This is a genomic window from Nitrospirota bacterium (genome assembly GCA_016214845.1).
Classification (GTDB): Bacteria; Nitrospirota; Thermodesulfovibrionia; order UBA6902; family UBA6902; genus SURF-23.
This window is the reverse complement of record JACRMS010000028.1, coordinates 57,672-144,230: the sequence shown is the minus strand read 5'-3', so window position 1 is coordinate 144,230 and position 86,559 is coordinate 57,672. Positions and strand designations below refer to the sequence as shown.

At 46.9% G+C, this 86,559-nt stretch carries 70 protein-coding genes (1 of these 70 cut by a window edge); 36 read left to right on the top strand and 34 right to left on the bottom strand.

Translation table 11 applies throughout. The features are described from left to right. Positions 1 to 285 precede the first annotated feature (285 nt). Complete coding sequence (locus HZB61_09865) at positions 286 to 867, bottom strand: hypothetical protein (protein ID MBI5056906.1); 582 nt, start codon at positions 865 to 867, stop codon at positions 286 to 288. 483 nt (positions 868 to 1,350) lie between these two features. Here HZB61_09865 and HZB61_09860 point away from each other — a divergent pair, with 483 nt between their 5' ends. Both HZB61_09860 and HZB61_09855 read left to right on the top strand, forming a co-directional pair. Next, positions 1,351 to 2,490, top strand: a complete 1,140-nt coding sequence (locus HZB61_09860) for a multicopper oxidase domain-containing protein (protein ID MBI5056905.1) — start codon at positions 1,351 to 1,353, stop codon at positions 2,488 to 2,490. Between the two features lie 15 nt (positions 2,491 to 2,505). Next, the gene (locus HZB61_09855; protein MBI5056904.1) at positions 2,506 to 3,606 is read left to right on the top strand and encodes a multicopper oxidase domain-containing protein; all 1,101 of its coding nucleotides are present in this window, start codon (positions 2,506 to 2,508) and stop codon (positions 3,604 to 3,606) included. A gap of 130 nt (positions 3,607 to 3,736) precedes the next feature. Here HZB61_09855 and HZB61_09850 read toward each other — a convergent pair whose 3' ends face one another. Then, positions 3,737 to 4,993: a glutamate-5-semialdehyde dehydrogenase gene (locus tag HZB61_09850; GenBank protein ID MBI5056903.1), complete on the bottom strand. Its 1,257-nt coding sequence runs from the start codon at positions 4,991 to 4,993 to the stop codon at positions 3,737 to 3,739. Positions 4,994 to 5,218: 225 nt separating this feature from the next. Here HZB61_09850 and HZB61_09845 point away from each other — a divergent pair, with 225 nt between their 5' ends. Beyond that, positions 5,219 to 6,097 (top strand): phosphoribosylaminoimidazolesuccinocarboxamide synthase, encoded by an 879-nt coding sequence (locus tag HZB61_09845; GenBank protein MBI5056902.1) that lies wholly within the window; start codon positions 5,219 to 5,221, stop codon positions 6,095 to 6,097. An 89-nt stretch (positions 6,098 to 6,186) separates the two neighbouring features. On the opposite strand, the gene glgP is transcribed toward HZB61_09845, so the two are convergent. The 3 genes from glgP to tilS form a co-directional block, all read right to left on the bottom strand. After that, the gene (gene glgP / locus HZB61_09840; GenBank protein MBI5056901.1) at positions 6,187 to 7,899 is read right to left on the bottom strand and encodes an alpha-glucan family phosphorylase; all 1,713 of its coding nucleotides are present in this window, start codon (positions 7,897 to 7,899) and stop codon (positions 6,187 to 6,189) included. A gap of 271 nt (positions 7,900 to 8,170) precedes the next feature. Next, positions 8,171 to 9,577 carry a glutamate--tRNA ligase gene (gene gltX / locus HZB61_09835; protein ID MBI5056900.1) on the bottom strand — a complete coding sequence of 469 codons (1,407 nt, stop codon included), beginning with the start codon at positions 9,575 to 9,577 and terminating at the stop codon, positions 8,171 to 8,173. Between the two features lie 112 nt (positions 9,578 to 9,689). Next, positions 9,690 to 11,138 carry a tRNA lysidine(34) synthetase TilS gene (gene tilS / locus HZB61_09830; protein ID MBI5056899.1) on the bottom strand — a complete coding sequence of 483 codons (1,449 nt, stop codon included), beginning with the start codon at positions 11,136 to 11,138 and terminating at the stop codon, positions 9,690 to 9,692. A 117-nt stretch (positions 11,139 to 11,255) separates the two neighbouring features. Between tilS and lysA the strand changes: the two genes are divergently transcribed. The 5 genes from lysA (at position 11,256) to HZB61_09805 (ending at position 15,087) form a co-directional block, all read left to right on the top strand. Continuing rightward, positions 11,256 to 12,515 (top strand): diaminopimelate decarboxylase, encoded by a 1,260-nt coding sequence (lysA, locus tag HZB61_09825; protein ID MBI5056898.1) that lies wholly within the window; start codon positions 11,256 to 11,258, stop codon positions 12,513 to 12,515. Between the two features lie 2 nt (positions 12,516 to 12,517). Continuing rightward, the gene (locus HZB61_09820; protein ID MBI5056897.1) at positions 12,518 to 13,444 is read left to right on the top strand and encodes a diaminopimelate epimerase; all 927 of its coding nucleotides are present in this window, start codon (positions 12,518 to 12,520) and stop codon (positions 13,442 to 13,444) included. A 117-nt stretch (positions 13,445 to 13,561) separates the two neighbouring features. Then, complete coding sequence (locus tag HZB61_09815) at positions 13,562 to 13,750, top strand: DNA gyrase inhibitor YacG (protein ID MBI5056896.1); 189 nt, start codon at positions 13,562 to 13,564, stop codon at positions 13,748 to 13,750. After that, complete coding sequence (gene dapB / locus HZB61_09810; GenBank protein ID MBI5056895.1) at positions 13,743 to 14,546, top strand: 4-hydroxy-tetrahydrodipicolinate reductase; 804 nt, start codon at positions 13,743 to 13,745, stop codon at positions 14,544 to 14,546. The genes HZB61_09815 and dapB overlap by 8 nt, the downstream gene beginning before the upstream one ends. Before the next feature lie 115 nt (positions 14,547 to 14,661). Further along, positions 14,662 to 15,087 (top strand): response regulator, encoded by a 426-nt coding sequence (locus HZB61_09805; protein MBI5056894.1) that lies wholly within the window; start codon positions 14,662 to 14,664, stop codon positions 15,085 to 15,087. A 27-nt stretch (positions 15,088 to 15,114) separates the two neighbouring features. Here HZB61_09805 and HZB61_09800 read toward each other — a convergent pair whose 3' ends face one another. The 10 genes from HZB61_09800 to fabG all read right to left on the bottom strand — a co-directional run bounded on the left by HZB61_09800 (position 15,115) and on the right by fabG (position 27,040). Then, positions 15,115 to 16,137 (bottom strand): response regulator, encoded by a 1,023-nt coding sequence (locus tag HZB61_09800; protein MBI5056893.1) that lies wholly within the window; start codon positions 16,135 to 16,137, stop codon positions 15,115 to 15,117. Further along, positions 16,127 to 18,169 carry a PAS domain-containing protein gene (locus HZB61_09795; GenBank protein MBI5056892.1) on the bottom strand — a complete coding sequence of 681 codons (2,043 nt, stop codon included), beginning with the start codon at positions 18,167 to 18,169 and terminating at the stop codon, positions 16,127 to 16,129. Before HZB61_09795 ends, HZB61_09800 begins: the two co-directional genes overlap by 11 nt. A gap of 90 nt (positions 18,170 to 18,259) precedes the next feature. Continuing rightward, complete coding sequence (locus HZB61_09790) at positions 18,260 to 20,380, bottom strand: hypothetical protein (GenBank protein MBI5056891.1); 2,121 nt, start codon at positions 20,378 to 20,380, stop codon at positions 18,260 to 18,262. Continuing rightward, positions 20,377 to 21,684 carry a hypothetical protein gene (locus tag HZB61_09785; protein MBI5056890.1) on the bottom strand — a complete coding sequence of 436 codons (1,308 nt, stop codon included), beginning with the start codon at positions 21,682 to 21,684 and terminating at the stop codon, positions 20,377 to 20,379. Before HZB61_09785 ends, HZB61_09790 begins: the two co-directional genes overlap by 4 nt. Continuing rightward, on the bottom strand, positions 21,685 to 23,163 hold the full coding sequence (locus tag HZB61_09780) for an NAD(P)/FAD-dependent oxidoreductase (GenBank protein ID MBI5056889.1): 1,479 nt from the start codon (positions 23,161 to 23,163) through the stop codon (positions 21,685 to 21,687). Then, positions 23,156 to 24,379, bottom strand: a complete 1,224-nt coding sequence (locus HZB61_09775) for a beta-ketoacyl-[acyl-carrier-protein] synthase family protein (protein MBI5056888.1) — start codon at positions 24,377 to 24,379, stop codon at positions 23,156 to 23,158. Before HZB61_09775 ends, HZB61_09780 begins: the two co-directional genes overlap by 8 nt. Continuing rightward, positions 24,376 to 24,813 carry a 3-hydroxyacyl-ACP dehydratase FabZ gene (gene fabZ, locus HZB61_09770; GenBank protein MBI5056887.1) on the bottom strand — a complete coding sequence of 146 codons (438 nt, stop codon included), beginning with the start codon at positions 24,811 to 24,813 and terminating at the stop codon, positions 24,376 to 24,378. The genes HZB61_09775 and fabZ overlap by 4 nt, the downstream gene beginning before the upstream one ends. Next, positions 24,810 to 25,049, bottom strand: a complete 240-nt coding sequence (locus HZB61_09765) for an acyl carrier protein (GenBank protein MBI5056886.1) — start codon at positions 25,047 to 25,049, stop codon at positions 24,810 to 24,812. Before HZB61_09765 ends, fabZ begins: the two co-directional genes overlap by 4 nt. A gap of 8 nt (positions 25,050 to 25,057) precedes the next feature. Further along, positions 25,058 to 26,290: a beta-ketoacyl-[acyl-carrier-protein] synthase family protein gene (locus tag HZB61_09760; protein ID MBI5056885.1), complete on the bottom strand. Its 1,233-nt coding sequence runs from the start codon at positions 26,288 to 26,290 to the stop codon at positions 25,058 to 25,060. Between the two features lie 3 nt (positions 26,291 to 26,293). Continuing rightward, the gene (gene fabG, locus HZB61_09755; protein MBI5056884.1) at positions 26,294 to 27,040 is read right to left on the bottom strand and encodes a 3-oxoacyl-[acyl-carrier-protein] reductase; all 747 of its coding nucleotides are present in this window, start codon (positions 27,038 to 27,040) and stop codon (positions 26,294 to 26,296) included. Positions 27,041 to 27,733: 693 nt separating this feature from the next. Between fabG and rplM the strand changes: the two genes are divergently transcribed. The 5 genes from rplM to HZB61_09730 all read left to right on the top strand — a co-directional run bounded on the left by rplM (position 27,734) and on the right by HZB61_09730 (position 31,972). Beyond that, positions 27,734 to 28,165: a 50S ribosomal protein L13 gene (rplM, locus tag HZB61_09750; GenBank protein MBI5056883.1), complete on the top strand. Its 432-nt coding sequence runs from the start codon at positions 27,734 to 27,736 to the stop codon at positions 28,163 to 28,165. 19 nt (positions 28,166 to 28,184) lie between these two features. Beyond that, positions 28,185 to 28,577: a 30S ribosomal protein S9 gene (gene rpsI, locus HZB61_09745; protein ID MBI5056882.1), complete on the top strand. Its 393-nt coding sequence runs from the start codon at positions 28,185 to 28,187 to the stop codon at positions 28,575 to 28,577. Positions 28,578 to 28,614: 37 nt separating this feature from the next. Continuing rightward, positions 28,615 to 29,652, top strand: coding sequence for an N-acetyl-gamma-glutamyl-phosphate reductase (locus HZB61_09740; GenBank protein ID MBI5056881.1), 1,038 nt, complete (start codon positions 28,615 to 28,617; stop codon positions 29,650 to 29,652). Next, positions 29,652 to 30,842: a bifunctional glutamate N-acetyltransferase/amino-acid acetyltransferase ArgJ gene (gene argJ, locus HZB61_09735; protein ID MBI5056880.1), complete on the top strand. Its 1,191-nt coding sequence runs from the start codon at positions 29,652 to 29,654 to the stop codon at positions 30,840 to 30,842. Before HZB61_09740 ends, argJ begins: the two co-directional genes overlap by 1 nt. 110 nt (positions 30,843 to 30,952) lie before the next feature. Then, positions 30,953 to 31,972, top strand: coding sequence for a LysM peptidoglycan-binding domain-containing protein (locus tag HZB61_09730; GenBank protein MBI5056879.1), 1,020 nt, complete (start codon positions 30,953 to 30,955; stop codon positions 31,970 to 31,972). A gap of 59 nt (positions 31,973 to 32,031) precedes the next feature. Here the strand turns inward: HZB61_09730 and xseB are convergent, their stop codons facing one another. Then, a complete protein-coding gene (xseB, locus tag HZB61_09725; GenBank protein ID MBI5056878.1) occupies positions 32,032 to 32,244 on the bottom strand; it encodes an exodeoxyribonuclease VII small subunit in 213 nt (70 codons plus the stop codon). 168 nt (positions 32,245 to 32,412) lie between these two features. Further along, positions 32,413 to 33,654 carry an exodeoxyribonuclease VII large subunit gene (gene xseA / locus HZB61_09720; GenBank protein ID MBI5056877.1) on the bottom strand — a complete coding sequence of 414 codons (1,242 nt, stop codon included), beginning with the start codon at positions 33,652 to 33,654 and terminating at the stop codon, positions 32,413 to 32,415. A 160-nt stretch (positions 33,655 to 33,814) separates the two neighbouring features. Here xseA and HZB61_09715 point away from each other — a divergent pair, with 160 nt between their 5' ends. The 6 genes from HZB61_09715 to HZB61_09690 all read left to right on the top strand — a co-directional run bounded on the left by HZB61_09715 (position 33,815) and on the right by HZB61_09690 (position 43,492). Continuing rightward, the gene (locus HZB61_09715; GenBank protein MBI5056876.1) at positions 33,815 to 34,810 is read left to right on the top strand and encodes a hypothetical protein; all 996 of its coding nucleotides are present in this window, start codon (positions 33,815 to 33,817) and stop codon (positions 34,808 to 34,810) included. A gap of 184 nt (positions 34,811 to 34,994) precedes the next feature. Beyond that, complete coding sequence (locus HZB61_09710; protein MBI5056875.1) at positions 34,995 to 36,527, top strand: YifB family Mg chelatase-like AAA ATPase; 1,533 nt, start codon at positions 34,995 to 34,997, stop codon at positions 36,525 to 36,527. 23 nt (positions 36,528 to 36,550) lie between these two features. Then, the gene (locus HZB61_09705) at positions 36,551 to 37,978 is read left to right on the top strand and encodes a diguanylate cyclase (protein MBI5056874.1); all 1,428 of its coding nucleotides are present in this window, start codon (positions 36,551 to 36,553) and stop codon (positions 37,976 to 37,978) included. 296 nt (positions 37,979 to 38,274) lie between these two features. Continuing rightward, positions 38,275 to 41,697 (top strand): TIR domain-containing protein, encoded by a 3,423-nt coding sequence (locus HZB61_09700; GenBank protein MBI5056873.1) that lies wholly within the window; start codon positions 38,275 to 38,277, stop codon positions 41,695 to 41,697. Between the two features lie 66 nt (positions 41,698 to 41,763). Then, positions 41,764 to 41,901, top strand: a complete 138-nt coding sequence (locus tag HZB61_09695; GenBank protein ID MBI5056872.1) for a hypothetical protein — start codon at positions 41,764 to 41,766, stop codon at positions 41,899 to 41,901. A gap of 106 nt (positions 41,902 to 42,007) precedes the next feature. Continuing rightward, positions 42,008 to 43,492, top strand: coding sequence for a hypothetical protein (locus HZB61_09690; GenBank protein ID MBI5056871.1), 1,485 nt, complete (start codon positions 42,008 to 42,010; stop codon positions 43,490 to 43,492). Between the two features lie 22 nt (positions 43,493 to 43,514). Here HZB61_09690 and HZB61_09685 read toward each other — a convergent pair whose 3' ends face one another. Beyond that, positions 43,515 to 44,735, bottom strand: a complete 1,221-nt coding sequence (locus HZB61_09685; GenBank protein MBI5056870.1) for an AmpG family muropeptide MFS transporter — start codon at positions 44,733 to 44,735, stop codon at positions 43,515 to 43,517. 22 nt (positions 44,736 to 44,757) lie between these two features. Next, the gene (locus HZB61_09680) at positions 44,758 to 45,486 is read right to left on the bottom strand and encodes a DUF1460 domain-containing protein (GenBank protein ID MBI5056869.1); all 729 of its coding nucleotides are present in this window, start codon (positions 45,484 to 45,486) and stop codon (positions 44,758 to 44,760) included. Between the two features lie 73 nt (positions 45,487 to 45,559). Between HZB61_09680 and HZB61_09675 the strand changes: the two genes are divergently transcribed. Beyond that, positions 45,560 to 46,468, top strand: coding sequence for a hypothetical protein (locus HZB61_09675; protein MBI5056868.1), 909 nt, complete (start codon positions 45,560 to 45,562; stop codon positions 46,466 to 46,468). Positions 46,469 to 46,740: 272 nt separating this feature from the next. Continuing rightward, complete coding sequence (locus HZB61_09670; GenBank protein ID MBI5056867.1) at positions 46,741 to 47,664, top strand: ankyrin repeat domain-containing protein; 924 nt, start codon at positions 46,741 to 46,743, stop codon at positions 47,662 to 47,664. Positions 47,665 to 47,667: 3 nt separating this feature from the next. On the opposite strand, the gene HZB61_09665 is transcribed toward HZB61_09670, so the two are convergent. Continuing rightward, positions 47,668 to 49,941, bottom strand: coding sequence for an ATP-binding protein (locus HZB61_09665; protein MBI5056866.1), 2,274 nt, complete (start codon positions 49,939 to 49,941; stop codon positions 47,668 to 47,670). Then, positions 49,934 to 51,121 carry a hypothetical protein gene (locus HZB61_09660; protein ID MBI5056865.1) on the bottom strand — a complete coding sequence of 396 codons (1,188 nt, stop codon included), beginning with the start codon at positions 51,119 to 51,121 and terminating at the stop codon, positions 49,934 to 49,936. Before HZB61_09660 ends, HZB61_09665 begins: the two co-directional genes overlap by 8 nt. Positions 51,122 to 51,441: 320 nt before the next feature. Here HZB61_09660 and HZB61_09655 point away from each other — a divergent pair, with 320 nt between their 5' ends. Further along, positions 51,442 to 52,020, top strand: coding sequence for a hypothetical protein (locus HZB61_09655; GenBank protein ID MBI5056864.1), 579 nt, complete (start codon positions 51,442 to 51,444; stop codon positions 52,018 to 52,020). Here HZB61_09655 and HZB61_09650 read toward each other — a convergent pair. Together HZB61_09650 and HZB61_09645 are read right to left on the bottom strand one after the other, a co-directional pair. Beyond that, entirely contained in the window at positions 52,017 to 53,645 is a 1,629-nt protein-coding gene (locus tag HZB61_09650; GenBank protein MBI5056863.1) for a phosphomannomutase, read from the bottom strand. The two genes, HZB61_09655 and HZB61_09650, sit on opposite strands and share 4 nt — an antisense overlap. Before the next feature lie 131 nt (positions 53,646 to 53,776). Next, entirely contained in the window at positions 53,777 to 55,252 is a 1,476-nt protein-coding gene (locus HZB61_09645; protein ID MBI5056862.1) for a radical SAM protein, read from the bottom strand. A gap of 226 nt (positions 55,253 to 55,478) precedes the next feature. Here HZB61_09645 and HZB61_09640 point away from each other — a divergent pair, with 226 nt between their 5' ends. Beyond that, complete coding sequence (locus HZB61_09640) at positions 55,479 to 56,210, top strand: RNA methyltransferase (GenBank protein ID MBI5056861.1); 732 nt, start codon at positions 55,479 to 55,481, stop codon at positions 56,208 to 56,210. On the opposite strand, the gene htpG is transcribed toward HZB61_09640, so the two are convergent. Continuing rightward, entirely contained in the window at positions 56,203 to 58,113 is a 1,911-nt protein-coding gene (gene htpG, locus HZB61_09635) for a molecular chaperone HtpG (protein MBI5056860.1), read from the bottom strand. The genes HZB61_09640 and htpG overlap by 8 nt on opposite strands. A 231-nt stretch (positions 58,114 to 58,344) precedes the next feature. Between htpG and HZB61_09630 the strand changes: the two genes are divergently transcribed. Further along, positions 58,345 to 58,482 carry a hypothetical protein gene (locus tag HZB61_09630; GenBank protein ID MBI5056859.1) on the top strand — a complete coding sequence of 46 codons (138 nt, stop codon included), beginning with the start codon at positions 58,345 to 58,347 and terminating at the stop codon, positions 58,480 to 58,482. 16 nt (positions 58,483 to 58,498) lie between these two features. On the opposite strand, the gene HZB61_09625 is transcribed toward HZB61_09630, so the two are convergent. The 5 genes from HZB61_09625 to HZB61_09605 all read right to left on the bottom strand — a co-directional run bounded on the left by HZB61_09625 (position 58,499) and on the right by HZB61_09605 (position 63,619). Next, positions 58,499 to 59,053 carry a tetratricopeptide repeat protein gene (locus HZB61_09625; protein MBI5056858.1) on the bottom strand — a complete coding sequence of 185 codons (555 nt, stop codon included), beginning with the start codon at positions 59,051 to 59,053 and terminating at the stop codon, positions 58,499 to 58,501. A gap of 67 nt (positions 59,054 to 59,120) precedes the next feature. Continuing rightward, complete coding sequence (locus tag HZB61_09620; GenBank protein ID MBI5056857.1) at positions 59,121 to 59,942, bottom strand: ChaN family lipoprotein; 822 nt, start codon at positions 59,940 to 59,942, stop codon at positions 59,121 to 59,123. Positions 59,943 to 59,946: 4 nt separating this feature from the next. Next, positions 59,947 to 61,968 (bottom strand): NAD-dependent DNA ligase LigA, encoded by a 2,022-nt coding sequence (gene ligA, locus HZB61_09615; GenBank protein MBI5056856.1) that lies wholly within the window; start codon positions 61,966 to 61,968, stop codon positions 59,947 to 59,949. 19 nt (positions 61,969 to 61,987) lie between these two features. After that, positions 61,988 to 62,473, bottom strand: coding sequence for a CinA family protein (locus HZB61_09610; GenBank protein MBI5056855.1), 486 nt, complete (start codon positions 62,471 to 62,473; stop codon positions 61,988 to 61,990). A gap of 78 nt (positions 62,474 to 62,551) precedes the next feature. Then, complete coding sequence (locus tag HZB61_09605) at positions 62,552 to 63,619, bottom strand: response regulator (protein ID MBI5056854.1); 1,068 nt, start codon at positions 63,617 to 63,619, stop codon at positions 62,552 to 62,554. Positions 63,620 to 63,822: 203 nt separating this feature from the next. Here HZB61_09605 and HZB61_09600 point away from each other — a divergent pair, with 203 nt between their 5' ends. From HZB61_09600 to HZB61_09565, 8 genes are all read left to right on the top strand, one after another. Then, entirely contained in the window at positions 63,823 to 64,815 is a 993-nt protein-coding gene (locus tag HZB61_09600) for an AAA family ATPase (GenBank protein ID MBI5056853.1), read from the top strand. An 88-nt stretch (positions 64,816 to 64,903) separates the two neighbouring features. Then, positions 64,904 to 65,779 carry a DUF58 domain-containing protein gene (locus HZB61_09595; GenBank protein ID MBI5056852.1) on the top strand — a complete coding sequence of 292 codons (876 nt, stop codon included), beginning with the start codon at positions 64,904 to 64,906 and terminating at the stop codon, positions 65,777 to 65,779. A 6-nt stretch (positions 65,780 to 65,785) separates the two neighbouring features. After that, a complete protein-coding gene (locus HZB61_09590; protein MBI5056851.1) occupies positions 65,786 to 66,334 on the top strand; it encodes a hypothetical protein in 549 nt (182 codons plus the stop codon). A 120-nt stretch (positions 66,335 to 66,454) separates the two neighbouring features. Beyond that, a complete protein-coding gene (locus tag HZB61_09585) occupies positions 66,455 to 67,450 on the top strand; it encodes a VWA domain-containing protein (GenBank protein ID MBI5056850.1) in 996 nt (331 codons plus the stop codon). A gap of 44 nt (positions 67,451 to 67,494) precedes the next feature. Beyond that, entirely contained in the window at positions 67,495 to 68,538 is a 1,044-nt protein-coding gene (locus HZB61_09580) for a VWA domain-containing protein (GenBank protein MBI5056849.1), read from the top strand. Beyond that, positions 68,535 to 69,377, top strand: coding sequence for a tetratricopeptide repeat protein (locus HZB61_09575; protein MBI5056848.1), 843 nt, complete (start codon positions 68,535 to 68,537; stop codon positions 69,375 to 69,377). The genes HZB61_09580 and HZB61_09575 overlap by 4 nt, the downstream gene beginning before the upstream one ends. A 99-nt stretch (positions 69,378 to 69,476) precedes the next feature. After that, a complete protein-coding gene (locus HZB61_09570; protein ID MBI5056847.1) occupies positions 69,477 to 71,339 on the top strand; it encodes a protein BatD in 1,863 nt (620 codons plus the stop codon). 5 nt (positions 71,340 to 71,344) lie between these two features. After that, positions 71,345 to 72,193, top strand: coding sequence for a tetratricopeptide repeat protein (locus HZB61_09565; GenBank protein MBI5056846.1), 849 nt, complete (start codon positions 71,345 to 71,347; stop codon positions 72,191 to 72,193). A 115-nt stretch (positions 72,194 to 72,308) separates the two neighbouring features. On the opposite strand, the gene HZB61_09560 is transcribed toward HZB61_09565, so the two are convergent. The 4 genes from HZB61_09560 to HZB61_09545 all read right to left on the bottom strand — a co-directional run bounded on the left by HZB61_09560 (position 72,309) and on the right by HZB61_09545 (position 74,790). Beyond that, the gene (locus HZB61_09560; GenBank protein MBI5056845.1) at positions 72,309 to 72,671 is read right to left on the bottom strand and encodes a hypothetical protein; all 363 of its coding nucleotides are present in this window, start codon (positions 72,669 to 72,671) and stop codon (positions 72,309 to 72,311) included. 26 nt (positions 72,672 to 72,697) lie between these two features. Next, complete coding sequence (locus HZB61_09555; protein MBI5056844.1) at positions 72,698 to 73,897, bottom strand: hypothetical protein; 1,200 nt, start codon at positions 73,895 to 73,897, stop codon at positions 72,698 to 72,700. A gap of 21 nt (positions 73,898 to 73,918) precedes the next feature. Beyond that, positions 73,919 to 74,203: a type II toxin-antitoxin system HigB family toxin gene (locus HZB61_09550; GenBank protein MBI5056843.1), complete on the bottom strand. Its 285-nt coding sequence runs from the start codon at positions 74,201 to 74,203 to the stop codon at positions 73,919 to 73,921. 254 nt (positions 74,204 to 74,457) lie between these two features. Further along, positions 74,458 to 74,790: a hypothetical protein gene (locus HZB61_09545; GenBank protein ID MBI5056842.1), complete on the bottom strand. Its 333-nt coding sequence runs from the start codon at positions 74,788 to 74,790 to the stop codon at positions 74,458 to 74,460. Positions 74,791 to 75,106: 316 nt separating this feature from the next. Here HZB61_09545 and HZB61_09540 point away from each other — a divergent pair, with 316 nt between their 5' ends. The 4 genes from HZB61_09540 to HZB61_09525 all read left to right on the top strand — a co-directional run bounded on the left by HZB61_09540 (position 75,107) and on the right by HZB61_09525 (position 85,891). Then, positions 75,107 to 83,803 (top strand): cyclic beta 1-2 glucan synthetase, encoded by an 8,697-nt coding sequence (locus HZB61_09540; GenBank protein MBI5056841.1) that lies wholly within the window; start codon positions 75,107 to 75,109, stop codon positions 83,801 to 83,803. A 125-nt stretch (positions 83,804 to 83,928) separates the two neighbouring features. Beyond that, on the top strand, positions 83,929 to 85,446 hold the full coding sequence (locus HZB61_09535) for a DUF4062 domain-containing protein (protein ID MBI5056840.1): 1,518 nt from the start codon (positions 83,929 to 83,931) through the stop codon (positions 85,444 to 85,446). Between the two features lie 82 nt (positions 85,447 to 85,528). After that, positions 85,529 to 85,675 carry a hypothetical protein gene (locus tag HZB61_09530; GenBank protein MBI5056839.1) on the top strand — a complete coding sequence of 49 codons (147 nt, stop codon included), beginning with the start codon at positions 85,529 to 85,531 and terminating at the stop codon, positions 85,673 to 85,675. An 18-nt stretch (positions 85,676 to 85,693) separates the two neighbouring features. Then, the gene (locus tag HZB61_09525; GenBank protein MBI5056838.1) at positions 85,694 to 85,891 is read left to right on the top strand and encodes a hypothetical protein; all 198 of its coding nucleotides are present in this window, start codon (positions 85,694 to 85,696) and stop codon (positions 85,889 to 85,891) included. Positions 85,892 to 86,032: 141 nt separating this feature from the next. On the opposite strand, the gene HZB61_09520 is transcribed toward HZB61_09525, so the two are convergent. Then, positions 86,033 to 86,559, bottom strand: partial view of a metallophosphoesterase gene (locus HZB61_09520; protein ID MBI5056837.1) — the 3' portion only. The gene runs 2,581 nt beyond the window's last position; only the last 527 of its 3,108 coding nucleotides appear in the window; its start codon lies off the right edge, out of view; the stop codon is at positions 86,033 to 86,035.

Here is an 86,559-nt window from a genome sequence, read left to right as displayed (position 1 = left end):
TAAGCCCTCATCCCTGAATCAACAGGATTCCTGCGTCTCAAAACAGGCAGAGTATGGCTTTAAAAATAATGTTTCTTACAAAGAACAATGAAAATATTTTTATGTTTTATAAAAAAATACTTGACAACGTGGGAAGTAGTAGAATTGAGCGACGAGTGCCACTGAATGATAACAACAAGCCTCCAAACCGATTTGCACTCCTCATAACAATGCTACCTCAAAAAATGTCCTGTGGCACTCGTTCGCTCCAATGACTTGTTATCAATTTTATTTTTTTATGGCTTCCTATATTGTCTTGTTTTTTGTTGATATCAGATAGGAAAGCAATTTTCCTTTTTCATTGCCAGTGCTCTCTGAAAATAACCTATCAAATGCCAATGCCCTTTCAAGAGTTTTCTTTAAATCTTGCACATCACCATGCATCGCTACAGATATACTTCCAAAGATCGAGCCAAAACAGGCGGTATGTACGATGTCACAAATTTCTTCTAAAATCTTAAGGAATATCTCATCTTCTCCTGCTGGGAATTCTCCTAAAATTGTATCATTTAGAAATATATCCTTATCATAGTGAGCAAGCAATTTATGCCTTGCCTTTATAATATGACTTCTAAAGGCCCTCGCTTTATCATTCAATGAGCTTAAGGTCTGCTGGACGCCTTGAGGCCAATCAATGCTTTCGATAAGATTCTCTATCGTGAAATTCTCTTGCCCCTTAGTTATAGCTGGATCGGTAATCTTTGCAAACTCCAGTAGAGTATAGTCAAGTAAAATCTTGTTAAGATCAATGAAAAAAGAGCTCGCTGTTCTTTCCATAAGAATATGAGCTTCTTTATCGTCAAAAAGTTCTTTATAAATATTATGAATAGCTGTTTGTGGTTATTTCTTACTTAAAGTTATTTGAAATAACCGCACACTTGGAATTTCATCTGTTTAATATAAAATGAAACTTGAAAAACGAATGTTCGTAATTTATAGTATTACACGGATTTTGCGAAGTTCGTAAAATCCGACTATTCTTACAAATTGAGGGGACAACATGAACAGTAACAAATTACCTGAGTTTAAGAGCTTTCTTCTTTCAAACAGCCTTGTCAGTGAAAAGTATATAACATTCTACGCTCATTGGGCAAGCAAATTCTTAACTTTCTACAAAAATGAAGTTGAACTGTGCTTACTTCTGAACTTCTGCACGGATTGCGCAGCAAATCTTGACAAGTAATGAATTTATGGTAACGTTAAAATAATAGTATGTAAAAGTAAGATGTAGGGGAAATTATTAAGAACGGCCATTAGAGGAAGTTCTGCGTAACCTGAGACCTAAACTTCTAAATGGCCGGGGAGGATTAGATGGACCGCCGTGATTTTCTCAAGTGCAGCGCCGTAGGGATTGCTGCTCTTTCAATGAAGTCCCTGATAGGGTGTTCATCGAGGTCATCGAGCTACAGGGGCTTAGATGCCACGCTGAATTTCAGTGAAGCGCTCGTCGGGATGGTCGATACCCAGCCTGTCTACATGTGGCTTTTTGAAGACCCGCTGACCGGGCCCCGGTTCCCAGGGCCGGTATTGGTAGCTGAAGAGGGAGAGACGGTATACCTCACCCTGACCAACTTGCTGAACGAGGACCACGCCTTTGCTATTCCGGGCGTGGTGGACAGCGGGGTGATCCGGCCCGGCAAGACAAAGGTCGTGAGCTTTGTCGCACCGGCAGCCGGGACTTACTTATACTTTGATCCGCTGAATGCGCCGGTGAACAGGGTATTGGGCCTGCACGGGGTGATGGAAGTGATTCCGGAGACGAGTACCGGGACACCTTACACTTCTCCGACTGCAAAGGTTGCAAGCCTCTTTGCAGACCTTGGAACTACCGATGAGTTTCCCGGTCAACCATGGGACCCCGCACGTATATTGATATGGGTCTTGCACAGCATCGACCCGAGCTGGAACGCTATGGCGGAGGAAGGCCGGGCTATAGACCCTGCAGCTTTCAGTAATAATTTTCTGCCCCGTTATTTTACCATCAATGGAAGGAGCGGCTTTTTTTCATCCCACGACAAAGATACCGCTCCGTCAGGACTTGTGGGACAGCCTGAGCTGATACGCATTGTGAATTCCGGCATGGCCACTCATTCGCCGCACCTGCACGCCAATCATTTCTATGTGCTTTCGGTGAACAATGTGGTGCAGGACAATGTATTATCACTGGATACGTTCACCGTGTCTCCGCTCGACCGGGTGGACCTGCTCATCCCGTTTCAGCGGCCGCCTGATATTCCCGCTGTGCATCCCGACAATCCCCGGCAGCTTTTGAGACTTGACGCCGCCGAAGAGTTGACGCTTTCCTTCGGTGACGTCCCGCAGTCGCCGCTCAATTACCCTATGCACTGCCATATGGAGATGTCTCAAACCGCTGCCGGAGGCAATTATCCGCTGGGGCTGGTGACGCATCTGACATTTACAGGAGACGTGGACGGAGAGCTATTTCAGTAGAGAGGAGAACATAAGATGGCTATCAAAATAATCAGTCGTGAGCATATAAATACCGATGATCCCATGGAAGCAGCGGAGTTCAATAAATTCATCTGCCCTCCCAAAGAAAACCCCGACACGCCTGACAGGCTGACGCCCGATGTAACATTTTACAGGAAGTTAATGGTGGGTCTTGACCTCAATCTTCCGGTACCCCTGCCTGACGGCACTGACAAAGTCCAGATGCAGGTGATCGCGGACAACGCGCCTTCGGACCGTCTGCCTGAGCAGTTTCCCGCGCCGCTTATCCGCGTGGTCCAGGGCCAGATCGTCCACACTGTTGTCGACGGAGGCCAGGCCGGACATACAATTCACCATCACGGGATCGAGCCGACGCCGATGAATGACGGAGTGGGAAAGGATTCCTTTGAACTTGGCGCCTATACTTATCAGTGGCAGCCGAGACATGCGGGGACTTACTTTTACCACTGCCACAAGAATACGACACTTCATGTCGAACTGGGAATGTACGGCCCGCTCATCGTAGACCCTCCGCAGGGCGCAGGTTTTGTCGCTGCCTTTAACCCTCCTGACCATGTGATGCAGTACGATGTGGAAGCGCTCTGGGCCGCGGACGAGATAGATCCCAGATGGCATGACCTGCAGCATAACGCATTCATGTCCCACTGCGGGGCTGACCCCAATAATGCAGACACCTTCACCAGTGACGGCATCCTGCACGATTTCAGGCCGACTGTATTCGTGATTACTGGCGCAGTGCGTAAAGATGATTCCACTCCCATAACCGACCCCCGTGTGGCGATCAACGCGCAAGTTGGTGAGACCATTCTTCTTCGTGTCGTCAACGCGGGATATACTGTTCAGCGCTTCACCCTTGGTATCGATGCGGACGTGATCGCCATGGACGGCCGCGCCCTTGGCGTGCCGCCTTCAGGAAAGTACTCATTCCCCTTCAGCATACCTTCAGGGACACCCTTCAGCCTCACCTCGGCGCGGCGCTGGGACCTTATCATAAGACCCGCGGCAGCAGGAGTTTACCCTGCCCAGGTGGAGTTCCTTGACTGGATCACAGGAGAGAGATATGCAATAGCCCGCACATTAATTACAGTCGTATGAAGCATGACGGATTTTTTTAAGATCCGTCATGCTGGTGATCTTTGCGCCTTGATATCCTAAGGCATTAAGTGTTGTGCTTGTTTTTTACTTTTGTACTTCCGCACTTCTGCTCTTTTGCACTTCTCAAGTATCACACCCTCAACTGTCCGCTGCCGAAGACAATGAATTTTGTGCAGGTAAGCTCCTCAAGTCCCATGGGGCCACGGGCGTGTATCTTGTCGGTTGAGATGCCCATCTCTGCCCCGAGACCGAACTGGAACCCGTCGCTCAATCTCGTTGACGCATTCACAAATACTGAGGCGGAATCCACCTCGCGGAGAAATCTCATGGCCTTGCCGTAATCTTTTGTGACGATTGAATCCGTATGCGCGGAGCTGTATTTTGCAATGTGCTCCATTGCGTCGTCCACGTCTTTGACTATTTTAATGTTTAAGATCTTGTCGAGATATTCAGCGTGGAAGTCTTCCTCTTTGGCCGCCTCAAGAGACTTATCAATTTTAAGTGTCGCAGGACAGCCTTTAAGCAAGACACCGGCGTCTTTGAATCTCTTGATCGCCGCCGGCAGAAATTTCCTTGCGATCTTTCCATCAACGAGCATGGTTTCCATGGCATTGCATGTCCCGGGACGCTGCACCTTTGCGTTAAAGCAAATGTCCTCAGCCATTTTAAAATCGGCATCACGGTCAACAAACACGTGGCATACGCCTTTATAATGCTTGAGCACGGGTATGCGCGAATTTTCCGTGACCGCCCTGATAAGCCCTTCACCGCCGCGAGGAATGACGAGGTCGATGGTCCCTTCGAGCTTCAGCATCTCCATCACCGCTTCCCTGTCGGGGATATTGATAAAGGTCACCACTCCTTCGTGAATGCCCCCGGATTTCAAAACGCCCCTTAAAATATTCACAATCGCCAGGTTGGAATTTATCGCCTCTGAACCTCCGCGAAGTATCACTGCGTTTCCCGCTTTTAAACACAATCCTGTTGCGTCTGCTGTCACGTTCGGCCTTGATTCATAGATTATTGCAATGGTCCCGATAGGCACGCGCATCCTGCCGACCTCCATGCCGTTAGGCCGCCTCCACATTTTGATTATCTCGCCGACAGGGTCGGGCAGGGCGGCGATCTCGATCAACCCCTTTGCCATATCGTCTATTCTCTGAGTGGTCAGGGTGAGCCTGTCGATCATTGCCTTTGACAGCCCTTTCTTCTGAGCGGCAACAAGGTCTTTTTTATTTTCCCTCTGAAGCTCCTTTGTCTTCTTTTTCAGGGCTTCAGCCATTTTTATCAGGGCAGCGTTCTTCCGCTCGGACGAGATCTTCGCGATCGCCCGCGCGCCTTCTTTTGCTTCCTTTGCCTTTTTCAGAACGAATGATTTTATGTCCATGATTGCCTCCTATGCAATTTAACCACAGAGGACACAGAGAATAAGTTTGTCCGCAGATTTCGCAGATTGCACAGATTGAAAATAATAGAGAACCAATTAGTTATTAAAAAATCTGCGTTAGTCTTCTGTCCTTTCAGCGGTCCATTTTTTTGTTAACGGAATATTTTAGCATATGGGAATTACTTTGATAAAAATCCCCCTGATAGTGTATTATTTTTCATTCTTATGAAAGACATCGTTTTAAAAACAGAGATGCCCGACATCGGCGTCCCCAGGCGCGGGAAGGTGAGGGACATTTACGACCTCGGAGAGCACCTCCTGCTTGTGGTGACGGACAGGGTCTCGGCCTTCGACGTTGTGCTGCCAAACGGCATTCCCGGCAAAGGGAAGGTCCTCACCGCAATCTCCGTGTTCTGGTTTAAGATGATGGAGGACATTGTCAAAAACCACATTGTCGCAACTGATGTGAAAGACTTCCCCCAGGACCTTCAGAAGTACAAGGACATCCTTGAAGGCAGGAGCCTGCTTGTAAAAAAGGCAAAGGTCGTGCCTGTTGAGTGCATAGTCCGGGGCTATCTTTCAGGAAGCGGCTGGAAGTCGTATCAGAAGGACGGCACAGTCTGCGGGATAAAACTCCCTGCCGGTATGAGCGAATCTTCAAAGATCGAGCAGCCCATTTTTACCCCGAGCACAAAGGCTGACGCAGGGCATGATATAAATATCTCGTTTGACGAAGTTAAAGAAATAATCGGCGGTGATACTGCTTCAAAATTAAAGACCCTGACACTGAAGGTTTACGGGAGGGCGAGGGATTACGCGGAGAAAAAAGGAATAATCATTGCCGACACGAAGATGGAGTTCGGCATTTACAACAACGAAGTAATCCTCATAGACGAACTGCTCACGCCTGACTCCTCCCGCTTCTGGGGTATAAAGGACTACGCACCCGGCAGAAGCCAGGACAGTTTTGACAAGCAGATCGTCAGGGATTATTTGCTTACGCTGGACTGGGACCAGACCCCGCCGGGGCCGGAACTGCCTGAAGATATATTGAAGAAGACTTCTGAAAGATATCAGGAGATACTCAGTATATTAACGGAGTGAGTTAGTATTTCGCCACAGATCAACGCAGATAACCGCAGATAAAAGAAAAGAGTTTCTTGTAATTCATAAAAAATCCGCTTCTATATTTTTTACCTGATATACGCTTCGGTTACGTACCGGCGCATCATTCTGTGGCTGTTGAAATAGTAGGCGTTCTTGCCGATGGCGTTCTGCATCATCCTTATCCAGGTCTTGCGGTCATTATAGTAAAGGGGAATTATTATATCGCCAAGTTTGTGATAGAGGTCTTCGGCGTCAATTTTATTCATATTGTTGTCGGGCCTTATCTCAGTCGGGGCAGGGCCGATCGACCATCCTGTAAAACCCTCTATATGCCCTTCGATCCACCAGCCGTCAAGCACGCTGAAGTTCATTACTCCGTTGTGCGCGGCCTTCATCCCGCTTGTTCCTGAGGCTTCGAGCGGGCGCAGCGGCGTATTCAGCCAGATATCCACGCCGGAGACGAGCTTTAATGCAACTTCCATATTGTAATTTTGAATAAAGGCTATCTTGATCTTTCCCTTCAACTCCTGTTTGTAGGCGAATATTTTTTCGATCAACTGTTTGCCGACGGTATCTTTCGGATGGGCCTTGCCGGCGTAAATAATCTGGATCTTGCCGTTTCCGATCTTTTCAAGCCTCTTTATGTCGGTGAATAAAAGGTCCGCCCTTTTGTAAGCAGTGGCCCTTCTTGCAAAACCTATTGTCAGGGTTTCAGGGTCCATTCCCGCATCCGACAGTGAGTTGACATAGTAGATCAGCTTTTTCTTTGCCTCCATATGTGCCGCCCAGAGTTCCTCGTCTGGGATCGCTCCAACTCTTACGAAAATCTCAGGCTCGTTGGCCCAGCCGAGGAGATATTTATCAAAGACCTTTTTCATGCTCTCACAGGTCCATGTGTAAGAGTGCACGCCGTTTGTTATTGCATTGATGATATAACCCGGGAACATTGATTGAGACACTTCACCGTGCTTCTTCGCCACACCGTTGACGTACTTGCTCAGGTTGAAACCGAGGAGGGTCATGTTGATCTTGCTGTCCCCGGCCAACCGTTTCAGGATCTTTTCAGGGAAATAGTCTCCGAACACTTTGTTGTAAAGTTCATAGGAGAATTTGTCGTGACCCGCTTCAACAGGGGTGTGTGTGGTGAACACGCACAGGTCTTTTACGGATTCAGTGTCCCATATCTGGGATTCGTCCCAGACGGCCTCAATATCTTTTTTAAATTTATGCAGCAGCTCAAGTGTCAAGAAAGCTGCATGTCCTTCGTTCATATGATATTTCTTTATCCTGAAACCGAGCTTACGGAGCATCCGCACCCCGCCGATGCCGAGGATCGCCTCCTGCTTCAGCCTGTAATCGTCTCCGCCGCCGTAGAGGTGGTCTGTCAACGTCCTGTCATCCGGATGATTTTCGGGCAGGTCGGTGTCAAGATAGATCACCGGGACGCTGCTTCCCCTTGGACTCTGGACTATGTACACCCATGACTGGATAGCGACGTTCCTGCCTTCAAGCGTAAGGTTGACTTTGACGGAGGTCTTTTTCAGCATTTTTTCAGGGTCCCATACTGCGGGGTGCTCTATCTGATGTCCCTGGGCGTCGATCTCCTGGTAGAAGTATCCCTTTCTGCTGATGAGCGTGACCGGCACGAAAGGCAGATTCAAATCCGCGGCGGACTTCACTGTGTCGCCGGCAAGAACGCCGAGGCCGCCCGAGTAGGTTGGGATCTCGTCCATCAGCCCGATCTCCATTGAAAAGTATGCGATCTTTGGTTCAGTAATGTATTTATCTAAAATTGCCATGGTAAATAATTATATCAGATTTCGTTCATTGAATTAAGTCTGAACAAATCTGTTTTCTCTCCTGTCTTTGTTAAACGTGTCTGACACTATTTCGGCATTATCCTGAGGCTTCTTTAGACCACAGAGGAGAAAAATAATTTTGTCCGCAGGTTTCGCAGATTATACAAATCAAAGAACACAAAAATCTTTTATAAAAAATCTGTGGCAATCTGAGCAATCTGTGGACTGACTTAATAAAATAATCTCTGTGCACTCTGTGGTTTTTGACAGCTTACCCCTTTATTGCCTTTTCCAATCTTCTAATCGTCTTTTCTTTGCCGATTACATCAAGCACTTCAAATATGCCGGGGCTTTCCGTGCCGCCCGTTAATGCAACGCGGACGGGCTGGGCGAGGTCTTTGAGCTTGACGCCGTGTTTCTCCACAATCTCCTTGAATATCTTTTCGAGTTCCTGGTGTGAAAATTCGGGGGCTGATTCGAGGCCGCTTTTTAATTCAGCCAATAACTCACGGCTTTTTTCATTCAGGAATTTCTCTTTTGCCTTTTCATTGAATGTGACTTCTTCGGCGATATAGTAGCGCAGGGAATTTGCAAGCTCCACCAGGGTCTTTGAGCGCGCCTTTAAAGTATCAATCGCTTTGCAGAGCCATTCTTTATCAGGGCCCTGATCTTCACTTATGATGTTTTCTTTAACAAGGAACGGGATGACAAGTCCGGCAAGTTTTTCAGTTGGTGTATGGATAATATACTGGCTGTTCAGCCAGAGGAGTTTTTCGGGATTGAAGACCGCTGCCGCCTTGCCGACATTCTCAAAGGAGAAATATTCTGTAAGTTCCTCCCGCGTAAAAACCTCTTTGTCCCCATGTGACCAGCCGAGCCTCACAAGATAATTCACAAGCGCGTCGGGCAGGTATCCCATTTCATAATACGCAATAACGGATGTCGCGCCGTGCCTCTTTGAAAGGCGGGTCTTGTCGGAGCCCAGGATCATCGGCAGGTGGGCGAACAACGGGGTCTTGTAGCCCAGCGCCCTGTAAATGTGTATCTGTTTTGGGGTGTTGTTTAAATGGTCGTCGCCCCTTATAACGTGAGTGATCTTCATGTCCACGTCATCAACTACAACCGTGAAATTATAAGTCGGCGTGCCGTCAGACCGCATGATGATGAGGTCGTCGAGCTGCGTGTTCTCAAACTCTACTGTTCCCCTTATCAGATCGTCAACAATGGTATGCCCTTCCTGCGGCATCTTGAATCTGACAGCGGGGATTTCACCCGGAACAGGCCCTTTCAGGTTCCTGCATCTTCCGTCATACTTCGGTGTCTTGCCCAGGGCCATTGCCAGCTTGCGCCTTTCTTCAAGGTCCTCCGCTGAACAGTAGCAATAATACGCCTTGCCTTCCCGCACAAGTCTTTCAATGTAATTTTTATAGACGTCAAATCTGTCGGTCTGCCTGAACGGTCCCTCGTCCCAGTCGAGGCCGAGCCATTTCATCCCTTCAATGATCGCCTCGATGTATTCATCAGTGGAACGCGTCCTGTCGGTATCTTCAATCCTTAATATAAAAGTGCCGCCATTATGTCTTGCGTAAAGCCAGTTAAAAAGCGCCGTCCTCGCTCCTCCGATGTGAAGGAATCCGGTTGGACTCGGCGCAAACCGTACCCTAACTTTCTCTGTCAAAAGAACCTCCTGAATTAGTTGTTTTGTAAAATCTCCCCTAACCCCTCTTTGCCAAAGAGGGGGTTTAAGTCCCCCTTTGTAAAAGGGGGATAAAGGGGGATTTTGTGGACTATTATTTCATCCTTGATATTATAAGCCTTAAAAATTTTTCTGTCTTCTCCGTGACCTTGAACCTCTCGTCCGCCCGGTATCCCGCAACAAACACAATATCATTTCCCGACAGGACAATTGGAATGCTGTCCCTTTTATCTCTCGGTATCTTCTCATCCACGAAAAAATCCTGGAGCTTTTTTCTTTTCCCGAATCCGGCGGGATAGAAACAGTCGCCTTCCTTCCTGTGTCTTACAGTCAGCGGTAAGTTAATTTTGTCCGCGTCGAAAACAATATTTGATTTTCCGTCTCCGTAACCTTCCACGCTGTCCGTCAAAGAAGACTTGATCACAACCCCTGCCTCTTTCAACGCAAGCTCTCCGGGGACATCGAGGCTGTGAGTATTTATTTTAACAGGCGGCGCTGATGTCAGTTTTAACGTGGCATACGACTTGATCACCCTGATGTCTTTCGGCAGGTAGATCCTGTCTCCGGATGCTCCTTTTTTTATGAGGTTGATGATGTCCTCAATATGTACAAAACTGATACCTCTCAGGCCTTCTGTAGCATCAATTGCCCTTCTCAGCACTCGGCGCAGTATCGGTTTTTCCAGGGTCTCAAGGGGGACGAGAAAGAGTTCTATAGTGTCGGCGGTTTTGTTGGTTATTAATTTCATAAGCGTTTTTGTAACGATGATCTCAAGGTAGCTGTCTTCCTCGCGCAGGATGTCCATGGTCCTGCAGATGTTCTGCACAAGCGACGGGTTTTTTTTCTTGAGTTCAGGTATAACAGTGAGCCTTATCAAGTTCCTGAAATAATCTTTCCTGAGGTTGGAGGAGTCGATCATGAAAGACGGTGACGGGTAACGGGTGACGGGTGACGGGCCAGAATTAAAAAATTCTTCAATGTCCTTACGTTCTATCTCGATCAGCGGCCTGATTATTAATACATTTTTTTTAACGCCTAACGCTGAACGCTGAACGCTCAACGCGATATTTCTCACCGGCGGGATCCCTGCCAATCCCTTTGTCCCTGCGCCACGCAGGAGCGTCATTAAAAGGGTCTCTGCCTGATCGTCCGCATTGTGGCCGAGGGCGATCTTCGCCGCGTTTATCTTTCCTGAGATCTCATCGAATATTTTATAACGAAGTTCTCTCGCGGCCTCCTGTTTGCTCAGCCCCATATCACTTATGTGACTCTTCACATCAACTGATTTGCAGAAGAAATTGATACCGAGGCCATCGCAAAATTCCCTGCAAAACGCCTTCTCAGCCTCAACCTCATCAGGCCTCAAACCATGGTCTATATAGACCGCGGAAAGAGAGAGATTGAAATCCTTTTTTAGTTTGTCTAAAATAACGGCAAGGCATACTGAGTCAGGACCTCCGGAAAGCCCGATAAGGACGCAATCACCTTCTGAAAGCATTGAGTATTTGCTGATTGTCTCTTTTACTTTTTTCAGGAGTTCCATAAGCAGATTAATTATAACTCAAAGTGACATTAAGATATAAAGGATGCCACCCCTGAACTTGTTTCAGGGTCTAACAAGAGATGCTGAAATAAATTCAGCATGACAGATTGAACAATTATGAATTATTTTAATTACAAAAGGTCCGAGCTGTACGCGGAGAACGTTCCTGTGAGGAAGATAGTTGAAGCTACAGGCTCGCCTGTTTACATCTATAGTCACGATACCCTTGTTAACCATTACAAGGCTTATGAAGAGGCATTTGACGGTTATCCCAATATAACATGCTTTGCGCTGAAGGCGAATTCAAACCTTGCAGTGTTAAGGCTTCTCGCAAAAGCAGGAAGCGGCGCGGACGTCGTCTCAGGCGGCGAGCTCTTCTTTGCCTTGAAAGCCGGGGTCCCCGCCCAAAAAATTGTTTATGCCGGAGTCGGCAAGACCGAGGAGGAAATAGCGTTCGCCCTTAAATCCGGCATCCTCATGTTCAATATAGAATCCTCCGACGAGCTGACAGCCATTGACAGGATCGCGGGGAAACTCAGGGTGAAGGCGCCGATAGCGCTGAGAGTCAATCCCGACATAAGCGCGTCCACGCATCCGTATATTTCAACGGGATTGAAGAAGCACAAGTTCGGCATCCCGATCCAGAAGGCGGTTGAATATTACACTTTGGCAGCCAAGCTCAGGAACATAAAGGTCATCGGGATACACAAGCACATAGGCTCCCAGATAACCAGGATTACCCCTTTTGTTGACGCGTTAAAAAAGGTCCTGTCGCTTGCGCAGGAGTTGAAAACACGGGGAATAGAAATTAAATACCTTGACATGGGCGGCGGTCTTGGAATTCCTTACAACATGGAAGAGGACTTGCCCCAGCCTAAGGACCTGGCAAAGGCGATACTGCCGCTGATAAAGCTGCACGACTTTACATTGATCCTTGAACCGGGCAGGTCTATCGTCGGGAACGCCGGGATCCTTGTTACAAAGGTCCTTTATCTGAAAAAACATCACAAGAAGGAATTCGTGATCGTTGACGCCGGAATGAACGACCTGATAAGGCCGAGCCTGTATGATGCTTACCATCACATTCAGCACGTGGCAAAGAATGACCGTCCGCTCACGCTTGTTGACGTGGTCGGCCCGATATGCGAGTCAGGCGACTTCTTTGCGAAGGGAAGAAGGATCAACGATCCCCGCGATGGGGATTTGCTTGCGATCATGAGTGCCGGGGCGTACGGTTTTTCCATGAGCTCAAACTACAATGGCAGGCGACGCGCCGCTGAAGTGCTGGTGAAAGGAAATAAGTTTTTTGTTGTCCGTGAAAGAGAGACGTACAAGGATTTAATAAAGGAGATAAAGATGCCGGAGTATTTAAAATGAAACTGCAATTTACAAAGATGCATTCGTTAGGCAATGACTTCGTTGTCATTGATAACAGGAATTTGAATTTAAAGAAACTCCCGCAGCTTGCAAAAAAACTCTGCGGCAGGAGGTTCGGCATTGGCGCTGATCAGTTGCTTCTGCTGGGCCATTCTGAATTAGCTGATTTTAAAATGCGGATATTCAACGCGGACGGGTCGGAAGTTGAGATGTGCGGCAACGGGATAAGGTGCCTTGGGCAATACATATGGCATGAGATTCTGCGCAGCAAAATAACACAACAACACAAGTCGTTCATAGATGTGCTTACAATAGAGACAGTTGCGGGGATCAAGAACCTGAAAAAGACCGGCAGCCTTATAGAAGTCGACATGGGGGAGCCGGTGCTTGAAGCGGAGAAGATACCGGTGAAAATTAGGCGGAAGTCAGAAGTCGGAAAACAGAAGACAGAAGACAGAAGACAGAAGACAGAACTGAACTCGTCACTCGTCACTCGTCACTCGTCACTTATTACAAACTACCCGCTGAAAGTGAAGGATAAAGAATTCAAGATCACTTGTGTTTCGATGGGCAATCCTCATGCGGTGATTGTTGTTAAAGATGTCGGGAAATTTCCGGTGGAACAATATGGCCCCATTATCGAAAACCACAGGCTTTTTCCAAACAGGACGAATGTTGAATTCATACAGATACTGAACAGGAAAAATATAAAGATGAGAGTCTGGGAGAGAGGGGCAGGGGAGACAATGGCGTGCGGCACAGGCGCTTCCGCCTCAGCGGTCGCATCAGCGCTATTGGGGCTGACCGGCAGAAAGGTCACCATGCACCTTCCCGGAGGCAAGCTCCTCATTGACTGGTCTGCACAGGACGGTCACGTTCATATGACGGGCGACGCAGTGAAGGTTTTTGACGGAACAGTAGAGATATAAAAGATCTCAGTTGAATCGTTGTCATTCCCGCTTGTCGGGAATCCTTCTCGAAGATCGATTCCGAACAAGTCGGAATGACAGAAATAGGGTAACCTTTCAGTAACTAACGGAAACAATATGAAAATAAAGTGTCCCACCTGTAAAAAATGGACTGAATGGCAGGATAACCCTTTCAGGCCTTTTTGTTCTGAGAGGTGCAAGCTTATTGACCTTGGGGCCTGGGCCTCGGACGAATACAGGATTGAGGGCAGGCTCAGCGATGAGGCAGGGCAGACACCTTCGGAAAAGGAGAACGGAAATGATTAACATGATCGTATCAGGCGCTGCCGGGAGAATGGGCAGCCGCATTATCGCGCTATCAGGAGATTTCAAGGACATAAAGATCTCAGGCGCTTTAGAGAATAAAAAGCATAAAGACCTCGGAAGAGATATCGGGGAGGTCATCGGCATTGGTGCTTCCGGAATTAAGATCACCGACAGCGTAAAGAATATCACAGGGAAGGCTGACGTGCTTGTGGATTTTTCTTCCACATCTGCAACAATAGAATGCCTGAAGTCTCTCTCGGACAGACCGGTGCCTGTAGTCATAGGCACAACGGGCTTCAGCAGGGATGAATTAGACTTTGTAAGTTTATACGCACAGAAAGTCCCGTGCGTTCTCGCCCCGAACATGAGCGTCGGGGTGAACCTCCTTCTGAAGGTCCTGGCGGACATTGCAAAAGTCACCGGCGATGACTATGATGTTGAGATCGTTGAGGCCCATCACAGGATGAAAAAAGACGCCCCATCCGGCACGGCAATTAAGATGGCCCAGGTAATCGCGTCCGCGCTTGACAGAAACCTGGAGGAGTCGGCAGTATACGCAAGGCATGGTTTAATAGGTGAGAGGACAAAAAAAGAGATCGGCATTCAGACGGTCAGGGCAGGCGATATTGTCGGCGAACATACTGTCATTTTCGGCACGCTTGGTGAAAGGATCGAGATCACGCACAAAGCCTCCAGCAGGGACACTTTTGCCAGAGGAGCGTTGAAAGCCGCCCTGTGGGTATACAAGCAAACGCCCGGTCTTTATGATATGCAGGATGTCCTTGGGCTGAAATAAACATCAGGGGTACCTGTACGAAAGGACAGGTGACACCGGGTTTGAAACATGTTAGAGTTAAGTAACTAAGACGTAGCCTTTATAAAAGATTATTAAATATTGAGAGGGACATGGTATGGAGAAAAAAGCAAAAATACTTATCGTCGATGACGAGTTTGCGTTAAGAGAGATCCTCGGTTATATCCTGAAAGACAAGTACTCCGTTGCAACAGCCGGCGGGGCTGAAGAGGCCTTTGATTATCTGGCCAATAATTCCGTTGACCTGGTCCTGCTTGATATTAATATGCCGAAGATGGACGGCATAACCGCATTGCAGGAGATGAAAACAAGGCATCCCGGAATCGGGGTAATATTTGTGACTGCATTTGCGACCCTTGAAACAATAAGAAAAGGCATAAACCTCGGAGCGTTCGGTTTTATCATGAAGCCCTTTGACCATAAGAGACTTATGAATATGGTAGAGGAAGCGCTCAGAAACGGGTCGCCCGGTAATTTCTGCGTCAGGGAAGGAAAAGAATCCTGGGAATCGGTTTTTAATTAATCAGGACTTCACGCTTAAGTTCAAGCTCTAAAGAAGCGGGACACTGCCGTTTAATATGATTTCAGCTATGGCGGGATCAAACTGTGTCCCGGAGTTATTCGTCAGCTCACTCATCACATTTTCCACTGTAAGAGCGGCCCTGTAAGGCCTTGCCCGCATCATCGCGTCAATAGCATCGGCGACATTTACTATCCTCGCAGCCAGAGGTATATTTTCTCCCTTTATCCCCTCAGGATATCCTTTTCCGTCATACCGTTCATGATGATAATGAATGACCGGGATCGCATCTTCAAGGAAAGGAACGGATTGCACGATCCTGACTCCAATGCCCGGATGTTTTTTCATTTCCGTATACTCATCACTTGTCAGCCGGCCGTTTTTCTTGAGGATGTTTTCGTCAATGCCGATCTTGCCGATGTCGTGGATGCAGGCGGCATGTTCTATTTCTTTTATTGTCTTCTTCGGCACGCCCAGCACTTCAGCCATCTCGGATGACAGTTTTGCGACGCGGTTTGAGTGGTTGTAGGTGTAGTGGTCTTTGGCGTCTATTGTAAGGATCAGGGCATTGACGGTGCCTTCATAACACATCATGATATTGGTCCGCGCTTCGCTTATCTGCTGTTCAAGATATGAGGCCCTGTCCAATAATATGTCTCGTTCCATCTTCAACCCCGTGCTTGAACGCTTTTTAGTCAGCCCTTTCTCAACGACCATCAGGATATCATCCTTGTCAAACGGCTTTAACAGGTAATCAAAGGCGCCGAAGCGTATGGCGTCCCTTGCTGTTTCAAGGCTGGCATATGCCGTCAGCAGGATCACCTCGGTGTCAGGATGTTTTTTCTTTATCTCCTGCAATGCGGTTATGCCGTCCATCTTCGGCATCTTTATATCCATCACGACGAGGTCGACGGAATTTTCCGTCATCATGCTTAATCCCTCAATCGCCCCCGAGGCGGTGGATACAGAGTACCTGTCCTTAAGGACCATCCGAATTGATTCTCTCGGGGCAAGTTCGTCGTCAATGACAAGGATCCTTTCGCTATTGTTCATTAACATAACCTCCTTTAAATGAAACAGCAGAGCCTCTCCTGTCCAGGACCGGCAATGAAATGATAAAGGTATTCATCCCTTCCTTGCTCTTTATATCGAGGCTTCCGGCATGGCCGTCGATGATCTTGCGGCTTATCGGCACATTCAGCTCTGTATCGAGGTTATCAATGTCGAACAGCGGTTTTGATAAGTTCTGTTCTTCTTCGAGGAGCTTGTCTCCTTCATACATTATAGTTATCTCAGCGGAGAAGGAATCCTGCATTATGATGCGGGCATTGATCATGATCAGCGCTCCATCCGGCGTTTTGTCAATAATACTCTGCACAATGTAATAAATCGCCTTTACTAACTGTCTTTTATCGGCATTTATGTAAAAAACTTTATCAGTCAGGTTCTTGGAGATCTTATGTGTCGGAGGCAGGCTCCTGAGAATAAGATCGGCGGCGTCATTGATAAGGTCGTTTATGTCTTCCTTTTTAAGGTTGTAATCCTGCGTGTTCGAGAAGGTTATAAGTTTATCAATTAACTTGTCCAGCCGGTTGATCGACTGGCTTACGGAAGAGACATAAAAGTTATGCAGTTCATCATCTTCATGCTTTTCATTGAGCAGTTGTGTATATGTCTGTATCGAGGTCAGGGGGTTTCTGACTTCATGGGCTATCTTTGCTATGAGGTCATTGACCGCCTTGAGCTTGTCAGCCCGGCTTTTCTGCTCCTCTAATTTCTTGGAATCTGAGAGGTCGGAAAATACAATTCCGGCCCCGACGGGATTTTGCTGTTCGTCCATGAGCCTGTAGCTGTTTATCCCGACAGGGATCCTTGCGGGATTGATGACCGCCTCATAACGCCTGTACGTTTTTCCTCCGGACAATGTTTCATACAGGATATCCCCAAGCGGCGAGGGCAGGGCCCTCAGGTCCCTGGCTATCACGTCCGAAGGATGGAGGCCGAGGATATCGGCGGCCTGTTGATTGAAAACGGTGATCTTTTCGTCCTTATCAATTGCGATCATGCCGCTGCTCATGCTCGAAATTATATTATTGGTGAATTCCTTCTGATACCACATGTGGTGATAAAGGTCGATGTCTTTGATGGCGGCTGCGAGATAATTGCACAGCACGTAAATTATTTCCAGTTCTTCCCTGTAAAAGGGCTCCTCGGTAATTTTGTTGTCGATATTGAAGATCCCTATTAATTTCCCTTTGTGGATCATGGGAAAAGAAACGGAGCACTGCAGGATTTCCATGTCGCTTTTGACGTTGACCGACTCCGAATCAAAAAAATTGGCCGGCTTGCTCATTATCCTTCCGGTCTTTGCAAGCCAGGACGCGAGCGCGCTGTCTTTTCTGAGCTGCAGGTTGTCGGCCAGATAAGGGTCAAGCCCGTAATGTGTTTTGACATGAAATACATCCTTGTCTTTGAGCATGATGGACATCTTGCTTACACGCGCGATCTCCATGACGGAATCAATAAAGTGGTTAAAGAGCTTTCGCATGTCAAAGCTTGCCGTCAGCATCTTGGCGAAATTGACAATGACTTTTTCGTGGACATACCTCCCGCTTGGGACCGGATCATAACGGCCGGAAAACACCTCCGGTTCCTGCCTGTTACAGACCTGCATCTGCGCCGGAGAGACTATGTCCCTTGATGATTGTTTTAATAGACCCAGTTCGTTCCGGAATCTCTGTCTTTCCAGCGCCCGTTCAACTATTGCGGGAAGTTCGGTTCTTATTGAGCCGTCATCAAGGGAGTCAAATACACTGCGCGGGAGCTGCTCCTTTGTGTACTTGTCAAATTTTTCATGCGCGATAAGCACTACCCTGTCATTGTCAAGTTTGCCTAAGAATTCCCCAAGGGCGGACAGCTTGTGAGAGACCGTGTCGATAAGAAGCAGATTGAGGGGTATATTGCCGTACAGGTCCTCAAGCTCCTCCACGGTTTTCAGGGGATAAACAGTGTACTGTTTTAAAGCATTCTTTACCTGAGGTATAACAAAAGCGTCTCTGCCGCTTAATAGTGCAAGAAGTTCCATCTGTTCTCCGCCTTCCAGGCGTTTTAAAAAATTAATAACCGGTACCGCAGATGAATATCGAAATATTTAAGATTTATTATTATACATTATTCACTCATTCTGTACAGGCAGCGAAATAGTAAAGGCGGTGCCTTTTGCCAGCTGGCTTTTGACATGTATTTTACCGTTATGGTCTTCGACGATCCTCTTGCTGATCGCAAGCCCCAGGCCGACTCCCATTTCCTTTGTTGTTACAAAAGGGTCGAATATCTTTGGGAGGTCTTCCGAATGTATGCCTTCGCCTGTGTCTTCGACTGTTACGTCAATAAATCTGCTGCCGTTTTTTATATCAACCCGGAGCACCCCTTCGCCGTGCATGGCCTGGCAGCCGTTCAATATTATATTGCCGAAGGCCTGCTTCAGCTTTACGGGGTCTCCAGACATGTTGATCGCATTTCCATTATAATTTTTTTCAATAACGATCTTTGACTTTTCAAAATCAAGTTTGCCCTTTACATATTCAACCACCTCATCTACAAGTTCCGCGAGATCGAAGTTGTTCATGCGGGTGGATTTTTTCCGGGATGAAAAATCGAGCAGGTCGCTTATGAGGCCGTCAATTTTTTCAATCTCACCGACAACGATTTTCGAGAAGGTGTCCCTGAACTCGGTGTCGTTATATTTCTCCGGCATTAACTGCGCGAAGGTCTTGAGTGATGTCAGGGGATTGCGTATTTCATGGGCAAAGGTTGCTGACATCATGCCTATTGACGCGAGCCTCGCGGAGTTGACCTTGTCCTGATAAAGCCTGGCGTTCTTAAGCGCGATCGCGGTCTGGTTGGAGATCGTCTTCAGTAAGTCTATATCTTCATTGGTAAACATATCGCCTGACAGTTTCGTCCCGAGTATTACCAGGAGCGCCAGCCTGTGATCAACAAATACCGGGACCGCGGCGTCGCCGTGCAGTGTGTCGAGGTCTTTTCTAACGCGCTCTATCACGTCTATCCCATGATTTTTTTCATATGCCGCCAACTCCTCTTTTATCAGGATATCGTCAGATGTCCTGAAAAATTTAACGAGCCCGGAATATCTGTTTATTTTAATTTCTTCTTCTTTCTCAAGATCGGGTTTTTTTCTGGCCTTGTCCTTTTTGGGTGAAGAATAATAAACAACATCATAGGCCCCGCCGTGAACGGCAGCCAGTATTGAAAGGTTTTTTATCCCCAATGCGGAATAAATCGTGCCTCCGACAAGATCGTATATTTTTTTGCATTCAAATGTGGTGGCAAGCTCGTGACTGACATTCCGCACCGTGGCGAAATAATCATATGACTTTTTGTAGAACATCTTATCGATCAGTTTCTGAATTCTATTTCTTAAAGGGTTAAAGAGCAGGGCTATTACAATAGAGGCAAAGATGCTGATCTTGAGAGAGCTTACATCTGCGAAGGCTGCAAGCAGGTTGGTCGCTGTAAGAACGAGCACGACAAATAAACCCGTGAGAAGTCCGGCGGAGAGCGAGTAGGCAGCGGTCTTCTTAAATACTAAAGAAATGTCCAGCAGCCTGTAGCGTAGAATGGCGTAGGTTGCGATTAATGCATAAAATGCTATGCCTATCTGACCAAACGGATAGATATTAATACCAAACACTAATGGGACAAACACTGTAAGAAGATGTGTGCCGCCACCAATAAATCCGAAAAGCATGCTTATTAAAAAATATAATGCTTGACTACGTTTAAATCCTTTAGATCTGTGATAGAATTCGATTAATTTATAAAGTCCATAGCTAACTATTCCCGCCCAGAAACTTAAAAAAAGTGGTAGCACAATCCCGGTTGGCTCCAAATAATAAAATGAGTCAAAAAGATACCTTAAGCGATATGTGGCAAAATTAAGAATATCAAGAATTATAAAAACAACTACCTGAATATAAGCAAAGACAACTAAATGCCTTTTTTGATTGCCACAGAAAATATATACAATATGCAGGAGAAGCGGTGCAAGAATACCTCCGCCGGCATTTGCAAATTTCCAGGCGAGCAGAGCTTGATTTTCATTAGCAGCTATGCCGATATTGAAAATTGAAAATCCCCAGATTGCTGATAATATATTAAATAATGTCCAAAGACGATGGAGCTTGCTCCTCCCGTAAATTAGAAGAATACCAGTTAGAACTGAACAGGTAATTCCTAACAGAAGTCCTGAAGTTGTGAAAAAATTTAAAATCATAAGCGAGCTTCCCGTATTTTCCTGAAAATACAAGCTGCGTTATATCCGGCAAATCCACATGCTGTTTTCATCACGGTCCTTAGTTTTGTCATCTTTTTTTTCTTTACTAAATTAATGCTTAAACTTGTATCAACCTCAATATTATTTAAAGTAGGAAGCACCACATTATTCTCTAACGTCATTAATAGGATGGTAGTTTCCAATAGTGCTGTCCCTCCTAAGTTATGACCAATATATGGCTTGACCGCTGAAATTAATGGTTTTTTAGGATTCTTGCCAAAAATAGCTTCTATTGCTTTAGCTTCATAAGCATCAGTAACCTTTGTCCCAACGCCATGTGGCATTATTAAATCTATTTTTTCTTTTCTGATTTTACTTGTTCTTATGGCATCTAATATTGCAATTTCATAAGAAGTGTTTGACATATCTGGAATAGTTACTTTCCAACCCTCTAAGGAAAATCCACCGCCTATATATTCAGCATAAATGTGCGCCTTTCTTTTTAAGGCAGAGTCTAAATGTTCTAAAACGATTCCGGCGCCACCATCTCCGGCAATAAAGCCATCTCGATTTTTATCAAAAGGTTTTATTTTACCATCCTTAGGGTACATTCCCATTTCTTTAAACCAGAGATACTTAAACATGCTTCCGTGGTCTGCCGCTGCGACAATTACTTTATCACATTTACCACTCTTGATAATGTCTGAAGCTGCTTCAATTGCATATAAACCGGAAGCACAAGCATTATTCAGAAACAATGAGTATCCATGGATATTAAAGGTCTTTGCAATATGAAAAAGAAACATAAATGTTTGAAGTTCATAACCTCTTTTTAGAAACCTTGCACTGATAGTATTAAAATAGTCTCTCTTTGATTTATTTTGTTGAGATAGTTCGTAAGATTCATTAATTATATCCTCATAAAATTGGTCTGATCCGGGATGTTCATGTGTTAAAACCAATCCCACTCTGCTGTTATTATCTTTTGATGTATATTCTAATCCACTGTCATCCAAAGCAAGCTTTACCCCTGCCATCAAGTAAAATAGGTCAAGCGCTTCTCCCTGACCTTTCCAGTTTCTAATATCTTCTAACATATCTTTATCTATGCCAAATGTATTTATATCAAAGCCTGTTATTTTATGCTGATAGTAGCTGCCCACCTTTTCTCCGTTAACGAAATAGTCCTCTTTTGTTAGTCCGGTTTTGCCTTTAATAAGTGACTGCCATGTTTGCTCTTTTCCAAAACCTATTGACGAAAAAGGCCCAATTCCGGTTATGACGACTCTCCCCTTTCGGGACATTTATTTGGTCTCCTTTAAAATTCTATGAGCTGTATTCATTCCAGAACGCATCACGCCTTTAATGCCGCTACCTGGTTGCGTCCAGGCGCCTGATAGATACAAATGGTCAATGGGCGTGTTCTGTTTAAGACGGTTTGACCCGCTTTGTGAAACAAGTTGACTCCACCCATATATTGCTCCCTTATAACTACCTGTATATCTTTCCATAGTAAGCGGTGATGCTGTCTCAATTCTTTCTATGTACGCAGAGAGATTAGGAATAAATTCTTCTGCTCTTTTAATTAAAATGGATGCAAATTTGTTCTTATGCTTTTTATATTCTTCCAGTGACATATTTTTCCAGAAATCATATCCGGCTAATGTCATAATAGTCATTACATATTTATTCCCTCCTGTAGCCATATTGCTCGGAAGGTTTGAATAAAGTGTTAGGCTAAGGGGCACATTATTGGCGTCATTTTCTATAAAAGAAATAAATTGTGTATCTGTTTTGTATGATGAATTAATGAATATTATATAATCTTCTTTATTGACTTTTTTAAAATGTTCATTCAATCCTAAATATACGACAAAGGCAGATAACGACGGTTGCATTCCATCTATTTTTTTTATAAAGTCTGCTGAAACGTGTTTATTGCCGACTAAATTATGAAATGTGGATAGGGCATCGATGTTAGAGATAATTCTTTTACCCTGGATAACATCGCCTTGACTGTTTTCAATCCCATAGGAGATATTATCTTTTATTAGAATACGCTCCACTTTACTGTTAAGTTTTATTGCACCGTTATTCTTTTTAATAACTTCCACTAATGCACTGGAGATGGTTTTGCCGCCTCCGGCAGGATAAAATCCTCCTATGTAGGTGTAATCATGCCAAGGATAACAAAAATAAAACGCAGACAATTTTGTTGGCGGAGACCCGTAATATGGCCACAATTGTAAAATTAGAGCTTTTAATTTTTCATCTTCTATAAACTTGTCTAACATATCTTGAGAGGTGGTATATAGATATGATACAAAATCAGCGGTAGAGATTTTCGTTCCTTGTAACCCTTCGACTTTATAGAAAATGCTTGACATAACTTCGCATAATTTTTCAATACCTTCTTTCTCTTTTGGGAATCGGCTTATTAAGATTTTTATGTACGATTTGGGATTGCACTGAGGAACACGGATATCGAAATCAGGGAAAATAGAACGGTATAAATATTTGGGAGACAGCATTTGTAATTTATCTTTAATGCCGCATTCTTCTAAAATACTATAAGAAATTCCTCCCTTACGATCTAAGTTATTTATTAGATGTAAAGATACATCGAATTCAAATTCTCCTCTACAAAAATTGACCGCATATCCTCCTGGTACGGGATTTTTCTCTGATACTAATACCTTTTTGCCATTTCTTGCTAAGATAGCTGCGGCTGTTAACCCCCCTATGCCTGCACCAATTATAATGACATCATATTTTTCAGACATTTATTCGCTCCATTTTTTTAATCACCAAACAGGAATTATTTCCGCCGAAGGCAAAGCCGTTGTTCAGGGCAATGTTGACTCTCCTTCTCCTTGCCCTGTTAGGGACACAGTCAATGTCACATTTCGGATCAGGCGTCTCAAAATTCATTGTCGGCGGGATAATATCTTCTTTAACAATAAGGCAGCATGTTAACGCCTCGATTGCCGAGGCAGCGCCCATCGTATGACCCAGCATGGACTTAATTGAACTGACAGGGATTGTTTTATATTGCTCTTTGAAAACCTTTCTGATCGCGGCGCATTCGATCCTGTCGTTGCCCTGCGTGCCTGTCCCGTGCGCGCTTATATAATCAACTTCTTCTTTGCCGATGTCCGCGTCTTTTAATGCCTTAAGCATGACCTTCTCTATCCCGTCAGAATCGGATGCCGTCATATGGAAAGCGTCGCAGCTAAGTCCGTAGCCGAGGATCTCCGCATAGATGTCCGCGTCTCTTTTTAATGCAGACTCTAAAGATTCAAGGACAAGGATACCGGCGCCTTCGCCGACAAGCATACCTTTTCTGTTTTTATCAAACGGCTGGCATTTCTCAGGAGACATCGCGTATACGCGCTGAAATCCGGTGAACGCGAGTTTGGAGAACGCGTCCGCGCCTCCCGCTATCGCGCAGTCCAGGTCTCCTCTGCGTATTAGATCAGCCCCGTAGCCTATCGCGTAGTTTCCGGCAGCGCAGGCAGTGGGGATGAGATAATTCGGCCCTTCGAGTTTAAAGTAAATGCCGATATTGGCGGATATGTTATTGGCCGAAGCCTGCAATATCTTGGCCCTGCTGATTTTGTCCGCTCCTTCCATGAACCATGAATCAATGGCTTCCTCCAGCGGCTTTTCCCCCATTGTGGTCCCGATAAATACACCCGTCCTTTTTTTATCAATATATTTGAGCGGCAGTTTCGCGTCATTAAAAGCCAAAGCGGTTGCGGCTATTGCCAATTGAGAAGTGCGTCCGAAGAATTTGACTTTTCTCCTGGCGATGAACTCTTCAGGGACGAAGTTCTTTATCTCTCCGGCATTGTGGCACCTGTGATTGCCGGTGTCAAATGAAGAAACCTTGCCTATGCCGGATTTGCCGTTTAGTATGGCGTTCCAGAACGCATCTTTGCCGATGCCTACGGATGAAACTACACCCAGTCCGGTGACTACGACCCTCCTGTTATTCATCTTCTCTGAATGCTAATCACAAGGTTTGCTTTAGCCACAATCTTATCACCAACTCGAGCTAAAGTATCAACCACTCCGGCTTCACTTATAATTTTTACATTGATAGCCTCTAATATAAGCCTATCACCAGGGAGTACCGGCGCAAAGAATTCAGCCTTTACTTTACCTAAATAATAATCTGGTTTTGTCTTGGCTATCTCTGGTTTACATAGATAATAAAGAATTATTGAGGCCTGTGCCATTGCTTCTATAATTAAGACCCCTGGCATAATGGGTTTGCCGGGGAAATGCCCTTCAAAAAAGCCCTCCGTGCCTTTGACGTATTTGGTTGCCACAACTTTTTCCGTGCCTTCAATATCGATTACCTCATCAATGAAAATAAACGGCTCCCGCTGCGGCAGGACGGATTTAATTTTTTCTAAATCCCATTTCATTTTTTAAGTTGTTTGGTATATTCAACTATCTGCCTGAGATTTCTTATCTTCGGAATGTCCTGTTCAGGGATAATGACACGGTACTTCTTTTCAAATGCAGCGACTATCTCGATTGCCTTTAAGGAGTCAATATTCAAGTCCTTAAAAAAGTCCGCATCGGCTGTAAGCTTTCCCGCCGGGACCTCGGTAATATCCGAGACTAATTGCCTGATCTCTTCTTCGTAGTTGTTTGACATTTAACCTCCTATTGGTATCTGGATATAATTACAGATGCATTGCTCCCGCCAGGCCCGAAATTATTAATTAACACGTTGTTCACCCTCGCTGTCCGTGATTTGTTCGCAACATAATCAAGGTCGCAATCATTGTCTCTCACTTTGTAGTTGATCGTAGGCGGGACAAAACCATTAACGATGCTTCCCATTGAAGCTGCGACCTGAAGCAGTCCGCTCGCGCTGAAGGTCTCCCCTGTCATTGATTTGATGGAAGTCGTGGGGACATTGTAAGCAGATTTGCCGAAAACATCTTTTACCGCCTTTGTCTCCAACCGGTCCTGTTCAGGCACTGAATTGGCCGATGCGCTTATATAATCAATATCGGTAAAGTTCAGTCCCGAATTGCCGACGGCCTTTTTCATGCTTTCTTTTAATCCCTTTGCTTCCGGCTCATATTTCCCCATCTTGTATGCGCTAAAGCAATTACCCATGCCTTTAATCTCTGCATAAATAGCTGCCTTTCTTTTTTGAGCATGCTCTTCGTCTTCTACCACAATGACGGAAGCGCCTTCGCCTAATATGATCCCGTTCCTTCTTTTATCAAACGGGCAGGACACTTCCTCTCCTTTTATGCCCGCAAAAAAACCCAGACGGTAAAATCCGAGGAAATTTGCCAGGGAAAGGCTTTCTACGCCTCCCACCAGGACCGCCTTGATACGTCCGAGCCTGATAAAATCCACAGCATATCTTAACGCGTCTAAACTTGAGCTGAAGCCGGTTGAGACGGTTGTGTTGAATCCCTGGATATTAAACCTGATCGAGACCTGGCTTGAAGCGGCGTTTATTACAGTGCCGGGGAAGAGCGCGACATTTGTAAAGAGGGGACCGTCCTGTATGGCCTCCTTGTCAAATTCGGCAAAGTTCCAGAGAGAGGATAAAGTGGTCCCGGTGCAGACACCGAAATCATCCGTATTGTCATAGTTGATTTTTAATCCGGAGTCTTCCATTGCCAATTTTGCGGCGGAGCATAACAGCCTTGAAGTCCTGTCAAGGTTTTTCAATCCCTTGTATCCTAAAAAATATGTGGGTTTAAAATTGTTGATCTCACCGCCCAATTTACACTTGAACCCTCCGGTATCAAATCTGCTGATAGGCCTGATGCCTGAACGGCCTTCTTTTAAAGCCGACCAGAAATCTTCTTTGCCGATGCCGTTAGGGGCGATTACACCTAACCCCGTTATCACGATCCGCCTTTTTTGCATTTCCTACACCATGCTCATTCCGCCGTCTATGGCTATTGTCTGGCCTGTTATATATGCGGCGTTATCGCTTACCAAGAATTTAACCATCTTTGCCACTTCCTGAGGCTTGCCCAGTCTGCTTAATGGTATTTGTTTTAATATCTGGTCCTTATATTCCTCTGTGAGAACTTTAAGCATATCTGTTTCGACAAAACCGGGAGCAACTGCGTTGACCCTGATATTGTAAGGGGCGACCTCTTTTGCAAGAGATTTTGTAAAGCCGATTACCCCGGCCTTGGATGCCGAGTAATTGGTTTGCCTTGGCAGGCCCACAATACCGCTTACTGATGTGATGTTAATTATAACGCCGCTTTTCTGTTTCATCAGTGTCACGATTGCGGCCCGCGTAAGGTTGAACGTCCCTTCCAAATTAGTATTGAGCACTTCCCGCCAATCATCAGATTCCATCAGGGCAAGCGCCTTGTCTTTAATTACACCGGCATTGTTAATCACAATGTCGATCCTGCCGAACAGTTCTTTTGTTTGATCAACCCATGACCTCACCGCTTGAAAATCTTTTATATCAGCCTGAAATGACTTAGCGTTGACGCCCAGGTTTTTTATCTCATTTTCCAGTTCAGCAGCCTCTCTGCCGCTTTTCAGAAAATTAAAACTGATATTAGCGCCTTCCCCCGCCAATTCAACCGCTATGGCCCTGCCTATACCCCTTGTTGCGCCGCTGATAAGGACCGTTTTGTTTTTCATTGTCATCTCTCTGATAGCAACAATATACGAAGATTAGAAGCCTGGAGGTCAAGAAGATAATTAAATAGCGCCAAGTTTAATTTGTTAAGGAGATGTTCTTTTGCAACCAATAGGGATCTCTCTTTTATAAATTTATTAGCGATCTGAATAGTATTAAAGAAAATATAAAATTGTAAAGCTACCGTGTAAAAAAAAATACAGATGTTATTCTTTTTAACAGATTGGTTAGAGAAAAATCAAGAAAAAATATTGCAATATGTTCAGGAAAGGAACAAAATTGAGAACAGCCTGTTTTTTGTTAACTGTGGAAAATAACTTCACTTTTATGGAATGATTATATTATTATTAAGTAGTGATTTTTTAAGGCTGACAAATTTCAAAGGTGGAGAAGAGACATGAAATGTAAAGAATGTAACGGCAAACTCAATTTGAAAGTAGGCTGAAAGTCCGTACAACTGCGCTGCATGGAATGCGGCAAAAACTTTTCGATAGAAGAATATATAAATGAAATGGACGCCGGCACCTGGGAAAAACTGACTAACCGTTCATGTGACAGGGTATAGGGCTTCCCGTCACTTACCGTTTTTATCCGAAGCTGACAAAAAACATTTTTTAATTCAACATATTGACAATTAAAAACATAATCAATTATCATGTTATGTTTAATGTCGTCAAAATTACGCATTTTTGTGAGGTAAAATGAAGACTTTATTTGCAAAGAATACAGACGTTGTAAGAAAATGGCATCTTGTTGATGCTGATGGCATGGTTGTTGGAAGGCTTGCAGCAAGGGTAGCGGCCATACTGAGAGGCAAGAACAAACCTATCTTTACGCCTCACGCAGATACCGGTGACTTTGTTATTGTTGTAAATGCAGCCAAGATCCGTTTTACAGGCAACAAGCTTGAAAAAAAGGCATACTACCATCATTCCGGTTATCCGGGGGGAATAAAGATGAAGACCGCTAAGGAAATCATGAAGGATTCTCCAGAACGGATAGTTATGGAAGCGGTAAAAGGGATGCTTCCCAAAAACAGGCTCGGAAGGCAGCAGCTTACAAAGCTGAAGGTATTCGGCGGGGCTGAACATACTCATCAGGCACAAAAACCTGAGGCATTAACATTAAATTAACATAAGGAGTTAAAAAGAGATGGCGGAAATACAATATAACGCAACCGGCAGAAGAAAGACATCAATCGCCCAGGTATTCATTAAGCCCGGACCGGGGAATATTACCGTAAATAAAAAACCGCTCAATGATTATTTTCCTTACGAAACAATGAAGATGATAATACAGCAGCCGTTGAACATTGTCGGGGTTGTCGGCAAGTATGATATCACTATAAGGGTTAACGGCGGCGGTGTAAGCGGACAGGCTTTAGCGATAAGGCACGGCATATCAAGGGCACTTACGCTGCTCAATTCAGATTTCAGGGGAAAACTTAAAAAAGAAGGCCTTCTGACAAGAGATCCCAGGGCTGTTGAAAGAAAGAAATACGGTCAAAAGGGTGCAAGAGCACGCTTCCAGTTCTCTAAGAGATAATTTTCAGAACAAAGAACGCAGAGCACAGAACCCAGACATGTTAAAAGTTGCCATATTGGGAGGGAGCGGATATGCAGGTTCGGAACTCCTGAGATTGCTCCTCAGCCATCCGCACGTTGAAGTAACGGCAGTTACTTCAGAGCGTTCAGCCGGGACAAAAATAGCCGATTCATTCCTCCACCTAAGAAACACCGATTTAAAGTTTGAACCTCTTGACTTAAAAATCCTGAAGGAGAAGGCGGACCTTTTTTTTCTCTGCCTGCCGCACAAGACCTCGCAGGAGGCGGTTGCCGCTCTTCATAAAGCCGGAAAGAAGGTGGTGGATTTTTCCGCCGACTACAGGATAAAAAATATTAAGGTGTATCAGGACTGGTATAACACCTCTCATAATTTCCCGGGCCTATTAAAAAAGGCGGTTTACGGACTCCCTGAAATTTACAGGAAGCAAATCAAAAAGGCCTCAATTATTGCCAACCCCGGCTGCTATCCAACGAGCGCCATACTCGGGCTTGCTCCGGTGATCGGCAAAGATTTTATAGACTCTGATTCAGTTATCGTTGACTCAAAATCCGGGACCTCCGGCGCCGGTAGAAGCCCCGCGCAGCCGCTTATGTTCTGCGAAGTAAACGAATCGGTAAAGGCTTATGCGGTTACATCTCATCGCCACACCCCGGAAATAGAGCAGGAATTAAGCGCTGTCTCGAAGAAGAAAATAAAGATAATCTTTACGCCTCACCTCATGCCGATAGACCGAGGCATCCTAAGCACTATCTATTTACGCCTCAAAAAGAAAGTAAACCTGTCGGGAGTGCAGAAGATCTACAATGAATTTTATAAAGACGAGCCGTTTGTCAGGGTCTTGAATAACGGGGTATATCCCACTACAAAGGCCGTAAAGGGGACCAACTTCTGTGACTTGTCCGTGTTTCACGATAAACGGACACAATCCTTGATAGTAGTAAGCGCAATTGACAACCTTTTAAAAGGTGCCTCAGGAGCCGCGGTGCAGAATATGAATATTATGTATGGCTTTGATGAAACCGCAGGACTGATGGCGTCCCCGCCGTCTCCCTGATGAGACAAGCTCCAGTTCTAATCCCGGGATTCAGATTCGCAGGCATATCGGCAGGAATAAAAAAATCCTCTGCAAATGACCTTGCCCTGATATTTTCAGAAGCACCGGCAGTGACGGCGGGTGTGTTTACAGCCAATAAAATAAAAGCCGCTCCAGTGAAGCTCGCCATAAAACATATTGCCTCCCAAAAAGGACAGGCAATCATCGTTAACAGCGGCAACGCAAATGCCTGCACAGGAAACCGTGGAATCAAAGATGCTAAAGCTACGATTGACAGTCTTGCAAAGGAACTCGGAATTTCATCCGCGCTTGTCTACGCATCCTCTACCGGCGTGATAGGCAGGCCGCTTCCAATAGAAAAGATAAAGAAGGCGGTACCTGAATTGGTCAGAAGCCTCTCCCCTTCATCATTAGACCAGGTTGCATCAGCAATAATGACGACCGACACTTTCGCAAAATTATCGTCAAGAAAAATACGCATCGGCGGTAAAACAGGGACTATAGCAGGCATTGCAAAGGGGGCCGGGATGATCTGCCCGAACATGGCCACTATGCTGTGTTTCATAATGACAGACATTGCGATAAAACCTCAGGCCCTTGATTCAGCGCTGAGAGATGCGGCGCAGAAGTCATTCAACAGGATCAGGATTGATAATGACATGAGCACAAATGATACTGCGATGGTTATGGCAAACGGTTTGCTGAAAAATGCACCGATCACAAAAAATTCGCCCCTGTACCGAAAATTCGCGAACGCATTGGACGAGGTGACATACGAACTTTCAAAAATGATAGTCCAGGACGGAGAAGGCGCAACAAAGCTTGTTGAGATCGCTGTCAAGGGAGCAGGCACAGAGGGGGATGCGGAGAAGGTTGCCAGGGCAGTGGCTGATTCGATGCTTGTAAAGACCGCGATTTACGGCAGGGACCCGAACTGGGGGAGGATAATAGCTGCAGCCGGTTACTCAGGGGCAAAGGTGGACGAGACCAAACTGGATATTTACCTTGATAAAATCAAACTGGTAAGCGGGGGCGTTGGCACAGGAAAAGAGGCAATTGCGCGGAACCTGCTTGCACGTAAAGAAATAACTATCACTATTAATTTAAGGTCGGGGACTAAAAGCGCTAACGTCCTTACTTGCGATTTAACGAAGAAGTATATTGAGATCAATGCGCATTACACAACGTGATATAAATTACATGGAAAAACTTGCAGGCATGTTAAACTTGACACAAGCGCCGTACTTCGATATTGTAAGGTGTGTGGTTTACAGATATTGTGTTTAGAAGGAGAAATTATATGAAAAGGATTCTTTTTGTCTTCGTCATTTCTCTGTTGTTTTGTGCCGCTTACGCTCATGCTCAGGATGCTTCATCCGAGGAATACACAGTCCAGGACAATGATACTCTCTGGGGCATTTCCGGCAGTAAGCTGCAGGACAATTTTCTCTGGCCCAAGATCTGGAGCGTTAACCCTCATATAAGCAATCCGGACCTTATTCATCCCGGCGAAAAGATTGTAATCCCGTCAAGAGAAAAATTAATGCAGGAAACAAAGCCCCTTGCGCCTGAAGAAAAGAAAGAAACCCAGGCCGCGGCCAGGACGTTTTTTAAACCAGTCACTAAACCGGTAGTTGCGGCTGAGGCCGCATCTAAATTTGAATCTCTTGCAGAAGCAGGCAAGAAATATATAGTCAATAAAAATCTCTATATATCAAGCGGCTGGATAGCGGATGAGTTCCCCGGTATCGGTAAGATAGTTTCTTCGCCTACAAACCGCACCCTGCTGGGAAGAGGTGATTTTGTTTACCTTAAATTTAATAAGAACGCAGGTCCTGAAAACAAGTTTTTCACGATCAGGGACGTAAAAATAGTCCATCATCCCGTAACGCATAAAAAGTTAGGACATCAGATAAGGGTGACCGGCATTGTAGAAGTTACAGGGGCTGATAACGGGCTGTCAAAGGCAAAGATAACAGAGTCTTTTGAAGATATCCAGATAAGCGACGGGCTGCTGCCTTACCAGGAGATGGAGCCGCCCCTTGTCCCCAGCCTCGTCAGGACCCCGGATATAAAAGGTTACGTGGTTGAATCTTTTTCAAACACTCAAATGTCAGGGGAGGGCGCCATTGTCTTTCTTGATAAAGGTCGAAATGACGGCCTTGAAACAGGGGACGTCTTTTCAACACTTGCAGACGTGCCTGTAGAAAGATCAACCGGAAAGATACAAATTGTTTCAGTCCAGCCGACAACATCTTCCGCAATTATCGTGACAGGCAGTGAAGAGGTAATAGTAGGGGCGCGCTGGGGACAGAAGTAACCGCTGTCATTGCGAAGTGCATAGAAGGGGATGGGACGCGAGATGAAAGGAATTCATTTTTAGGCCTCATCATTTCCTTTTTCAAATTCTTTTAAGACCTTTTTTACCTCATTGTCCGTGGCCCTGAGTTTTGTCTTGCAGTACTTGATAAGATAGGCCGCCCTTGTGACCTTTTCAGCCAGCGCGTCAATGTCTACGGACTCGTTTTCAATTTCCCCTACAATTAATTCGATCTCCTCCATAGCTTCTTTGTAACCCGGTGTATCATTCATGATCATCTCCTCATTAGCTCGTTTTTAACCACAGAGACACAGAGACTGATATTCGTCCACAGATTACACAGATTCTCACAGATTTATTAGGAAGCTTATTCTTAATCTGTGTCATCTGTGAAATCTGTGGATTTCTTCTCCGTGTCTCTGTGTCTCCGTGGTATATTCTTAGTTTGTTTTTGATGTTTTTTTCTTTTCCACTTTACTCATCAATTCTCCCTTGTGCAGAACGGTCCGCAGCGTGTCTCCAGCCTCTGCATCGGAGGCGGATTTGACGGCCTTGCCGTTGTTGTACGTGATGCTGTAGCCTCTCTTGAGCACGTTCGCCGGGTTGAGATGATTGACATTGTTCTCCCTGGAGCGGAGCCTCTCTTTTTCAGATTGTATCAGTTTAAGGGAATATTTAAGTCCTTTTATGAAAACACTCAGCCTGTACGCGTTATCAAGCTGCTCTTTTCTGACGGCGGCCTCGAGGTTCTTTGCAAGGGCGGAAATCCGCTCCCGCTCATCGGAAGTGAGCCGTTGAGTCCCATGTACTAAATTATACTTTAATAAATCGAGCCTGTCTTCAAAATCTTTCACCCGTGTAATTATCAGGTCCGCAACCGCGGTCGGTGTCTTGGCGCGCATGTTTGACACCTCATCAACTACAGTGATGTCCCGTTCATGTCCTATGCCTGAAATTACCGGGACAGGCAGGAAGGCGATTGCCTTTGCGATCTCATAGCTGTCAAAGCACTGGAGGTCTGCCTGTCCGCCGCCGCCCCTGACGATCACAACGACATCAAGATCAGACGCGTCAGTCATGCATTTATCGAAGGCGCTTACAACTGACTGCTCCGACCTGTCTCCCTGCATCAGGGCCTCGTATAATTTGCAGGTGAATTTATATCCGTAAGAGTTGTTTATCAAGTGGGTCATCAGGTCTTCATAACCCGCCGCGGTCGCGGATGAGATGATCCCGATCTTCTGCGGCACGAGAGGGAATTCGAGCTCTTTGTTCCTGTCCTTGATCCCTTCTTTGACGAGCCGCTCCAGGATCTCTTTTCTTCTGACAGCAAGCTCCCCGATAGTGTAAGAGGGGTCAATGTTAACGATATTGAGCTTGAGGCCGTATCTTTCATGAAAACTTATGGACGCCTCAAAAAGTATTTTGATCCCTTTTGCAAGGTCAGCCCCTGTGGCTTCCCTGAATACTGAGGCAAGTTTTTTATATTTATCAGCCCATATCACCGCCTTCATCTCAGCCCTGATGGTTTCCTTGTCCTTATCAACGAGGGTGAGATAGCAGTGGTTTTTCACATCGCAGGAGGCTATCTCCGCGGTCACAAGGAACGTGTCAGGGAATGAAGCCTCAAGGACAGACCTGATAAGCCGGTTGAGTTCGTATAGGGACAAGACGTCGGTCATATTATTTTTCTCTTCAAAAATTTACTCCGGTATAGGTTAGCACATTAGAAGCGTTAATCGAAATTGGATGAGAGAAGAGATGCCGGGCCGAAGCATTTGACATTTTTTTTGCAAGAATATATAACATCATATCATTTAATTTTCCAAACAGGAGGGAAACGTGAAAACAAAAATTATTTTATCACTGGCGCTGCTGTTATCATTGTACGTTTATAACGCCCATGCCGGGGCAAAGAGGGTATATGTTGCTAATGCCGGGAATAACACTGTCGCGGTAATCGATCCCGCAAAAAATGAGGTTGTTATGACCTTCAGGGTCGGCGTCTGGCCCGCAAGCATCGTGGCCGACACGGCTGCCAACAGGCTTTATGTTGTCAATTCCAATGAAGGAGACAGCTCAGTCTCCGTGATAGATACAACGAGCTACTCCGAAGTGGCAAAGATAAAGGTCGGCATAGGCCCCATGAGTATGGTGTTGGACACCGCAGCGGGAATCGGATACGCCGCGGACACTGAGCATATGGTCAACGGGAAGAACGTGAACAAGACGCTCTCCGTCATTGACCTGAAGACGAACAAGGTCACAGGCAAGATCGAGGTTGGAGTGGGCCCTTTTGATATGAAGATGCTGGACAAGAAGATCTATATAAGCAATTCAGGCGACTGGACTGTTTCGGTCTTAAATACTGCGGACCAGAAAGTGATAAGCTCCATCAAGGTTGTGGACACGCCGCTTGGGGTTGCTGTTCATCCTGAGAAAAAGAAGGTCTATATCGCCATTCACGGCAAAGGACAGGTCACAGTCATAGATGCCGTCAGCAATAAAGAGGTCGGCGCAATACCGGTTGGAAAGGCAGCATGGTATATCGCCGTTGACAGCGCAAAGAACAGGGCTTATGTGACGACAAGGGAAGAAAATAAAGTGTCGGTAATCGACACCAATACCGATAAAGTGATCGAGACCATCAGTGTCGGCAAAGAGCCGATAGGCGTTGCGGTCGATCCTGAAAGCAACAGGCTCTATGTGGCAAATCATGCTGATGTTTCTGTTACGGTCATTGATACAACGAACAATAAAATTGTGGGCACGATCAAGCTGGCCCCGACAACTGAGAGCACATATTCAGGTTCTCCCTGGGGCATAGCGGTTTATTAAGCCCAGGTAATTGACAATGTCATGCTGAACTTGTTTCAGCATCTTTTCAGACAGAGAAGAACTATAATCAATCATCGCCGGATGGGGCCAGGCCTCATCCGGTTTGTTTTTTTGCCCTCCAACTTTTTGTCCATTTATGTTATATTCTTACCGTTAACAGTTCAAAATTCCACAGCGGGGGGACATGCTTTCAAAAATTCTAAGCGCTACATTAATCGGCATTGACGCACATATCATAGAGGTTGAAGTGGATATCACTTCAAAAGGGCTTCCCCATTTCTCAACAGTAGGGCTGCCTGACGCCGCTGTTAAAGAAAGCAAAGAGAGGGTAAGGGGCGCGCTCAAGAATACCGGCTTTAATTTTCCCCTGAAACAGATAACGGTCAATCTCGCGCCTGCTGATCTGAAAAAGGAAGGCTCCGCGTTTGACCTGCCTATTGCCATAGGGATACTCGTGTCCGAGGGCATTATCGGGCCGGACGCTGTCAACGGCTATCTTATCTCAGGAGAACTGTCTCTTGACGGGAGGATAAAGCCGGTCAAAGGCGCGCTGTCAATGGCGATCAAGGCGAGGGAAGACCAATTCAGGGGCCTGGTCCTGCCCGAAGAAAATGCGAATGAGGCCTCTGTTGTAAACGGGATCCCTGTCTACGGCTTCAAGGGCCTGCCTGAGCTTATAGAATTTTTCACAGGGATAAAAGATAAACAGCCGGCGTATATTGATATATCTTCCGTCATAAAAGAAAACTCGGTGTACCACGATGACTTCTCCGACGTGAAAGGCCAGGAGCATGTCAAGCGCGCGCTTGAAGTGGCAGCCGCTGGCTCGCATAACCTGCTGATGATCGGTCCGCCCGGCTCCGGCAAGACGATGCTTGCCAAAAGGATACCGACAATACTGCCAGACATGACCTTTGAAGAGGCCCTGCAGACCACAAGGATCCACAGCGTAGTCGGCATCCTCAAGCCCGGGCAGCCGCTTCTTGCCACGCGGCCGTTCCGTTCTCCACACCATACTCTCTCTGACGTGGCAATGGTCGGCGGCGGCCAGTTCCCAAAGCCCGGTGAAGTGAGCCTTGCCCACAACGGCCTCCTGTTTCTTGACGAGCTGCCGGAGTTTAAAAGAAACGTCCTTGAGGTCCTGCGTCAGCCGCTTGAAGACGCCACGGTGACAATCTCAAGGGCGCTCAGTTCAATCACCTACCCCGCATCGATAATGCTTGTGTGCGCGATGAACCCGTGCCCCTGCGGATACATGGGCGATTCACGGCACCAATGCACGTGCTCTCCTTCGCAGATACACCGTTACAGGCAGCGTGTATCAGGGCCGCTTCTGGACAGGATAGACATTCATGTGGAAGTCCCTGCCGTGCCGTACAAGGACCTTTCAAATGAATATTGCGGCGAGACCTCGCAGTCCATCCGGCGCAAGATACAGGATGCCAAACATCTGCAGGTTGAAAGATTCAGGAAGGACAGTATATATTCAAACTCCAAAATGCGCTCAAAACATATGAAGAAATACTGCAATCTCAACCGGGACGCGCAAAATATAATCGAGGCAGCCATGCACAAGCTCGGCCTGTCCGCCAGGGCGTATACAAGGATACTCAAGGTCAGCAGGACCATTGCCGACCTTGCTGAATCAGAGCAGATACAGGCGGAGCATATCTCTGAGGCCATCCAGTACAGGACGCTTGACAGGGGAATAGCTTAATCCCCGGGGCACAGGAAAAACTTATGAAAAGCGCGGACAACTACACACATACTGACGGCACAATCGAACGTCTGCAAAAACGCATTCAGGAACTGGAAATGTCCCTTCAGCTTTACCAGGAAGAAAGCATCCGCAGGAGAGACATCCTTGAGACTTCGCGTGAATATCTCCAGACCGTGATCGACAATATCGGAGACCCCATGATTGTTATAGATACCGGGTTCCATGTTGTGCTCGCGAACAAAAAATTGAGAGAGAAGGCCGGCGGGATTGACCCGGTAAAAGAGGACCTTCACTGTTACGATGTTACGCGCCTCTGCAAGATGCCGTGCCCCAGGCAAAAGAACACCTGCCAATTGAAGAAGATGTTAAAGAAGAAATCCCAGGTCAACATGACACGCGTGCATACCGACGGCAACGGCGGCAAAAGATATGTTGATATTGTGGCGGCGCCCATACTGGACAACTCAGGCAATATAGTTTATATAATCGAATCGTGCAGGGACATTACCGAACGCATGGAGATGGAAGAGGCATTGCGCGGGAGCGAGACGCGCTACCGCTCCCTGTTTGAACACTCCTGCGATGCCATCTATATTGTCGAGGCGGAGGGCGAAGAGGCGGGCAGGATACTTTCCGCCAACCAGGCCGCGTGCGAGATGCACGGTTATTCCGGGAAAGAATTGCGCCGGCTGTCGATCACTGACCTCAATGATACGCAGGAATCAGCTTCAAAGGCACTGAGACGCATAAAGCGGATACTCGATGGAGAGAATTTAAGGGTCGAGGCCACGCACAAAAAGAAGGACGGCACGGTCTTCCCCGTAGAGGCAAGCGCCTCGCTCATGAAAGCAGGGGACAAAAAATATGTCCTGATAATCTACCGCGACATCTCGCAGAGAAGACAGGCTGAGGAAGAGCGCGAAAGACTGCTGAAAGAGCTTGAACAAAAGTCGCAGATCGACGGGCTTACCGGATTATTAAACAGACAGTATCTGGACAAAAGGATCAAAGAAGAAATGAAGAGGGCCAAAAGATACGGGAACCCCCTTACCATGATAATGTTCGACATTGATAACTTCAAAAAGATCAACGACTCATATGGTCATATCGCTGGCGACAAGATCGTTCAAACTACCGCGGATGTCATAAGGGAAGCCCTCAGAGACACCGATGTCGCCGGAAGATTCGGCGGCGACGAGTTCATCATCCTGCTGACCGAGACGGACATGGACACCGGCGCAAAGGTGGCGGAGCGGATCCGCAGAAAGATCGAAAAGGCCGATATCCCCAACAAAAAAAACCAGGTCATAAATTTCACCATCAGCCTCGGCATCTGCCGCTACGATGATAAAGTCAAAACCGTTGAGGATTTTATCGCAAAGGCGGACAAGGCCCTGTACACCGCCAAAAGCCTCGGCAACAACCGGGTGTGTAAAATCGAGGAATAGAGATTTCGGAGTAGATAATGTGGTTTTTGTATCTTGATGAAATTTTGAGCGCGCCTTACAGACTTCTTTCGCCGGGACTCATGCCAACATAAAGATGGGAACACCCCGAACAGCCTGCATCGGTCTTACCGCTCGTTTTATAAATTATCAGCAATAAGGAGTGATGTCAAGACTGGGACATGTAAGGTGTTTGGGATGTTCGTAACTGCCATGAGCTATAATATGCAAAATGCAAAAAACGAGATTTTATCCTGTTTCAGGCATCCCTCCCTTATAGGGACTGGAAAGGTTTACTGATGAACAAGACAAGAAAAGACTTTTTTGTCATATACAACGAGCACGATAAACAGTGGGCCGAGTGGATCGCCTGGCAGCTGGAAGATGCAGATTATAGCGTCGAGATTCAATTATGGGACTGGGGGCCGGGAAATAATTTCATACTAAATATGCAACGTGCTGCTGAGATATGTGAGCGCACAGTGATGGTATTATCTCCCCATTTTCTTAAAGCCATTTACACCCAGCCAGAATGGGCACAAGCCTTTGCCAAAGACCCTACCGGAGAAAAGCGTTTACTGATTCCCGTGCGTGTTGCCCAATGTGAGTTGAAAGGTTTTTTTAAGTCCATAGTATATATTGATTTCCTACAATCACCGCCTTCAGATGTACAGGAAAGACGAGAACACTTGATCGAAATGCTCCTTACTGGTGTGGATCAAAAACGCAAGAAACCAAAGATAGAGCCGCCGTTGCCCGAATCGGGATTAGTGACGATTACATTAGATGATGCCGTGGCAGATGCAGACAAAACAGATGACGAATCACAGGGCGGAAGAATGCATCAACAGACGGAAGCTAAGAAAGAGATTCAACTGTCGGACAACTTTCACGGCCAGAAGCGACGTGAAATCATACATCATTTGGTGACTGAATGGCTGTCAAGTGGTCCTGCAGTTGCTATATTGGAAGGATTCCCTGGATGTGGAAAAACTCAATTGGCCCTTGCTGTAGCAGTAAAGTCACGACGGAGTTTAGATCCAATTGAGCCCCAGTCAGAGTCAACAAACCCTTCATTAGACCTTTTAACTGATCTGGCGTTTGCACTGGATAGCGAAGGTATTCCTGATTTGATGCATGAGCTTGATATGGGGGGTAATGGCGACCTATTCAACGCTTTGTTTAAAGTTCTCCGCCGTGAACAGATATTGATCATCCTTGATGAGTTTCAGCGTCTTTTTGCTTATACGGATACATTTCCTCCAAAGAGTTGGCAGGTTCTGGTAGAAAAACTCAATAATTCAAATCGCACTGCGGGCAGACTGATGCTCATTAGTAATCGATCTATCAAGAGTGCTCGGTGGTGTGAGAGCTGTATATTTAAAGAGCTTAAAGGACTTACTGATCCAGAGGCCGAGTTTTTTCTTTTAGAACTTCTTAAATCAAAAGGTCTAACGTCAAAGATTCCAACCAAAAGACTTAAAGAGATAGGTCATCGTTTAGGCGGTAATCCAAGGGCATTGAAAACACTCGTTGCGAGCCTCATGAGTGAATCACTTGAAGATTTGATTTCGTTAGCTCCTGATCTCTTTAGGCCGGGTGATGTAGCACTTGATCCTGCCCTTGTGGAGGAATTTGAGCATGAGCTAATTGAACGCACGCTTCCTTATATGGAAGTAGCCTTGCTGAAATTTATGCGTTCGCTGGCAGTCCACCGCCGAACATTTAAAAAAGAGGCTCTTTCAGAATTTACATATGGGACGGAAACCACACAAGCACTTCGCAAACAACTAATTGACCGATTTCTATTGGAGAATACAACGATCGGAGACTCCCTGCATCCACTGGCGCGAGAAATCAGTGTTTCGCGGCTACGCACTGAGAAAGATGAATGGAAACAAGCTCACAGTCTTGCGGCGAACTATCACTTCAGACATTTTAAGGCTCTTCAGATGAAAGGAACTCAAAAGCTAACTACTTCTTACGCGGAACTGCGTCATCATCTTTTTGAGTCTGGTCGTATTACTGAACTCAATCTGGCCAGCGAAAAACTCACAAAGTTTGCCCTGTCACAAATCACGAAGCCTGCTCAGTCCCAAGTTCCTGACAACGTTGAAACATTAGAAGAACGTATAGCCTTAATATCGACACTGCCTGATGATCAAAGACCAAAAGGATTGGAGTATCACCTGGCTTTATGCTTGAAGCATCGAAACATTGGCGATGATTTCCAAAAAGCTCTATACCATGTGCGTAAGGCAACCGGGCGTCACGCGTACTACGCAGTTTGGCTACTTCGTCTTGATCTTGAATATGCTCTTAATGGGATAGATGCGATGCTTAAAACTCAGGCTGAAGCGCTAAGACACTTGGGTGCCGGGAGCAACTCGTTCTCGATCTATCTCCGTAGCGCCCAAATACTCGAAAAAGACAATAAGCTAAACGATGCAATCAAGGTGCTTGAGAAAGGTATTGATACCCCTGGTGTTACTTGCCTTGCACCGCTTATTAGTCAATGTGCTGAATATATGGAACAAGCAGAAAAATATCCTGACGCAATAAGAATTTTAAAGAAAGGTATCGATACGCCTGGGATGCCGGAGCTTGTGACGTTATATAAACGCTGTGCAAACTTAATGGCAAAGACAAACCGCATAGACGATGCAATTTCGTTACTTAAAAAGGGGATCGATATCCCAGGAATGACTAAGCTTTATTCCTTATATCTTTTAATGGCGGAGTTCATGGAGAAAGATGGGAAAAGTGATGAAGCTATTCACTTGCTCAAAGAAGGTCTATCTAATCCAAAAGTAAGAGATCCCATAAAACTTTACCGTTTATGTGCCGAGCTATTAGTGAAGAATCACCGCGTCGAAGAAGCAAATACACTGATAGAGAGTGGAATAGTATCAAAAGTTATTAAAGACCCGGTACCACTCTACCTTTTCTTTGCCGAGTTAATGGAAAAGTCCGGTAATGCGGAAGATGGCGTCAAGCTACTCAAAAGCGCCATTGCTAACCGTCATATGATGTCAGAACCAGCTCTCTATCTCGCCTGCGCAACGATTCTATTTCATTCTATAAATCTTGACGATGCTATTGGAGTGTTAAAGCGGGGGTTGTTAGTCTCCCAAATGAAGGACCAATGGCAATTATATCAAATGTGTTCCGATCTGATGGGCAGGCAAGGTCAATTAGGCGATGCTATTGAACTTTTAGAAAAAGGAATCGCAGATAAAAATGTAAATAATCAGGGGGCACTCTATCATTCTTGCTCAGAACTAATGGTGAAAGCTGACCGTCTTGAAGATGCTATCAATATTTTGAAAAAAGGTATCAACGCACCAGCGATAGCAAACAAATCCATACTCTTTCAAGAATGTGCTAAACTGCTGGCGAAAGCCAAACGACCTGATGAAGGCATTGAGTTACTTGAAAGGGCTATTGGATTGCCTGGAATGTCCGGCATGGTCATTCTATATCAAACATGTGCGAAACTAATGTCGAGTGCAGGGCGCAAGCAGGAGGCGATTCACCTTCTTAAAAAGGCAATTGATGGCCCTAAATTAGGAAACATTGTTTCATTGTATCAATTGTGTGCTGAACTAATGATAGATACTGGCCAACGTAAAGAAGCTATAATTCTCTTGAAGAAAGGTATCACTGATTATCCAAAAGATAAAAGTCTGAAGCCCTTATATGAGAAGGCTATTAAATCATGAGATACTTTCGAGGCCGTATCTTGAATCGAGCGTTGCTATCTGTATTTAAAAAGAAGGTTTTAAAAAATGAAACGCCCTCTTAAAATTAAGCCGGGAGAAGCTGCGGCTAAGCTCCTTGCAATTAGGAAGAAGCTGAAGTCCAAAAGAAGAGGATTGAAAATCCCTATATCTGAAAACCTCAAAAAGCATTTGTATATTGTTTGATAATTTACCTTTGACAAAGATTTTAGGGCGTTCGGGCTTATCGTATATCCCTGACCCCGACATCTATCCACTTAAAGTTTACATGCAAGGTAGTTTATAATGTCCTATGCTCAGCCTTGAACAGAAACTTTACCAACTCATCATTAACAGGCTTGACGGGGACAAGCTCTCTTCAAACGCGTACCGGGAGGGGGTTGTTGAATTTGTTAAAAAAGGCATCGGCGGGTTCATTCTTTTCGGCGGGAAAAAGGATGAGGTGAAAAGTTTTATCGCTGAGCTTCAGTCCATTTCAGAGATACCTCTTTTCATCGCATCTGATATAGAACGCGGGGCGGGGCAGCAGGTCAACGGGGCAACACGTTTCCCCTGCCAGATGGCTGTGGCTGCGGCGATCAACAGGGAAAACTCTGATGACGTGAAGGTCCTTGAAGACGCAATTTCCGCCATCGCTGATGAGGCGCGTGACATCGGGATCAACATGCCGCTCATTCCGGTCCTGGACGTGAACAGGAACCCTGATAATCCGATCATCTGCACGAGGGCTTTTTCCGACAATCCAGAAGAAGTTTCGTGGTACGGCAATATGTATATCAGGACGCTTGAAGCCGCCGGACTGATAAGCTGCGCAAAACATTTTCCCGGGCACGGCGATACGTCAATGGATTCTCATATCGAACTCCCTGTGATCCATAAGTCGCTGAAGGAATTAACGGACGTTGATTTGTTCCCTTTCAGGGAGGCTGTTAAAGCCGGGGTAAGCAGCATCATGATCGCCCACTTAAGCGTTCCGGCATTTGATGCGCTGCCGGCCACTCTTTCGGAAAAGGTGATCACAGACCTGCTGAGAAAAGAACTGGGCTACGAAGGGCTTATTCTTACTGACGCATTGAACATGAGCGCCCTGGAGGAAATAGAGGACGTCCCGGCCCAATGTATGAACGCGGGCGTTGATATCCTCCTTCACCCGGTAAATGCGGACGCGGTTGTTGAAGAGCTGAAAGAGGCCATGAGCGCCGGAGAAGTTGCGGAGGCAAAGATAGATGCGGCTGTCGAAAGGATATTGAATTTTAAAAAGAAGATTACCCCTCTTTGTCCCCACTTGCCAAATTATGAAAAGCACGCTGAACTTTCCTTGATGATCTCAGATAAAGCAATTACACTTGTGAAAGATACGCCGGGCTTGCTCCCGGTCAAAGACGTTCAGGATGTAAATCTCATATTTGCTGGAGATGAGGACATACACAAAACATCACCGCTCAGAAATTTTATCCCCGATGTCTCCGTAGGGGCAGGTTTAAAACCTGACCGCGAAAGGGGACCAGTCATCGTTGCCATCTTCACGAGCGTTGCCGCATGGAGAGGAAGCTCAGGCATCAAAGATGAGGAGATGCAGGCCATACGGCAAATTATGAAAACGGCGCAGCGCTCGATTGTCATCTCATTCGGCAGTCCCTATGTGCTCAGGCATTTCGCGGATGCCGGTGCGCTTATAGCTGCATACGATACGACCGCACAGGCGCAGCTTTCTTTGATCAAGTGTTTGAAAGGCGAGAGGGATTTTCAGGGCAGACTGCCGGTGAATTTAGCATAGGGCAAAGGGCATAGAGTTGCTTTTATTTTTTTGAAGGCGGGGCAATTTTTATCAGAAGCAGCATCCCGGGAATTGCGATCAAAGTGCAAAAGACAAAAAAACTGACCCAGCCCATATTTTTCGCAAGATAGCCTGTAGGCGCGGACGCGATCACCCTTGGAATTCCCATGAGGCTGCTCAGAAGTGCATATTGAGTTGCGGTAAATTTCTTGTTCGTAATGCTTGCCATAAATGCGGCATATGCGGCAGTCCCCATGCCGCCGCTTAAGTTTTCAAAGGCAATTACGCAGGACAGGGCAGGGATGCTGTGCCCGATAAGACCGAGGACGGCAAATCCGGCTGTTGATATTGCCTGAAGAAAACCGAATATCCAGAGAGATCGGTTGATGCCGAAACGCAGCATCATTATGCCGCCTGTCAGACTGCCGATGATAGTGGCCCAGAAACCGAATATCTTGACGATTGCGCCGATCTCTGTTTTTGAAAATCCTATGTCGAGATAGAACGGTATAGTCATCGCGCTTGCCATGGTATCGCCTACTTTATAGAGGAGGATAAATACGAGAATCCAGAGAGCGCCTTCCCTGGAAAAGTATTCGATGAGCGGATGCAGCACAGCGTCTTTCAGGCTCTTTGGCGTCCCGGCGGAATTCACCGGTTCAGGCGTGAGCATAGTTGCCGCAACTCCGGGCAGCATACAGGCGGCCATGATCAGATAGACCATCTGAAAAGACATGTGGTCCGCCATGATAAGCCCGCCCCCTGAGGCAAGCAGCATCCCGACGCGATAACCGTTGACATACAGGGAAGAACCCAAACCCAATTCAGCATCCGTAAGGTCTTCCCGCCTGTAGGCGTCAACAACGATGTCCTGAGATGCGCTGAAGAATGTCACAAGCATCGCCGCAATGGCAACCATCCACGGATTCTTTCCGGGACTGGTAAGGCCAAGACATATGATCGAACAGATCAACGCAATCTGCGCGATCAGGAGCCAGCCCCTTCTGCGTCCTAAAAAGGGCAGGGTGAACCTGTCCATCACAGGCGCCCAGAGGAACTTCACCGTATATGGCAGGCCAACGAGAGACATTATTCCAATCACGGTAAGGTCAACTCCTTCTTCCTTCATCCATGCCTGTAAGACTGTTATTGTCAGAAGAAGGGGCAGGCCGCAGGAAAACCCCATGATGAAGCAGACGAGCATCCGGCGGCTGAAGATGGTTTTAAATATTGAATGACGCATTTATTAATTTAATAAATCCCCCTCATCCCTTTGCCCTCAATACAACTATTCCCGGTTTACCTGAAATATATTTCCTGAAATCCTCATCAACGACTTTCCTGTTCCTGGTTGATGAAGAGGCATGCCGGAAAAAAGCAGCGGCTTCCCTCTTAATAATAATTCCCACATGTGAAACATCCAGCCCCTGTTTCTCTGAATATATTCCGATATAGTCGCCTGTCTCAAGATTTCCGACAATAAAATCATCCACTGATTCCGAAGGAATATAAACAATTTCTCTTTCTCTAATCGGTATCCCCGGAAGATAATATGTGCCGTCATTTTGTTGGTTCAGCGCTTTGGTGATATGCCTGCTTTTTCCCGCGCCTGTTTTTTCAGTGACGTCCTCAACCAGATCAGGATTGAATTCTCTCCAGTCGGAGAAGAAGTGGTTCCTGTCCTCATAGGAGATCTTTCCTGATCTGTATCTTATTTTTCCAAGAGTGTCTTTGAATCCGGCGAATGTTTTTGAGGTCCTCATTGCCTCTATGTAATCAAGAAAGGTGAAGCAGTCAACTCCTTCGATATTGATTACAAAGACCTCTGGCGTATTTACATCCCCTATTAACGTCGCTTCTTTGTATTCGATACCGAGGAACTGCGCGGAGAGGAATTCTATTCTTTTGCCGACATCGTCGATCGCTGAAGATTCATTCAGCAGCCGGTCTAATTGTTCTTCCGTCCATATTCCCAGGATTATCCGCTCTCTCATTTTGCCGTCATCATTTTAACATGAACACTTTATTCAGTGTCTATACAAAAACAGACTGTGCTATCATATCGCAATGAAATTGATCGACATTCACACTCACGGGATCGGCGGGTTTGATACGCGGACTGCTTCAGAAGATGACATTCTGCAGATTGCAAAAATACACGGCAGCCACGGCGTTTCAGAGATCATTCCTACGGTTTATCCTTCCACGATTGAGGCAATGCGTGAAAATATGCTTGCGATCAAAAAGGCAATGGAGAAACAAACAGAAGACAGAAGACAGAAGTCAGTAGATAGTAGACAGGAGACGGAGGACGAAGAGAATAAATTGCAGGCCAAAATAATCGGGATGCATCTTGAGGGGCCTTTTCTGAATCCGATCAAATGCGGCGCGCTTGATGTGCAATCGTTTCTAAAACCGGTTGAATACAATCTGAGGAAACTCCTTGACGGATTCGAGGACGTTGTGAAAATAATGACCGTTGCGCCGGAGATTGAAGGGGCTTCGGGAATTATAAAGATGATAACCGGAATGGGGATCATCGTAAGTATGGGACATTCAGACGCGACATATTCCGAGGCAGAGGCCGGATTTAACGCAGGCGCGAAAGGCATCACTCACCTCTTTAATGCAATGCGGGGAATTCATCACAGAGAACCGGGGATTGCCGGTTTCGGGTTGATGAATAAGGAGATTTACGTCGAAGTCATCGCAGACCCTTTTCATCTTGACCAGAAGATGATCGAACTTATCTTCTCTATAAAGGACCCGGACAGGATCATCATTGTCTCAGACACAATTAAAGACGCGGAGTTAAAATTCCGTTCACAAGGAATACGGGACTGCGAAAATAAGCTTCTCGGCGGTTGCATGACAATTCACGAATCATCAGAGAGGTTAATACAGATTGGGTTAAACAGGGAAGTCGTGATGAAGGCTGTCTCGGAAAATCCGATAAGATATTTGCAGGTTAAATGATTGTTTTTATGAACCCGGGTGAGTGCCAGAATGGCAATGTGCCTGCCAATGTGGCAGGTAAATTGGATTTTGTTTTTTTGAACTATTTGATTTCTAAAGACATATTTTCTGGCAAATTATTTGCAGTTCTTATAACTAAATTAATATAAGTTGTTGTGGTATGATATTAATCATATTAAATAATGCTTTACAAAGCTAATGTGGTTAATGATAAAATAGACTATTCCAAATTAGGAAACCGTTTAAAATCAAACGGAGAAAGAGAGGCTATTATGAAGGAGCAGATCAGAAACGTAGTGCTAATAATCTGTATGGTTGTATTAGCTCTGGCAGGTAGTCCTGTTGTTTCATTTGCAGAAAATAACATAGATCTGAAGACTGCGGCGTTTGAGGGGCTTACCGATACGGTAAATTCCCTGCTTGCAAAGGGCGCCGATGTCAATTCAAAGGATTCTGACGGAGAAACAGCCTTGATGGCATCTTCACTTATTGGACATGCGAAAATAGTAAACACTCTGCTTGCCAAAGGAGCGGACGTCAATGCCAAAAATGATAATGGAGAAACGGCGTTAATGGCTGCGGCATTTACCGGGCAAACTGAGATCGTGAACATATTGATAGCAAACGGTGCTGATATTAATGCGAAAAGCAATAAGAAAAGTTCCGCCCTTATTGAAGCGGCTGTCGGGAACCACAATGATATAGTAAAAACTCTGATCGCAAAAGGCGCTGATGTCAATGCAAAGAACACTAACGGTGAAACACCTTTAATGCTTGCGGCATTAGCCGGCCATACCGGGGTAGTGAATACCCTGATCTCCAAAGGCGCTGACATCAATGTTGAAAATTGTAAGGGCAGAACAGCTTTAACTTACGCGGCGCTGAGAGGCCGTACAGAAACAGTTAATACGCTGATTGCAAAAGGCGCTAACGTTAACGGAAAAGACCTCTTTGGAGAAACAGCTTTAATGGCGGCGTCATTCGGAGGTTATACAGAGACAGTGAATACGTTGATTGCCAAGGGCGCTAATGTCAACGCAAAAGACAAAGAAGGCAGGACGGCCCTTGTTTACGCGGCAGCTAATGATAACACTGAATCAGCAAGCGCATTAGTTGCCAAGGGCGCTGAGATGACTGCGAAGAAGGCTGAGGGAAAATCAAAGATAATGTATGCGTCGCTTGTTTGTGAACGCTGATAATTAACTTTCTTTCTCAATTTTTTTATTTTTTGTATTTTTTATGAAATCGAGGTCTCTCTCGCTGCGCTCTGTTATTCTGGCCTCGACTTCTTCTTTGCTTACCCCCATTAAAATTCTATAGGCATTATATTTAGTTTTGCAGAAGAAGATATCAAAGGGGTCCTTCTTGTCTTCCGTCCTGAAAATCCTGATGCCGGGCACATCTTCGTTCTGAATGTATTCAAACTCCATATTTATAAGCAGCGGCTCGATGTCGTGCTTGTTCTGCCACGGGATACACGCGCCTTCCATCGTGAGGTCAATATCCATTATAGATCTTACCTTTTCAGTAACTCCTCCCACCGGCAAAATTATTTCGCCGGTCAGGGACCCTGTTATGCCGTACTTCTGACTTACGGGCTGTTGTATGTAATCCGATATCAAACCGATGTTCATTGCTACAGAAGCGCTGTCGCCTTCCACCCCGCCGTGAGCCTGAATGTATTCGATATGCATCTCATACCCCGCATAAGGCGCCCCGACCTGGCGAAGTAATTTTTTAATCGAGGCCCTGACATTTTCCGCCGCCGCCTTTGCAATTTCTCCAAGCTTTCCCGGCGCGGTGATTACGTCTGAGCCGCCGACAGTGATCTGGCAATGAATAGGCAGCGGCTGTCCGAACATCTGTCCGCTTGAAACGGAATGAGTCACCGCAAGCCCTACGACATAACCTATTGAATCCGTCATGGAGGATATGTATTTCTTCAGGTCTTTTTTATGTTCTGTTATTTCTTTGGAAATTGCGCCCTCGAGACTCAGGTGTTCAGCCAAAGCGCTCCTGACATGACGAGGTTCCACAAGGTCCGAATTCCCGCTTATTGCCTCAAGCTCCGCTGTCTTTATGATCCCGTTGACCGGTCTTAATATGCAGCTTAATTTGCCGTCGGAACTCCTGCACCGCAGTTCCTTTACGATCTCAGCAACGGCATCACTTGTGAACTCACGCACCTTCAGCTTGTAATCAAGCGGCAGTTTCTTTCCGTAGATCTGCTCGCATCTTCTCCTTACCCCGGTGTGTCCTTCTTTTTCCATCACAGCTCCCCACGTATTTTCAAACTCCCTGCCGAGGTTGTCTATTTCCTGTTTTATATACTGCACAACCTGCGCAATGTTCTCCCTTGTTTCCGGGACAGCGCTTTCCATGTGTATGATCTCGCCTTTGTCCTCTATCCTGCTGAGGAACGCCCCGTCACCTTCTTCCTGAAGATATTTCAATGTGTCGTGATTGCAGCAGGCGATGACAATGTTGTCGGCCCTCAGATAATTCTCCGTCCTGTCGGCGGCGCCGCTGCCTGTGTTGCTGCCCCCCTCGAGGATATATTTTTTGTTCTGCATTATCTCAAGAAGGCCCGGCATGTAGCCTTCTTTTATCAGTGTCTTTAGCTCGTCGATATAGATAATAGGCGCCTTTGCGTGCGCCCCGATATAGGCCCTTTTGTGTATCGGCGTGTGCAGGTTGCCCGACTGGTAAGGGTCATGCCTGAAACCGCCCTTCATGTTTTTTGAATTAGGCTCGGATATCCTTATCATGAGGTTCGTGTCTTTCCTCGGGTCATGCAGTATCTCCGGTACCATGTCCGTCAGATGCTTGGCGTTCACTGATTTACCGTGCTGCATTTCCTGCTGTATCTTCTCCTGCACTTTGTGGTTGTTCTCCTGCATGAACATGAATATGGCGCCTATCCCTGATATGCCGGTTATGACAAACGCGGGAGGGAAAAAGATCCCCGCGACGACACTCACTCCTGTGGTCCATAACAGTATTGTTTTTACCTTGCTGACAGACTTGATCTGACTTTCGAGCGAGAAATCCTCAAAGCTGTTTTTTGCGTCCTCAATGGCGTTGTTCACCATAGAGATGAAATTCTCCACCTTTTCAGGCTCCGCGTATGCGATGCGCATATGGTTCTGGTCTTTACCGGGATATGCAACAATTGATTCCTTCGGCCTGATGTAATCTCCCAGTGATTTGTCGATGACACTGTTAAACAGGTCGGCCAGCAGTGACTTCCCTGTGCCGGGTTTTCCGACCAGGAGCAGGTGGCCCTTGTTCTGCGCGATCTTCCTGATGGCTTTTTTTGCCTTGTCCTGGAAGACCACTCTTTCGATTGGGTCATCGGGTATCTTGACCTGGGAGGTGTCTTTAAAAGAACTCAGGTCCTGCTGAAGGGTCCGGGGATATGACATCAGCTCTTTTATCCACTTGTAATCCTCGTCCCTGTAAATGCTATACATATTGAAACCCTCTCATAGAATCCAGCAGGTATAACTTCCCCACGTCCGATGGCGGGGCTTTTTTGTCTATCTCCGAGTATAAAAGCGGCAGTTTGTTCTTTATTGATTCAAGCGCCTTCATATCATGAAGCACGGAGATGTTTATGAACAGTTTTTGCTTTTCAGTCCCGTCCTGCGGCACATAATTGAACGAGACCACCCTCTGGTGGTTATTTAAGATATTTGCGATGGCCTCTTTCTCATCCTGTTTGATGTCATACATGCCGAATACTTTGCGGTATGTCATGGGGAGATGTTTTTCGGAGTATTCATGTTCCAGCTTTTCAGAGAAAAACAATTTCAGCGGCTTTGCCTCTCCTTTAACGCAGAGCGCAAGGGCCTCCCGCAGCTTGGAATCTGTTTTGACGGACTGTTCAAAGACATGCATGAAATTTACAAGTGAATTGTCTTCGACCCAGTACTCCAGCTTGTAACCGGCGTCGAGCACGCAGTATCTGGGGCGGTTATTTTGTACAAACTTTATCAAGCGGTAATAATTGTGCGTATTATACGCACGAAAATTAAAACCCCTCATCTCAAATAATCCCCGTGACAGATAAACTTTACCGAGAACGACCCTGACCTTCCTGGATATGGACTGTTTGATATAATTTATCTTGTCATTTATGTTCCCCTGCAGGTTCAACTGGTAGCGGTTGGCGCCGATGTCCTCGCATATCGCTGTTATATCCTCTATTGCCGCGCTGTCCAGCTTTTCAAGTTTTTTCTGGACCGGGTCATAGGGCCTGAGTAAATCGCTGATCTTTACGAAATGCGCGTTGAGGTCTTCATCCGTAAAGGCAGGCGTGCCGATCTTTGACTTAGACGTGATCTCTTCTATATTGGGGATGTCGCTGTCGGGAGATGCCTTTTTTCCGGGCAGGATCTTCTTGACCAGACGTTTTATACTGCCGGATGAAGAGCTGCGGTAACGCACCTTGCAGCCGACAACTTTTTCGTCTATTGCTACCTGTCCCGGATTGAGTAAATACCTTGCCAGTTCTGAGATCTTGTATTCCGTGACCAGTTTTGAAACAGGCTCTTTACATAGATTGCTCAGGTCCAGATTGGCAATTCTGCCCTCGGAAATTATCCATATATCGGCTGTCTTTTTCCCTTGCATGTCCTCGGTAACTTTCATTTCATGTAATTTTTATAAAGCAAGGCAATGCGTCACCTTTCTTATATCGGCTAATACGGTGAAAAAATTAACACCGGAGGATAAAAAATTTAAATCAACAGAATTCCTCGAAGCTCTGCTTATTGTTCTTGTCTGTCATTCCCGCGGTCTGTTGAGCGGGAATCCAGAGTCTTGTCATAGGGCACTGGATTCCGGCTTAAGCATGTCCTCGAAGGGAGTAATCGGGGAGACCGCCGGAATGACGGAATCGAGTAATAAAACATAAACAGGCCCCCTCAAGTTTTCACATCGAAATACGATAAGATAATCAGAGGTTGATCATGTTGAAAAGACCTGACATTGAAGCTGACCATCCGCTAAGAAAACTCTTCAGGAACGCCCTTGAGTACGGGTTTGAATTAAATCCCACGGACAAGATTGAAGTTGCGTATTACATTGAAGAGCAGATACTTTGTGAATTCCTTCTGTTTGACAGCTTCTACAAGATCAGGGACTCCGAGGGTGGAATCGTTGAAGATATGGCTGATATGCTTGCGGAGGGAGATGTCCTTATGAACGCGCAGAGTTTTGACCGCGAATTCGAGGTCCACAAACACATAGGCGATTATACGCTTTTTATGTTAGGCATGTTTCCCACTGCGCTGACCGGCAGGAGAGGCAAGGAGCTTTTATTAGGCAGTGTTATTGTGCCGGGTTCAAGCCTTTCCGATCTCTACATACTGCAGGGCCAGCGTTCATACAGGATCGCATCTGAATTCATGCACAAGGATCTGTTCATGGAGCTCTCCATGAACTTTCAGAAGTACCGGGCCATTATCGAACTTGTAAGGACCTACCTCGAATCCCTGAGAAACAGCAGGTCCCTCAAGGCCAATAATATTATCGGCGGGACAGGCTAAATTCCAATCGCCTTTCTGGTCATTCTCTCCGCTGTAGCGAACACGGCCTTCTTCCCATCCTCTGTCCTGGCTTCAATATAGAATCTTACCTTGGGCTCTGTGCCTGAGGGACGGATCATGAGCCACGAGCCGTCGTCAAAGACCAGTTTGGTGCCGTCCACGGTTATGACATCTTTAACGGTCCGCCGCGTCCCGTTTATATCAACCGCTGTTCCTTCTTTATAGTGTTCCCTGATCACGGAGAGTTTTTTCAGAAGCGGTTCCCCGGCCAAGGCCCTGTCAACTTCAATTCCAGAACGGTCGGGATAGTAGTGTCCGAATTCATCCATGATGTCATTTAGATAATCGCTCAGGTTCTTTCCGGTGACGGCCAGCATTTCAATTGCGAGCAGGATGCCGAACAGGGCGTCCTTTTCCAGCGTGTGATTGTATCCTGAAATACCGTCTGATTCCTCAAAGACAACAATCGCCCTCTCAGGAGCATTCTTGATCATGTACGGCCGGAAATTTTTAAATCCTACCTTTGTCTCCCTGAGCGGGATGCCGAGCTTCTTTGTAACAGCGTTGACGAGATTGCTTGTTCCCACAGACTTGACCGCTACGCCCGGAAAGCCTTTGTGCACGTGGAGGAAATGCAGCGCCATAGCGCCGAAATAATTCATGGGGATCTTCATCTTCGCATCCGCATGGCGTATCCGGTCGCCGTCGGGATCGAGAATGACGCCGAGTTTGAATTTTGCCGGACTTTCCTTCATGACTTTTTCAATCCCAGCCATGTTTTTATCGGAAGGCTCAGGTGCAACACCGCCGAAAAGATAATCGTCCTCGGTCCGCAGATATTTTATTTTACCGCTGTCCCCGATTATCCTCTGGATCCGTCCCCTTGTAGCGCCGTGAACGTTGTCAACGCAGATGACGCAGTCTTCCTGTTTCACGAAATCCCGTATCTTCTGAATGTCGAGGGTCTTCCTCTCTGATATGAATTTGATATACAGGTCCGTGAGGTCTATCTTCTCAATTTGCTGGGGCTGAACTGTTTTAAGCACAGGCGCTTCGTTCATCATACTGTTGGCGATCTCTTCGATCCTTGACGTGATCTCAGGGCCTGCCGGGCCTCCGTCAGAGGGATTGAATTTAAAACCGCCGTAATTTGACGGATTGTGAGAAGGGGTAAGGTTGATCGAACACGCGGCCTTCAGCATCTCGATGCCCGCTGAAAATTCAGGCGTGGCAGCCTCGCCGGCGTACCAGGTTTTTATTCCTTCCTTTTGAAGAAGCCCGATGACCTCCATCGCGAAATCCCTGCCAAGAAACCTGTTGTCATGGCCAACAATGACGCCCTTCTTTTTAATCTCTTCAAAACCCTCAACCCCCATCGCCTGCATGACAGAAGGCCCGTTCTCTTTAAACATCCTGATAATCGCTGAGGTCACGATCCTTACATTATTGAAAGTGTAATCAGTGCCTATCTCTCCCCTCCAGCCGGATGTGCCGAATACCACCTTTGTCGGGGCGGTATTTTCACGCGCGAATTTTTCAATGACCGGCAGCAGCCCCCTGTTTTTTGAAGCATCGGCCAATATCGCCTTCCAGCATGAGGCGGCATTATTAAAAGTTTGAGACATCAAAGCCCTCCCGTAATTTTAAAAATAAATATAGTACATTATATCTAACTTTTCGGCAAAAGATAGCACAACTTAATTGAATCAATAAGCTGAAGGGGATCTTAATGCAAGGTATTATTATTTGCTTGTCCTCATGACGTATACGCATAGTCATTGTATGCCATTAATGTCAGGACCGTTGATATCCTTACCCGCTTTTGAAAAACCTTCGGCAGTATCCTGAGAAGAAACCGGGACCTTTTCAGGTTGAGGGAAAACAGCAAGCTGAAAAGCCTGACGGCAAATAGAAGACGGTATTTAAACTTTATAGGGTCTTTCTCGTTGGAATGTTTCCAGAAATCGATGCCCCAGTAATACGTCAACTTGTTATATATGGAATCAAATGAGTAAACGTGTCTTATCACTCTCCGGTGTCCCTCTAAGAGTTCTTCCGGCGTCAGCAGGGAAGGGGAAAAAACAACGTTCTTTGCGTCGTATTTGCTCCAGTCCTTATGGATGATCCTTCCTTCTTTTTCAAGGCGGCTGAACAGCTTTGTGCCCGGAAACGGCGTGAGGATATTTATCAGCGGCATCAACAACCTTGAGCTGTCGATAAAGTCCATAAGCTCATCAAAAGATGATAGGGTATCAAAATCATACCCCAGGATGAAAGACCCCTGGACCAGTATCCCGTAGGACTGTATCTTCTTTATCGCTTCCGCAAAATCATGCTTCCGGTTGATCCCCTTGTCCATGCGGGACAGGTTTTTTTCAGATATGGACTCAAGCCCGATCAGTATCGCGCCGCACCCGCTCTCTTTCATCAATGCAAGAAGCTCGTCTTCTTTTGAAATATTAATTGACGCCTGGCACGACCAGTTGAGCTTGTACGGTCTTAAGGCTGTAAACAGTTCACTTGCAAATTTCTTATTTGCGATGATATTGTCGTCGGCAAAGAATATGGACTTCTTCTTATAGCCTGCAACCGGACCGCTTAGCGTCTTGATCTCCTCGATGACCTGTGCAATTGTTTTGTTTCTGATCCTCTGCCCGTCAAAGGCATGAACAGAGCAAAATTCGCAATGAAAGGGACACCCCTTTGTCGTCTGGACAATATTGGCGAGATATCTGTCTGCTGAAAGGGCTGACCTGTCCGGGACAGGGAAGGCCGTCAGATCAACTGTCCTGCCGGCTTTATATGTTCTTTCCAGGTTTCCATTCTTGGCATCCGCTAAAAGTTTTTGCCAGATCTCTTCAGCCTCTCCGATCACTACCGTATCGCAGTATTGGAGGGCCTCGTCAGGGCACATTGACGGGTGAATGCCTCCCAGCACAGTCCTGACGCCTCTTTTCCTGAAGTTCTCGGATATGATGTAAGCCCTGTTAGCAAACATTGTCCTGACAGTTATCCCGGCTAAATCCGGCGCCCAGTCATAATCAATGTCTTCTATGTTTTCATCAAAGACCCTTACCTCGTGTTCAGGCGGAGTTAAAGCAGTTAGCGTGGGAACAGCCAGAAGATATGAAAAGCTTTTTTTTGAAAGCAGGAACGCGGAAACAAATTTCAGATCGTAAAAACTCTTTTCGTCTGCGGAACTGTTCCTTGGAATAATCAACGCTATTTTCATCTTATATGAATTGCCTCCGGGCTAATAGTTGATACACTGTATCACGGTTGGTCAAAATTAAAAAATGCGATGCTTTCTGTTTTATCTAATGAAAGCAATTATAAACAATAATCTAAAAATCAGGAAATTTACAACTGTGTCCGGCTTGCTTTCCTTGACATAGTTGAATACTTTGCATTAATTTGGATAAGCTTAATGCTCTTAAAACAAGTTTCCGGAGGACCCATTGACTAAAAACAGGATGTATTTATACGGGAAAAATTCAATCTGGGAGAGGCTGAAGGCCGACCCTCAAAGCATAAGAAGAATATTCGTGCAGGACAATTTCGATGCCCCGCATATTATGAAGCTCATGAAAAGTGAAGCCATTCCAGTTACTAAAGTGACTGAGAAAGATTTGCTTAAGATCAAACGCGCAGATCGCCTGCAGGGCATTGTCGCCGAGGTAAACAAATATGCCTACACTCCTTTTGAGAAATTATTGGGCCTCCCAGAAAAAGAACGTCTGTCATTTATATTTCTGGACAGTCTGAACGACCCTCACAATTTAGGTTCGATCATGAGGATTGCCGCGTGTTTCGGCGGGTTCGCTCTTGTCATCCCTCAGCACAGCTCCTGCGAGGTCAACGAGACAGTCATACACGTTGCCTCCGGCGGTGAAAATTTCGTCCCTGTATCCTTGGTGACAAATCTTACGACAACTCTTATAGAGGCAAAGAAGGCGGGCTACTGGGCTGTTGGCACTGTCGTTGAAGGCGGAGAGGACATCAATAGAGTCTCTTTACCGTTTCCGATATGCCTGGTATTAGGCTCGGAGGGGACAGGCCTCCGCTATGGCATCCAGAAGCACCTTGATCTGAAGATCACACTCCCGATGAGAGGCGCTCAGCTTTCATTCAACGTCGCCATGTCCTGCGCGATCTTCGCCCACGAGATAGCAAAGCAGAGGATTAAGTAGCCCTCTCCGCGTCTTTTACCATCAGCCTTGTAATTGCGCTTGCAAAAGCTGCCGGGTCTTTGGGCTTTGAGCCTTCAAGCAGGAGCGCCTGGCCGTAGAGGAGTTTTATATATTCTTCGAGGGCAACGCTCTTCTGGTCTTTTTCAAATAACTTGTTCATCGCCTCGAATAGGGGATGCGACGGGTTGATCTCAAGTATCCGCTTGCTTTCGGGGACAGTCTGCCCCATTTGCCTGAGAAGTTTTTCCACCTCGGGGGCCATGCCTTCTTCATCGGCAACAAGACAGCAGGCGGTGTCTTTCAACCTGCCTGAGAGCCTGACGTCTTTCACCTCGTCCTTCAACTGGTTTTTGATAAGCTCAAGGAGCACGCTGAATTTCTTTTTCGCCTCTTCTGTTTTTTCGTCGGACTTCTCAAGTTTGATGTCGCCTTTGATGACGGATTTTATCTTCTTGCCCTTATACTCGTGCAGGTTGCTCATTATGATATCGTCAACCTCTTCAAGCATGACGAGCACTTCATAGCCTTTGGCATTGAAGGCCTCAAGGTACGGCGATTTCATAACCTCGTCACGCGAGGTACCTGTGATATAGAAAATATCTTCCTGCCCCTCTTTCATGCCCGCGATATATTCCTGAAGTGTTGTGTACGTGTCAGCGGGTTTTTGTGTAGACTGAAACAGGAGCAGGTCGGCGATGGCTTCCTTTCTTGAAAAGTCATAATGGATGCCTTCCTTCAAAATCCTGCCGAATTCTTTGAAGAACGTGAGGTACTTTTCATATTCATTCTTCTTCATCTCGGCAAGCGTGTCGAACACCTTTTTAGTGATGTTCTTGTTTATAATCTCAACCTGCCTGTTATGCTGGAGCATTTCTCTTGATACGTTCAACGGCAGGTCCGATGAATCGACCACGCCCTTTACAAACCGCAGGTAGAGCGGGACCAGCTGCTCGCAGTGGTCCATTATCTGGACCCTCTTTACATAGAGGGCGGGGCCGATCTTGTAGTCTTTGTAGTAAATATTAAACGGCATTACTGACGGGATATAAAGAAGCGCGTTGAATTCAGAAGTCCCTTCCGCCTTAAAGTGAATTACTTTTGCCGGGTCTGTAAAATCATGGCTGACGTGTTTGTAAAATTCATTGTATTCGTCTTCAGTGATAGAGGATTTGTCTCTGAGCCAGATGGCCTTTCCTGAATTTAAAGTCTCCTCTTCCCTGACTTTGACCTTCTCGCCTTTTTTCAGGTCGCTTTCCTTTTCCCGTTCGATGTCCATGACAACGGGGTGCTCAATGTAGTCTGAATATTTTCTGATGACATCCCTTATCTCCCATTCATCAAGATATTTTTTTTCATCCTGTTTGAGGTGCAGGATGACGTCCGTTCCTTTTTTCTCTTTCTCCACATCTTCAATTGTAAAGGTCCCATCGGCAACGGATTCCCACATGACACCGCTTTTACTGTCAATGCCTGCCTTCCTTGAGATGACAGTGACTTTATCAGCAACCATGAATGCGGAATAGAATCCCACGCCGAACTGTCCGATGAGTTCAGGGTTGTCTTTTACCTCCTTGCTCTTCAATGCGGCAAGAAATTCCCTGGTCCCAGAGTGGGCAATTGTCCCAATCGCCGTGATCATTTCTGCTTTTGTCATGCCGATGCCGTTATCGCTCACCGTCAGTGTCCCGGCAGCTTTGTCTGCCGTAATTTTTATTTTCCATCCGGCATCGTTTTCCATGATGCCGCTGTTTGTCAGAGACTCGTAGCGCGCCCTGTCAATCGCGTCAGACGCGTTGGAGATAAGCTCCCTCAGGAATATCTCCTTGTGGGAATAAAGGGAATGGATCATTAAGTCAAGAAGCTCTTTGACCTCTGTCTTGAATTCAAGATTCGTCTTTGTCATTTCGATATGTACCTCGCTGATAAAATTTTTTGGGAATAACTTTATTATGCTGTTGTATATTTACCACATTCACTGGGTATAAATACCATAGCGGCAACGCCGTAATGGCAAAATTTTACAGCTTGTGCCAAATTTTGTCCATTAAGGCAATGAAATTTCTTGCAGTTATATTTAAAATCAACATGTTTTTTCTGGCATAGCAATTGCAATATTCATATCAGGAGGCGCAAAATGGTCGCTCTGAACAGTTGTGAAGTAATAGACGAATTAAAGAAGCTCGGAATAGAGATCACCGAGGATCTCCTTGAATATTTGAAGGAGTATTCAACGTATTACAACGAAACACTTTCTGGGGACGAAAAAAAATAGAAAAATTTTCAGCGGCTTATTTCAGAGAGCCGAGTATCCGCATAGCTTCCTGTCCCATATCGGTTTGGGGATTCAGCTCAGCAGCTTTTCTTAAAGCAGTTTTTGCCTCATCATTTCTACCCGTTGACATAAGGATAAAGCCGAGGCTCAACCATACCCTCTGATAGGACGGCGCAATCTGTGTCCCTTTCTTTAAGGCATTTATCGCATCATTAGACCTTTTCAGGTAATGAAGGGCAAGGCCCATATCATTATAGGTATCAACATCGTCAGGGTTCTTTTGCAGGGTCTTTTCGTAAATTTGAACAGCAACATCATATCTGCCGCTTTCGAAATATTTGTCGCCAAGCAGCGCAAGTTCTTTCGGGTCCTCAGGCAATTTATCCAGTTGCACAGGAGGCTGCGTCATTGAATCCGTTAACGGCCCGGACGGAGCAGTTTTTCTTTGCGCGCTGTCAACTGCGGGTGTTTCTGACTTATGGTTTGATGTGGTAACGGCAAAGATGACCATGCCGATTATCAATATTAAGACAACGGCAACTGTCCACTTCTTATAATTTTCAGCTGGCATTTAATAAAATACATTTTTTAGGGTTGTAAAGTCAAAAGCATGAAGGTGATGTTCGCTGCGTGATTTGCTAATACCAGATGTAATCGGCGACTTGTGAATCAGGGTCCCTGTTTATCATGTCCCGGATTTTGGCCGGCATGAGCGATTTAAAAGGGACTTCCACATGCTTTTGAAGCATGTGTGGAACGGCGATCTTTGACGCGTGCATCATTCCCGTGAGTACCACCACCGTGGAGTTGTCGTCCTTATTAAGAATTTTTGAGATATTGAATGCCATGATCGCATCCCTCAGGCGCTGCCCGTCGCAGAGAAAGGGCATCCCGGATTGGTGGTATTCCCGCTCCCTGAAATATCCCAGTACCCCGGCATATTCGGGATTTGCGGAGCAATCAGAGAATTTTATTTTTTGAAGGAGCTCCTGGTGAACGGTCTTTACGCCATTCTTTGATGCATTGGCAATTAGCGCCTTGTCAGCATCGATGCCAATGACTGGAATGCCCATTATCCTGGCAAAATCGAATATGTCCTCATATGCATCAAAAGGCAGGCGCACAGTGTTCCTGAACAAATCCTCAAAATCTTTTTTACCGAGATAACCCCCGATCCATCTATCAAGTATATCCTGCCGGGAGGCTGGGAATATTTCTACGGCTATCGAGAGGTCCTTTCTCATGTTATGAATGTGCTTAATGACTTGAAACTCAACTTCCTGGCTGGCTTTGTCCGCGTGAAGCTCTCCGACAAATATGACTCTCTGGTCTTCGATCTGTTTGAGGGTTTCATCTAAAGGGAAATCAGTCCCGGAGTCAACAGCCACAAAATGTTTAGGAACAGTGGAGCAGGCGCATAATGTCAGCAGGATGAAGTAAAGAGAGTATCTTCTCAGCATTTCTCTAAGACCTCTCTTCAATTATCTTTAATAATTCGTCAAAAGAAATTATCTTGACGCCGAGGGATTGGGCCTTCTTGAACTTCGAGCCGGGGTCTTCACCAAGCACGAGATAATTCGTGCTTTTTGAAATCGAGCCGGAGGCGTGTCCGCCATTCTGTTCAATGAGTTCTTCAACCTCATTTCGCGGCCTCGGCAATGTGCCTGTGATTACAAAAGTAAGCCCTTCGAGGGGACGCTTTGCTTCCTTCTCTTTTGAAAAATCCGGGTTCGATATGGTTACCCCCAAAGATTGCAGCGTCCTGAGAGTATGGAGGTTCTCAGGGTCATCAAAGAACAGCGCGATTGAACCGGCTATCTTTTCCCCCATCTGCTTTATCTCCACGATCCTTTCAGGTTTTACATGATACAAATCCCCGATGTTCTCAAAATTCCTTGCAAGGAGTTTCGCAGCGTACTCGCCGACGTGGAGAATGCCTAACGAATAAAGAAAACGCGCAAGCGTTGTGTGCTTGCTCTTTTCAATTGCGTCCATAAGGTTCTGCGCGGATTTTTCCGCAAACCTCGGAAGCTCAAGTACGTCTTTTTTTTTCAACCTGTATATGTCAACGAAATGTTTTATGAGGCCTTGTGAATAGAGGAGTTCGACATTCTTTTCCCCAAGCCCCTCGATATCCATGGCGGCCCTTGATACATAATGTCCGATGCGCTGCTGGACCTGAGCGGTACAATTCAATCCGATACAGCGGAATGCCACGCCTCCCTCATCCCTTTCAACCGCGGACCCGCATACAGGACATTTATGCGGCGGAGGGAAATGTTTTTCTTTGCCTGTCCGTTTTTCCTGTATCACTGAGACAACGTGAGGGATGACATCACCCGCGCGTTCAACTACAACGGTATCGCCGACCCGGATGTCTTTTCTCTCGATCTCGTCCCAGTTATGAAGAGTGGAACGGGATACGGTGACGCCGCCAATTCTGACCGGTTCAAGAAACGCGACAGGTGTAATTGTCCCTGTCCTTCCCACGCTTGCGATAATTTCATTTATCTTTGTGATGCCCTGATGCGCCGGGAATTTGTAAGCTGTTGCCCATCGCGGCTCTCTTGTTTTCATGCCGAGCGCCTTCTGCAATTCAAAGTCATTGACCTTTATCACTGCGCCGTCAGCTTCAAATGAAAACGTACTTCTCTTCTCCTCGATCTCTCTGATAACTTCTATGACCTTATCTGCTCCAGTTACAAGCCTTATCATTGACGGGACCGGGAAACGTGCTTTCTCCAGCCATTTAATGAACTCCCACTGGCTTTTGAAAGCAATCCCCTTTGCGGCCCCGATGCCGTAACACGCGAGGTGGAGTTTCCTTTTTGCCGTGATGGAAGAATCAAGCTGCCTGATGGAACCGGCAGCGGCGTTCCTCGGGTTGGCAAATGCTGGTTCGCCCACTTTTTCCCTCTCCCTGTTAAGCGCCTCAAATTCTTTAATGTCCATAAATATCTCTCCGCGAATATCAATCTCAGCGGGGACCTCAACTTCTTCAATCTTCAGAGGCACGGCCTTCACAGTCTTGATATTTTGCGTAACGTCCTCTCCCTCAAAACCATCGCCCCTTGTTGATGCCTTGTATAAAATCCCGTCTTTATATGTCAGCTCCATAGCGAGCCCGTCATACTTCGGCTCGACCGTGTATTCAATTTCTTTGTCCGACTTGAGAAATCTCTTGACCCTCTCGTCAAACTCCCGCACCTCATCATGTGAAAAGGCATTGTCGAGCGACAGCATCGGCTCCGTATGTTTTACCTTTTCAAACCTGTCAAGCGGCGGCGCGCCTACACGCTGGGTGGGGGAATCAGGGAGAACGTAATTATATTTTTCCTCAAGCTCTTTCAGGTGCCGGTACTGCTTATCGTATTCCGCATCGGAGATTGCAGGCGAATCAAGCACGTAGTAGAGGTAGCAGTGGTAGTTGAGGTCTTTGACGAGCTTTTCTATTTCGTGTTTTATATTTGCCGGAATCGTTTCCATTCGCGGTAATATTGTAGCATTAAATTGCCTCCGTCAGCCTGAGCAGCAGCTTCAACGCCTCCAGAGTGGTCTCTTCCATATTCTCCAGCCTGTCTCCCTTCAGTCTCAGTTCACGCGAGAAGGTTTCTTCTTTACAGCTTGCGGCGATGTAGATCAGCCCCCGGTCTTTTCCTTCAAGCATGGCGGGGCCGAGGTTGCCTGTGGTGGAGACGGAGAAATCAGAAGCGGCTATCCTGCGCACACTTTCCGCCATCTCCCGCGCCGTCTTTTCAGTGACGACTTCGGACTCAAGGATCGTTTGGAGCGAGATGCCGAGGAAGGTCCTTTTAGCATCATCTGAATAAGAGACTATCCCGGCCTTGAAAAAAGCGCTTGCACCAGGAAGGCTTGTAATACAATGACTGATGAATCCGCCGGTGCAGGACTCAGCCGCAGAAAGGGTCCATCCTTTCCTGAAAAAAATCTCATGCACTTTTTCAACAGCTTCCCGGATCTCCTGCTTCATGGTGTAAATTGTAGCTTAAATTGGGCGATTTGTATATCCAGGATGGATCGCACAGGGCGATGGTGCTGCCTCGACCTACTAACTGTTTGAATGGTACACTTCTTCAAATCTTGAAGACATTTTAATAAACGCGTTCCACACATCAGGATCGAAATGAGTTGGCTTTGTCCTTCCGTCTCCTTTTGTTATTATGCTGACGGCTTGTTGATGATCCAAGGAAGGCTTATAAGCCCTTTCGCTCCTTAACGCATCGTAATGGTCCACGAGACATACGATCCTGCCTTCAAGCGGGATCTCCTCGCCCTTTAAACCGATCGGGTATCCCGTGCCGTCCCACCTCTCGTGATGGGTCAGGGCTATAGATTCCGCTGTCTGTAAAACAGGGTGCGAGGAACCCGACAGGATCTTTTTGCCATGAGTGGTATGCGTTTTAATAATTTCAAACTCGTCAGGCGTAAGGGGCCCTCTTTTTAACAATATATTATCAGCTATTCCGATCTTGCCGATATCATGCAGAGGACTTGAAAATTTTATCGTGTGGGTAAAATCTCCGGGCATTCCAAGGGCAACTGAAAGCACTTCCGCAAGGATCCCCATCCTGGCCACATGCGCGCCTGACTCGGTGTCCCTGAATTCAGCCACGGTCGTTAAACGCATAACAATGTCCTTGCTGAGGGTTTCCGACTGCTCCATCATGAATTCCAGCTCTCTTGTCCTCTGCCGGACCATATCTTCAAGATAAAGTTTGTAGTTGTCCTTGAATTTCAGAAAATTACGATGCTGGACGGCCTTTTTTACAGAGTACAAAAGGTAATCAGGATGATAGGGCTTTATAATAAAATCAAAAGCTCCTCTTCTGATCGCATCAACTGATACATTCAGATCGGCATACGCGGTCATCATGATCACGGGTAACTGGGGATTAGTGTCATGTATTCTTTCAAGCAGTTCAATCCCTGAAACTCCCGGCATCTTGAAATCAGTCAGAACGAGATCGATATGTTCCGACATTTTATCCAGCGCCTCCTCCGCGGTTTCGCATGAAATGACCGAATAATTTTGCGCTGCAAGTATCTGCGAGACAGAGTCAAGCACTTGTAAATCATCATCTACAACAAGGATTGTACTTTCAACCTTTGAGCCCATGTTTCAATGCCTCCCTCATTTAATAAAATTATCAGGGAAAGAGGTTTGAGTTGAAGACAGTCCCCTCTTTTCCCGGTTACTTACTGAAATCTTATCACCTGTTCAGGCGCTTGTAAATATGCGGGATGCTTGAATGAATTGTGCCGCTTCTTTTATAGTTATATGGATTGATCAGAACTATTTAAAGGAGGCCAGTTTTTATGATGGACGGCGGAATAACGGCGCTAAACGAAAAGGTGCGCGAGGAGAGCGCATTTGTGCAAAACCTCATTTCGGAGTTTGAAAAGTCTATAGTGGGACAGAAGTATCTCATCGAAAGACTTCTTGTCGCGCTCCTGTCAAACGGCCATATTTTAATAGAAGGGGTCCCCGGCCTTGCCAAGACGCTCGCGGTAAAAGTTCTGTCCGGCTCTATAAGGACAAAATTTCAGCGGATCCAGTTTACCCCCGACCTTCTTCCCGCCGACCTGGTAGGCACGCTTGTTTATAATCCGAAAGACGGGACATTCACAACAAAAAAAGGCCCTGTCTTCGCCAATATTATTCTTGCCGATGAGATCAACAGGGCGCCCGCGAAAGTCCAGAGCGCGCTTCTTGAGGCGATGCAGGAGCGGCAGGTCACCATAGGGGGAGATACATTCCCTCTTGATGAGCCGTTTATGGTGCTTGCCACGCAGAACCCCATTGAGCAGGAAGGCACTTACCCCCTGCCTGAGGCGCAGGTTGACAGGTTCATGCTCAAGATAAACGTCACGTATCCCACTATTGAAGAGGAACACAGGATAATGAAGCGCATGGCGTTTACCAACAAGAACATCGCGGTGAACGCGGTGGTCGGACCCGAGGACATTCAGCGGGCGCGGAACGTCGTGAATGACATTTACATGGACGAGAAAATCGAAAAATATATTCTCGATATTGTGTTTGCCACGAGGGAGCCGAAAAAATACAGGCTGAATGAACTCGACGGCTTGATCCAGTACGGGGCTTCACCGCGCGCCAGCATATATCTGAACATCGCGTCAAAGGCTTACGCGTTTATCCAGGGCAGGGGATACGTCACGCCGCAGGATGTCAAATCCATCGGCCCTGATGTCCTGAGGCACAGGGTCATCGTCAGCTACGAAGCCGAGGCCGAAGAGAAGACGTCCGATGATATTATCAAAAAGATATTTGAGGAAATAGAGGTGCCGTAACGAATCAGGCACAAAGGAGCAAAGGCACAAAGACTATTAATACACTTTGTGCCTCTGTGCCTTTGTACCTTTGATCCTTGATATATAAATGATCCCTAAGGAAATACTCAAAAAAATACGCAGGATACAGATAACCACTTCACGGATGGTCACGGACGTATTTGCCGGGCAGTACCATAGTGTGTTCAAAGGCAGGGGCATGGAGTTCGAGGAGGTCAGGGAATACCAGCCCGGCGATGACATCCGCTCGATTGACTGGAATGTGACCGCGCGAATGGGGCATCCTTTCATAAAGAAATTTATGGAAGAGAGAGAGCTGACCATCATGCTTCTCCTGGACATGTCGGGGTCCTCGTTTTTCGGAACGGTCAAGAAACTCAAGAGGCATCTGTCCGCTGAATTGTGTTCCCTGTTAGCAATTTCCGCAGTTAAAAATAACGATAAGGTCGGGCTTATTATCTTCACCGATAAGATAGAGAAATTCGTGCCTCCAAGGAAAGGGCTGAGCCATGTGCTCAGGATAATCAGGGAGGCGCTGTATTATGAGCCGGAGGAAAAGGGCACAAATATTACCGCTGCGCTGGAGTATCTTAACAGGGTCATAACACGCCGCACGATCACTTTTGTGATCTCGGATTTTTACGCGAAGGATTACAAAATGTCTTTGTCTACCGCCAATAAACGGCATGATGTTGTTGCCATCTCAGTTACAGACCCAAGGGAAATTGACTTGCCGGACATAGGCATTGTGCGCCTTGAGGACGCTGAGACGGGTGAGAGTAGCCTGCTTGATACATCAAGTTTCGCATTGAGAAATGAGTATCACGCAAACGCGGTCAAGATGTTTGAGGAAAGGCGGAAACTCCTGCGCTCGATAAACGTTGACCACATAGACATCCGCACGGACGTCCCTTATGACAGGGAGCTTTACAGATTTTTCAGGATGAGGGAGCGGAGGATTTAATCAGGCATGAACGGCGAAGGAGACATCCGTGACATCAAAGGGCCTCTGAGTTTTCCGGGCTGGGAATATCTTTATATTCTTCTCGCCATACTCGCGATCATAATCATCGCGGTCCTCCTCTTTAAATTTTTCAGGAAGAAAAAAAGAAAAGTGAAAGAAACGGTCATACCGCTGAAACCAGCGCATGAGACAGCCTATGAGGCGCTGAAAGAACTTATGAATAAGAATTATTTAAAGAGCGGCAGGGTGCGGGAATTTTATTTTGAGCTTTCAAACATTGTTAGATATTACGTGGAGGACCGTTTTCATCTCCGCGCGCCGGAGATGACTACCGAAGAGTTTCTGATCACGTTGAAAGATTCAAAGACTTTAACAACCGGACAGCAGGGCCTCCTGAAAGATTTTCTCTCGCGCTGCGATATGGTGAAGTTCGCGAAATATCTGCCTGGAGAAAAAGAGGCTGAGGCCAGTTACGATTCAGCAAAGAGGTTTGTTGACGAGACAAAGGAAATCCTGAAATCAACCACAGAGGGCACAGAGATTAAAAGAAGTTGAGAGGACAAGAAGATATGAAGCTGAGAAAAAGCAAAACTGTCCTTCCGCATCTTCTTGATTTCCCAACTTCTCATCTTCTATTTTTCCCCGTGTTCTCTGTGGTTAAAAAATAAGGAGCTTATGCACTTTCAGAATCCGTGGGTTTTGATATTACTGCCGGTTGCTGCCGCTCTCATTTTTTTCATCAGGAGAAGACAGCCGCAGCCCGCATTACAATTTTCAACTGGAGAACTTGTAAAAAACCTGCGGGCGACTTTTAAAATAAAATTGCACAGCAACATTTTCATCCTGAGGACCGCCGCGCTTTTTCTGATAATCTTCGCGTTGGCAAGGCCCCAGTTGATATCGCAGGAATCAAAGATCGAGAGAGAAGGAATAGACATTGTTCTGGTGATCGACGTATCAACCACTATGCTTGCTGAGGATTTTGAACTCGGGGTCAGGCGCGCGAGCAGGGTTGATGTGGTCAAGGACGTAGTGAGAGAGTTTATCAAAAACCGTCCTGACGACAGGATCGGCATAGTGGCATTTGCCGGAAGGGCTTATACAGCGGCGCCGCTTACGCTTGATCACGGATGGCTGCTTCAGAACTTGGACAGGATAGAGGTCGGCGTAATCGAGGACGGCACCGCGATCGGCTCAGGCATCAGCTCCGCGCTGAACAGGTTGAAGGACACAAAGGCCAAAAGCAAGATCGTCATCCTGCTGACCGACGGGATAAACAATGCCGGAAAGATTTCCCCTCTTACCGCGGCAGAGGCTGCGGGAGCCCTGAATATAAAAGTCTATACCATCGGCGCGGGCACAAAAGGGCTTGTGCCTTTCCCCGCGAAAGACATGTTCGGCAATAAGGTCTACAGGAACGTAAAGATAGAGATTGATGAGGAGCTTTTAAAAAGTATCGCTGAGAAGACCCGCGCGAAATATTTCAGGGCCACGGACACCGGCTCATTGAGAAATATTTACGGAGAGATCGACAAGCTGGAAAAATCGCGTATCGAGGAGAAAGGCTATGCCGAATATGAAGAGCTGTTTTACCTCTTCCTGATTCCCGGCCTGGCCCTGCTGCTCCTTGAGGTTGTCTTGAATAATACTGTGCTAAGGAGGATACCGTAAATTAGCTGATTGCTTTCAGCTAATAGCTTACAGCTGTATAGAATATGAAATTCGGTAACTTACATGCGATGCATTTCCTGTGGCTTTTGGCGGGCCTCGTCATTTTTTATCTCTGGGCGTACAGAAAGAGAAAGAGGGACATGGAGAGGTTTGCGCAGAAGGAACTCCTTGATGAACTGACTTCTTCTCTGAACAAGCGGACGCAGAGGCTTAAGGCGGCTTTCATAATGATTTCAATTTTTTTAATTATAATTTCACTCATGAGGCCGCAGTGGGGTTTTGAATGGAAAGAGGTAAAGAGAAGCGGGCTTGATATATTGATCGCGCTTGACACCTCAAAGAGCATGTTGGCCGAAGACGTAAAGCCAAACAGGCTGGAGCGTTCAAAGCTTGCTGTCAAGGACCTGATAAAGAAACTGCAGGGCGACAGGCTTGGGCTTATCGCCTTTGCGGGGAACGCGTTTTTACAATGCCCGCTGACCTCGGATTACACCGGGTTCATGCTCTCTCTCGACGACATCAACGTCTACACAATACCAAAAGGCGGCACATCAATTTCAAACGCGATCAGGGTGGCGCTTGATAGTTACGAGGGCGGCAAGAAAAAATATAAGACGCTGGTGATCATCTCCGACGGAGAAGACCTTGAGGGTGACGCTGTCAAATGGGCTGAAAAGGCAAAGGAAGACGGCATTAAAATTTTCACCATCGGAATAGGCACAAGAGAAGGCGAACTTATCCCCGTTACCGATGAGGCCGGCCACAGGGAATTTTTAAAAGACAGCAGCGGGAATGTGGTCAAGTCACGCCTGGATGAGGACACCTTACAGAAGATCGCATTAACAACAGGCGGCAGTTATATCAGGGCGACGAACACCGAATTCGGCCTGGACCTGATCTATGATGAGAAACTGTCGAAGATGGAGAGAAGGGACATCGAGAACAAAATGGTAAAAAGGTATAATGAGAAATTTCAGATTCCTCTTGCGCTGGCGCTACTGCTGCTCTGTATCGAACCGTTTATCAGGGAGAGGAGAAAGAATAAGGGATCAGGGGTTAGGGATCAGGGATTGGCTAAGAAAGCATGACTAAAGATCGCGACAACAAAAAAATTATGAGAAAATTTCTTTTGTTCATATTACTCTGTTTAATCTTCACTTCTCCTGTCTTTGCCTCTCCTGCGAAGGCGGTCAGGGAGGGGAATAAATTATATCATCAGGATAGATACGACGGGGCGATGGAAAAATACAATGAGGCAAAGGCGGAAGCGCCTGACTCGGACATTGTAAATTTCGACCTCGGCACAGCGCTTTATAAAAAGGGCAGGTATCAAGAGGCTGTTGAAGCATTTACAAAGGCAATGAGCGCCGGAGATAAAAAAATTGAGGAAGGCGCATTGTATAATATGGCCAACAGCAAGTACAAACTCGGCAGCCTCATGGAAAACTCCGATGCCAATGGAGCGATCAATTTATATCAGGAGTCTCTTGACTATTACAAGCGGGCATTGGAAATGGATAAGAGCGATAAGGACGCAGAATATAACCGTGAGCTTGTGGAAAAGAAAATAAAGGCCCTACAGGAAAAAATGAAAAACCAGCCTCAACAGCAGCAGAACAAAGGGCAGGACAAGAAAGATAAGGAAGGCAAGGGACCGGAGGCAAAGTCAGACAAGGATAAGCAGGGGGACAAGCAGCAGCAAAAGTCCGGGAACGAACAGACAGGGACAACCGACGACAAGGACAAAAAGTCTGCGGCAGAAAAAGGTAAAGAAGCCAAGGCCCACGACAAAGCCGGACAGAAGACACAGGAGATGTCACCGGAGGAGGCAAGGATGCTGCTTGACGCCTATGGCGAGGAAGAGTCTGGAGATGTTTTTAACCGCGAGAGAAGAGGGCATTCAGAAGAGGTGCAGAAGGATTGGTAATGGGAGGCCGTGAAAGAGACGCTGCATCCGCAGAAATGCAGACATTGCTAATAAATTTGTTTCACCCGATAGGATTTTAATTAAATTATGCATATGACTTTGAACAAAGAAATGCACGCCTGCTTTGACAAAAAGCACGTCGAGGTATCGAAAAAAGTGTGCGTTATGGCAATTATTTTTTATCTGACGGCAGGGTTATTCTTGCTGCCGGGCGCTGCCTTTGCCAAAGACATCACCTTTGAGGCGTTGTTGGACCGTAATGCCATTTATATGGGGGAGAACGTTCAGCTTAATCTCCGGTTTGAAGGCACGACAGACATACCCGCGCCTGAGCTTCCGAATATCGACGGCATACAGTCGCGTTATGCCGGCCCTTCCACAATGATGTCGATAGTGAATACCAGGATGACTTCTTCGATCACACACATCTACGTGCTTGTCCCTTTAAAGACCGGAAAATTTCAGATACCTCCGATCACTGTCCAGCATAAAGGCGAGACCTATACTTCCGCCGCGCTTACGCTTGAAGTTTCAGACAGCGCGTCTAAGGGGGGCGGGCCCGCGACATCGCGTGAACAGAGAAGGCCGGAGATAAATCTGCAGTACAGGGTGACAGTAAAAATGCAGGCTGAAAAGACGAAGGTATATTTAAACGAAATGGTCCCCCTGAGCATAAAACTTTATATCAACAGGGTCGGCTTGCGGGACGTCCAGTATCCTGAATTAAAACATGAGCACCTCTCAGCAAGCGAGTTTGAAAAACCGGTCCAGTATCAGGAAACAAGGGGCGGGGTAAACTTTGATGTCGTTGAATTCAAGACGCAGATATTCGCCACGAAGGCAGGGGATTTCAGGCTGGGCCCGGCGAAGATCAAGGCCAATCTCCTCTCAAAAAAGAACAGGAGGGCGCCTTCGTCTCAATTTGATAATTTTTTTGATGATGATTTTTTCGGAGGCTATGAAGTGACCCCTATTGAGCTTAAGTCCAACGAGCTGACGATCAACGTGCTCCCTTTTCCTGACAGGAACAGGCCTGATAATTTTAAGGGCGCGGTCGGGGATTTTAAATTCAACATGGAAGCCTCTCCATCAGCGGTAAAGGTTGGAGACCCGGTCACCGTGAAGATGATCGTCTCCGGTAAAGGCAATTTCAATACTGTGACCGGCCCCGTCATGAAGCAGCAGGAGGGATTCAAAACCTATGAGCCGCAGGTCAAACAGGAAGGGGACAAGAAAATATTCGAGCAGGTATTGATACCAATAACCGATACTGTAAGGAATCTTCCTGAAGCTTCGTTCAGTTTCTTCAACCCGGACAAGGGCCAATACCAGACACTTGCAAAAAACGCCATTCCGCTGCAGGTCATAAAAGCAGAGCGGGAAAATTCAACGATCATGGAAGCGCCTCAGACAGGTGGAGGACTGGTGAGAAAAGAGGTGTTCGGCAGGGACATTATTTACATAAAAGAAGCTCCCGGTGAATTGAAAAAGAAAGGCGGCTACCTTTATAAAAATCCGTTCTTCCTTCTCCTTCAGATCGTGCCGCTTCTGGCGCTTGTGTCCGCGTGGATCTTACAAAAGCGCAAGGCGAAGCTCAGCACAGACATCGGTTACGCGCGGCGGCTGTCCGCTCCCAAAAAGGCGAAGAAGGGAATCCAGGAGGCGGAGGATTTCCTCAGCAGAAAAATGCCGCAGGAATTTTATGATTCCGTGTTCAGGACTATAAGGGAATATCTCGGCAACCGTTTCCACATCCCTGCCGGAGGCATAACAGCGGATGTTGTTGAGAACGCGCTGAAGGAGAAAAATATAGACTCAGGCCTTTTAAGTAAAATGAAAAACATATTCGCGTCATGCGACATGGCGCGGTATGCCCCTGCCGAACTCGGCGCAATGAAAATGGATGAGACACTGAAGGACTTGAGAGAAGTGATTGATTACCTCGAAAGGCATAAGGAGTGAGAGAAGTGCAGAAGCACAAAAGAGCTAAAGAGCAAAAGTTCAAAAGCGTGGAAGTTAAATTCCCTCGCCTCTTTCGGGAGAGGGTCAGGGAGAGGGGGACTTTGCGGGTAATAATTTTCCTTGCTCTGCTTGCTTTCATAGCGTCTCTTGTCTCAGGTGCTTTCGCGGATAACGACCCGTCATCCATCTTTAAAAACGGCAACCAGCTTTATGAGAGCGGCAAATATGATGAGGCTATAAGGGAGTACTCCAGACTGCTTGCTCAGGGGGTTGAAAGCGGAAATCTATATTTCAATCTCGGAAACAGTTATTTCAAAAAAGGTGAGACGGGCAGGGCCATCTTAAATTATGAAAGGGCAAAGAGACTTATGCCGGACGACAGCGACCTGAGATCAAATTATAATTACGCCCTGTCGAGAACGGAAAATACCGGGCAGCAGTCCTCCGCGTCAATGACAGAAAAGATATCGGGCATATTCAGCGGTCTAACAATAAACGGGTTGACCATATTCGTATCCGCTGTGTACGTTTTGATCTTGGCGATCTTTATCGCGATCATTTTCTTCCCTGCTGTCAAAAGATATTTGCTGATAATGCTTGGCGTTCTATCGGTAATTTTTCTGTTAAGCACGTTCTCTTTGTACAGCAGGGTGATGGTGCTTGACAGCGAGGCGATTGTCGTTTCAAAAAACGCGGAGGCAAAATTTGAACCGCTGGATAACGCCACCACACATTTCACCCTCTATGAAGGCATGAAGATCTTCATCCTCGAATCAAAACACGACTGGAGCAAAGTAGAGAGATTCGACGGCAAGAGCGGGTGGATCAGGAACCAGGAGCTTGAAAAGATATAAAGCATGGCTCTTTCACGCTTCCATATGTTTGATCTTTTTTAGAATTCAAGATGCAAGACTCCTTGTTGTTCAAGATATGTATTAGTAGGTTTTTGAGGAGGATGTCAGCAATAGCTTAGAGCCAGTCTTTAGGTATAAGAGCCTCATCTCTCTCAAATCCCGTTAATGGAATAGCCTTGATATTAAGCTTTCTCAAGAGGTCAAAAATAAAGGTTAAAGGATGTTTGCCTCCCAAAACTCGTTCTTTCAAGTTAATCCCGAATGGGTCTATAAAAATAGGGCGAGTATTTCCCCATGAAGTTTCTATTTTATGTGCAATTTTAATCAGACGCTTTTCTAATGAAATTTCGGATTCAGAATTAAAGATATCAATTAATGGAGTTATTCTGCTCTTGATTTCTTCCGGAAGTTCTAATAACGCACCGAATTCACCATCTTTTGCTTTTAGTATTGGAACATAATGATTATAGTCAAACATTTTAATTCACCAAAATTCTTAAATCCTTATATGAATAATTTCTTGACTTCACCTTGTCCAATTAATTGATTGAAAAGCGTATAATTCCCTGTATCCCAACGAATTCTGCCTGCAACGATCGCAGGGTGAATTCGCAATTCTTTTGCAAGTTGTATGATCGCGCCAGGACTTCTTTTAAGATAAGCATCGCTCCTAATCCATATTGAGCGTGGAATGAATGTTTCTTTTGTTAATCTATCTGCTTCCTTTTCTTTAGGATCTTCCCCGGATTCGGAATAAAGATCATCAATAAATATTTCCTCCGCATTCTTCAGGTGTTTAGCCACATGCAATAACTCATGAACAAGTGTATACCAGAAATTATCGATCCGATCATGTCGGATAGTAAGCCCTATTACTGGCCCGCCAGCATCTGTTAGCATTGAACCACCATCAAGTAATGTCTTGGGTAAATGTGGCTCGATAATGAGGGCTATGCCATGTTTCTCTAAAAATTCTTTGGCTAATAATGGGCCTTTATCAAAACAACTTAACCGAGCAACCTCTCTCAAGAAATCTTTTGTCACAGTCCCAGGAAAAAATTCTGACGGGCAACATTCTTCATGTGCCCTGATCATTACGCGGGCGGTCCATACTAAAAGAGCATTCATATCTGTCTCTTGCTTAGCCCTTTTGTGTATTGTACGCCGGCAAATTGCAACGCTCGGAATTTCACCCCCCAGAGGAGCGAAAAACTGCTTCATTAACTCTTCTGCATGAGCATCCAAATCACGATATTTTGTGGTAATCCAGCCACGCTTAACCATTTCTTTAACTGGAAATTTATTCCAATCTTTTTCAAACGACTTGTTTGTTTTTGGCTTATGGATATCTTGCAGTAAAACTTCAGCGGGTATGTCTAAACCTTTATGAAGCTCTCTAATCATTTGAATAGTCAGAGGCCGTTTCCCGGATAATACTTCAGAAACCTTGCTTTTGCTGCCAATATATGGAATCAAGTCTTTTTGTTTCAATCCCTGCTCTTCAATTCTAAAGTTGATTGCATCTATAGGGCTTGGTAAATTGAAGAGGAAATGTTCTTTTTCATAATTTTCTACAAGCAATGAAAATAAATCCAAACGGTCCGCTTCCGGAGTTCCTGGTTCAGGATCGAGCGCGATTAAGCGTTCGACTTCGGCGAGCGTTTGTTTGTAATTTATTTCTGTTTTAATAATTTTCGGTTCCATTTTCATTTGTCCTGGTTAGAGCTACTTAAATCTTTTTGAATACTCAGCATGTGTCCCTGCCCATTTCACAATGACCTTTTTGGTTTTATAAGCAATTTGGACCTCAAGCCTATAACTATTACCTCTTACATTAAAGATCACTATTCTATCAGCCAAGAAACTGGCGCTTGAATATCGATCCTTGACATCCTGTGTGTTTTGCCAGTTAGCGTTTTGAACATCTGCTATCCAATTCTCTATCAAACTACGAGTATCTGGATGCTTGGTAATGAACTGGTATAGTTTTTCCCGGCCTACTAACGTCATTCAGTTTCCTTATTAACTTGTGAAATCTACCTTCCATGTAAATAATATAATAAAGTTCCCATTATCATGTCAAGTTAAAAGTTCACTATTTGGGAACTTTAATTAATATTAAAAATATGCATGGCAAGTATTGAATTCAACAGTCCCCTCTGATTAAAAAGTTTAAATTAGGTTATGCAATATCATAACTATGTAACCGTTTACTTTTCAAGAAGAAAAAAAGATAGAGGGGCTAACCTTGCAATTGTCTGATGTTAAGCTGGCCTCGCTTTGGATTTTGCGGCGAGATATTGTCTGCATCTTCTGTAGGCCGGGGAGAAGATATAGAGGAGAAAGACATACAGCGCAATTACGATCATGGTGAAGACCCCTCCGAAGATACTGCCGAGGAAGCAGCCGAAGAAGAGAATAAACAATATAGTTTCATAAACACCATACGACAGGTATATGCCGTACATACATCCCGCAAGGATGCCGGCTGCTGAACTAATCCCGAAAGTGTAATTCCGAATTTTTTCTTTTTTTGCGTAAATGGAATCAAACTGTTCTTTCGTTATTCCGAACTGTTCAAATTCAGGTTTTGCCATCAGGATAGATTAAACTCTATTGCGAGAAATTTCAAAGAGGGCAGCGCCGGGATGAAGATATTATTATTAACTTGATGCATACAGCAAAAATGAGTCGTTCTGACTATTTTAAATATCTTGAAGAATGTAAATAACTTTTTAATTTCCCCTCAAATTTCAAACTGACCCACTACCAGCGCCGGACGGGCTGTTCGCCCCTTCGGACCGCAGCTTTCAAGATAGCAATCTGCTATTCTGCTATAATGATAACACTACAACATAACACCGGCCACCATGGAGGAACAGTCAAACACCACCCTGATTGCTATTCCATTTAATGAGTAGGGGCGTATGGCAATACGCCCCTACTTCTCATAAGGAGACCTTAAACTTGAAGCTAAGCAGCAAAAGCGTTCTTGAAAACCTGTCCAGTTTACGGGCCAGGCTGCAGGGAAACAGCCGTACACAAAAGTGTCCTGACACTGAGCCGCCGCTTCGCGCGGAACTGTTCAGCAGCGATCAGATGGAGCAGCATGGCAAGTTTCTCGCGGGCTCTCATAAGTTGAGCACGGACCATGCACCGGAGCATCTCCTGACACGGCTGGATGAGAATGAAAGCGTCCTGCTTAATGTACGCAATCTGCTTACAGAAGCGGTAAAGGCCGGTCGAAGGATCACACCGGCAGGTGAATGGCTGCTCGACAACTTCTATCTGATCGAAGAGCAGATCCGCACGGCCAGGAGGCATTTGCCGAAGGGCTACAGCCGGGAACTGCCCCGGCTGCTTAATGGTCCGTCGTCCGGTCTTCCGCGCGTGTATGACATTGCGCTGGAGACGATCTCACATGGCGATGGACGGGTAGATCCGGAGAGCCTCAGCAGTTTCGTGAACGCTTACCAGACAGTCTCTATCCTGAAGTTAGGTGAATTGTGGGCGATACCCATCATGCTGCGTCTGGCGCTGATCGAGAATCTCCGGCGCGTTGCAACCCGGATCGCCGCTGACAGGATCGACCGGAACAACGCTGATCATTGGGCGGACCGGATGACGGAGACCGCGGAGAAAGACCCGAAGAGCCTGATCCTGGTGATTGCGGATATGGCGCGCTCAGACCTGCCGATGGTGAGTTCGTTCGTCGCGGAACTTACGCGGCGGCTGAAGGGACAGGGGCCTGCCCTCGCATTACCGCTTACCTGGATCGAGCAGCGGCTCTCCGAATACGGCCAGACGGTTGAGCAGCTGGTGCAGTCGGAGAACCAGCAGCAGGCCGCCGACCAGGTCTCCATAAGCAACAGCATCGGCAGCCTCCGTTTTCTGGGTGCGATGGACTGGCGCGAGTTTGTCGAGACGATGAGCGTTGTTGACCGGATACTTCGTGAAGACCCGGCCGGTGGTTACGGCAGGATGGATTTTTTTACTCGTGACCGTTACCGCCACGTTGTAGAGAAGATCGCGAAGGACAGCCGGTTGTCCGAGAGCGAGGTGGCACGTAAAGCGATTCAATTGGCGCACGAGGCCGCGGCCGGGAAAGGCAGTGGCGACCGGACGTCGCACGTCGGTTTTTACCTTATAGACAAGGGACTGATACAGCTTGAGCAGAGGGCAGAAATGCGCTTATCTGTCTTTAAGACCCTTCGAAAATCTATCTCGCGTTTTCCTTTGTTCCTATATCTTGGCTCTATCACTCTGATCACATTGATCTTCACCGGGAGCTTACTGGCAAAGGCGTATGCCGATGGGCTGCATGACTGGCTGCTTGCGCTGACCGGTATCCTCGCTTTGCTGTGCTCGAGCCAGTTAGCGGTTGCGCTGGTGAACTGGATCGCCACGTTGATATTGACACCGCATCCTCTGCCGCGAATGGACTTCTCCAAAGGTATCCCCCCGGAATTGCGCACACTGGCAGTAGTCCCCACCCTGCTCACAAGCGCCAAGAACATCGAGGCCCTGGTCGAGGCGCTTGAGGTCAGGTTCCTGGCAAACCGGGACGAAAACCTGCACTTCTGCCTGTTAACTGATTTCCGTGACGCTGACGAAGAAACCCTGCCGGAGGACGGGCCGCTGCTGCAGCTTGCCCGGAAGAGGACCGAAGAGCTCAATAAAAAATACTGGAATGCAAAAAGCGATACGTTCTTCCTCTTTCATCGTCCCCGCCGATGGAATCCCCGGGAGCGGGTCTGGATGGGTTACGAGCGCAAGCGGGGGAAGATCGCGGAATTAAATTCCTTTCTGCATGCCGGAGCACAGGGTGTCTCAAAAGAACGCTTTTCGCTCATAGTCGGTGATACTGCGGTCCTGTCTGATGTGAAATATATGATCACCCTTGACACTGATACACTGCTGCCGCGCGATTCAGCGTGGGAACTTGTGGGAGCAATGGCCCACCCGCTGAATCGTCCTCAATACGACGAAGGCAGGCAGCGGGCCGTTGCCGGGTACAGCATAATTCAGCCGCGCGTGGCAGTGAGCCTGCCCGGCACGAACTTATCCAGGTATGCGAGAATGTACGGTAGTGATCCGGGCATTGATCCGTATACACGCGTCGTATCTGATATTTACCAGGACCTCTTCCAGGAAGGCTCATTTATCGGCAAGGGGATCTATGACGTGGCCTCATTCGAGCAGGCGCTGGGCGGACGTCTCCCTGAGAACCTTATGCTCAGTCACGATCTGATCGAAGGTTGCTATGCGCGGGCAGGGCTGTTGAGCGATGTGCAGTTATATGAGGAATATCCTTCCTGCTACAGCGAAGACGTAAGCCGCCGTCACCGCTGGATCCGCGGGGATTGGCAGATCGTTCGCTGGCTGCTGCCGGGAGTTCCCGGCCTCAGGACCAACTTTCAGAAGAACCCTCTCTCGCTGCTTTCCCGATGGAAGATATTCGACAACCTCCGGCGCAGTCTCGAGCCCTCAGCATTAACACTTCTGTTGCTGCTGGGCTGGACTGTTCTTCCATCTGCATGGTTCTGGACGTTGTCGGCACTCGGCATCATACTGATGCCTTCTTTGATCACCTCCATCATGGACCTTCTTCAGAAGCCGGACGATGTACTTCTGGTCCAGCACCTCACTGCCGCAGTGCGCTCCGCCGGCTGGCGCTTTGCTCAGGCCGCATTTACTCTCGTGTGTCTCCCCTACGAGGCATTCTTCACGCTGGATGCGATCGTTCGTTCAACCGGGAGAATGCTGATCACGCGCAAACGGCTTTTGGAGTGGAATCCGCACAGCGGCCGGGACCGCAATGATAGCAATGCGGGAGATATCGCTGCATTCTGCCGGACGATGTGGTCCGCTCCGCTTGTTGCCTTTGCAGCGGTGATCTATCTGGCGCTTTCGAATCCGGCCGCTCTACCAGTGGCCGTGCCTGTATTATGTCTCTGGTTTTCCTCCCCTGTTACCGCGTGGTGGATCAGCCAGCCGCTCGCCCGCAGCCGGGCAAGGCTGACAGAGGACCAGACGATCTTTCTCCGGAAGCTTTCCAGAAAGACATGGGCGTTCTTCGAGACCTTCGTAGGCCCGGAAGATAACTGGCTGCCTCCCGATAACTATCAGGAGTATCGCATTGCTTCAGTCGCTCATCGTACATCGCCGACCAACATGGGACTCGCATTGCTCGCGAATTTGTCCGCGTATGACTTCGGTTACATTTCAGCCGGACAACTCATAGAGCGCACTGACAATGCGCTGCGCACCATGAAAGGCATGGAACGTCACCGGGGACACTTCTACAACTGGTATGACACTCAGTCTCTGAAACCGCTGCCGCCCACCTACATTTCAACGGTAGACAGCGGGAACCTCGCCGCTCACCTTCTGACATTACGGACAGGACTGCTCACACTTCCCGATCAAAAGATATTGGGAGAAAAATTATTTGACGGACTCAACGACACACTGAGAATTCTCGCGGACGTTACAGCAAAAGCTGTTCCGTCCAGGCTCGCACAACTTCAGAAGGATATGGAATCCCTGTATAATTTTCCGTCTGCATCGCTTATGGCAGCGCGGTCATCCCTTGAGCGGCTGGCATTGTCCGCCGAAGAGCTGATCGGCAGCATCGACAACTCTCCAGACAGCGAAATGAACTGGTGGGCACGCGCCTTTGCAGATCAATGCCGGAATGCTCTTGATGAGCTGACGTTCCTTGTACCGACGACAGTTCAAGGTATCGATGAGATACCGACGCTGCGCGAACTGGCAAATCGTGACGCAGAGGCAAGCGAACGCGCCAAATCAAGAATTCAGTCCATTGAACGGCTTGCAATGCAGTGCGGCGAACTCTCCCGCATGGAATATGATTTCCTGTATGATGAAACGCGTCATCTGCTGACCATCGGGTACAACGTTGATGAGCGCAGGAGAGATTCAAGTTATTATGATCTGCTGGCCTCGGAAGCGAGATTGTGCAGTTTCGTAGCGATCGCGCAAGGACAACTGCCGCAGGAAAACTGGTTCGCCCTTGGACGCCTGCTCACCACTACGAGCGGAGAGCCGATCCTCCTTTCGTGGAGCGGTTCGATGTTCGAGTACCTTATGCCGCTTCTGGTGATGCCGACGTACGAACACACGCTGCTGGACCAGACCTATAAGGCCGCGGTAAACAGGCAGATCGAGTATGGAAGTCAGCGCGGCGTTCCGTGGGGCATATCGGAATCCAGCTACAATATGATCGACGTTCATCTCAACTACCAGTATCGCGCGTTTGGCGTGCCCGGCCTGGGGTTGAAACGCGGACTCGCCGAGGACCTCGTCATTGCACCATATGCCTCGACTCTCGCGCTGATGATCGCGCCCGAGGAGGCGTGCTTGAACCTGCAGCGTCTCGCCGCTGATGGTTTTGAAGGGAGGTACGGCTTCTATGAAGCGATCGACTACACTTCTTCACGCCAACGACGCGGGCATTCAAACACGCTGGTCCGGTCTTTCATGGCGCATCACCAGGGAATGAGCCTCCTATCTCTGGCCTATCTGCTGCTTGACCGTCCGATGCAGAAGCGTTTCGAGGCGGACCCGGTGTTCCAGGCAACCATGCTGCTGCTTCAGGAGCGGGTGCCGAAGGCCACGGCTTTCTATTCGCACACTTCCGAGCTCTCCGAAATACAGGCGGCCTTTATCGGGCCGGAAATGCCCGTGCGCGTTTTTAACACTCCTGATACCTCAAACCCGGAAGTGCAGCTGCTCTCCAACGGCAGATACCACGTAATGATCACGAACGCCGGGGGCGGCTACAGCCGCTGGAAGGACCTCGCAGTTACACGCTGGCGCGAAGACAGTACCCGCGACAACTGGGGGACGTTCTGTTACCTCCGGGACGTTGCGAGCGGAGAGTTCTGGTCCACCGCGTATCAGCCTGCGCTGAAACGGCCGGACAATAAATCGGACATTTACGAAGCGATCTTCTCAGAGTCTAAAGCGGAGTTCCGCTGCAGGGACCACGACTATGACACACATACCGAGATCGCTGTTTCACCTGAGGATGATATTGAACTGCGCAGGGTCCGCATTACCAACCGGGCGCGGACGCGCAGGGCGCTTGATGTTACGAGTTACGCCGAAGTGGTCCTTGCGCCGCCAGCCGCTGACGCACTGCATCCGGCATTCAGCAATCTCTTTGTTCAGACAGAGATCATAAGCATGCAGCGTGCGATCCTTTGCACACGCCGTCCACGCTCTGAGGGAGAGCACGTACCATGGATGTTTCACCTGATGGCCGTTCATGGCGCGGAGATAGGAGAAGTCTCCTACGAGACGGACCGCATGCAGTTCATCGGCCGCGGTAACACGGTCGCCAGCCCGCAGGCGATGATCGGCGCGGGAGGTTTTTTTACCGGTGCTCTCTCGGGCAGTGAGGGCTCAGTGCTCGATCCGATCGTCTCTATCCGGTATCGGATAACGCTGGAACCGGAAGAATCGGTCACAATAGACATTGTCTCCGGCATAGGCGGATCCCGCGATTCAGCTTTAAGCCTTGTGCAGAAATACCATGATCGTCGCCTCGCGGACCGCGTCTTTGATCTTGCATGGACACATGGCCAGGTGCTTCTGCGGCAATTCAATGCCTCGGAGGCCGACGCGCAACTCTACGAGCGTCTTGCCGGATCGATAATCTATGCCAATTCCTCCCTGCGGGCCGACGCGAGCATCCTCATCAAGAACCATCGGGGACAATCCGGCCTCTGGGGATACGCCATCTCAGGCGATCTGCCGATCGTACTGCTGCAGATCGAAAATATTGCCAATATCAACCTGGTGCGCCAACTCGTGCAGGCACATGCCTACTGGCGTTTAAAAGGACTTGTAGTTGATCTGGTGATCTGGAACGAAGACCACGCCGGTTACCGGCAGCTGCTGAACGACCAGATCATGGGCCTCATTGCCGCGGGCATCGAAGCCAATGTGACAGATAAGCCCGGAGGCATTTTTGTCAGGCCCGCGGACCAGATATCCAACGAGGACCGGATACTGTTTCAAACAGTTGCGCGCGCCATCATCACCGACAGCCGCGGGTCATTAACGGACCAGATCAACCGCCGCGGTCCCGCGGAAATAACAATGCCTCTCCTAACTCCGACACGGACCCACCGCTCCGAACCTCCGGCTGCCGCAGCTATGCCCCGCAAAGACCTGTCGTTCTTCAACGGGCTGGGCGGATTCACGCCTGACGGGCGCGAGTACATCATCACGACAACTCCCGGTCAGGTGACACCTGCGCCATGGGTGAATATGCTTGCGAATCCGCACTTCGGAACGGTCATCTCAGAGAGCGGACTTTCCTACACATGGGGTGAGAATGCACATGAGTTCCGCCTTACTCCATGGTGCAATGATCCGGTGGGCGACACGAGCGGTGAAGCCTTCTATCTCCGTGACGAAGAGCGCGGACATTACTGGTCTCCAGCTCCGCTGCCCTGCCGCGGGACAACGCCCTATGTCACACGGCACGGATTCGGCTACAGTGTATTTGAGCACACAGAGCGCGGTATACACTCGGAGGTTTGGGTTTACTCGGCCATTGACGCATCGGTCAAGTTCACGGTGATCAAGGTGCGAAACGAGTCAGGCCGGCCCCGGCGGCTTTCCGCTACAGGATATGTGGAATGGGTGCTGGGAGATCTGCGCCCCAAAACAGCAATGCATGTCATCACAGAGATCAATTCTAATAGCGGCGCACTCTTCGCCCGAAACCCTTACAATATGGAATTCCCCGGCAGGGTTGCATTCTTCGACGTAGATGATTTTACCCGAACTGTAAGCAGCGACCGGACCGAATTCCTTGGACGTAACGGCACTCTTAGGAATCCTGCGGCTATGACCAGGATGAGGCTTTCCGGCAAGGTAGGCGCTGCACTTGATCCCTGTGCGGCCATTCAAGTCCCGTTCGATCTGGCTGAAGGACAAGAGCGCGAGATCATCTTCAGGCTCGGGTTAGGACGAGATACCGATGACGCCGCTAACCTGGTGTTTCGTTTCCGGGGTCCTGCTGCCGCGCGCGGCGCTCTTGACGCAGTGTGGCAGTACTGGAACCACACACTTGGCGCAGTGCAGGTGGAAACGCCCGACCAGTCAGTCAATATCCTGACCAATGGATGGCTCTTATACCAGACTCTTGCATGCCGCATTTGGGCGCGCAGCGGATACTATCAGTCAGGGGGCGCCTTCGGTTTCCGCGACCAGTTACAGGACATGATGTCGCTCATCCACGCGGAACCGGGCCTCCTGCGTCAGCATCTGCTCCTTTGCGCGGCCCATCAGTTCAAGGAAGGTGATGTCCAGCATTGGTGGCATCCTCCATCTGGAAGGGGCGTGCGCACCCGCTGTTCAGACGATTTCCTCTGGCTGCCGCTGGCTGCATCCCGCTACGTTATGAGCACAGGAGACACCGGGGTACTGGATGAACTCATCCACTTCATCGAGGGCCGCCAGGTTAACGCCGATGAGGACTCGTATTATGATCTTCCCATCCGGTCTGAACAAACTGCAAGTTTGTACGATCATTGTGTGCAGGCGATCATGAAGGGCCTTAATTTTGGTGAACGCGGCCTGCCGCTCATCGGATCGGGCGACTGGAACGACGGCATGAACATGGTGGGCGAACACGGCAAAGGCGAAAGCATTTGGCTGGGGTTCTTTCTTTATAAAGTGCTCATGCAGTTCACTGAGATCGCACGCCTGCGTGAAGACCTGCCCGTTGCCGAACTCTGCTTGAAGGAAGCGGCCCATCTGCGCAGTAATATCGAACAGAACGGCTGGGACGGTGAGTGGTACCTCCGCGCTTTCTTCGATGACGGCTCGCCGCTTGGTTCAGCGGGTAATTCCGAGTGCCAGATCGATTCCATCGCGCAAAGCTGGTCTGTTCTCTCAGGAGCCGGTGATGCCAAACGCTCAGCCATGGCAATGGAGGCGTTGGATAAACGCCTTGTCCGGCGTGAGCATAGACTGATACAGCTTCTGGACCCGCCGTTTGATAAATCGGATTTGAATCCGGGCTATATAAAAGGGTATGTCCCCGGGGTCAGGGAAAATGGCGGGCAGTACACTCATGCCGCGATCTGGGCGGCAATGGCGTTCGCAAAGTCAGGCGACAGCCGCCGGGCGTGGGAACTGCTGACAATGATCAACCCGGTGGGGCATTCGAGATCACGGGAAGAGGTAGAGATTTACAAAGTAGAACCGTACGTTGTCGCAGCCGATGTATATGCCGTCTCACCGCACACAGGCCGCGGTGGATGGACGTGGTATACGGGTTCGGCCGGCTGGCTGTACCGGCTTATCATGGAATCACTTTTAGGGTTGAAGCTTGAAGTGGACAAACTGCGTTTTGCGCCATGCATTCCTGCTGAATGGGAGTCGTTCAAAGTGCACTACCGGTACAGGGAGACTCTCTACCATATCACCGTGTTGCAAACCCACAATGGCAGCGTGGGATCGGGTGTGACGGTCGATGGCGTTGAGCAGCCTGATAATTCTATTCCGCTTGTTGATGACCAACAGGAACATATGGTTGAGGTGAGGATACATGTTGCAGAAGGATAACTTTTGATGCGGCTGCTCTACGGCCCAGAACTACGCAGGTACCGCAACACCATAGCCCCCTGAGTTTTAGATTTATTGTAATTGTAAACTCCTGCTGAAATCTGTTACATTTTACAAACGATAACATGAAGAAAATCAAGATATTCATCAGCTCTGTCCTAAAAGAACTCATGAATGAACGCCTTGCCGTTGAAGAGGCGATTATGGAGAATGAGTTTCTCAGCCGTTATTTTGATGTCGAGATGTGGGAAGGGTTTCCTCCTATGGCGGTACCCTCAAGAGCGGCATATCTTGAAAAACTGAAAGAGTGCGATGTGTACATCGGCCTATTCGGAAATGAATATGGCACACTCGATGAAGACGGCCTTTCACCGACGGAAAGAGAATATAGAAAGGCAATGGCCGACGGGAAATATATTCTCGTTTTCCTCAAAGGAAAAACAGACACTGAAAGGGATGATAATCTCAAAAAGTTATTGAAAGAATTCAAGGGACATAAAGGATATAGTTACAAGAGATTTGAGAATTACAGAGAGCTGAAGGATTGGATTCGCAAAGGACTGGTTCATTATCTCAAGAAAGAGCACGGAGTCGACCTTCCGGTTGGAAAAAGTATTTCAGATATTGATAAGACTTCACTCAATATTGATAAAAAACCCATAATGAATGCATTGCTGGATGACATTTACTTGAAAGATGCTGAATTCTTTTTTAAGACGGCTGGCTTCCAACTAAAAAGTAAAGCCGAAATTACAGAACACCTCAGAAAGAGGAACATGCTTCATTATTTGCCCAGTAAGAAACTGTTAGTTCCAACCGTTGCCGGATTGCTTCTATTCGGCAAGCATCCTGAATACTATCTACCTCAAAGTAAGATAAAGGCAGATGCCTTTCAGGGCATTGGACCGGCAAACACAATAGATCAAAAAGAGATGGAAGGCACTATTTTTAATATGGTCAAAGATGCTGAGGCATTCTTCCTCAAGAACATGAAGACCGCCGCAAGAATTGAGGGTTTTTCACGTGTGCAGATTTCTGAGTATCCTATTGAGGCATTGCGGGAGGCCGTTATAAATGCCCTCGCTCACAGGGATTATGGAATATCAGGCGCAACAGTGATGATCCAGATTTTTAGTAACAGGATAGTGATAGCAAGCCCTGGTCTACTCCCTCAACCATTGACTCTTGAAATGGTGAAATCATTTAAGTACCGCCCTGTATCCCGGAATCCAATAATAGCCAGAGCCCTGTTTGACGTGAAACTCATGGAAGAAAGGGGCGGCGGATTCAAAAGGATGCACGATATGATGGTTAACTACGGCCTTAAGCCTCCGATGTTTGATTATGACGCAGGTTATTTCACAGTCACATTCCATGGGCCAGAGGATATTCTTAAGGTTAACCCTGGCAAGCTGAATGTTGTTTTTGAAGTCCCCGCCGATAAACTAAACCAGTTAACAACGAGACAAAGAGACATCCTCAAGTACATCCTCGGTCACGCAAGGATAAACAGCGAGGAATGTACAAAGACCTTTGGGATTACAAGAGATACGGCAAATAGAGACTTCAAGAGACTCATGGCGTTAGAACTTATCAGACAGAAGGGGGCCGGGAGGGCAACCCACTATGTTCTTAAGGAATAGTTTATTCGTCAGATTTACGTCAGAATCCTACAGTCTTTCGTCAGATCAAAGAAAGATTATTTAAAGCAGCGGAGAAACGAGTGTGACCATCAATGGAGTTGAGCAGTCGGATAATGCTATTCCGCTTGTTGATGATCGGCAGGAACATGCGGTAGAGGTGAGGATACCCTCAGAAAAAACGGAAGTCAGTAACACATTAAAACAGGAAATGTCAGAAGATAAACTTTAAGTTATCGAAGGAGGACCTATGAAGAAATCGGATTTGACTTTACCGGAAATCGCCCTCATAGCCGGCACACGCGCAATGCTAGGAGCAGGCGCAGGTCTGTTATTGGCAGACAGGCTCAAAGATGATCAGAGAAAGAAGATAGGGTGGACGCTCCTGATTATTGGAGCAGTCAGTACAATCCCCCTGATGATTGATGTTCTGGGGAAAAGGAAGTAGGCGTTGAACGATGCGCTCTGCTGAGATTAGAGGTAAATGCCGTCACCTGTAAAAAGTTTTGTGACCCCCACCCCCGTTCAAGTCTTTGACACCGCTTGTCCTGCGTGTTCATGGCACCAAGAATTTACTACTAATTCGTCTTCACTTGCACGACCATCTACTACAGACTGCCTCAAGTTGGTAATCATTAATATTATTAAAGTCAGGATTATCTTTGGCAATTGTTATGATTTTACTATTCGCCGTCGCAGCTTTTATTGGAAAAATAGATTTCCATAAATTAAATGCTTTTTTATAAAAGCAATATGCCGCATGAAAATCTTCTTTTTTCTCTAACGCTTCTCCAATCCAAAAATTTCCCCATCCTCTATTAACAATTATATTGGGCTCATGATCGTCTTTCTCCAACAAGTCTATCGCTTTTTGGTAGCATATTAAGGCTCCGTCAATATTATCTTGAAACCAGAGGCAACGTCCAATATTCCCATAAAAATGACCACCTCTGTCTTCATCGACTTTTTCTCGATCAAGCACCTCTTCTAAAGCATGGCCTTTCAAAAAAAAGATTAATGCTGACGCTATATCTCCAGAATCTCTTTGTGCCAAGGCGAGATTATGCTCACACTCAAATCGCGTATCAATATTGGCCTTTTTCTTGAGTTCAACTC

Excerpts from the sequence above, each read along its gene's own strand:
- HZB61_09860 (MBI5056905.1), top strand. The coding sequence starts at position 1,351 with ATGGACCGCCGTGATTTTCTCAAGTGCAGCGCCGTAGGGATTGCTGCT.
- HZB61_09855 (MBI5056904.1), top strand. The coding sequence starts at position 2,506 with ATGGCTATCAAAATAATCAGTCGTGAGCATATAAATACCGATGATCCC.
- HZB61_09850 (MBI5056903.1), bottom strand. The coding sequence starts at position 4,993 with ATGGACATAAAATCATTCGTTCTGAAAAAGGCAAAGGAAGCAAAAGAA.
- HZB61_09845 (MBI5056902.1), top strand. The coding sequence starts at position 5,219 with ATGAAAGACATCGTTTTAAAAACAGAGATGCCCGACATCGGCGTCCCC.
- glgP (MBI5056901.1), bottom strand. The coding sequence starts at position 7,899 with ATGGCAATTTTAGATAAATACATTACTGAACCAAAGATCGCATACTTT.
- tilS (MBI5056899.1), bottom strand. The coding sequence starts at position 11,138 with ATGGAACTCCTGAAAAAAGTAAAAGAGACAATCAGCAAATACTCAATG.
- lysA (MBI5056898.1), top strand. The coding sequence starts at position 11,256 with ATGAATTATTTTAATTACAAAAGGTCCGAGCTGTACGCGGAGAACGTT.
- HZB61_09815 (MBI5056896.1), top strand. The coding sequence starts at position 13,562 with ATGAAAATAAAGTGTCCCACCTGTAAAAAATGGACTGAATGGCAGGAT.
- dapB (MBI5056895.1), top strand. The coding sequence starts at position 13,743 with ATGATTAACATGATCGTATCAGGCGCTGCCGGGAGAATGGGCAGCCGC.
- HZB61_09805 (MBI5056894.1), top strand. The coding sequence starts at position 14,662 with ATGGAGAAAAAAGCAAAAATACTTATCGTCGATGACGAGTTTGCGTTA.
- HZB61_09800 (MBI5056893.1), bottom strand. The coding sequence starts at position 16,137 with ATGAACAATAGCGAAAGGATCCTTGTCATTGACGACGAACTTGCCCCG.
- HZB61_09795 (MBI5056892.1), bottom strand. The coding sequence starts at position 18,169 with ATGGAACTTCTTGCACTATTAAGCGGCAGAGACGCTTTTGTTATACCT.
- HZB61_09790 (MBI5056891.1), bottom strand. The coding sequence starts at position 20,380 with ATGATTTTAAATTTTTTCACAACTTCAGGACTTCTGTTAGGAATTACC.
- HZB61_09785 (MBI5056890.1), bottom strand. The coding sequence starts at position 21,684 with ATGTCCCGAAAGGGGAGAGTCGTCATAACCGGAATTGGGCCTTTTTCG.
- HZB61_09780 (MBI5056889.1), bottom strand. The coding sequence starts at position 23,163 with ATGTCTGAAAAATATGATGTCATTATAATTGGTGCAGGCATAGGGGGG.
- HZB61_09775 (MBI5056888.1), bottom strand. The coding sequence starts at position 24,379 with ATGAATAACAGGAGGGTCGTAGTCACCGGACTGGGTGTAGTTTCATCC.
- fabZ (MBI5056887.1), bottom strand. The coding sequence starts at position 24,813 with ATGAAATGGGATTTAGAAAAAATTAAATCCGTCCTGCCGCAGCGGGAG.
- HZB61_09765 (MBI5056886.1), bottom strand. The coding sequence starts at position 25,049 with ATGTCAAACAACTACGAAGAAGAGATCAGGCAATTAGTCTCGGATATT.
- HZB61_09760 (MBI5056885.1), bottom strand. The coding sequence starts at position 26,290 with ATGCAAAAAAGGCGGATCGTGATAACGGGGTTAGGTGTAATCGCCCCT.
- fabG (MBI5056884.1), bottom strand. The coding sequence starts at position 27,040 with ATGACAATGAAAAACAAAACGGTCCTTATCAGCGGCGCAACAAGGGGT.
- rplM (MBI5056883.1), top strand. The coding sequence starts at position 27,734 with ATGAAGACTTTATTTGCAAAGAATACAGACGTTGTAAGAAAATGGCAT.
- rpsI (MBI5056882.1), top strand. The coding sequence starts at position 28,185 with ATGGCGGAAATACAATATAACGCAACCGGCAGAAGAAAGACATCAATC.
- HZB61_09740 (MBI5056881.1), top strand. The coding sequence starts at position 28,615 with ATGTTAAAAGTTGCCATATTGGGAGGGAGCGGATATGCAGGTTCGGAA.
- argJ (MBI5056880.1), top strand. The coding sequence starts at position 29,652 with ATGAGACAAGCTCCAGTTCTAATCCCGGGATTCAGATTCGCAGGCATA.
- HZB61_09730 (MBI5056879.1), top strand. The coding sequence starts at position 30,953 with ATGAAAAGGATTCTTTTTGTCTTCGTCATTTCTCTGTTGTTTTGTGCC.
- xseB (MBI5056878.1), bottom strand. The coding sequence starts at position 32,244 with ATGAATGATACACCGGGTTACAAAGAAGCTATGGAGGAGATCGAATTA.
- xseA (MBI5056877.1), bottom strand. The coding sequence starts at position 33,654 with ATGACCGACGTCTTGTCCCTATACGAACTCAACCGGCTTATCAGGTCT.
- HZB61_09710 (MBI5056875.1), top strand. The coding sequence starts at position 34,995 with ATGCTTTCAAAAATTCTAAGCGCTACATTAATCGGCATTGACGCACAT.
- HZB61_09705 (MBI5056874.1), top strand. The coding sequence starts at position 36,551 with ATGAAAAGCGCGGACAACTACACACATACTGACGGCACAATCGAACGT.
- HZB61_09700 (MBI5056873.1), top strand. The coding sequence starts at position 38,275 with ATGAACAAGACAAGAAAAGACTTTTTTGTCATATACAACGAGCACGAT.
- HZB61_09695 (MBI5056872.1), top strand. The coding sequence starts at position 41,764 with ATGAAACGCCCTCTTAAAATTAAGCCGGGAGAAGCTGCGGCTAAGCTC.
- HZB61_09690 (MBI5056871.1), top strand. The coding sequence starts at position 42,008 with ATGCTCAGCCTTGAACAGAAACTTTACCAACTCATCATTAACAGGCTT.
- HZB61_09685 (MBI5056870.1), bottom strand. The coding sequence starts at position 44,735 with ATGCGTCATTCAATATTTAAAACCATCTTCAGCCGCCGGATGCTCGTC.
- HZB61_09680 (MBI5056869.1), bottom strand. The coding sequence starts at position 45,486 with ATGAGAGAGCGGATAATCCTGGGAATATGGACGGAAGAACAATTAGAC.
- HZB61_09675 (MBI5056868.1), top strand. The coding sequence starts at position 45,560 with ATGAAATTGATCGACATTCACACTCACGGGATCGGCGGGTTTGATACG.
- HZB61_09670 (MBI5056867.1), top strand. The coding sequence starts at position 46,741 with ATGAAGGAGCAGATCAGAAACGTAGTGCTAATAATCTGTATGGTTGTA.
- HZB61_09665 (MBI5056866.1), bottom strand. The coding sequence starts at position 49,941 with ATGTATAGCATTTACAGGGACGAGGATTACAAGTGGATAAAAGAGCTG.
- HZB61_09660 (MBI5056865.1), bottom strand. The coding sequence starts at position 51,121 with ATGAAAGTTACCGAGGACATGCAAGGGAAAAAGACAGCCGATATATGG.
- HZB61_09655 (MBI5056864.1), top strand. The coding sequence starts at position 51,442 with ATGTTGAAAAGACCTGACATTGAAGCTGACCATCCGCTAAGAAAACTC.
- HZB61_09650 (MBI5056863.1), bottom strand. The coding sequence starts at position 53,645 with ATGTCTCAAACTTTTAATAATGCCGCCTCATGCTGGAAGGCGATATTG.
- HZB61_09645 (MBI5056862.1), bottom strand. The coding sequence starts at position 55,252 with ATGAAAATAGCGTTGATTATTCCAAGGAACAGTTCCGCAGACGAAAAG.
- htpG (MBI5056860.1), bottom strand. The coding sequence starts at position 58,113 with ATGACAAAGACGAATCTTGAATTCAAGACAGAGGTCAAAGAGCTTCTT.
- HZB61_09630 (MBI5056859.1), top strand. The coding sequence starts at position 58,345 with ATGGTCGCTCTGAACAGTTGTGAAGTAATAGACGAATTAAAGAAGCTC.
- HZB61_09625 (MBI5056858.1), bottom strand. The coding sequence starts at position 59,053 with ATGCCAGCTGAAAATTATAAGAAGTGGACAGTTGCCGTTGTCTTAATA.
- HZB61_09620 (MBI5056857.1), bottom strand. The coding sequence starts at position 59,942 with ATGCTGAGAAGATACTCTCTTTACTTCATCCTGCTGACATTATGCGCC.
- ligA (MBI5056856.1), bottom strand. The coding sequence starts at position 61,968 with ATGGAAACGATTCCGGCAAATATAAAACACGAAATAGAAAAGCTCGTC.
- HZB61_09610 (MBI5056855.1), bottom strand. The coding sequence starts at position 62,473 with ATGAAGCAGGAGATCCGGGAAGCTGTTGAAAAAGTGCATGAGATTTTT.
- HZB61_09605 (MBI5056854.1), bottom strand. The coding sequence starts at position 63,619 with ATGGGCTCAAAGGTTGAAAGTACAATCCTTGTTGTAGATGATGATTTA.
- HZB61_09600 (MBI5056853.1), top strand. The coding sequence starts at position 63,823 with ATGGACGGCGGAATAACGGCGCTAAACGAAAAGGTGCGCGAGGAGAGC.
- HZB61_09595 (MBI5056852.1), top strand. The coding sequence starts at position 64,904 with ATGATCCCTAAGGAAATACTCAAAAAAATACGCAGGATACAGATAACC.
- HZB61_09590 (MBI5056851.1), top strand. The coding sequence starts at position 65,786 with ATGAACGGCGAAGGAGACATCCGTGACATCAAAGGGCCTCTGAGTTTT.
- HZB61_09585 (MBI5056850.1), top strand. The coding sequence starts at position 66,455 with ATGCACTTTCAGAATCCGTGGGTTTTGATATTACTGCCGGTTGCTGCC.
- HZB61_09580 (MBI5056849.1), top strand. The coding sequence starts at position 67,495 with ATGAAATTCGGTAACTTACATGCGATGCATTTCCTGTGGCTTTTGGCG.
- HZB61_09575 (MBI5056848.1), top strand. The coding sequence starts at position 68,535 with ATGACTAAAGATCGCGACAACAAAAAAATTATGAGAAAATTTCTTTTG.
- HZB61_09560 (MBI5056845.1), bottom strand. The coding sequence starts at position 72,671 with ATGTTTGACTATAATCATTATGTTCCAATACTAAAAGCAAAAGATGGT.
- HZB61_09555 (MBI5056844.1), bottom strand. The coding sequence starts at position 73,897 with ATGGAACCGAAAATTATTAAAACAGAAATAAATTACAAACAAACGCTC.
- HZB61_09550 (MBI5056843.1), bottom strand. The coding sequence starts at position 74,203 with ATGACGTTAGTAGGCCGGGAAAAACTATACCAGTTCATTACCAAGCAT.
- HZB61_09545 (MBI5056842.1), bottom strand. The coding sequence starts at position 74,790 with ATGGCAAAACCTGAATTTGAACAGTTCGGAATAACGAAAGAACAGTTT.
- HZB61_09540 (MBI5056841.1), top strand. The coding sequence starts at position 75,107 with ATGAGTAGGGGCGTATGGCAATACGCCCCTACTTCTCATAAGGAGACC.
- HZB61_09535 (MBI5056840.1), top strand. The coding sequence starts at position 83,929 with ATGAAGAAAATCAAGATATTCATCAGCTCTGTCCTAAAAGAACTCATG.
- HZB61_09525 (MBI5056838.1), top strand. The coding sequence starts at position 85,694 with ATGAAGAAATCGGATTTGACTTTACCGGAAATCGCCCTCATAGCCGGC.